The sequence below is a fragment of the Altererythrobacter sp. TH136 genome (assembly GCF_007065885.1).
In the GTDB taxonomy this organism is placed as follows: Bacteria; Pseudomonadota; Alphaproteobacteria; order Sphingomonadales; family Sphingomonadaceae; genus Tsuneonella.
In genome coordinates this window covers 506,080-616,807 of record NZ_CP041409.1, presented here as the reverse complement: position 1 = coordinate 616,807, position 110,728 = coordinate 506,080, and the positions used below count along the sequence as shown (strand labels likewise).

Annotated in this window: 111 protein-coding genes and 1 tRNA gene (1 of these 112 cut by a window edge); 51 read left to right on the top strand and 61 right to left on the bottom strand. The window is 66.3% G+C overall.

Going from position 1 to position 110,728, the window contains the following annotated elements:
* Positions 1 to 39: 39 nt before the first annotated feature.
* Positions 40 to 1,089: a transcriptional regulator gene (locus C0V74_RS03030; protein ID WP_168194135.1), complete on the bottom strand. Its 1,050-nt coding sequence runs from the start codon at positions 1,087 to 1,089 to the stop codon at positions 40 to 42.
* Positions 1,090 to 1,250: 161 nt separating this feature from the next.
* On the opposite strand from C0V74_RS03030, the gene C0V74_RS03025 reads away from it, so the two are divergent.
* Together C0V74_RS03025 and C0V74_RS03020 are read left to right on the top strand one after the other, a co-directional pair.
* Positions 1,251 to 1,640 carry a BlaI/MecI/CopY family transcriptional regulator gene (locus C0V74_RS03025; RefSeq protein WP_131625444.1) on the top strand — a complete coding sequence of 130 codons (390 nt, stop codon included), beginning with the start codon at positions 1,251 to 1,253 and terminating at the stop codon, positions 1,638 to 1,640.
* A complete protein-coding gene (locus C0V74_RS03020) occupies positions 1,637 to 3,250 on the top strand; it encodes a M56 family metallopeptidase (protein ID WP_143250561.1) in 1,614 nt (537 codons plus the stop codon). Before C0V74_RS03025 ends, C0V74_RS03020 begins: the two co-directional genes overlap by 4 nt.
* A gap of 39 nt (positions 3,251 to 3,289) precedes the next feature.
* Here C0V74_RS03020 and C0V74_RS03015 read toward each other — a convergent pair whose 3' ends face one another.
* Together C0V74_RS03015 and C0V74_RS03010 are read right to left on the bottom strand one after the other, a co-directional pair.
* A complete protein-coding gene (locus C0V74_RS03015; protein WP_210413435.1) occupies positions 3,290 to 3,907 on the bottom strand; it encodes a hypothetical protein in 618 nt (205 codons plus the stop codon).
* A 1-nt stretch (position 3,908) separates the two neighbouring features.
* On the bottom strand, positions 3,909 to 4,760 hold the full coding sequence (locus tag C0V74_RS03010) for a neutral zinc metallopeptidase (protein ID WP_143250560.1): 852 nt from the start codon (positions 4,758 to 4,760) through the stop codon (positions 3,909 to 3,911).
* Between the two features lie 124 nt (positions 4,761 to 4,884).
* On the opposite strand from C0V74_RS03010, the gene C0V74_RS03005 reads away from it, so the two are divergent.
* From C0V74_RS03005 to C0V74_RS02985, 5 genes are all read left to right on the top strand, one after another.
* Positions 4,885 to 5,640 (top strand): 3-hydroxybutyrate dehydrogenase, encoded by a 756-nt coding sequence (locus C0V74_RS03005; protein ID WP_143250559.1) that lies wholly within the window; start codon positions 4,885 to 4,887, stop codon positions 5,638 to 5,640.
* A 46-nt stretch (positions 5,641 to 5,686) separates the two neighbouring features.
* The gene (locus C0V74_RS03000) at positions 5,687 to 7,186 is read left to right on the top strand and encodes a M20/M25/M40 family metallo-hydrolase (protein WP_143250558.1); all 1,500 of its coding nucleotides are present in this window, start codon (positions 5,687 to 5,689) and stop codon (positions 7,184 to 7,186) included.
* A gap of 60 nt (positions 7,187 to 7,246) precedes the next feature.
* Positions 7,247 to 8,710, top strand: coding sequence for an IMP dehydrogenase (gene guaB, locus C0V74_RS02995; RefSeq protein WP_143250557.1), 1,464 nt, complete (start codon positions 7,247 to 7,249; stop codon positions 8,708 to 8,710).
* Positions 8,711 to 8,729: 19 nt separating this feature from the next.
* Positions 8,730 to 9,911, top strand: coding sequence for an RsmB/NOP family class I SAM-dependent RNA methyltransferase (locus C0V74_RS02990; protein ID WP_143250556.1), 1,182 nt, complete (start codon positions 8,730 to 8,732; stop codon positions 9,909 to 9,911).
* A 71-nt stretch (positions 9,912 to 9,982) separates the two neighbouring features.
* Positions 9,983 to 10,489 carry a tetratricopeptide repeat protein gene (locus C0V74_RS02985; protein WP_143250555.1) on the top strand — a complete coding sequence of 169 codons (507 nt, stop codon included), beginning with the start codon at positions 9,983 to 9,985 and terminating at the stop codon, positions 10,487 to 10,489.
* A gap of 16 nt (positions 10,490 to 10,505) precedes the next feature.
* Here C0V74_RS02985 and C0V74_RS02980 read toward each other — a convergent pair whose 3' ends face one another.
* Both C0V74_RS02980 and C0V74_RS02975 read right to left on the bottom strand, forming a co-directional pair.
* Positions 10,506 to 10,943, bottom strand: coding sequence for an RNA pyrophosphohydrolase (locus tag C0V74_RS02980; protein WP_246844991.1), 438 nt, complete (start codon positions 10,941 to 10,943; stop codon positions 10,506 to 10,508).
* Between the two features lie 28 nt (positions 10,944 to 10,971).
* Positions 10,972 to 11,928, bottom strand: coding sequence for an alpha/beta hydrolase (locus tag C0V74_RS02975; protein WP_143250553.1), 957 nt, complete (start codon positions 11,926 to 11,928; stop codon positions 10,972 to 10,974).
* Positions 11,929 to 12,100: 172 nt separating this feature from the next.
* Here C0V74_RS02975 and C0V74_RS02970 point away from each other — a divergent pair, with 172 nt between their 5' ends.
* The 3 genes from C0V74_RS02970 to C0V74_RS02960 all read left to right on the top strand — a co-directional run bounded on the left by C0V74_RS02970 (position 12,101) and on the right by C0V74_RS02960 (position 16,343).
* A complete protein-coding gene (locus C0V74_RS02970) occupies positions 12,101 to 14,119 on the top strand; it encodes a 2-oxoacid:acceptor oxidoreductase subunit alpha (RefSeq protein WP_143250552.1) in 2,019 nt (672 codons plus the stop codon).
* A gap of 1 nt (position 14,120) precedes the next feature.
* Positions 14,121 to 15,218 (top strand): 2-oxoacid:ferredoxin oxidoreductase subunit beta, encoded by a 1,098-nt coding sequence (locus C0V74_RS02965; protein WP_143250551.1) that lies wholly within the window; start codon positions 14,121 to 14,123, stop codon positions 15,216 to 15,218.
* A 171-nt stretch (positions 15,219 to 15,389) separates the two neighbouring features.
* Positions 15,390 to 16,343, top strand: a complete 954-nt coding sequence (locus tag C0V74_RS02960; protein ID WP_143250550.1) for a metal-dependent hydrolase — start codon at positions 15,390 to 15,392, stop codon at positions 16,341 to 16,343.
* Here the strand turns inward: C0V74_RS02960 and C0V74_RS02955 are convergent.
* Positions 16,303 to 17,097 (bottom strand): phosphatase PAP2 family protein, encoded by a 795-nt coding sequence (locus C0V74_RS02955; protein ID WP_143250549.1) that lies wholly within the window; start codon positions 17,095 to 17,097, stop codon positions 16,303 to 16,305. The genes C0V74_RS02960 and C0V74_RS02955 overlap by 41 nt on opposite strands.
* Positions 17,098 to 17,138: 41 nt before the next feature.
* On the opposite strand from C0V74_RS02955, the gene C0V74_RS02950 reads away from it, so the two are divergent.
* The 3 genes from C0V74_RS02950 to C0V74_RS02940 are packed head-to-tail and all read left to right on the top strand — an operon-like array spanning position 17,139 to position 20,993.
* A complete protein-coding gene (locus C0V74_RS02950; protein WP_143250548.1) occupies positions 17,139 to 18,509 on the top strand; it encodes a deoxyribodipyrimidine photo-lyase in 1,371 nt (456 codons plus the stop codon).
* A gap of 37 nt (positions 18,510 to 18,546) precedes the next feature.
* Positions 18,547 to 19,830 (top strand): cyclopropane-fatty-acyl-phospholipid synthase family protein, encoded by a 1,284-nt coding sequence (locus C0V74_RS02945; protein ID WP_143250547.1) that lies wholly within the window; start codon positions 18,547 to 18,549, stop codon positions 19,828 to 19,830.
* Positions 19,830 to 20,993, top strand: coding sequence for a serine hydrolase domain-containing protein (locus tag C0V74_RS02940; RefSeq protein ID WP_143250546.1), 1,164 nt, complete (start codon positions 19,830 to 19,832; stop codon positions 20,991 to 20,993). The genes C0V74_RS02945 and C0V74_RS02940 overlap by 1 nt, the downstream gene beginning before the upstream one ends.
* A 2-nt stretch (positions 20,994 to 20,995) precedes the next feature.
* Here the strand turns inward: C0V74_RS02940 and C0V74_RS02935 are convergent, their stop codons facing one another.
* The 3 genes from C0V74_RS02935 to purF all read right to left on the bottom strand — a co-directional run bounded on the left by C0V74_RS02935 (position 20,996) and on the right by purF (position 23,643).
* A complete protein-coding gene (locus C0V74_RS02935; protein WP_131625461.1) occupies positions 20,996 to 21,343 on the bottom strand; it encodes a PilZ domain-containing protein in 348 nt (115 codons plus the stop codon).
* Positions 21,344 to 21,447: 104 nt separating this feature from the next.
* Entirely contained in the window at positions 21,448 to 22,170 is a 723-nt protein-coding gene (locus tag C0V74_RS02930; RefSeq protein WP_143250545.1) for an SDR family NAD(P)-dependent oxidoreductase, read from the bottom strand.
* Positions 22,171 to 23,643 carry an amidophosphoribosyltransferase gene (gene purF, locus C0V74_RS02925; protein WP_131625463.1) on the bottom strand — a complete coding sequence of 491 codons (1,473 nt, stop codon included), beginning with the start codon at positions 23,641 to 23,643 and terminating at the stop codon, positions 22,171 to 22,173.
* Between the two features lie 148 nt (positions 23,644 to 23,791).
* Here purF and C0V74_RS02920 point away from each other — a divergent pair, with 148 nt between their 5' ends.
* From C0V74_RS02920 to C0V74_RS02895, 6 genes are all read left to right on the top strand, one after another.
* Complete coding sequence (locus tag C0V74_RS02920) at positions 23,792 to 25,033, top strand: lipoprotein-releasing ABC transporter permease subunit (protein WP_143250544.1); 1,242 nt, start codon at positions 23,792 to 23,794, stop codon at positions 25,031 to 25,033.
* Positions 25,026 to 25,700 carry an ABC transporter ATP-binding protein gene (locus tag C0V74_RS02915; protein WP_143250543.1) on the top strand — a complete coding sequence of 225 codons (675 nt, stop codon included), beginning with the start codon at positions 25,026 to 25,028 and terminating at the stop codon, positions 25,698 to 25,700. Before C0V74_RS02920 ends, C0V74_RS02915 begins: the two co-directional genes overlap by 8 nt.
* Positions 25,697 to 26,176 (top strand): glutathione peroxidase, encoded by a 480-nt coding sequence (locus C0V74_RS02910; protein ID WP_131625466.1) that lies wholly within the window; start codon positions 25,697 to 25,699, stop codon positions 26,174 to 26,176. The genes C0V74_RS02915 and C0V74_RS02910 overlap by 4 nt, the downstream gene beginning before the upstream one ends.
* Before the next feature lie 71 nt (positions 26,177 to 26,247).
* Positions 26,248 to 29,718 (top strand): DNA polymerase III subunit alpha, encoded by a 3,471-nt coding sequence (dnaE, locus tag C0V74_RS02905; protein ID WP_143250542.1) that lies wholly within the window; start codon positions 26,248 to 26,250, stop codon positions 29,716 to 29,718.
* Positions 29,719 to 29,759: 41 nt separating this feature from the next.
* A complete protein-coding gene (locus tag C0V74_RS02900; protein ID WP_210413434.1) occupies positions 29,760 to 31,385 on the top strand; it encodes a long-chain fatty acid--CoA ligase in 1,626 nt (541 codons plus the stop codon).
* Between the two features lie 202 nt (positions 31,386 to 31,587).
* Complete coding sequence (locus C0V74_RS02895; RefSeq protein ID WP_143250540.1) at positions 31,588 to 32,016, top strand: DUF1330 domain-containing protein; 429 nt, start codon at positions 31,588 to 31,590, stop codon at positions 32,014 to 32,016.
* Here the strand turns inward: C0V74_RS02895 and C0V74_RS02890 are convergent.
* From C0V74_RS02890 to tyrS, 5 genes are all read right to left on the bottom strand, one after another.
* Positions 32,013 to 32,699: a dienelactone hydrolase family protein gene (locus tag C0V74_RS02890; RefSeq protein ID WP_143250539.1), complete on the bottom strand. Its 687-nt coding sequence runs from the start codon at positions 32,697 to 32,699 to the stop codon at positions 32,013 to 32,015. The two genes, C0V74_RS02895 and C0V74_RS02890, sit on opposite strands and share 4 nt — an antisense overlap.
* Before the next feature lie 2 nt (positions 32,700 to 32,701).
* On the bottom strand, positions 32,702 to 33,622 hold the full coding sequence (cysK, locus tag C0V74_RS02885; protein ID WP_143250538.1) for a cysteine synthase A: 921 nt from the start codon (positions 33,620 to 33,622) through the stop codon (positions 32,702 to 32,704).
* A gap of 28 nt (positions 33,623 to 33,650) precedes the next feature.
* Positions 33,651 to 34,910, bottom strand: coding sequence for an MFS transporter (locus C0V74_RS02880; protein WP_143250537.1), 1,260 nt, complete (start codon positions 34,908 to 34,910; stop codon positions 33,651 to 33,653).
* Between the two features lie 64 nt (positions 34,911 to 34,974).
* Positions 34,975 to 35,313: a PilZ domain-containing protein gene (locus tag C0V74_RS02875; RefSeq protein WP_131625715.1), complete on the bottom strand. Its 339-nt coding sequence runs from the start codon at positions 35,311 to 35,313 to the stop codon at positions 34,975 to 34,977.
* Positions 35,314 to 35,395: 82 nt separating this feature from the next.
* Positions 35,396 to 36,601, bottom strand: coding sequence for a tyrosine--tRNA ligase (gene tyrS, locus C0V74_RS02870; protein ID WP_143250536.1), 1,206 nt, complete (start codon positions 36,599 to 36,601; stop codon positions 35,396 to 35,398).
* 31 nt (positions 36,602 to 36,632) lie between these two features.
* Between tyrS and C0V74_RS02865 the strand changes: the two genes are divergently transcribed.
* Positions 36,633 to 37,175, top strand: coding sequence for a DOMON-like domain-containing protein (locus C0V74_RS02865; RefSeq protein WP_143250535.1), 543 nt, complete (start codon positions 36,633 to 36,635; stop codon positions 37,173 to 37,175).
* Complete coding sequence (locus C0V74_RS02860; RefSeq protein ID WP_143250534.1) at positions 37,172 to 38,371, top strand: DUF1343 domain-containing protein; 1,200 nt, start codon at positions 37,172 to 37,174, stop codon at positions 38,369 to 38,371. Before C0V74_RS02865 ends, C0V74_RS02860 begins: the two co-directional genes overlap by 4 nt.
* Before the next feature lie 15 nt (positions 38,372 to 38,386).
* On the opposite strand, the gene C0V74_RS02855 is transcribed toward C0V74_RS02860, so the two are convergent.
* From C0V74_RS02855 to C0V74_RS02845, 3 genes are read right to left on the bottom strand one after another with little or no spacing between them, the layout of a single operon-like run.
* Positions 38,387 to 39,190: a lipid II flippase Amj family protein gene (locus C0V74_RS02855; RefSeq protein WP_143250533.1), complete on the bottom strand. Its 804-nt coding sequence runs from the start codon at positions 39,188 to 39,190 to the stop codon at positions 38,387 to 38,389.
* A 51-nt stretch (positions 39,191 to 39,241) separates the two neighbouring features.
* Positions 39,242 to 39,619 (bottom strand): hypothetical protein, encoded by a 378-nt coding sequence (locus C0V74_RS02850; RefSeq protein WP_143250532.1) that lies wholly within the window; start codon positions 39,617 to 39,619, stop codon positions 39,242 to 39,244.
* Positions 39,620 to 39,646: 27 nt separating this feature from the next.
* Positions 39,647 to 40,828 carry a VWA domain-containing protein gene (locus C0V74_RS02845; protein WP_143250531.1) on the bottom strand — a complete coding sequence of 394 codons (1,182 nt, stop codon included), beginning with the start codon at positions 40,826 to 40,828 and terminating at the stop codon, positions 39,647 to 39,649.
* A 143-nt stretch (positions 40,829 to 40,971) separates the two neighbouring features.
* Here C0V74_RS02845 and C0V74_RS02840 point away from each other — a divergent pair, with 143 nt between their 5' ends.
* The gene (locus C0V74_RS02840; RefSeq protein ID WP_246844940.1) at positions 40,972 to 42,348 is read left to right on the top strand and encodes a methyl-accepting chemotaxis protein; all 1,377 of its coding nucleotides are present in this window, start codon (positions 40,972 to 40,974) and stop codon (positions 42,346 to 42,348) included.
* Between the two features lie 9 nt (positions 42,349 to 42,357).
* Here C0V74_RS02840 and C0V74_RS02835 read toward each other — a convergent pair whose 3' ends face one another.
* The 8 genes from C0V74_RS02835 to C0V74_RS02800 all read right to left on the bottom strand — a co-directional run bounded on the left by C0V74_RS02835 (position 42,358) and on the right by C0V74_RS02800 (position 51,234).
* On the bottom strand, positions 42,358 to 42,651 hold the full coding sequence (locus tag C0V74_RS02835; RefSeq protein ID WP_143250529.1) for a PilZ domain-containing protein: 294 nt from the start codon (positions 42,649 to 42,651) through the stop codon (positions 42,358 to 42,360).
* Positions 42,652 to 42,781: 130 nt separating this feature from the next.
* Complete coding sequence (locus C0V74_RS02830; protein WP_131625716.1) at positions 42,782 to 43,630, bottom strand: MoxR family ATPase; 849 nt, start codon at positions 43,628 to 43,630, stop codon at positions 42,782 to 42,784.
* 50 nt (positions 43,631 to 43,680) lie between these two features.
* Positions 43,681 to 44,949, bottom strand: coding sequence for a serine hydrolase (locus C0V74_RS02825; RefSeq protein WP_143250528.1), 1,269 nt, complete (start codon positions 44,947 to 44,949; stop codon positions 43,681 to 43,683).
* A 68-nt stretch (positions 44,950 to 45,017) separates the two neighbouring features.
* Positions 45,018 to 46,049 carry a histidine kinase dimerization/phosphoacceptor domain -containing protein gene (locus tag C0V74_RS02820; protein WP_282595940.1) on the bottom strand — a complete coding sequence of 344 codons (1,032 nt, stop codon included), beginning with the start codon at positions 46,047 to 46,049 and terminating at the stop codon, positions 45,018 to 45,020.
* Positions 46,050 to 46,066: 17 nt separating this feature from the next.
* Positions 46,067 to 46,504, bottom strand: coding sequence for a response regulator (locus C0V74_RS02815; RefSeq protein ID WP_143250526.1), 438 nt, complete (start codon positions 46,502 to 46,504; stop codon positions 46,067 to 46,069).
* Positions 46,501 to 48,009, bottom strand: coding sequence for a sensor histidine kinase (locus C0V74_RS02810; RefSeq protein ID WP_143250525.1), 1,509 nt, complete (start codon positions 48,007 to 48,009; stop codon positions 46,501 to 46,503). The genes C0V74_RS02815 and C0V74_RS02810 overlap by 4 nt, the downstream gene beginning before the upstream one ends.
* A complete protein-coding gene (gene parE, locus C0V74_RS02805; RefSeq protein WP_143250524.1) occupies positions 48,002 to 49,993 on the bottom strand; it encodes a DNA topoisomerase IV subunit B in 1,992 nt (663 codons plus the stop codon). Before parE ends, C0V74_RS02810 begins: the two co-directional genes overlap by 8 nt.
* Positions 49,994 to 50,049: 56 nt before the next feature.
* Positions 50,050 to 51,234: a penicillin-binding protein activator gene (locus C0V74_RS02800; RefSeq protein ID WP_143250523.1), complete on the bottom strand. Its 1,185-nt coding sequence runs from the start codon at positions 51,232 to 51,234 to the stop codon at positions 50,050 to 50,052.
* Positions 51,235 to 51,261: 27 nt separating this feature from the next.
* On the opposite strand from C0V74_RS02800, the gene rsmI reads away from it, so the two are divergent.
* The 3 genes from rsmI to gshB are packed head-to-tail and all read left to right on the top strand — an operon-like array spanning position 51,262 to position 53,432.
* Positions 51,262 to 52,119: a 16S rRNA (cytidine(1402)-2'-O)-methyltransferase gene (gene rsmI / locus C0V74_RS02795; RefSeq protein WP_143250522.1), complete on the top strand. Its 858-nt coding sequence runs from the start codon at positions 51,262 to 51,264 to the stop codon at positions 52,117 to 52,119.
* Positions 52,116 to 52,466: a YraN family protein gene (locus C0V74_RS02790; protein WP_143250521.1), complete on the top strand. Its 351-nt coding sequence runs from the start codon at positions 52,116 to 52,118 to the stop codon at positions 52,464 to 52,466. Before rsmI ends, C0V74_RS02790 begins: the two co-directional genes overlap by 4 nt.
* 12 nt (positions 52,467 to 52,478) lie before the next feature.
* The gene (gene gshB / locus C0V74_RS02785) at positions 52,479 to 53,432 is read left to right on the top strand and encodes a glutathione synthase (RefSeq protein WP_143250520.1); all 954 of its coding nucleotides are present in this window, start codon (positions 52,479 to 52,481) and stop codon (positions 53,430 to 53,432) included.
* Positions 53,433 to 53,520: 88 nt separating this feature from the next.
* Here gshB and C0V74_RS02780 read toward each other — a convergent pair whose 3' ends face one another.
* From C0V74_RS02780 to C0V74_RS02770, 3 genes are all read right to left on the bottom strand, one after another.
* Complete coding sequence (locus tag C0V74_RS02780; RefSeq protein WP_210413433.1) at positions 53,521 to 54,111, bottom strand: fasciclin domain-containing protein; 591 nt, start codon at positions 54,109 to 54,111, stop codon at positions 53,521 to 53,523.
* A gap of 46 nt (positions 54,112 to 54,157) precedes the next feature.
* Positions 54,158 to 54,664, bottom strand: coding sequence for a fasciclin domain-containing protein (locus C0V74_RS02775; protein WP_131625718.1), 507 nt, complete (start codon positions 54,662 to 54,664; stop codon positions 54,158 to 54,160).
* Positions 54,665 to 54,816: 152 nt separating this feature from the next.
* Entirely contained in the window at positions 54,817 to 55,455 is a 639-nt protein-coding gene (locus tag C0V74_RS02770; protein ID WP_143250518.1) for a LuxR C-terminal-related transcriptional regulator, read from the bottom strand.
* Positions 55,456 to 55,585: 130 nt separating this feature from the next.
* On the opposite strand from C0V74_RS02770, the gene C0V74_RS02765 reads away from it, so the two are divergent.
* Positions 55,586 to 56,206, top strand: coding sequence for a DedA family protein (locus C0V74_RS02765; protein WP_131625491.1), 621 nt, complete (start codon positions 55,586 to 55,588; stop codon positions 56,204 to 56,206).
* Here C0V74_RS02765 and C0V74_RS02760 read toward each other — a convergent pair.
* The 4 genes from C0V74_RS02760 to rph are packed head-to-tail and all read right to left on the bottom strand — an operon-like array spanning position 56,203 to position 59,618.
* Positions 56,203 to 57,090: a tyrosine recombinase XerC gene (locus C0V74_RS02760; RefSeq protein ID WP_143250517.1), complete on the bottom strand. Its 888-nt coding sequence runs from the start codon at positions 57,088 to 57,090 to the stop codon at positions 56,203 to 56,205. The two genes, C0V74_RS02765 and C0V74_RS02760, sit on opposite strands and share 4 nt — an antisense overlap.
* Positions 57,087 to 58,238: a radical SAM family heme chaperone HemW gene (gene hemW / locus C0V74_RS02755; protein ID WP_143250516.1), complete on the bottom strand. Its 1,152-nt coding sequence runs from the start codon at positions 58,236 to 58,238 to the stop codon at positions 57,087 to 57,089. Before hemW ends, C0V74_RS02760 begins: the two co-directional genes overlap by 4 nt.
* 43 nt (positions 58,239 to 58,281) lie before the next feature.
* Positions 58,282 to 58,908: an RdgB/HAM1 family non-canonical purine NTP pyrophosphatase gene (gene rdgB, locus C0V74_RS02750; RefSeq protein ID WP_143250515.1), complete on the bottom strand. Its 627-nt coding sequence runs from the start codon at positions 58,906 to 58,908 to the stop codon at positions 58,282 to 58,284.
* Positions 58,905 to 59,618, bottom strand: coding sequence for a ribonuclease PH (gene rph, locus C0V74_RS02745; protein ID WP_143250514.1), 714 nt, complete (start codon positions 59,616 to 59,618; stop codon positions 58,905 to 58,907). The genes rdgB and rph overlap by 4 nt, the downstream gene beginning before the upstream one ends.
* Before the next feature lie 84 nt (positions 59,619 to 59,702).
* Here rph and hrcA point away from each other — a divergent pair, with 84 nt between their 5' ends.
* Positions 59,703 to 60,746 (top strand): heat-inducible transcriptional repressor HrcA, encoded by a 1,044-nt coding sequence (gene hrcA, locus C0V74_RS02740; RefSeq protein WP_143250513.1) that lies wholly within the window; start codon positions 59,703 to 59,705, stop codon positions 60,744 to 60,746.
* A 13-nt stretch (positions 60,747 to 60,759) separates the two neighbouring features.
* Complete coding sequence (locus tag C0V74_RS02735) at positions 60,760 to 61,344, top strand: nucleotide exchange factor GrpE (protein ID WP_143250512.1); 585 nt, start codon at positions 60,760 to 60,762, stop codon at positions 61,342 to 61,344.
* 65 nt (positions 61,345 to 61,409) lie between these two features.
* Here the strand turns inward: C0V74_RS02735 and C0V74_RS02730 are convergent, their stop codons facing one another.
* The 3 genes from C0V74_RS02730 to C0V74_RS02720 form a co-directional block, all read right to left on the bottom strand.
* Positions 61,410 to 62,573: an indoleamine 2,3-dioxygenase gene (locus tag C0V74_RS02730; RefSeq protein ID WP_143250511.1), complete on the bottom strand. Its 1,164-nt coding sequence runs from the start codon at positions 62,571 to 62,573 to the stop codon at positions 61,410 to 61,412.
* 90 nt (positions 62,574 to 62,663) lie between these two features.
* Positions 62,664 to 63,116, bottom strand: coding sequence for a vgr related protein (locus tag C0V74_RS02725; protein WP_246844939.1), 453 nt, complete (start codon positions 63,114 to 63,116; stop codon positions 62,664 to 62,666).
* Positions 63,117 to 63,187: 71 nt separating this feature from the next.
* Positions 63,188 to 63,667, bottom strand: a complete 480-nt coding sequence (locus tag C0V74_RS02720; protein WP_143250509.1) for a copper chaperone PCu(A)C — start codon at positions 63,665 to 63,667, stop codon at positions 63,188 to 63,190.
* Between the two features lie 167 nt (positions 63,668 to 63,834).
* On the opposite strand from C0V74_RS02720, the gene dnaK reads away from it, so the two are divergent.
* Positions 63,835 to 65,760: a molecular chaperone DnaK gene (gene dnaK / locus C0V74_RS02715; protein WP_143250508.1), complete on the top strand. Its 1,926-nt coding sequence runs from the start codon at positions 63,835 to 63,837 to the stop codon at positions 65,758 to 65,760.
* A 71-nt stretch (positions 65,761 to 65,831) separates the two neighbouring features.
* Positions 65,832 to 66,950, top strand: a complete 1,119-nt coding sequence (dnaJ, locus tag C0V74_RS02710) for a molecular chaperone DnaJ (protein ID WP_131625501.1) — start codon at positions 65,832 to 65,834, stop codon at positions 66,948 to 66,950.
* Here dnaJ and C0V74_RS02705 read toward each other — a convergent pair.
* A complete protein-coding gene (locus C0V74_RS02705; protein WP_143250507.1) occupies positions 66,947 to 69,253 on the bottom strand; it encodes a patatin-like protein in 2,307 nt (768 codons plus the stop codon). The genes dnaJ and C0V74_RS02705 overlap by 4 nt on opposite strands.
* Before the next feature lie 71 nt (positions 69,254 to 69,324).
* Here C0V74_RS02705 and radA point away from each other — a divergent pair, with 71 nt between their 5' ends.
* The 10 genes from radA (at position 69,325) to C0V74_RS02655 (ending at position 80,962) form a co-directional block, all read left to right on the top strand.
* A complete protein-coding gene (gene radA, locus C0V74_RS02700; RefSeq protein ID WP_143250506.1) occupies positions 69,325 to 70,692 on the top strand; it encodes a DNA repair protein RadA in 1,368 nt (455 codons plus the stop codon).
* 16 nt (positions 70,693 to 70,708) lie between these two features.
* On the top strand, positions 70,709 to 71,242 hold the full coding sequence (locus C0V74_RS02695; protein WP_131625504.1) for a CvpA family protein: 534 nt from the start codon (positions 70,709 to 70,711) through the stop codon (positions 71,240 to 71,242).
* Complete coding sequence (locus C0V74_RS02690) at positions 71,239 to 71,676, top strand: iron-sulfur cluster assembly scaffold protein (protein WP_143250505.1); 438 nt, start codon at positions 71,239 to 71,241, stop codon at positions 71,674 to 71,676. Before C0V74_RS02695 ends, C0V74_RS02690 begins: the two co-directional genes overlap by 4 nt.
* 39 nt (positions 71,677 to 71,715) lie before the next feature.
* A complete protein-coding gene (locus tag C0V74_RS02685; RefSeq protein WP_143250504.1) occupies positions 71,716 to 73,374 on the top strand; it encodes an MFS transporter in 1,659 nt (552 codons plus the stop codon).
* A complete protein-coding gene (locus C0V74_RS02680; protein ID WP_143250503.1) occupies positions 73,371 to 74,411 on the top strand; it encodes an alanine racemase in 1,041 nt (346 codons plus the stop codon). The genes C0V74_RS02685 and C0V74_RS02680 overlap by 4 nt, the downstream gene beginning before the upstream one ends.
* An 87-nt stretch (positions 74,412 to 74,498) precedes the next feature.
* Positions 74,499 to 75,062, top strand: coding sequence for a polyhydroxyalkanoate synthesis repressor PhaR (phaR, locus tag C0V74_RS02675; protein WP_143250502.1), 564 nt, complete (start codon positions 74,499 to 74,501; stop codon positions 75,060 to 75,062).
* Between the two features lie 54 nt (positions 75,063 to 75,116).
* A complete protein-coding gene (proS, locus tag C0V74_RS02670; protein ID WP_143250501.1) occupies positions 75,117 to 76,658 on the top strand; it encodes a proline--tRNA ligase in 1,542 nt (513 codons plus the stop codon).
* A gap of 21 nt (positions 76,659 to 76,679) precedes the next feature.
* A complete protein-coding gene (locus C0V74_RS02665; protein WP_143250500.1) occupies positions 76,680 to 77,267 on the top strand; it encodes a DUF805 domain-containing protein in 588 nt (195 codons plus the stop codon).
* A 49-nt stretch (positions 77,268 to 77,316) separates the two neighbouring features.
* Entirely contained in the window at positions 77,317 to 78,651 is a 1,335-nt protein-coding gene (locus C0V74_RS02660) for a M28 family peptidase (protein WP_143250499.1), read from the top strand.
* 22 nt (positions 78,652 to 78,673) lie between these two features.
* Positions 78,674 to 80,962, top strand: coding sequence for a VacB/RNase II family 3'-5' exoribonuclease (locus tag C0V74_RS02655; RefSeq protein WP_246844938.1), 2,289 nt, complete (start codon positions 78,674 to 78,676; stop codon positions 80,960 to 80,962).
* Between the two features lie 16 nt (positions 80,963 to 80,978).
* Here C0V74_RS02655 and C0V74_RS02650 read toward each other — a convergent pair whose 3' ends face one another.
* Complete coding sequence (locus C0V74_RS02650) at positions 80,979 to 81,431, bottom strand: universal stress protein (RefSeq protein ID WP_131625512.1); 453 nt, start codon at positions 81,429 to 81,431, stop codon at positions 80,979 to 80,981.
* 121 nt (positions 81,432 to 81,552) lie between these two features.
* On the opposite strand from C0V74_RS02650, the gene C0V74_RS02645 reads away from it, so the two are divergent.
* The 4 genes from C0V74_RS02645 to C0V74_RS12810 all read left to right on the top strand — a co-directional run bounded on the left by C0V74_RS02645 (position 81,553) and on the right by C0V74_RS12810 (position 84,993).
* The gene (locus C0V74_RS02645; RefSeq protein ID WP_143250498.1) at positions 81,553 to 82,935 is read left to right on the top strand and encodes a pyruvate dehydrogenase complex dihydrolipoamide acetyltransferase; all 1,383 of its coding nucleotides are present in this window, start codon (positions 81,553 to 81,555) and stop codon (positions 82,933 to 82,935) included.
* Positions 82,936 to 82,976: 41 nt separating this feature from the next.
* Complete coding sequence (locus C0V74_RS02640) at positions 82,977 to 83,309, top strand: hotdog domain-containing protein (protein ID WP_143252132.1); 333 nt, start codon at positions 82,977 to 82,979, stop codon at positions 83,307 to 83,309.
* Positions 83,310 to 83,317: 8 nt separating this feature from the next.
* The gene (gene lpdA / locus C0V74_RS02635; protein ID WP_143250497.1) at positions 83,318 to 84,733 is read left to right on the top strand and encodes a dihydrolipoyl dehydrogenase; all 1,416 of its coding nucleotides are present in this window, start codon (positions 83,318 to 83,320) and stop codon (positions 84,731 to 84,733) included.
* 95 nt (positions 84,734 to 84,828) lie between these two features.
* A complete protein-coding gene (locus C0V74_RS12810) occupies positions 84,829 to 84,993 on the top strand; it encodes a hypothetical protein (protein ID WP_168194133.1) in 165 nt (54 codons plus the stop codon).
* A gap of 20 nt (positions 84,994 to 85,013) precedes the next feature.
* On the opposite strand, the gene C0V74_RS02630 is transcribed toward C0V74_RS12810, so the two are convergent.
* The 6 genes from C0V74_RS02630 to C0V74_RS02605 form a co-directional block, all read right to left on the bottom strand.
* Positions 85,014 to 85,089, bottom strand: a tRNA-Lys gene (locus tag C0V74_RS02630).
* A 99-nt stretch (positions 85,090 to 85,188) separates the two neighbouring features.
* Positions 85,189 to 86,304 carry a rod shape-determining protein RodA gene (gene rodA, locus C0V74_RS02625; RefSeq protein WP_143250496.1) on the bottom strand — a complete coding sequence of 372 codons (1,116 nt, stop codon included), beginning with the start codon at positions 86,302 to 86,304 and terminating at the stop codon, positions 85,189 to 85,191.
* Positions 86,301 to 88,367: a penicillin-binding protein 2 gene (gene mrdA, locus C0V74_RS02620; protein WP_143250495.1), complete on the bottom strand. Its 2,067-nt coding sequence runs from the start codon at positions 88,365 to 88,367 to the stop codon at positions 86,301 to 86,303. Before mrdA ends, rodA begins: the two co-directional genes overlap by 4 nt.
* Positions 88,364 to 88,921 (bottom strand): rod shape-determining protein MreD, encoded by a 558-nt coding sequence (locus tag C0V74_RS02615; protein ID WP_246844937.1) that lies wholly within the window; start codon positions 88,919 to 88,921, stop codon positions 88,364 to 88,366. The genes mrdA and C0V74_RS02615 overlap by 4 nt, the downstream gene beginning before the upstream one ends.
* A complete protein-coding gene (gene mreC, locus C0V74_RS02610) occupies positions 88,918 to 89,814 on the bottom strand; it encodes a rod shape-determining protein MreC (protein WP_143250494.1) in 897 nt (298 codons plus the stop codon). The genes C0V74_RS02615 and mreC overlap by 4 nt, the downstream gene beginning before the upstream one ends.
* A 14-nt stretch (positions 89,815 to 89,828) precedes the next feature.
* Positions 89,829 to 90,872, bottom strand: coding sequence for a rod shape-determining protein (locus C0V74_RS02605; RefSeq protein WP_131625551.1), 1,044 nt, complete (start codon positions 90,870 to 90,872; stop codon positions 89,829 to 89,831).
* Positions 90,873 to 91,062: 190 nt separating this feature from the next.
* Here C0V74_RS02605 and mutL point away from each other — a divergent pair, with 190 nt between their 5' ends.
* Positions 91,063 to 92,850, top strand: coding sequence for a DNA mismatch repair endonuclease MutL (mutL, locus tag C0V74_RS02600; protein WP_143250493.1), 1,788 nt, complete (start codon positions 91,063 to 91,065; stop codon positions 92,848 to 92,850).
* Positions 92,851 to 92,913: 63 nt separating this feature from the next.
* On the opposite strand, the gene C0V74_RS02595 is transcribed toward mutL, so the two are convergent.
* Genes C0V74_RS02595 through C0V74_RS02580 form a run of 4 tightly spaced genes read right to left on the bottom strand, consistent with a single transcriptional unit; the run spans position 92,914 to position 94,656 of the window.
* Positions 92,914 to 93,207: a DUF1971 domain-containing protein gene (locus C0V74_RS02595; RefSeq protein WP_131625553.1), complete on the bottom strand. Its 294-nt coding sequence runs from the start codon at positions 93,205 to 93,207 to the stop codon at positions 92,914 to 92,916.
* Entirely contained in the window at positions 93,204 to 93,590 is a 387-nt protein-coding gene (locus tag C0V74_RS02590) for a group III truncated hemoglobin (protein WP_143250492.1), read from the bottom strand. The genes C0V74_RS02595 and C0V74_RS02590 overlap by 4 nt, the downstream gene beginning before the upstream one ends.
* 2 nt (positions 93,591 to 93,592) lie before the next feature.
* The gene (locus C0V74_RS02585; RefSeq protein ID WP_143250491.1) at positions 93,593 to 93,937 is read right to left on the bottom strand and encodes a response regulator; all 345 of its coding nucleotides are present in this window, start codon (positions 93,935 to 93,937) and stop codon (positions 93,593 to 93,595) included.
* 29 nt (positions 93,938 to 93,966) lie between these two features.
* Positions 93,967 to 94,656, bottom strand: a complete 690-nt coding sequence (locus tag C0V74_RS02580) for an alternative oxidase (RefSeq protein WP_143250490.1) — start codon at positions 94,654 to 94,656, stop codon at positions 93,967 to 93,969.
* 170 nt (positions 94,657 to 94,826) lie between these two features.
* On the opposite strand from C0V74_RS02580, the gene C0V74_RS02575 reads away from it, so the two are divergent.
* Together C0V74_RS02575 and fixJ are read left to right on the top strand one after the other, a co-directional pair.
* Positions 94,827 to 96,284 (top strand): PAS domain S-box protein, encoded by a 1,458-nt coding sequence (locus tag C0V74_RS02575; RefSeq protein ID WP_246844936.1) that lies wholly within the window; start codon positions 94,827 to 94,829, stop codon positions 96,282 to 96,284.
* A complete protein-coding gene (fixJ, locus tag C0V74_RS02570) occupies positions 96,274 to 96,912 on the top strand; it encodes a response regulator FixJ (RefSeq protein ID WP_143250488.1) in 639 nt (212 codons plus the stop codon). Before C0V74_RS02575 ends, fixJ begins: the two co-directional genes overlap by 11 nt.
* Before the next feature lie 2 nt (positions 96,913 to 96,914).
* Here the strand turns inward: fixJ and C0V74_RS02565 are convergent, their stop codons facing one another.
* On the bottom strand, positions 96,915 to 97,346 hold the full coding sequence (locus C0V74_RS02565) for a hypothetical protein (protein ID WP_143250487.1): 432 nt from the start codon (positions 97,344 to 97,346) through the stop codon (positions 96,915 to 96,917).
* 273 nt (positions 97,347 to 97,619) lie between these two features.
* On the opposite strand from C0V74_RS02565, the gene C0V74_RS02560 reads away from it, so the two are divergent.
* Positions 97,620 to 98,369 (top strand): hypothetical protein, encoded by a 750-nt coding sequence (locus C0V74_RS02560; protein WP_246844935.1) that lies wholly within the window; start codon positions 97,620 to 97,622, stop codon positions 98,367 to 98,369.
* On the opposite strand, the gene C0V74_RS02555 is transcribed toward C0V74_RS02560, so the two are convergent.
* Positions 98,366 to 99,196, bottom strand: a complete 831-nt coding sequence (locus tag C0V74_RS02555) for a MipA/OmpV family protein (protein ID WP_143250485.1) — start codon at positions 99,194 to 99,196, stop codon at positions 98,366 to 98,368. The two genes, C0V74_RS02560 and C0V74_RS02555, sit on opposite strands and share 4 nt — an antisense overlap.
* Positions 99,197 to 99,332: 136 nt before the next feature.
* Positions 99,333 to 99,920 (bottom strand): uracil-DNA glycosylase family protein, encoded by a 588-nt coding sequence (locus C0V74_RS02550; RefSeq protein WP_143250484.1) that lies wholly within the window; start codon positions 99,918 to 99,920, stop codon positions 99,333 to 99,335.
* Positions 99,921 to 100,129: 209 nt separating this feature from the next.
* Between C0V74_RS02550 and C0V74_RS02545 the strand changes: the two genes are divergently transcribed.
* Positions 100,130 to 100,630 (top strand): hypothetical protein, encoded by a 501-nt coding sequence (locus C0V74_RS02545; RefSeq protein ID WP_143250483.1) that lies wholly within the window; start codon positions 100,130 to 100,132, stop codon positions 100,628 to 100,630.
* A gap of 1 nt (position 100,631) precedes the next feature.
* On the opposite strand, the gene C0V74_RS02540 is transcribed toward C0V74_RS02545, so the two are convergent.
* Genes C0V74_RS02540 through C0V74_RS02530 form a run of 3 tightly spaced genes read right to left on the bottom strand, consistent with a single transcriptional unit; the run spans position 100,632 to position 103,302 of the window.
* Positions 100,632 to 101,096, bottom strand: coding sequence for a MaoC family dehydratase (locus C0V74_RS02540; protein ID WP_143250482.1), 465 nt, complete (start codon positions 101,094 to 101,096; stop codon positions 100,632 to 100,634).
* 6 nt (positions 101,097 to 101,102) lie between these two features.
* A complete protein-coding gene (locus C0V74_RS02535; protein WP_246844934.1) occupies positions 101,103 to 102,536 on the bottom strand; it encodes a hypothetical protein in 1,434 nt (477 codons plus the stop codon).
* A gap of 16 nt (positions 102,537 to 102,552) precedes the next feature.
* Positions 102,553 to 103,302, bottom strand: a complete 750-nt coding sequence (locus C0V74_RS02530; protein ID WP_143250481.1) for a glutaredoxin — start codon at positions 103,300 to 103,302, stop codon at positions 102,553 to 102,555.
* A 42-nt stretch (positions 103,303 to 103,344) separates the two neighbouring features.
* On the opposite strand from C0V74_RS02530, the gene C0V74_RS02525 reads away from it, so the two are divergent.
* On the top strand, positions 103,345 to 103,731 hold the full coding sequence (locus C0V74_RS02525; protein ID WP_143250480.1) for a MerR family transcriptional regulator: 387 nt from the start codon (positions 103,345 to 103,347) through the stop codon (positions 103,729 to 103,731).
* Here the strand turns inward: C0V74_RS02525 and C0V74_RS02520 are convergent.
* The 3 genes from C0V74_RS02520 to C0V74_RS02510 all read right to left on the bottom strand — a co-directional run bounded on the left by C0V74_RS02520 (position 103,728) and on the right by C0V74_RS02510 (position 106,766).
* Positions 103,728 to 104,528: a DUF1206 domain-containing protein gene (locus tag C0V74_RS02520; protein ID WP_143250479.1), complete on the bottom strand. Its 801-nt coding sequence runs from the start codon at positions 104,526 to 104,528 to the stop codon at positions 103,728 to 103,730. The two genes, C0V74_RS02525 and C0V74_RS02520, sit on opposite strands and share 4 nt — an antisense overlap.
* A 55-nt stretch (positions 104,529 to 104,583) precedes the next feature.
* A complete protein-coding gene (ychF, locus tag C0V74_RS02515; protein ID WP_143250478.1) occupies positions 104,584 to 105,684 on the bottom strand; it encodes a redox-regulated ATPase YchF in 1,101 nt (366 codons plus the stop codon).
* A 92-nt stretch (positions 105,685 to 105,776) separates the two neighbouring features.
* Positions 105,777 to 106,766 (bottom strand): SDR family oxidoreductase, encoded by a 990-nt coding sequence (locus C0V74_RS02510; protein WP_143250477.1) that lies wholly within the window; start codon positions 106,764 to 106,766, stop codon positions 105,777 to 105,779.
* Positions 106,767 to 106,841: 75 nt separating this feature from the next.
* Between C0V74_RS02510 and C0V74_RS02505 the strand changes: the two genes are divergently transcribed.
* Positions 106,842 to 107,072 carry a hypothetical protein gene (locus C0V74_RS02505; protein WP_131625569.1) on the top strand — a complete coding sequence of 77 codons (231 nt, stop codon included), beginning with the start codon at positions 106,842 to 106,844 and terminating at the stop codon, positions 107,070 to 107,072.
* Here C0V74_RS02505 and C0V74_RS02500 read toward each other — a convergent pair.
* The 5 genes from C0V74_RS02500 to C0V74_RS02480 all read right to left on the bottom strand — a co-directional run.
* Positions 107,069 to 107,686 carry a CPBP family intramembrane glutamic endopeptidase gene (locus C0V74_RS02500; RefSeq protein WP_143250476.1) on the bottom strand — a complete coding sequence of 206 codons (618 nt, stop codon included), beginning with the start codon at positions 107,684 to 107,686 and terminating at the stop codon, positions 107,069 to 107,071. The genes C0V74_RS02505 and C0V74_RS02500 overlap by 4 nt on opposite strands.
* 5 nt (positions 107,687 to 107,691) lie before the next feature.
* Positions 107,692 to 108,273, bottom strand: a complete 582-nt coding sequence (pth, locus tag C0V74_RS02495) for an aminoacyl-tRNA hydrolase (protein WP_143250475.1) — start codon at positions 108,271 to 108,273, stop codon at positions 107,692 to 107,694.
* 108 nt (positions 108,274 to 108,381) lie between these two features.
* Entirely contained in the window at positions 108,382 to 109,032 is a 651-nt protein-coding gene (locus C0V74_RS02490) for a 50S ribosomal protein L25/general stress protein Ctc (protein ID WP_143250474.1), read from the bottom strand.
* 106 nt (positions 109,033 to 109,138) lie between these two features.
* On the bottom strand, positions 109,139 to 110,017 hold the full coding sequence (locus C0V74_RS02485) for a TraB/GumN family protein (protein WP_143250473.1): 879 nt from the start codon (positions 110,015 to 110,017) through the stop codon (positions 109,139 to 109,141).
* A protein-coding gene (locus C0V74_RS02480) for a TraB/GumN family protein (protein WP_143250472.1) crosses the window boundary here: on the bottom strand, positions 110,014 to 110,728 show its 3' portion. It continues 182 nt past the right edge of the window; only the last 715 of its 897 coding nucleotides appear in the window; its start codon lies beyond the right edge, outside the window; its stop codon occupies positions 110,014 to 110,016. Before C0V74_RS02480 ends, C0V74_RS02485 begins: the two co-directional genes overlap by 4 nt.

Genomic DNA, 110,728 nt, shown 5'->3' with positions numbered 1-110,728 from the left:
GCGTCATGAGCGGAAGGTGAGCGCTCGCTGAAAAGCGCTTTAGCGGCCGCTAATCCGCAAGCGGCGCACGACGAGCAAGGCGCCGACCACGCCCCCGGCGAACAGCGCGCCTTCGATCACAGTGGCCAGCGCGATCATCCATTGCGGCTCCCCGGCTGACGCCAACATCGCCCCCGCGCGGCCCATTCCAAGGCGGGAGTCGGGGAATTGCTGCGCCAGTTCGGCCAGGCTGCCGGCCATGAGCTTGCCCCCCGTCGCCACCAATGCCACGCCCGCTATCGCACCAGACAGCAGGCCGGTCGCCGCGCCCAGAACCTGCCGCTCGTATCCCAGGCCCATGGCGGTTGCGAAGGACACGCCTACGGCCAGTCCCATGACAGCTCCTTCCGCAGCGCCAGTCACCGCGCCGGGTGAGCGTCCGAACAGCAGCTCGAACAGGTCGGTGCCGATCATGTGAGCCACCGCGCCGACCAGCAGGCCGCCCGCCGTCCCGCCGAGCGCGGCCCGCCACACGGCGTCGCCGCCCCGCCGCATCAAGGACACGCCAAGACCGACCGCGCCGCCTCCAGCCAGTCCGAGCAACAGGTTCATGCTGACCAGCACGAGCAGAGTGGAGGCCGTGCCCATCGACGGGCTGATCAGACCCAGCGTGAGGTACAGCAGCCCGCCCACGATCCCCGCGCTGGCTCCTCCCAAAGCAGCAGCCGCGGTGTCCTGCGCGATATCATGCACGACCGGCGGGGAATGTCGCGCGGCAGGCCCCGGTGCCGGCGCTCCGGTCAGCGGAGCGATGAACCGATAACCATGCCGCGGAACGGTTTCGATGAATCGGGGGGCGGCGGCGTCATCATCGAGGGCGCGCCGCAGCGAGCGGATGCACTGGGTCAGCGCCTCATCCGTCACGGGGATGCCGCGCCAAACCTCCTCGTGGAACCGTTCCTTGGTGACCAGCCGCCCGCCTTCGCTCACCAGCAGGGCAAGGGCATCGAAATAGCGGGCGGACACCTCCACCGGTTCGCCGGCGCGCAGCAGGCGGCGATCGGCCGCATCGAGCACAAACGGTCCGAAGGAAATCGCAGGCTCGGTCATGCCACGTGCGGATAGGGCAAAAACCCGTCGCTGCCACCCACTCTTGCGATCGCGCTGTCGACAGCGAGGGCGCGAACACATTTCCGCTTGCCAACGGCCCAAAGGCAAGCAATATTTACACACGTAATCGTTGAGTGAGTCGAGGCGCCGGGAGGATAGCCGTGAGTGACGAGACCGACCCGAGACCTGAACGCATCAGCGAGGCCGAACATGCCGTGATGGAAGCGTTGTGGGACAAGAGCCCGCTCAGCGCCGCCGACGTGTGCGACGCGGTCTGCGAGGACCGCGGATGGTCGATGCCCACCGTCAAGACGCTGCTCGGTCGCCTGGTGGGCAAGGGCGCGATCGACACCACTCCTGATGGCCGCCGCTTCCTCTACACCCCGGTCATTGCCCGCGCGGATTACGTGGGCAGCGAATCGAAGCGCCTCGTCACGCGCCTGTTCGGAGGCCGCGCAGCGCCGCTGATCGCGCATCTCGCGGAGAACGAAGCGCTGACAGAGGAGGATCTCACCGAGATCGAAGCGCTGTTGAAGGAGCTTCGGCGATGAGCTGGCTGCTCGACACCCTCGTGTGGACCGGCGTGCTGATCGCCGCGGTCCTGCTGATCCGCCGGCCGGTGGCCCGGCAGTTCGGTGCCAAGGCGGCTTATGCGCTGTGGTTCCTCCCCCTGCTGCGCCTGGCGCTGCCGCCGATCGTCCTGCCCGCCTGGCTCGCACCGGCGCCCCCGGTGGCCGAGACTATGCCGGCGAGCATGGCGGTCGCCGCACTGCCAGCGGTTCCCGAACCTGTCGCCAGCGCGGCCGCTTTCGACTGGAGTGCCTTGATCGGTGCGCTGTGGCTCGCCGGGGCGGTTGGTTACATCGTGCTGCGGCTGGCCTCGTACATCCGGCTGCGGCGCGAGTTGTTCCGTGACGCGCGGACCGTTGGACAGACGAGCTCCATTCGCTTGATCGAGACGCCCGCAACCCGTTCGCCGCTCGCGTTCGGCGTGTTCAGCAAGGTTATCGCGCTGCCCCCCGGATTCATGGCGTGGACCGACCGCCGCGCGCGCGACCTGGCGCTATCGCACGAGCTTGCGCACCACCGCGCGCACGACCTCCTGTTCAATTTTCTCGCCCTGCCGCTGTTCGCGCTGCACTGGTTCAATCCGTTGTCGCTGCTGGGGTGGCGCGCGATGCGCCGCGATCAGGAGGCGGCGTGCGACGTGCGGGTTGTGGAACACCGGGGCGCATCCGACCGGGCCGCCTACGCGCTGTTGATCGCCTCCGCTGTAGCCGGTCCTCGGGGAGCCTTGGCGGCGCCGATGGCCTGTCCCGTCCTGGGCGACAAATCGATCGTCCAACGCCTGAGGAACCTGACGATGACCACTCCTTCCCAGAACCGCCGCCGCCTGGGCGCGGCGCTTGTCGGCGCCAGCGTGCTGCTGGTGCCGTTGACCGGTTCGATCAGCTATGCGCACGACGAAGCGTTGGCGCCGCCGTTGCCGCCGGCAGCTCCGCCCGCGCCGCCTGCACCTGACGCTCCCATCGCGCCGGAAGCACCCGACGCTCCCGCGGCCCCGCTTTCCGCGGCCTACGCTATTCCCCCGGTGCCGGACGCTCCCCAGCCGCCCGCAGCGCCGTTGCCAGCGGCCGCCGTCGCCCCGTCCGCACCCGCCGTGGTTCGCGTGGATCAACGCAGCTCAGACGCACAGCAGCGTCGGCGCGAGATCCGGGTCACGCGCATCGACCATGAAACACGAATGGATGGGCGTTCCTTGAAGGAACTGGAGGGGCTCGCAGCGCGCCTCAGCCATCTGGGTAAAGAGATCGAGCAGTCGATCGTGGTCCCGGAAATCGACGTTGATCGGATCACTGCCGAATCGCGCCGCGCTGCGCGTGTTGCCTCCGCTGTTGCTCCACACGCCGCCGCCGGCGCTGCGCGAGCCGCCGCTGTCGCTCCGCGTGCTACGGCGGTCGCGGTGAAATGCGACAGCCAGGAAGCGGTTGGCACGCGCGCTGCCAGCATGTGCCGCCGGATGGCGACAGCTCACGCAGTCAGCGGCCTCCGCGCTGCACGAGCGCAAATCGCCCGTCAGCGCGACATGAGCGAAGAAACCCGGGACACGATTCTCGATCAGTTGGACGATGAGATCGAGCGGCTGCAAGCCACTCGCTGAGCCGTCCCTGACCGTGGTGCGCGCGGCCTTCCACCCGCGTCAGCGTTTGCCGACCGCTTGCACTACGGGTTCGGACACGAACGACGTCTGCTCTGCGACCGCGACAGCCGTCGGGCCGGGATCGGAACTGCCACGGGGTACCGGCTTGGCGGCGACCGTTCGCGTGAAGGCGGGGCGGGCGGGATAGGCGCAGCCTTTTTGCTCGCCCAGGCCCTTCAGGTAACCCCGCCGGATGGCTCCCGCATAGATCGCCGATTGCAGGGCGCGTTCCTGGTCCGCCGCGCCGCTCAACTCACGCAGGATGCCGCGGAACGGGATGAACGAGGCGACCACGCTCTTGGCGATGCGCCCCGTGCTCAGCCGATCCCCCTGCACCCGTGAGACATCAAGGTCGGGGCCCAAGGTCAGGTCGAGGTCGGCAATCGCCGCCTCGATGGCGCGGCAGTCGGTCAGGCCGGTGCTGGCATACGGATCGACGGCGGCCGCCTCGAGCACGGCCGGAAGCTCCTCCCGCGCCAGATTGAGATCGTTGAGCGGCGTCATGGCGACGTCCTCGACATCGGGAGAGCGTCCGATTGCCGTCTCCTGCGCCTCGCGCGCCGCTAGCGGGGCAGCAGACGCCAGCGCGGCGAGTGCCAGGATTGGCGTTCGCAACACCTCAGCCGACCTGAACATAGCGGTCGCACACGGTGTCGTCGCCGCTTTCCAGCCCGGCGCGCAGGGCCGCGCTGCGCTGGGCACTGGTTCCGTGGGTGAAGTTTTCGGAGCTTACCCGGCCGCCTGTCAGCCTGTCGTCGCCGATAGCGCTCGCCGCGGTCATGCCCTCTTCGAAATCGCCGGGCTCGATCAGGTTGCGGTTCTTGCCTGCCCACACGCCCGCGTAACAATCGGCCTGAAGCTCCATGCGCACCTGCAGCTGATTTGCACCTTGCGGGTTCTGGCTTTGCGCACTGCGGATTGCGTCAGCCACCCCCGTCAGCTTCTGGATGTGGTGCCCGTACTCGTGCGCCATGACGTAATAGCGGGCAAAGTCGCCGCCGGCGCCCAGTTGCTGCTGCATCTGGTCGTAAAACCCGGTGTCGATATAGATACCTTCGTCCGCCGGGCAGTAGAACGGGCCCATGGCGGATGAGGCGCCACCACACCCGGATTGGGTGCCCCCGGTGTAGAAGTTGAGCGTGGGCTGGCGAAACTCGATGTTGGCGGCCTGGAACGCAGGCGCCCAGGTCTGGTCGAGCGACTGAAGCGCGTTGCACGCTTCGGTAGCGTAAGCGTTCTGCGTGCACAGCTGCTCGACCGATTGCGCAGACCCATCACCCTGCTGGACTGTGCCCGCGCCATCGCCCTGCATTCCGCCGAGCATGGATGTCGGATCGACCCCGAACACCAGTGCCGCGATCAGCGCGATGACGATAGTGCCGCAACCGGCGCCTCCGCCCACGCCGCCGGGGAAACCGCCGCCGCCACCGCGGACGTTGATGCTGGATGGATCGAACCTGTTGAGCCGCATGCGCTCTCCCCCGCTGTGACGCCCCGTTCTCTCGTGCGGAGCCGTGATATGGCTGGACAGTGCCCACGCGCTTCGCGAAGGCACGTGTCGTGGCCGTTGGCCGATCAATTCTTCTGGGGGTGCAATGTTCCTGAACGGCAAGCGCGCGCTGGTCACCGGCTCCACTTCGGGCATTGGCCTGGCCATCGCGCGAGCACTGCGGGCCGAGGGCGCGGAAGTGATGCTGAGCGGCTTTGGTGACGAGCAGGCGATCGCCGACCTGCGCGCAGAACTGGACGCCACGCACGTGGAGGCTGACCTCACCACCGAAGACGGGTGCGCGGCGTTGATGGCCGGCGCGGGGCCGGTCGACATCCTGGTGAACAACGCGGGCATCCAGCACGTCTCGCCGGTGGAGGAGTTTCCGGTCGACAAGTGGAACCTGATCATCGCGCTGAACCTGACGGCGGCGTTTCACACCACCCGGCTCGCGGTGCCGCACATGAAGGCGAAGGGGTGGGGGCGGATCATCAACACCGCCAGCGCGCACTCCAAGGTCGCCTCGCCGTTCAAGTCCGCCTACAACGCCGCCAAGCACGGGCTCGACGGGTTCACCAAGACGGTGGCGCTCGAAGTCGCGCCGCATGGCATCACCGCCAACTGCATCAGCCCTGGCTATGTCTGGACTTCGCTGGTCGAGAACCAGATTCCCGACACGATGGAGGCGCGCGGGATGACGCGCGAGCAGGTCATCAACGATGTCCTGCTGGTGAAACAGGCGACCAAGAAGTTCGTGCAGCCGGACGAGGTCGGGGCGATCGCCACGTTCCTCTGCCGCGACGAAGCGCAAAACGTCACCGGCGCCAACTGGAGCGTCGACGGCGGTTGGACCACTGAATAGATTGGCAGCGGGAATTCTCCCTCGCACACTCGCACAGGGGCCAACGATGCGCGCCGCGTTGCTGCTGATCCCGGCGACGGTGCTGCTGGCGGTGACCGGCTGCACCACCGTGTCGCCGGCGTCCTCGCCGCTGTCGCGTGACAACGCCGCGATCCAGGCGGCGCTGGCCAAGCATATCGGCATTCTCGCCAGCGACGAGTTCGGCGGCCGGCGGCCGGGCACGGAGGGTGAGGCGCAGACGCTCCGCTACCTGGCGCGCGAGTGGCAGGCGGCGGGTCTCGAATCGGGCACCAACGATCCCGCCAACCCGTGGTTCGCCCCGGTGGAGCTGGCGCTTAGCCTGCCGGAGCGCGGCACTGCGCGGTTTACTGCCGGGGGTCGAGCGATTCCGCTGGCCGCTGGCGACGCAGCGGTGTTCACCAGCGCCCAGCGCGGCCTGGTGGAACGTGCGCCCGTGGTGTTTGTCGGCACGGCGGGCGGACAACTCGACCGGTCGGTCCTGGCGGGGCGGGTTGCGGTCATGCTGTGGGATCACGAAGGGCAGGTCGAGCAGCGCAACGCGCTGCTGAGCGCGGGCGCCTCCGCCGTGCTGGCCGTGGTGATGGACGAGCGGGAGCTGGCGGGGCTGACGGCCAACCGCCGGCGTGGCAGTTACCGGCTGGGCGGTGCGGACGATGGCGGGGCCATTGACGGGTACCTGTCGCGCGCGGCCATGAGCACCCTGGTGGGACAAGAGCGCTGGGCGGCCCTGCTGCGGGCGGCTGGCGAAGACGACTTCCGGCCCACCCCGCTCAATCTTTCGGCCACGCTCGAGGCCACCTCCATCCCCGGAACGGTGCGGACCTACAACCTCGTCGCGCGGTTGCCGGGCCGTCGTTCCAGCGCCGGCGCGGTGCTGGTCCTGGGACACTGGGACCACTTCGGCACCTGTGCCGAGCCGCCCGCGACCGATCTCATCTGCAACGGCGCGGTCGACAACGCGAGCGGGCTTGCGGTCATGACGGAACTCGCCCGGCGCCTTGCCGCCGGTCCCCGGCTGGAGCGCGATGTTTATTTCCTCGCCACCACGGCCGAGGAATGGGGCCTGCTTGGCGCGCAGGCGTTTGCCGAGAACCCCCCGATCCCGCTCGACACGATCGTGGCGGCCTTCAACCTCGATACGGTCGCGGTCGCGCCTGCGGGAAGCCCGGTGGCGATCGTGGGCAAGGGGTTGACCCGCCTCGATCCCGGTATCCTCCAAGTGATCGCCCAGATGGGGCGCAGCGAAAGCGACGAGCGGCTGGCGCAGGATTATGTCCGCCGGCAGGACGGCTGGGCGCTGTTGCAGCGCGATGTGCCCGCGGTGTCGGTCACCAGCGCGTTCGCTCTGCCGGGCCCGCTCGGTCGCTATACCGCCGAGCACTATCACCAGCCGAGTGACGAGCCCGCGGGCGTGGAACTGGGCGGAGCGGCCGACGACCTGTTGCTGACCGCAGCGCTGGTGCGGCATTTCGCCGATCCGGCACGCTGGCCGGGCGTTGCGGGAAAAACTCCCGCCGCCCCCTAGCCGCTGGGCGCCACTCTCGTTAGATGGGCCGCCACCATTCCTCCGGCGGAAAGCACCGAAGTGGCGCACTACGACATCCCCCTTGGCCTCACCTTCGACGACGTGCTGCTGCGTCCGGGCGAAAGCGACATCGTGCCGAGCATGGCCGACACCCGCACGATGCTGACCCGCGGGATCGCGCTCAACATCCCGGTCATCTCTGCGGCGATGGACACCGTGACCGAAGCCGACATGGCGATCGTCATGGCGCAGCTGGGCGGCATCGGGGTGCTCCACCGCAACCTTGAGCTGGAAGAACAGGTCGCCGCGGTGCGCGCGGTCAAGCGGTTCGAAAGCGGCATGGTGGTCAACCCGATCACCATCAGCCCCGACGCGACCCTGGGCGAGGCGCAGGCGCTGATGACCGCCAACCGGATCAGCGGCATCCCGGTGACCGATGGCGAAGGCAAGCTGTGCGGCATCCTGACCAACCGCGACGTGCGATTTGCGGAGAACCCGGGCCAGCCGGTCAAGGAACTGATGACGCGCGACAACCTTGCTGTCGTCCCGCTCGGCACCAGCCAGGAGGAGGCGCGCCGACTGCTGCACCAGCGGCGGATCGAAAAGCTGCTGGTGGTGGACGACGCCTACAAATGCGTGGGCCTGATCACCGTCAAGGACATCGAGAAGGCGGTGAACTATCCCGCCGCCACCAAGGATGAGAGCGGACGGCTGCGCGTCGCCGCCGCGACCACGGTCGGCGACAAGGGCTTCGCCCGCACCGAAGCGCTGATCGCCGCCGAATGCGACGTGGTCATCATCGACACCGCGCATGGGCATAACAAGGATGTGGCGCGCGCGGTCGAACGCGCCAAGATGCTGTCGAACTCGGTCCAGATCGTGGCTGGCAACGTGGCGACGGCGGAAGCGACTCGTGCGCTGATCGACGCCGGGGCTGACGCGGTCAAAGTCGGCATTGGGCCAGGCTCGATCTGCACCACCCGGGTCGTCGCGGGCGTGGGCGTGCCGCAGCTTACCGCGGTGCTGGAATGCGCGGAGGAGGCGGCACGGTCGGGCGTGCCGATCATCGCCGATGGCGGCCTGCGCACCAGCGGCGATGCGGCCAAGGCGCTCGCCGCCGGCGCGGCGTGCGTGATGATCGGTTCGTTGCTCGCGGGCACCGAAGAAAGTCCGGGCGAGACGTTCCTGTACCAGGGCCGCAGCTACAAGGCGTATCGCGGGATGGGCAGCGTCGGCGCGATGGCGCGCGGGTCTGCCGACCGGTATTTCCAGCAGGACGTATCCGCCTTGAAGCTGGTGCCCGAAGGGATCGAGGGGCAGGTGCCTTACAAGGGACCGGCGAAGGACGTGGTCCATCAACTGGTCGGCGGGATCAAGGCCGCGATGGGCTACACCGGCTCCGCCACGCTGGAGCAATTGCGCGACAAGGCCCGCTTCGTGCGGATCACCGGGGCGGGGCTCGCAGAGAGCCATGTCCACGACGTCGCGATCACGCGCGAGGCGCCGAACTACCCGACCCGATGACCGTGCGCGAGCCCGGCCAATGACTCCTGCTGCCCGCGTTCAGGCGGCGATCGAGTTGCTCGACGCGGTGATCGAGGCGGCGCGATCCGATGGGGCCCCTGCCGACCGCCTGATCGCGGAATACTTTCGCACCCGCCGCTACGCCGGATCCAAGGACCGCCGGGCGGTGCGCGAGCTCGTATACCGCGCGATCCGGGTGTCCGGTCCCGTTCCTGACAGCGGCCGCGCCGCGATGCTCGCGCTGGCTAGCGATGACGAGGCGATCGCGGGTTTGTTCGACGGCTCGGCGCATGGGCCGGCACCGATCCGTGAAGGAGAGCCGGTTGCCCGGGGCGGTCTGGCGCCGGACTGGCTTGCCGCGCTGTTGGCCGCGTCGGGAGTCGACGGGAAGGATGCCGCCGCTTTGCTAGATCGCGCGCCGCTTGATCTGCGGGTGAACACGCTCAAAGCAGCGCGCGAGACGGTGCAACTGCCCGTTCCCGCGCACGTCACCGACGCGCCGAACGGTCTCCGCGTGGAACCGGGCGCGCCGGTCGAAAGCTGGGACGCCTTCCGCGATGGACTGGTGGAAGTGCAGGACACCGGCTCCCAGTTTGCCTGTCTGGCCGTGGCCGCGCAGCCGGGTGAAACGGTAATCGACCTTTGCGCCGGGGCGGGCGGCAAGACGTTGGCGCTGGCGGCGATGATGGACAATCGCGGGGTGCTGATCGCCTCCGACAGCGACCGCAATCGCCTGTCCCGGCTTGGCCCCCGGGCCGAGCGGGCCGGCGCCGGCATGATCGAGACGCGCTTGATCGATCCCGGCAAGGAACTCGCCATGCTGGCCGAGTTTGCCGGCACAGCCGACGCGGTGCTCGTCGATGCGCCGTGCTCGGGCACCGGCACCTGGCGGCGCAATCCGGAAGCGCGCTGGCGGCTGACCCCCGAACGCCTCGCCCGGTTCGTTACGGTGCAGGAGCGGCTGCTCGACATCGGCGCGCAGCTGGTGCGGCCGGGCGGAAGGCTGGTGTTCGTGACCTGCTCGCTGCTCGACGCCGAGGGAGCGGATCAGGCCGAAAGCTTCCTGGCGCGGCACCCCGGGTGGGTGCCCGACTCGCTCGATCTCCCGCTTGGTAGCCCGCGCAGGAAAGGATGGCGGCTGGCACCGTTTGCAGATGGCACGGACGGCTTTTTCATCGCACGTCTCACTCGCCCGTGGTAACAATGCCGCCGATGGCCAGGCCCGCTGAACACCGGATGCGTGATCAAAGGACGGGCCTGAAGGAGTTGCTGATGCGTTACGCCGTTCCCGCCGCCGCCCTTGCTGCCGTTCTCGCGGTGACCGCCAGCGTCGGGCAGGGGAACGACCACGTAACCGATCCGCGTGCCGCCGCGCTGGTGGCGCAAGGACGCGCGAACCTGGCGGCGGGTGAGCCTGAGAAAGCAGTCGACGCCTTCGAAGCGGCGCTGACGATCGACCCGGCCGCGACCCCGATCTTCCTCAACCTGGCGGAAGCCGCGCGGCTCAATGGATTGCAGGGCAAGGCGATCCGTTACTATCGCCTCGCGCTGGAACGGGAACCGGACAACCTTGCCGCGCTGTCGGGCGAAGGAGCCGCGCTGGTGGAGAAGGGCGCGGTCGAAAAAGCGCGCCGCAACCTCGCCAAGCTGCAGTCGATCTGCGGCGATCGGTGCGCGGAAACCGCGGAACTTGCCGCCGCCATCGCCAAGGGGCCGCAGCAGCGCGTCCTCACCGCCGAAGCGGTGATGCCCGACGCGGTGGTGACTCAGCAGAATTGAGCATGTCCGCGCCAGGTCAGACGAGCGCGCGAAACCCTTCGACCACCGCGCGATAAACGCGCTTCTTGAACGGCACGATCAAGTCCGGCAGGTCTTCAAGATCGACCCAGCGATACTCGGAGAATTCCGGTTCGCTATGAAGATTGAGGTCAAGCTCCTCTTCAGCGCCGTTGAACCGGGCCAGGAACCACACCTGCTCCTGCCCGCGATACTGGCCGCCCCATAGCTTGCCGATCAGTTCTTCGGGCAAGTCATAGCGCATCGGCTCGTCGAGCCGCCCAATCAGTGACACCGACTCCGCGCTGGCACCGGTCTCCTCGGCCAGTTCCCGCAAGGCCGCGTCGGCGAGATCCTCGCCCGGATCGACGCCGCCCTGGGGCATCTGCCACCAGTCGCCTTCCTTGGTGTCGATCCGCTTGCCGACGAACACCTTGCCGTCAGGATTGACCATCATCACCCCGACGCACAGGCGGTAACCGAGCTCAGCCACGGTGTCGTTCCAGCATCAGCTTGACCGCCGCCACGAACGATTCGACGTCGCCCTGCGCGCTCGGCACCGCCTTGCGGATGGTGATGAAGCCGTGGACGTTGCCCTTCGCCTCCAGGTAGATCACGTCGACCCCGTGCTGGATCAGGTGCGCGGCATACTCGCGGCCCGAATCGCGCAGCGGATCGAGCCCCGCGGTGATCAGCACAGTCGGCGGGCTAGCCGCATGGTTGTCGTGCAGGATGGGATAGTTGCGCTTGTCCTGCGGGTCGGCGGCGTAGCTGCTCGAGAAGAACCCCATCGTCCGCGCGGTCAGCAGGAAGCCTTCGCCAAAGCTCTTGAAGCTGCCGGTCTCTTCCACGGCGCTCGCCACCGGGTAGATCGGGGCCTGCAGGATTACCGGGACCTCGGCCGGGCGATCGGACAGCGCCTGCGCGATCACGATCGCGAGGTTGCCGCCCGCGCTGTCACCGGTGGTGATGAGGCCGGTGGCTTGCCGGCCGAGCTCGGCCGGGTTGGATGCCACCCAGCGGGTCGCCGCTTCGCAATCCTCCGGCGCCGCGGGGAAGGGCGCCTCGGGCGCGAGACGATAATCGACCGCCACCACCGGCAGGTCGAGGCCGATCGCAAGCTCGGTGCAGAACGCATCGTGCGTTTCCAGATCGCCGATCACGAAGCCGCCGCCGTGAAAGAACATGACCACCGGCCCGGCCTCGCGATTGTCGCGCGCGTCATACAGCCGCAGCGGGATTTCACCGGCGGGTCCGGGGCACGACAGGTCGCGCTTCACCGGCAATTCGCGCGGATCGACTTCCGCCAGCGATTTCATCGCGACGTAGCCCGCGCGCGCCTGGTCGACCGGGATTTCGTCCATCTGCGGACCGCCGAGCTGTTCGAGCATCGCCAGGAAGCCGCGGACGTCATCGCGCACGTAGTGTTCGGTATCGGCCATCCTCGGGTCCCTTTATGCAATCGGTTGCGTTGGAGGATGATTAGCGCTGGCCGCCCGCTTTTCCACTCGACATTTTCCCGTGGGAGGAGAAAAACTTGGTTGTGGGAGAGTTGGTCGCTGCCTAGCTGCCAGCCGACAAGAGCGCCGCGTGGCGCCGTGACAAGGATACCCCATGGCTTCCCAAGCCGCTGCCCAGACTTCCGGCGACACGTCACAACCGGCCGCCGCCGCCAATCCCGAAGCCGTCGTCGTGCGCTTTGCCGGCGATTCGGGGGACGGGATGCAGCTTACCGGCGGGCAGTTCACGCTCTCCACCGCGCTCGCCGGCAACGACCTGGCGACCTTTCCCGATTTCCCGGCGGAAATCCGCGCTCCGCAGGGGACGCTGTTTGGGGTCAGCGCGTTCCAGATCAACTTCGGATCGACCGCGATCGAGACTGCCGGCGACGCGCCGGATGTGCTGGTGGCGATGAACCCGGCGGCGCTGAAGACCAACCTCCAGGCGCTGAAGCCGGGTGGGCTGGTCATCATCGACACCGGCGAATTTACCAAGCGTAACCTGGAAAAGGCCAAGTACGCAACCAGTCCGCTGGACGATGACAGTCTCGCCAAGTGGCAGGTGCTGGCGTTCGACATCAGCGCCCAGACGGTCGAGGCTGTGAAGCCCTTCGGCCTCGGCAACAAGGACGCGCTGCGCTGCAAGAACATGTGGACGCTGGGCCTCGCGCTCTGGATGTTCGACCGCCCGCGCGAGCCCATCCATGACTGGCTGAAAGCGAAGTTCCGCACCAAGCCGGAACTGGCAGAGGCGAACAGCGCGGCGCTGGACGCCGGCCATGCCTATGGCGAGACCGCCGAGCTCGCAGGACCACTCCAGCAGCTTCACGTGGAGCCGGTGGCGAGCGATCCCGGGCTCTACCGCACGATCACCGGGGCCGAGGCGGTCAGCCTTGGCCTGGTCGCCGGTGCGCAGCTCGCTGACCTGCCGATGTTCTTCGGCGGCTATCCGATCACGCCAGCTTCGGCGATCCTGCATCACCTGGCGCGGCTCAAGGAATTCGGCGTCACCACCTTCCAGGCGGAAGACGAGATCGCGGCGATCTGCGCCGCCATCGGCGCGAGCTATGCCGGCAGCCTGGGCGTCACCAGCTCATCGGGTCCCGGCATCGCGCTGAAGGGCGAGGCGATGGGTCTTGCCATCATGTCCGAGCTACCGCTGGTGATCGTCAATTCGCAGCGCGGCGGGCCTTCGACCGGCCTGCCCACCAAGACCGAGCAGAGCGATCTTTACCAGGCGGTCTATGGCCGTAACGGCGATGCGCCCATGCCGGTGATCGCCGCGCGCAGCCCCGGCGATTCGTTCGAATGCGCGATCGAGGCGTGCCGGATCGCGACCGAGTACATGACCCCCGTCATGCTGCTGACCGATGGCTACATCGCCAATGCGGCCGAGCCGTGGAAGGTGCCCGACCCGGCCACCTTCACCGCGTTCCCCAAGACCTTCATGACGACCAGCAATGCGGTCGACGGCGAAGGCACCGGGGAGATCCTCCCGTACAAGCGCGACGAGAAGGGCGCGCGCCCGTGGATCAAGCCGGGCACGCCCGGCCTGATGCACCGCATCGGCGGGATCGAGAAAGCGGTCGACACCGGTCACATCGATTATTCGCCGGCCAATCACCAGGCGATGACCGACGCGCGCAAGAACAAGATCGACGGCGTGGCGGTGCCTGACCAGGACGTGTGCCTGGGCGAGACCAGCGGCACGCTGGCGGTGGTGGGCTGGGGCAGCACGTTCGGCCCGATCCATCAGGCCGTGCGCCGCGCGCGCCGCAAGGGGCTTTCCGTCAGCCACATCCATGTGCGCCACATCTGGCCGCTGCCCGCGAACCTGGGCGAGTTGCTGCGTGGGTTCGATAACGTGCTGGTGCCCGAAATGAATACCGGCCAGTTCAAGACGGTGCTGCGCGACCAGTATCTGGTCGATGCCACTCCGCTCACCAAGACCAGCGGCCAGCCGTTCCAGATCGCCGAACTGGAAGACGCGATCGGGAAGTACTTCGACGGCATCCCCGGCAACGAGGGCGGGGAAGTCGCCGCCAATCTCCAGCAGCTGCCGACCCCCGAAAGCGGGCACGACGACGGCACCCTGCCGCGCGACCTGCGCCTGCACCACGACCGGGACAACTGACATGAACGACATGACCCCGTTCCAGACCACGCTGAAGGACTGGGAGACCGATCAGGAAGTTCGCTGGTGCCCCGGCTGCGGCGACTATGCGATCCTGAAGGCGGTGCAGCGCACCCTGCCGCAGATCGGCGCCAATCCCGCGACCACCGTGTTCATCAGCGGCATCGGCTGCTCCAGCCGGTTCCCGTACTACATGGAAAGCTATGGCTTCCACACCATCCACGGGCGCGCGCCCGCGGTGGCGACGGGGGTGAAGCTTGCGAATCCAGAACTCGACATCTGGCTGGTGACCGGCGACGGCGACGGCCTCAGCATCGGCGGCAATCACCTGATGCACGTGCTGCGGCGCAACGTGAACATGCAGATCATGCTGTTCAACAACGAGATCTACGGCCTCACCAAGGGGCAGTCCTCACCCACCAGCCGCGAGGGGACCAAGAGCCCTTCGACCCCGCTCGGCAGCTACGATCACCCCGCACGTCCCGCTGCGTTCGCGCTGGGATCGGGCGCGCGGTTCGTCGGACGCGGATTCGACGTGTCGAAGAACCTGCCGGAGGTACTCAAGGCCGCACACGCGCACCAGGGCGCCGCGTTCATCGAGATTTTCCAGAATTGCGTCGTCTATAACAAGGACGTGTTCGACGACTTCGCCCAGCCAAAAGGCGCGGAGGACCGCCAGCTCTGGCTGCAGGACGGGGAGCCGATGCTGTTCGGTTCGGACAAGTCGCCGGGCGGCATGCAAGGCATCGCGCTCGACCGCGATCGGTTGCGGCTGATGGTGGTGCCGGTCGTCGATGGCGACTGGCAGTCGGCCGGCGTGCTCGTTCACGATGTCACCAACCGTTCGATCGCCCACATGCTGGTCGAAATGCCGTTCGGCCCGTTCCCGATGGCGCTGGGCGTGCTCTACGACGATCCTATGCCGACCTTCGAAGCGGCTGTGGCCTTGGAACGGGAGCAGGCGAGCGCGGGCAAGGACGCCAACCTCGCCAAGCTGCTCGGCAAGGGCCAGAGCTGGACGGTCGAGGGCAACGGACCCGAACCGTTCGACAGCCGCCCGCCGGGGCAGGGCGCGCCGGACGCGGCTGATCCGCGCTGATCGGTGCGCTGCACACAGGCATTTTCCTACACGACCATGCGCCGCTAAGGGTGCCGTCATGCCCAGCCGCGCCCCTTTCCGCCTCCTTTCATGTGCGCGGCAGGTCGGCGGGATTTTCGCGTCAGAACAGTGTGACACGTGTGACACTTCCCACTGCCACGGCGGGCGCTGATGGATAACCTCACGCACAGCCTGGTCGGCGCGCTGATCGGGCAGGCGGGGCTCAAGCGGAAGACCGGGCTGGCGATGCCGGCGCTGATCATCGGCGCCAACATTCCCGACATCGACGCCGCCTGCTTCCTGTGGCTCGACGGGGTGCAGCACCTCGCCTTCCGCCGCGGGATCACTCACGGCCCGATCGCCTGGGTGCTGTTGCCTCTGCTGCTGGCGGGAGCGCTGTGGTGGTGGGACCGCTGGCAGGCGAAGCGGGGCAGGCGGCCGGAGAAGCGGCTGCCGGTGCACTTCGGCTGGCTCTATGCCCTCAGCCTGCTCGCCACGCTGACGCACCCCGCGCTCGACTGGCTCAACGTCTACGGTATCCGCCTGCTCGAACCGTTCTCCAGCCGGTGGTTTTATGGCGACGTGCTGTTCATCATCGACGTGTGGCTGTGGGCGCTGATGGGCGGTGCGATGTGGTTTTCGCTGCGGCGGGAGCGGCGGGGCGGGGAGTGGATGCGCCCGGCGCGGATCGCGATTGCAGTGGGGTTGGCTTACATCGCTGTTAACGCAGCCATTACAGCGTACGACCGCGCCAAGTATGGCGATCAACTTGTGGCAGGTGCGGAGTACATATCAAGCCCGCTGCCGTTTGCTTTTTGGCAGCGAGAACAGATTGTTGGCCGTGACCGGGATGTTTGGTTCACATTCGATGGGGCTCTGCTCGAGAGTGAGCCAGCCGAGCGTCACGAACTTGTAGTTCCTTCGCTTCAATGTGCATGGCCTGACACCGCGGGACTAAGGCAGACAGACAGTGACCTCGACGCCTTCCTCTTCTGGTCGCGGACACCCTTCGCCGAACGCGCCCCCGACGGCTCGGTGCTCATCCGCGACGCGCGCTACTACGACCCGCACGCCCGTGACCGGTTCACCGTTGCGCTGCCGAATGTCCGCTGTGAGCCGCTGTAGCCGGATCGAGCGTTCCGGCCACCTGCCTGTCCGCTGCGGCCTTGGCCGGCTTGTACAGCAGCGCCGCAGCCAGAAAGGCCCAGCCGGCGCCGCCAAGCCAGCCCGCGGTGACGTCGCTCGGGAAGTGGACGCCGAGCATGACCCGGCTCCACGCGATCATCGCGGAGAGCACCATCGCGCTGCCGACGATCGTATAGCGTACCGAGTGCCGCGAACTCATCGATGCGAAAGCCAGCGCCATCGCAATGTATACGACTGCCGCGTTGAAGCTGTGTCCGCTCGGAAAGCTTTCGCCGCCGGCTTCCATCAGGTGAGGCACGATCTGGGGCCGATCGCGGCCGACGATGCCTTTCAGCGCCGTGTTGGCGATCCATCCGCCGGTCACCGTCATGGCGAACAGCACCGCCTCGCGCCGCAGGCCGAGAAACAGCAGCGCCACCACCGCTCCGACGGCGAACAGGTTGCGCAGAAAGACCCCGCCCAGCGCGGTCGTGTCGCGGACGATCTCCAGCATCAGGTGCGATCCGGCAAAGTCCAGGTTGCCTTCGCGCCGCGCCGCCAGCAGACCCATCTCGTCGAACGCCCCCGTCCGGCCGGCCAGCACCAGCCAGACCATGACCGCGAAGCCGAGCCACAGAATGCCGGCGGCCAGCAGCGCCTTACGGCGATTGATCGTGAACCCTCGCTGCGGCAGTCGGATCGCCTGGGCCGGGATCGGATGCTCTTGCGGGTGCACGGTGTCGGGATTGGACATGGCGGAGGAACCAGCAGCAAGCACGCGCGGTTCCGGTCAGCATGAGTTTGCCTCAGATCGTCTTGTTTCGCCGCGACTTGCGCCTGGCGGACCAACCCGCGCTATGCGCCGCAGCGAGGGCTGGGCCGGTGGTGCCGGTCTATGTACTGGATGATGACGCCGCGGGCGAGTTCGCCCTGGGCGGGGCGTCGCGCTGGTGGCTGCACCATTCGCTGACCAGCCTGGCACGGGATCTGGAGGCGCTCGGTTCCCGCTTGGTCCTGCGACGCGGAAACGCCGCCGAACAGATAGCGCGGCTGGCCGAGGAGACCGGCGCGGTCCAGGTGCACGCTGTCCGCCATTACGAACCATGGTGGCAGCAGGCCGAGGCCGAACTCGGGGAGCGGCTGGATCTTACGCTGTACGACGGCAACTATCTGCTGCCGCCGGGCGCGGTGCGGACCGGGTCGGGCGAGCCGTACAAGATATACACGCCGTTCGCCAAAGCTGTGCTGGCGCAGATGCCGCCGCACGAACCGCTGCCGACTCCGGCACGCCTGGCGGCTCCGGCCCACTGGCCGGCGGGCGACGAGCTTCGCAGCTGGGACCTGCTCCCTTCCGCGCCCGATTGGTCGGGCGGGCTGGGGGAGTTCTGGCAGGTCGGCGAAGCGGCGGCACACGACCGGCTGGCCGAATGGGCTGATTCGGTCGCCGACTATACCGACACGCGCAACCTGCCATCGACGGACGGATCGTCCCGGCTGTCGCCGCATCTCCACTGGGGAGAAATCTCGCCCGCGCAGGTGTGGCTCACGCTTTCCGGTCGGACATCCGACGGGTGGAGCACCTTCGCCAAGGAGCTGGTCTGGCGCGACTATGCTCAGAACATGATCGACCAGTTCCCCGATTACGGCACGCGCAGCCATCGAAACGGTTACGACGGCCTGTGGCGGACCGGTGCGGAGGCGCGGCGCGATCTCGCCGCCTGGCAGCGCGGGCGCACGGGGTACCCCATCGTCGATGCCGGCATGCGGCAGTTGTGGCAGACCGGGTGGATGCACAACCGGGTGCGGATGATCACCGCCAGTTTCCTGGTGAAACACCTGCTGATCGACTGGCGCGCAGGCGAACGGTGGTTCTGGGATACGCTGGTCGATGCTGATTACGGCAACAACGCGGTCAACTGGCAGTGGGTCGCCGGGACCGGGGTGGACAGCAACATGTTCGTGCGGATCATGGCGCCGCTGACACAAAGCGAAAAGTTCGCCGCCGCCGACTACATCCGCGCCTACGTGCCCGAACTGGCGCACCTGGATGACGCGGAGATCCACGATCCGCCCGATCTGCTGCGGGGCGCCTATCCCGCCAAGTTGATCGGCCACCGCGAGGCCCGCGAACGCGCGCTGGCGGCGTATCGCACGAGCCGGTCCTAGGTTGCCCGCACGCAGGATACGGTTCATAAACAGCGGCATGAGGGCAGAGGGGATAGGCCGGGGCGCAAGCCTGTTGTCGGCGGGTGCGCGGTTTGAGCGCAGCCCGGGCTGGGTCGCGCGCCTGATCGCGCCGGGCTTCCACAAGGTACTCGACCGGATCGACGCCGGGCTGGAGAGCGGCACCATCATGGGCCGGCTGCCCGACGGCAGCACGCGGATGCTGGGCGGACGCGCGCCGGGGTTCGTCGCGGAAGTGGACCTGCGTGACTGGCGTGCGCTCGTCCGGTTGGCGACCAATGGATCGATCGGCTGGTACCAGGCATGGGAGGCGGGCGAATGGACCAGCCCCGATCCCGTTCCGCTGTTCGCGCTGTTCATGGCCAACGGAGATGCGCTGGGAGAAACTGCGCGGGCGCGGGGGCCGTTCCGGCTTGCGGCCAGGTTCGCGCACTGGCTCAACCGTAACACCCATGCCGGGGCGGAGCGGAACATCCACGCGCACTACGATCTGGGCAACGACTTCTACGCCCAGTGGCTCGGCCAATCGATGTGTTATTCAAGCGCGCTGTTCGGCGAGCGTGAGGGGCCGTCGCAGGCTGAGCAGTTCCTGACCGAGCTCGATTACGCGCAACTGACCAAGGTCACCGCGATGCTCAACCGGGTGCGCGCGGACCAGGCCGGCAGCCTGCTCGAAATCGGCTGCGGTTGGGGAATGCTGGCGCACGCCGCGGCGGCGATGGGCGCGCGGGTCGATGCGATCAGCCTGTCGGACGAGCAACTCGCATTCTGTCGCACGAAAAGCATCGATCCGGCCAACCCCCGGTTCCTGAAGCAGGATTACCGCGACGCGCACGGGCAGTACAATGCGATCGTCAGCGTCGAAATGGTCGAGGCGCTGGGCCGGGAATACTGGCCCACGTTCATGGACTGCATGGCGCGCAACCTGAAGCCGGGGGGACGGGCGGCGATCCAGTTCATCTCGATGAAGGATTCGCTGTTCGATGCCTATGCCAGCAGCGCCGATTTCATTCAGGCGTATGTTTTCCCAGGCGGACTGCTGATCCGGACCAGCGAGTTCCGCCGCCTGGCCGAGGAGCGGGGACTCGCCTGGACCGACCAGAACGATTTCGGGCTGGATTACGCAGACACCCTGCGCATCTGGCGCGACCAGTTCGACCTCGCGGTGACGGAAGGGCGGCTGCCTGCCGGGTTCGACGATCGCTTCGTGCGCTTGTGGCGCTATTATCTAATGTACTGCGAGGGCGGGTTCCGCGGCGGCGGCATCGATGTCCACCAGATCACCCTTGTGAAGGAATTGTGATGCGGCGTTTTGTCCCCTTGCTGGCAGCAGCAATGCTCAGCGCCTGTGCGACCGTGCCGACAGACGCACCTGTGCGGATGACCCAGCCGGCGGCAGAGGTGCCGTTGCAGGATCAGCAGGTGCTGTTCTGGAACGACGCGACCCGGTCCGATCGCTTCCGCAGGATGGAGGACTTTTTCGCCGGGCACGAAGTCGCCGCGGCCGCTGACGTGCGCAACTTGCCCGCGGGTAGCCCGTACGATGCTGCCACCACGGCTGCATTGGACGCATACCTCGCCAGTTCCGACGCTGCGGGCATCATGGTGCTGCAGGATGGCCGGGTGCGGTACGAAAAGTACGGGCTTGGGTTCGGACCGCAGGGGCGCTGGACCAGTTTCTCGGTCGCGAAAAGCTTCACCTCGACGTTGTTGGGGGCGGCGGTGAAAGACGGCTTCATCGCCAGCATGGACGATCCCGTGACCAAGTATCTGCCCAAGCTGGCGGGCACCGCATATGACGGCGTCAGTGTCGAGCAGCTGGCCACGATGACGTCGGGGGTGAAGTGGAACGAGGATTACACCGATGCCGCCAGCGACGTTGCCCGGATGTTGCTGGTCGCGCCGGTGGCGGGAGAATCGCAGGCGATCACCTATGCCCGGCAGCTCACCCGTGAAGCGCCGGCGGGGCGCAAGTGGGTCTACAAGACGCTGGAGACCAACCTTCTGGGCGATCTGGTCACCGCCGCGACGGGACAGTCGCTGGCCGCTTATTCCAAGAAGAAGATCGTCGACCCGGCAGGCTTTGCCGGGCCGCTGTTCTGGATGACCGATCTCACCGGAAACAACATCGGCGGGTGCTGCCTGTCGATCCGCCTGTCGGATTACGCGCGCATGGGACAGTTCGCGCTGGAGGGCGGACAGTCGGCGGTTCCCGTCGGCTGGTTCGCCAGCGCGGGCGCGCCGCAGGTCGAATTCGGCGACGGCAACGGATACGGCTTCCAGTGGTGGACCTACCCCGGCGCAAGCTTCGGCGCGCAGGGCATCTTCGGCCAGTCGATCACCATCGTGCCTGACCGGCGGCTGGTGATCGCGATCGTGTCGAACTGGCCGGCGGCGACCGGCAAGCCGCTATCGGCCAGCCGCCGCGCGCTCCTGGATCAGGTCATCGCCGCCAGCGGCCGCTAGGCTCAGGCGATCGGCCGGAACACTCCGCCGGTGGAATAACGGGCGAGGATGTTGTCGTGCACGATCGGGCTCAGCAGCTCGGCGAAAGCGCAACCGGCGATGCTGTTGTCCCACCAGACCACCTCGGCCTGCAGCGATTCCAGACCGGGGAGCGTCAGCCAGCACAGCTGACCCAGGTGCATCCGGTTGATGGCCGCCGCGGAAAATCCGGAGATCGACAGGTCATGCACCACCGTGCGGACCGGGCGCCCGCCGGAAGCGCGCAACTGCGCCGGGATCGACAGTTTGGTGCGGGGTGAGCAGCGGTCTTCCTGCGCTGCCAGCGAATAGGGGTCTTGCGTATGGATCATCCCAGTACCCTCGGTGCACGTAACCAACAGCCTCACCGCACGGTTCGCGGCCAGGCTTTGTAACTTCTGCCGAAGGATGGTTTCCGCTTTGCTGGCGGAAGTGGTTAACCGGTTGCGCCGATCCGTTCACGGTGCCGCGTGGGAAAGTCCCTCTGCACCAGCGCGACGATCCCGGCCGCGACATCCTCGGGCGGCTTCACGCTCGCAGGGTCCTCTCCCGGATAGGCGCGCGCGCGCATCGCGGTGCGGGTGGCGCCTGGATCGACGATCGCCACGCGCGTCCCGCCCAGCTTCTCGACCTCGGCGGCGTAGCAATCGAGGATCACCTCGAACGCCGCCTTGCTCGCGCCGTACGCGCCCCAGAAAGCGCGCGGGACGCTGCCGACCGAGCTGGTCACCCCAATGACCCGGGCGTTGCCTGCGCGCTTCATCAGCGGATCGAACGCGGCGATCAGCGCTTGAGTTGCCAGCACGTTGACTGTCAGCGCTTGCCCCAACTGCTTGGGCTCCATCTGCGTCACGGGGGTCAGCGACGGCAGGTACGCCGCGTTGATCACCAGGATATCGAGCTTGTCCCAACGCTGCGCCAGCGCGGCGGCCAAGCGCGACACGCCGTCCTGTTCGGACAGGTCGAGCGGCGCGATGGTCGCGGTCCCTCCGGCGGCGTGGATCGCGTCCTCGACCCCTTCCAGCGCCTTGACGTCGCGGGCGGTCAACACAACGTGCGCACCCGCCGCACCCAGCGCCTTGGCGGTGGCCGCGCCGATCCCCTTGCTCGCACCAGTGACGAGCGCAACGCGCCCGGCGAGCGGCAAATCGGAGTTCATTCAGGCAACCTTGTGAATGGGGAAGGGTAGCTGCGTTTCGCGTATCTCGCGTTGGGCGAGATCGGTCAGCGTGGTGGGGTAATCCCCGGTGAAGCAGGCATCGCAATACTGCGGCCGCACCGGATCGCGGCTTTCCCCGGCGACCGCGCGATAAAGCCCGTCGATGGTCACGAACGCCAGGCTGTCGGCCTTGATAAATTCGCGCATCGGCTCGATGTCCATACGCGCCGCGAGCAGCTTGGATCGCTCCGGCGTATCGACGCCATAGAAGCATGAATGCGCCGTGGGCGGGCTGGCGACGCGAAAGTGGACTTCGGTGGCGCCGGCATCGCGCATCATCTCGACGATCTTCATCGAGGTTGTGCCGCGGACGATCGAATCGTCGATCAGGATGATCCGCTTGCCTTCCACCAGTCCGCGGTTGGCGTTGTGCTTGCGCTTCACGCTGGAGTGGCGCGCGCCTTCGCCAGGCTGGATGAAGGTGCGTCCGACGTAGTGCGAACGGATGATGCCCAGTTCGAACGGAACCCCCGACGCCTGGGCATAGCCGATGGCGGCGGGCACCCCGCTGTCCGGCACCGGCACCACCAGGTCGGCCTCTACCGGCGCTTCGAGCGCAAGCTCGCGCCCGATCGACTTGCGCGCTTCATACACGCTCCGCCCGTCGAAGATCGAATCGGGTCGGCTGAAATAGACATGTTCGAAGATGCACGGACGCGACCGCACCTGACCGAACGGCTGCAGCGAGGTGACCTTGCCGTCAAAGTCCACCCGCACGATCTCGCCCGGATCGACCTGGCGCACGAACTCTGCGCCGATGACGTCGAACGCGACCGTTTCACTGGCGAACACGGTGGCGTCGCCCAGCTTGCCCATCACAAGCGGTCGGATACCCAGCGGATCGCGGCAGGCGATCATGCCTTCGGGAGTCATCACGATCAGGGAATATGCGCCCTCGACCAGGCGCAGCGCATCGATCAGACGGTCTATCGTTGTCGGATAGCGGCTGGTCGCGACGAGGTGGATGATCACCTCGGTGTCTGAAGTCGATTGGAAGATCGCGCCCTTGCGAACCAGCTCGTCGCGCAGGGTCTTCGCATTGGAGATGTTGCCGTTGTGCGCCACCGCAAAGCCGCCGGCGGCAAGATCCGCGTACAGCGGCTGCACGTTGCGCAGACCCGCGCCCCCGGTGGTGGAATACCGGACGTGCCCGGCGGCCATGATCCCGGGCAATTCGGCCAGCGCTTCCGAAGTGGAGAAGTTCTCCGCCACGTGGCCGGTGCCGCGCCGCGAATAGAATTCCTGTCCGTCGAAGCTGGTGATGCCGGCCGCTTCCTGGCCGCGGTGCTGCAGCGCGTGAAGGCCCAGCGCGGTCATTGCCGAGGCATCGGGCGCGCCAATCGCACCGAATACGCCGCATTCCTCGCGGAGCTTGTCGCCGTCCGCGTCGTAGAACGGATGAGATATGATCATCGGCTGGGCGTTGCCTCGCTGCTCGTGGGGCTAATGGCGATTGTGCGGCATGATGACAAGGGCAGGCTGCTCACCATCACCCGTTGCGCGCCGGCCACTCGGCCCCTACACCGCCGCCGCGAAACCCCCGCTTAACGAAACGAACCGCTTGATCCTCTCCCCTTTCGAATGGACCGTGGCCAAGCGCTACATGCTGCCCGGCAAGGGCGAGGGCTTCATCGCGCTCGTCGCCGGAATCAGCGTTGGCGTGGTCATGTTGTCGGTCGCCCTGCTCGTCGTCGTGATGAGCGTGATGAACGGCTTCCGGGCCGAACTGCTGGACAAGATCGTGGGCCTCAACGGGCATGCCATCATCCAGGCATACGGCGGTCGGCTGGATAACTGGCAGGACGTGCTGCAGGACGTGCGAAAGACGCCCGGTGTCGTCAGTGCGAGCCCGTTGATCGAACAGCCCCTGCTGGTGACCTTCAACGGCCGGGTCGAAGGCGTGCTGGTGCGCGGCAATACCGCGCAGGACATCCAGCGCATGCAGCCCAATGTGATCCAGGGGGATCTCGGCGCGCTGCGGCCCGATGCAAGCAACGTCGCGATCGGCGCCCGGTTGGCCGAAAACATCGGCGCGCAGGTCGGGGACACGATCACCGTCATCAACCCTGCGGGCCGGTCGACGCCCTTCGGCACGGTGCCCCGCCAGGTGGGCTACCGGGTCGCCGCGATATTCGAGATCGGGGTGTACGATTACGACGAGAAGTTCGTCGTCATGCCGATCGCCGATGCCCAGACGCTGATGCTGACCGGCGACACGATCGGCATGATCGAGGTGAAGACCCAGGACGCGGACAAGGTCGGCGAGTACCTAGCGCCGCTGGCGCGCAAACTGTCGGGCCGGGCGGTTGTGTCCGACTGGCGGCAGATCAACTCTTCGCTGTTCGAAGCGCTGGAGGTGGAGCGGGTGGCGATGTTCTTCGCCCTGTCGATGATCGTGCTGGTGGCGGCGTTCAACATCCTGTCTAGCCTGGTCATGCTGGTGCGCGCCAAGACCCGCGATATCGCGATCATGCGGACCATGGGCGCGACCCGTCGCAGCCTGCTGAAGATCTTCGTGACCACCGGCTTCACCATCGGGGCGGTCGGCACCATGGCCGGCTTGGTGCTCGGCTTCATCATCCTCTATTTCCGGCAGAATATCGTCGAGGCGATCCAGCGGTTGACGGGCCAGAACCTGTGGGATCCCTCGGTTCGGTTCCTCTCGACGCTGCCCGCACGGGCTGATCCGGTCGAGATCATCGGCATCGCCTCGCTGGCGCTGATCCTCAGCTTCCTGGCGACGCTTTATCCCTCGCTGAAGGCGTCGAGCACCGACCCTGTTCAGGTGCTGCGCTATGAGTGATGCCGTCGTTCGTCTGACCAACCTGACCCGCTCGTTCGAGCAGGGCGGCGTGCGTATCGACGTGCTGCGCGGGGTCAACCTGTCGATCCTTCCGGGGGAGATCGTGGCGCTGCTGGGCCCTTCGGGGTCGGGCAAGTCGACCATGTTACAGGCGGTCGGGCTGCTGGAAGGCGGCTTCGGCGGCAAGATTGAGATCGTCGGGGCCGATGCGAGCGCGCTGCCGACCGACGGCCGCACCAAGCTGCGCCGCGATCACCTTGGCTTCGTATACCAGTTCCACCACTTGCTGCCCGATTTCAACGCGACCGAAAACGTGATCATGCCGCAACTGGTGTCCGGCCGGTCGCGCGCCGCGGCTGAGCACCGGGCGCGCGAGATCCTGACCGCGCTGGGCCTGGAGCACCGACTGACACACCGGCCGAGCCAGCTCTCCGGCGGCGAACAGCAGCGAGTAGCGGTCGCCCGTGCACTCGCCAACCGACCGCAGCTGGTGCTGGCGGACGAGCCGACCGGGAACCTGGACGAGCATACCGCGGACAAGGTGTTCGCGGAGTTCCTCGAGCTCGTTCGCGGAGAAGGCAGCGCCGCGCTGGTCGCCACGCATAATGAGCGGCTGGCGGCGAAGATGGACCGCGTGGTACGCTTGCACGAGGGAGTGCTCGAATGACCACGATCGCCGATTTCACCGTCGAAACGCCCGATGGCGCACCGCTCGACCTGTCCGAGAAGCTCGGCAAGGTCCTGCTGGTGGTCAATGTCGCTTCGCGGTGCGGCTTCACCCCGCAGTACGAAGGGCTGGAAGCGCTGCAGCGCAAATATGCCGAGCGTGGGTTAGAGGTGCTGGGCTTCCCCTGCAATCAGTTCGGCGCGCAGGAGCCCGGCAATGCGGAGGAAATCGCCAGCTTCTGCAAGCTGACCTATGACGTCACCTTTCCGGTGCTGAAGAAGGTGGACGTCAACGGCGCCGCCGCCAGTCCGTTGTACGACTGGATGAAGCGCGAGGCGCCGGGGCTGATGGGCTCCAAGTCGGTCAAGTGGAACTTCACCAAGTTCCTGATCGACCGGGACGGCAAAGTCGTGCGGCGGTACGCCCCGACTGACACGCCGGCGAGCATTGAACAAGACATCGAGAAGCTGCTCTAGCCTCCGTCAGCTGTGGAGAAATGCAGTTCCGCGGTCCTTCCGATTCTGGCGCTAATCCCTAATCTGTCCTGATGGCCTTCGCCCCCTTCGTCCCGTTGCGCGTCATGTCGAGCTATTCGATGCTCGAGGGGGCGATTGATCCCAAGACCATTGCGCGTCTCGCGAAGGAGCGTGGCTTCCCGGCGACCGCGATTTGCGATCGCAACGGTCTCTACGGCGCGATCCCGTTCGCTGCCGCCTGCTTTGAAAAAGGCATCCAGCCGATCGTCGGCGCGCTGCTGGGCGTTGCGCGCGACGCGAGCGGGGAGACGATCGACCACCTGCCGTTGTTTGCGCAGGACGAGGCGGGGTACGAAAACCTTTGCCACCTGGTCAGCAAGGCGCATCTGGCCCGGCCGGTCGAACTCGAAGCGCATGTCCATTTCAGCGATCTTGAAGGGCGGACTGACGGGCTGATCGCGCTTTCCGGCGCGGGCGAGGGCGCGCTGACCCGGCTGCTGGCGGACGGTAAGGCTGATGAAGCTGAAATGCTCTGCGGCCGCCTCCAGGCCCTGTTTCCCGACCGGCTGTACATCGAGATCGCCCGCCGCAGTCATCCGCTGTGCGAGGCGGCCGAGGATGCGCTGATCGATCTTGCCTATGCGCGCGATCTGCCGCTGGTCGCGACGAACCCGGCCCAGTTCGGCGACCCCCATTTCTACGCCGCGCACGACGCCATGCTGTGCATCGCGGCGAGCACGCATATCGATGCCGCCGAGCGTCCGAGGTCGAACCCGGAAGCGTTCATCAAGTCGGCGCCGATGATGCAGGAGCTGTTTCCCGACTTGCCCGAGGCGTTGGCAAACACACTCGTGATCGCTCGCCGCTGCGCTTACGCGCCGCCCAGGCGCGACCCGATCCTGCCCAGCCTGGCCGGCGATATCGAGGGCGAGAAGCGCCTGCTGGCTGAGGACTCCCGCCGCGGCCTTGCGGCGCGCCTGGAAAAATATGACGCGCTCTCGGACGACGAGCTCAGGGTCTATCGCGACCGGCTTGAGTTCGAGATCGACGTCATCAACCAGATGGGCTTTCCCGGCTACTTCCTGATCGTCGCCGACTTCATCAAGTGGGCCAAGGAGCAGGGCATCCCGGTGGGCCCGGGCCGTGGTTCGGGCGCGGGTTCGCTGGTGGCATGGTCGCTGACCATCACCGACCTCGATCCCATTCGCCTGGGCCTGCTGTTCGAACGCTTCCTAAACCCGGAACGCGTGTCCATGCCGGACTTCGACATCGACTTCTGCGAAACGCGGCGCGGCGAGGTGATCCGCTATGTGCAGGCCAAATACGGGCACGATCACGTCGCGCAGATCATCACCTTCGGCAAGCTCAAGGCGCGCGCCGTGCTGCGCGACTGCGGACGCATCCTGCAGATGAGCTACGGGCACGTGGACCGGTTGTGCAAGATGGTGCCCAACCATCCGACCGACCCGTGGACCCTGCCGCGCGCGCTGAACGGCGTGGCCGAGTTCAAGCGCGAGTACGAGAACCACGACGAGGTCAAGCGCCTGCTCGACCTTGCGATGCAGCTCGAAGGTTTCCCGCGCAACAGCTCCACGCACGCCGCCGGCGTGGTCATCGGGGACCGGCCGCTGGCCAAGCTGGTGCCGCTCTACCGCGATCCCCGTTCGGACATGCCGGTCACCCAGTTCGACATGAAGCATGTCGAGAGTGCGGGCCTGGTCAAATTCGACTTCCTGGGTCTGAAGACCCTGTCGGTGCTGCAAAAGGCAGTCGAGCTGCTGGCCAGGCGCGGGATCGACATCGACCTGAGCGCGCTCGAGTGGGACGATCCGGCGGTCTACGCGCTGCTGCAGAAAGGCGACACCGTCGGCGTCTTCCAGCTCGAATCCGAAGGCATGCGCCGTGCGCTGTCTGCCGTGAAGCCCAGCAACTTCGGCGACATCATCGCCATCGGCGCGCTCTATCGCCCCGGCCCGATGGACAACATTCCGCTGTTCGGGCGGCGCAAGAACGGGCTGGAGGTGATTGAGTATCCGCACCCGAAGCTTGAGGCCATCCTCGCCGAAACGTACGGCATCATCGTGTACCAGGAACAGGTGATGCAGGCCGCGCAGATCCTCGCCGGCTATTCGCTGGGCGACGCCGACCTGCTGCGCCGCGCGATGGGCAAGAAGGTGCAGGCCGAGATGGACGCCCAGCGCCAGCGTTTCGTGGAAGGGTGCAAGACTCACTCCGGCATCGAGCAAGCGAAGGCGAACGAACTGTTCGACTTGATCGACAAGTTTGCCGGTTACGGCTTCAACAAGAGCCACGCCGCCGCCTATGCGCTGCTGTCGTACCAGACCGCGTGGCTGAAGGCCCACTACCCGGAAGAATTCTACGCCGCCTCGATGTGCTTCGACATGCATCAGTCGGAAAAGCTGGCGGTATTCGTGGATGACGCGCGGCGCGGCGGAACGGTCATCGCACCGCCCGATGTGAACCGTTCCGAGGCTGAATTCACCGTCGAGCGGACGGAGGATGGCTACGCGGTGCGCTACGCCCTCGCCGGCATCCGCAACGTGGGCGAAAAAGCGATGGAAGCGCTCGTCGCGGAGCGCGAGGCGAGCGGAGCGTTCGAGAGCGTCGAGGACTTGTTCCAGCGCTTGCCCAAGGGATCGATGAATTCGCGCCAGCTCGAAGGGCTGATCGCGGCCGGCGCACTCGATGCGCTGGAGCCGAACCGCGGCAAGCTCTACGCCAACGTCGATCTGCTGCTGGCGGTGACGGAGGCTGCCAACCGCGAACGCGAGAGCGGGCAGGGCGGCCTGTTCGGTGGCGAAGCGCAGGCGGACAGCACCCTGCGCCTGAAGGAGGCGGAGGACTGGCCGCGCACCGAGCGCATGGCCAAGGAGCGCGACAACTTTGGATTCTATTTCTCCGCCCATCCGGTGGAGCAGTATCGCGCGATCGCGTCCGCCAATGGCGCGCGCAGCTATGCCTCGCTGATGGGTGGGGGCGCTCCCGCGGGGGGGCGCGCCACCGCGGTCATGGCGGCGATGGTGGAAAAGGTGAATCGCGGGCGGACCAAGCGGGGCAAGGACTTCGTGCGCGCGGACTTCTCCGACAGCAGCGGGCAGTTTTCGGCCGCGTGTTTCGAAGAAACGCTGGTCGCCAGCTTCGTGAAGTGGGCGGAAGACGGCACGTCGATCCTCCTCAACGTTGAACTCGACAGCCCCACCCCGGACGAGCCGCCGCGGATCACCGTGCGCGGCGCACGGCCGTTGCGCGACGTGAAGGCGGGTGCACGGATGGTGCTCACCCTCGATGTAACCGCGCCCGACGGGTTTGCCACACTGCGCAACCTGCTGGAAACGGGCGCGGATGGCCGGGGCGAGGTGCGGGTCAAGCTGCGCACCGGCGGCGAGCACGAGCCGGAGATGATCCTGGGTCACAACTTCCAGCTCGACGGCGATCTCGCCGAGCGCTTGGCAAGCCTCGACGGACTTGCCAATGTGCAGCTTGGCACCCAGCGCGCGCCGAGCTTGCGTCTGGTGGCCTGAGGCCCTCCTGCACGAGAGGGCGCCACAGGGAGAGAATGCCAATGCTGGGAGCGATGCAGGACTGGGACCTCGTGGTCACTCACCTGATCGATCATGCCGCGCGTGAATACGGAGAGCGCGAGCACGTCACTCATTGGGCCGATGGCAGCGAAACGCGCACGACGTGGGCGAACGTCCGGCGCGATGCGCTGAAGATGACGCAGGCTCTGCGCGCTGCCGGCGTGGGCAAGGGTGATCGCGTCGCCACCCTGGCGATGAACCACGCGCGCCACTTGGTGACCTGGTACGGCGCGGTGGGCGTGGGCGGCGTGCTGCACACCATCAACCCTCGGTTGTTTGACGACCAGCTCGAATACATCGTCAACCATGCCGAGGACCGGGTGCTGCTGTACGACGCGGTGTTCCAGCCGATCGTCGACCGGATGCGGGATCGCTGGCCGACCGTCACCACATACGTCTGCTTCGATCCCCCGACCGGGTCGGATGTGCTCGGCTTCGAGGATTGGATTGGAGCGCACGACGGTGACACCGCGTGGGCCGAGGTCGCCGAGCGCGATCCGTGCATGCTGTGCTACACCAGCGGCACCACGGGACACCCCAAAGGCGTGCTGTACGAGCATCGCTCGACCATGCTGCACGCCATGGCGGGCGTTCAGCCCAACCTGTTTGATCTGGATTCGCGGGCGGTCATGCTGCCGATCGTGCCGATGTTCCATGCGGCCAGCTGGGGCCTGCCCTGGGCCGGGGCGATTCCGGGGATCAAGTTCGTCTATTCGGCGGTCAACGATCCCGCCGTGCTGTGCGAGCTGTTCGACCGGGAGCGCGTGACCCACTCGGCCGGCGTGCCGACGGTGTGGCTGGGCATGTTCCAGCACCTCGATTCGATCGGCAAGGATGTGCGCGACATCGGCAAGCTGGAAACCGCGATCATCGGCGGTTCGGCTGCGCCCAAGTTCATGATCGAGCGGCTGATGAACAACGGCGTGCGGGTGGCTCATGCCTGGGGCATGACCGAGACCAGCCCGATCGGCACCACCGGCGCGTATCCGTCCTCGTGGGACGAGATGAGCTTCGCCGAACAGGTCGCGTTGGTCCAGAAGCAGGGGCGGCCCGCGTTCGGGGTGGAGCTGCGCTGCGTCGACCTCGACGATGCCACCCGGGAGCTGCCGCGCGACGGGCAGACCTCCGGCGCGCTGCAGGTGCGCGGGCCGTGGGTCATCCAGCGCTACTTCAAGGCGGAGGAGGACGCGGCCAACGCCGAGCGGTGGTTCGACACCGGCGACGTGGCGGTCATCCATCCTGACGGCACGCTGCAGCTGACCGACCGGACCAAGGACGTAATCAAGTCGGGCGGGGAGTGGATCAGTTCGGTCGAACTGGAGAACGCCGCGGTGGGGCACCCGGCAATCGCCGAGGCGGCCGCGATCGGCATCGCGCATCCCCGGTGGGATGAACGCCCGATCCTGGTCTGCGTCGCCAAGCAGGGCGCGAGCGTCACCCCGGCGGAAGTGCTGGCGCATTTGTCGGACAAGGTCGCCAAGTGGTGGCTGCCCGATGCGATCGAGTTCGTTGACGAGATCCCTCACACCGGCACCGGCAAGATCAGCAAGAAAGATCTGCGCGAGCAGTTCCGCGACTACCGGCTGGTGGCCGAGGACGTGGCTTGATCCTCAACTGCGCCCGTTGCGGCCGCTTGATGGAAGAGGGATTTTCGATCGAGCTCGGTGACGGGAACATGGCGATGGTGGGTCACTGGCATCCCGGCAAACCCGCCCGCAGGTGGTGGGGCCTCAAAGTCGATAAGCGGCAGAGGCGTGAGATCGCGACCTGGCGCTGCGCGGGATGTGGCTACCTGGAGAGTTATGCCCCATGACGGTCTACATCGATCCCTCGCGCGCCAACTTCGACGCGTTCAAGAACCTGCCGCGCGACCAGGCGATCCAGATGCTCAACCTGCTGCGCTACCGTGATCAGGCGGAATATCCCGATGGCAACGAGCATGCCGGCGAAGGTTGGAGCGGGCGGCGCGCATACGCGGAGTACGGCGCCACCAGCGGCGCGATCTTCCGCCGGGTGGGCGGCACCCTGGTGTGGCGCGGCGCGTTCCAGACGGTGGTCACCGGTCCTGACGACATGCGCTGGGATGACGGCTTCATCGCGCAGTACCCCAGCGCCGCGGCATTCCTGGAGATGATCAAGGACCCGGACTACCAGCGCGCGGTGGTCAACCGCACGGCGGCGCTGGCCGACAGCCGGCTGATACGGTTCGCACCGGAGCCGGCGGGGGATGGCTTCTAGCCGAGCACTTCGTCAAATATCGACAGCATCGCCGCCCAGCTTTGCCGGTCGGCGCTGGCGTCGTAAGCCGGATTGGCGGCACCATCCAGCATGGCGGGGTTGGTGAACCCGTGCGCCACGCCGGCATAGCTGTGGAAGTGCCAGTTGGCGCCGACGGCGTCCATCTCCTCCCAGAACGCCATCACTTGCGCGCGGGGCACCAGCGTATCGGCATCGCCGTGGCACACCAGGATGCGCGGTTTGATGGGCACCGCCGCCGGACGCGCTGTATCGAGCAGGCCGTGAAAGCTCACCACCGCAGCCAGGTCCGCTCCGTCGCGGGCCAGTTCGAGCACGGCCTGGCCGCCCATACAGAAGCCGATCGCCAGCAAGGGCAATGGCCCGGCCTGTTCGGCCAGCACCGTCAAACCGGCACGAAGGCGTGACCGGTATCCATCGGTGTCGGCGCGCAACCGCTCGGCACGAGCGAAGGCATCCGCCATGTCGGCGGGCGCCTCGCCATAAAAATCGCACACGACCGCCAGATAATCCGCGTCCGCCAGGGCATGGGCTTTCGCCATCACCCCCGGAGTGGGATTGAAGATCGTCGGAAACACCGCCACCGCCGCGCGCGGCGGAACCGCCGGGCGCACCACCAGGGCAGAGAGCGCGGTGCCGCCCTCGCGGTAGGCGACGGTCTCCATGATCACGATTCGGGCAGGAAGTCCGGCACCGAGAGATAGCGCTCTCCGGTGTCGTAGTTGAACCCGAGCACACGAGCGCCGGGATCGAGTTCAGGCAGCTTCCTGGCAATGGCCGCCAGAGTCGCGCCGCTCGAGATGCCGACCAGGATGCCCTCCTCGCGCGCGCAGCGGCGGGCCATCTCGCGGGCGTCTTCCGGGTCAACCTGGATCGCGCCGTCGATCGACTGGGTGTGCAGGTTTGTCGGAATGAAGCCCGCGCCGATTCCCTGGATCGGGTGGGGCCCCGGCTGGCCGCCGCTGATGACCGGCGACAGGGTGGGCTCCACCGCGAACGCCTTCAGCCCGCTCCAGGTCTGCTTGAGCACTTCGGCACAAGCCGTCAGGTGCCCGCCGGTGCCGACGCCGGTGATCAGCACGTCGATGGGCGTATCGCGAAAATCGGCCAGGATTTCCTGCGCCGTGGTGCGCGCATGAACCGCGATATTGGCCGGATTGTCGAACTGCTGCGCCATCCACCCGCCCGGCGTCTGCTCGGTCAGTTCCTGCGCGCGTGCGATGGCTGCCTTCATGCCGCCTTCCTTTGGCGTCAGATCGAACTTCGCCCCATAGGCCAGCATCAGCCGCCGCCGTTCGATGCTCATGCTTTCGGGCATCACGAGGATCAGCTTGTAGCCTTTCACCGCGGCCACCATGGCAAGGCCGATGCCGGTGTTGCCGCTGGTCGGCTCGATGATCGTTCCCCCGGGGCTGAGCGCGCCGGATGCTTCGGCATCCTCGATCATCGCCAGCGCGATGCGGTCCTTGATCGAGCCGCCCGGATTGCCGCGTTCGCTCTTCACCCACACGTCGTGAGTGGGAAACATGCGCGAGAGGCGAATGTGCGGGGTGTTGCCGATTACGGCAAGGACGCTGTCGGCTTTCATCGTGTTACTCCTGATGGCGTTGCCGTGGTCAATGTGCAGGCGGGTCGAAGGTCTTGGCAAGGCGCAACTCTGGAAACAACCGCGACCACGCCAGTGTGATCCCGATCGCGGCCACCCCGCCGAACACGACCGCGCCGACCGGGCCGATCAGCGCGGCGAGCATGCCGCTCTCCGCCTCTCCCAGTTCGTTCGAAGCGGAGATCGTGAGCGCCGATACCGCTCCCACACGGCCGCGCATCTCGTCAGGGGTGTGCAACTGGATCAGCGACTGGCGGACGTAGACCGACACCATGTCCGCCGCTCCCGCCACGGTCAGCGCGCCGAAACTGAGCCAGAACCACTTCGACAGGCCAAACGTCAGCACGGAGAGGGCAAAGATCAGCACCGCGCCGAGCATTTTGACCCCGACGTTGGTCCGCATCGGGCGCACCGAGAACCACACCGAAGCGGCGGTGGCGCCGATGCCCATCCCTGCGGCGAGGATGCCGAACCCGTCGGCCCCGACGTGCAGGATGTCGCGCGCGAACACCGGCAGCAGCGCGGTCGCGCCCGCCAGCAGCACCACGAACAGGTCCAGCGTGATCGTCGCCAACACCAGGCGGTTGTTGCGCACATAGCGGAACCCGTCGACCACCCGGTGGATCGGCCGGCGATCCTTTTGCAGCGGAGGCTGCGGGACCTTGGGAATCAGGAACACCGCCAGCAGTGCCGCGAACAGCATCCCCGAAATCGCTGCATAGGCGATGTCGGGATGGATCGCATACAACACCCCGCCGATGCTCGGGCCGGCGATCATCCCCACCTGCCACGCGATGGAGCTGACCGCGATGGCGGTCGGCAGGCTTTCGCGCGGCACCAGGTTGGGGGCGAGCGCGGAGAATGCGGGGCCCGAAAACGCCCGCGCGATGCCGATGATCGCGGCAGCGCCAAACAGGAACGGCAAGGTCAGCTGGCCGGCAAACGTCTGGAAGCCCAAGGCGGCCGCGTTGACCGTCAGCAGCGCGTTGGTCCCGCGCACGATCCAGCGCCGGTCATACGTATCGGCGAACAGGCCCACCATCGGGGTCAGCAGGAACAGCGGCACGAACTGCACCAGGCCGATCATGCCGAGCAGGAAGGCCGACTCCCGGATGTCCAGGGTTTCGCGGGCGATGCCATAGACTTGCCAGCCGATGATGATCGCCTGCGCGCTGATCGCGACGGTGGCGAACAGGCGGGACACGAAATACGCGCGGAATGCCGGAATGGTGAGGGGGTGGGGGGCGGCGACGCTCACCTCCACGCCCATGACAGTGGCCCGGCGGCTTGCCAACCAAGCCTTTGCTATTCAGCCGGTTGGCATAACTTTGCGCTCAGCGCGCGCGGCGCAGGCGGGGATTGGGCTGCAGCGCCTCGATGATGCGCATGAAATCGTCCAGCCGGATGATCCGCTCGAACTGGAAGCCCGCGCGCTCCTCGCGCACCCAAATGACGTAGGCCTCGATCCGGCCGATCTCGGGCAGGCGGATGATCACCCGGTCGCCGCGGGCAATCCCGCTGGCGTCGTCGATCATGAAGCCGTGTGCCGACAGGTTGGCGATGTGCAGCTTCAGGTCGCCGCGCTCATGGTGCTCCGCGATCACCGGGAAATCGACCGGATGCCGCGCGGCGCGGCGCAGGTCGGTGACCGATAGCTGAGCTCCGACAGACACTATGACACCGCCCTTCCGTTGATCTGGAACGGCTCGGATAGCGGCCAATCGCTGATTTTGGGTTAAGCCGCGGCGCGACGCTTCAGGTCAGCACGCCGTGGCGCTTCTTGCCCAGGCTGATGCGTCCCGCCCGTGCCGGGGCGGCAGGATCGGTCACCGGCTCCCCGTCAAGCTTCACAGCGCCTTCCGCCACCTTGCGCTTGGCTTCGCCGTTCGACGCGGTGAAGCCCAGCGCGGTGAGCGCGGCGGCAAAGGTCATGTCCGGCTGCAGCGCCAGCGTCGGCAAGTCTTCGCCAGCGCCGCCGGCAAAGGTCGTCGATGCGGTCGCCTCGGCAGTGCGGGCGGCCTCGTCGCCGCGCACCAGGCGCGTGACCTCATTGGCGAGCACGACCTTGGCGGCGTTGATCTCGGCTCCCTGAAGGCCTTCCAGCCGGGCGATCTCGTCCAGCGGCAGGTCGGTAAACAGCTTCAGGAACCGGCCCACGTCGCGGTCGTCCACGTTGCGCCAGAACTGCCAGAAGTCGTAGGCCGGCAGCTGCGCCTCGTTCAGCCACACCGCGCCCGCGGCGGTCTTGCCCATCTTGGCGCCATCGGCGGTGGTCAGCAGCGGGGTGGTAAGGCCGAACAGCTCCGCCCCGTCCATCCGGCGGCCCAGTTCCACCCCGTTGACGATGTTGCCCCACTGGTCACTGCCGCCCATCTGCAGCCGCACGCCCATCTCGCGAGACAGATGGCGGAAGTCATACCCCTGCAGGATCATGTAGTTGAATTCGAGGAACGTCATCGGCTGCTCTCGCTCCAGCCGCAACCGCACCGAATCAAACGTCAGCATCCGGTTGACGGTGAAGTGCGTGCCGACTTCCTGCAGCAGCTCGATATAACCGAGCTGGCCGAGCCAATCGTGATTGTCGACCATCACCGCGTCGGTCGGCCCGTCGCCGAACGTCAGCAGCTTGTCGAACACCGTGAAGATGCCCGCGATGTTGTCCGCGATCGCCTGATCGGTCAGCATCTTGCGGCTTTCGTCGCGCCCGGTGGGGTCGCCGATCCGGGTGGTGCCGCCGCCCATCAGGACGATCGGCTTGTGCCCGGTCTGCTGCAGGCGGCGCAGCATCATGATCTGCACCAGGCTGCCGATGTGCAGGCTGGGCGCGGTGGCGTCGAACCCGATATAGCCCGGCACGATCTGGCGCGCGGCAAGGGCGTCCAGCCCCGCGGCGTCGGTCATCTGGTGGACATAGCCCCGCTGTTCGAGCAGGCGCAGCAGATCGGATTGGTAGTCGCTCATCGCGGCGGGCGGTTAGCACGAGGGCCGACACATGCAAACGCATCAACTGAGCGCGCATCCCGCGCATCCGCCGGCGCGGGTCTCGGGCATCGAGGCGCGGGTGATCGGCTTCGATGCCGACTGGCTGCGCGTGCGCTGGCGGGTCGAGGGCGCGCAAGGGCTGGTGATCCCGCCCTTCGCCGGGCGCGGCCGCGCGGACGAGTTGTGGCAGACCACCTGCTTCGAACTGTTCCTGCGCCCCGCTGGCTGCGATGCCTATGTCGAGCTGAACCTCTCGCCGTCAGAGCGGTGGGCGGCGTATGATTTCTCAGGCTACCGGGACGGCATGGCCGAACGGCGCGCATCGCGCGAACCCGACTGCACGATGCGGCAGGGCAGCAGCTTCGCCATCTTCGATGCGGCGATCCCGCGCGATGTCCTGCCCGTGCTGCCAGCGGCGGCAAACTTCGCGGCGGTGATCGAGGAGCAGGGCGGGGTGAAGAGCTTCTGGGCACTCGCGCACCCGGCGGCGAAGCCCGATTTCCATGACCCCGCTTGCTTCACCGCCGAGCTTACGCCACCTGCGCAGCCATGAAATTCGGCATCGACCGGCTGCTGAGCGAGCCGGAGCTTCTCCAGCAACTGCACGGCCGCCGCGTCGCGCTGGTGGCGCATCCAGCTTCGGTGACCCAGGACCTGACGCACAGCCTCGACGCGCTGATCGCCGCCGGTGTGAACGTCACCAGCGCATTCGGGCCGCAGCATGGCCTGAAGGGGGACAAGCAGGACAACATGGTCGAGACCGCCGACGAGGTGGACCCGGCATACGGCATTCCGGTGTTCAGCCTGTATGGTGAGGTCCGCAAACCCACCGGGCAGATGATGAGCACGGCGGATGTGTACCTGTTCGACCTGCAGGACCTCGGCTGCCGGATCTACACGTTCGTCACGACGCTGCTCTATTTGCTGCAGGCGGCGAGCAAGGCCGGCAAGACGGTGTGGGTGCTCGACCGGCCCAATCCCGCCGGCCGCCCGATCGAGGGTACGCTGTTGCTGCCGGGGCAGGAGAGCTTCGTGGGCGCGGGGCCGATGCCGATGCGCCACGGGCTGACCATGGGGGAGATGGGCCACTGGTTCATCCGCCACTTCAAGCTCGACGTCGATTACCGCGTGATCGGGATGGATCGATGGCTGCCGGAAGAGGGTCCCGGCTTCGGCTGGCCGGAGGACCGGGTATGGATCAACCCCAGCCCGAACGCCGCCAGCCTCAACATGGCGCGCGCATACGCCGGCACGGTGATGCTCGAAGGGACCACCCTGTCGGAAGGCCGCGGCACGACCCGTCCGCTGGAAGTGCTGTTCGGCGCGCCCGATCTCGACGGCACGGACGTGCTCGGCGAAATGCGGCGGATTGCGCCCCGCTGGCTGGACGGCTGCGCGATCCGTCCGTGCTTCTTCGAACCGACATTTCACAAGCACGCCAAGCAGCTCAACAGCGGGCTGATGATCCACGCAGAGCAGGGGTTCTACGATCACCACGCCTTCCGGCCGTGGCGGCTGCAGGCGCTCGCGTTCAAGGCGATCCGGCGGCTGCGGCCGGATTACGACCTGTGGCGCGATTTCCCCTACGAATACGAATTCAAGCGCCTGGCGATCGACGTGATCAACGGCGGGCCCGCCTTGCGCGAATGGGTGGACGACGAAAGCGCCGAGCCGCTCGATCTGGAAACCAAGGCCGGTTCCGATGAGGAACGCTGGCGTGCGGAAGTGGCCGATCTGCTGCTCTACTGACGCCCCGCCGCGGCGCTATGCGTGGACCGCGATCCACGCGACCAAAGCGGCTGACGGAATGAAGAACGCCTGCGCGAGCAGCGTGCCGAACAGACGGCTGAAGCTGATCCACACGATCGTGCGGCGAAACAGCGGCTCGTCGATCCGGCCTTCGACGACATCGTCGGTCATCACCGACAGTTGGGGGTCGATCAACGCGAACAGCAGGATGGTGGCAAATCCGTTGATCACCGCCGACAACTGGCTGGCGGTGACGCGGAATTCCGGCGCGAGATACCCGGCATAAAGCGAGGCGACCACGCCCACCGTCAGCAGTGCCTGGGCCAATGCATTGCCCGCCAGCACGGTCCACGACACGCCGAGCGGCTTGCGCAGCGCGCCGAGATGCGCGCGGCCCGGCAGCGATACCTCCTCGCGCACGGTTCTGAGCCCCGACGGGGTGGCGGAACGCAGGATCAGCTTGCCGGTCGAACGGTGCCGCTGGAAGTGCGCGATCGCGCGCGCGAACAGCCGCTGGCCCGTGGGCACGAGCAGGATGCCGACGAACACCGCGACGGAGGCGCTTGCCAGCACCAGCCGGAAATCGCCCGCCAGCGCGCCACCGCCCCCTTCCAGCAGACGCCCCTCGATCCGCTTGGCGAGGAACGGGCCGAGGAAGCCGTTGGCGGTGCGGCTGACCAGCACCAGCACGTTGAAGAGCGCAAAGCTCATGGCGATCCGGCGGGTGCGCACGCCCGCGATGCGCGCGGCGTAGGCGAGCGTGCCGATCAGGTTGATCCCGAAGGTCAGCACGCAAATGACGATAAGCTGGATGTCCATCGGGCGCGGCCCTTAAGCTGCGGCGAGGTTCCGCGCTACGCCAATCGTGCCCTATTCGGCTGGCTGCAACTTCGCGCTTCCGCTGGCAGCGGGCAACGGCCGCACGTCGTTCACATCGCGGTGCATCTGCATCACCGCGCAGCCGTCGATCCGCTTGTCGACTGCCGCGATCAGCAGACCCTCCTGCGGAGCGGCAGGTGTCTTGTCGAGCCGGGGCTGGCCCGCCGCCGCGCGAACCTGCTCGATGCGGTCGCCGCAGGTCTGGCTGGCGACAGCTTCGTCGATGTCGGTCCATGCTTGCGGCGGCTGGGAGTATGCCGGCATCATCGCGTCGGGCGAGGCGACTGGAGCCGGTAGCGCCACGGACCCAGGCACGGCTGCAAGAGCGGGCACGGCTGCGGCGAGCAGGGGCAACAGGATGACTCGCATGGGGTACGCTCCTGCCGCTGGTTTACCTTAACCCTGTTTGCGGCTCAACTCGCGCATGGCATCGTCCAGCCCGTCGAGGGTCAGGGGGTACATCCGGTCGTTCAGCAACTGCTTGATGATCTTGGTCGACTGCGAATAGCCCCACTGCTGCTCAGGCACGGGGTTGAGCCACACGGTCGCGGGGTAGGTGGTATTGACCCGCTGCAGCCAACTTGCGCCGGCTTCCTCGTTCATGTGCTCCACGCTGCCGCCGGGGTGAGTGATCTCGTACGGGCTCATCGCCGCGTCGCCCACGAACACGATCTTGTAGTCGTGGCCGTATTTGTGGAGGATGTCCCAAGTCTTGGTCCGTTCGGCCCAGCGGCGGCGGTTGTCCTTCCACACGCCTTCGTACAGGCAGTTGTGAAAGTAGAAGAACTCCAGGTTCTTGAATTCGGCGGTCGCGGCGCTGAACAGCTCCTCGACCAGCTTGATGAACGGATCCATCGACCCGCCGACGTCGAGAAACAGCAGCAGCTTGATCGCGTTGCGCCGCTCGGCGCGCATCTGGATGTCGAGCCAGCCCTGTTTCGCGGTGCCTTCGATCGTCGCGTCGATATCGAGTTCGTCCGCCGCGCCTTCGCGGGCGAACCGGCGCAGGCGGCGCAGCGCCATCTTGATGTTGCGGGTGCCGAGCTCGCGGGTGTTGTCGAGGTTCTTGAACTCGCGCTTCTCCCACACCTTCAGCGCCTTGCCGTGCTTGCCTTCGCCGCCGATGCGCACGCCTTCGGGATTGTAGCCGCCATTGCCGAACGGGCTGGTGCCGCCGGTGCCGACCCACTTGTTGCCGCCCTGGTGGCGCTTTTCCTGTTCCTCGAGCCGCTTTTTCAGCGTCTCCATGATCTCGTCCCACGACCCGAGGGACTTGATCGCCTCCATCTCCTCTGCGGTGAGAAACTTCTCGGCGACCGCCTTCAGCCAGTCTTCGGGTATGTCGACCTGCTGCTGGCCGTAATCGGTCAGGATGCCCTTGAAGACCTTCTGGAATACCTGGTCAAACCGGTCGATCAGCCCTTCGTCCTTCACGAACGTCGCGCGGCTGAGGTAATAGAACGCCTCGGGCGTCTGCTCGATCACGTCCTTGTCCAGCGCTTCGAGAAGCGTGAGGTGTTCCTTGAAGCTGGCCGGAATGCCGGCGCTGCGCAGCTCGTCGACGAAATTGAAGAACATGGGCCGGGGCATACCGCGTCTTCAGGCGGCGCGCCAGCGCTGCGCTGAGGGGCTGCTTAAAGAGTTGCTAACCATCGGCGCTTAATCCCGCGGCAACGAATAACGGGGGCTCTCGGGCGAACATGGAACACCAGGCAATCGACGTGACCTCTGCGCGCGGCATCGACCGCATTTCCGCCTCGTGCGGCGAAGTGACGGTGGGTTGCACCGATGTGGCGGGAATCATCCATGCGGTGATGGTCTCGTCGGAGAAACTGCGCGCCGAACACGCCGCGCTGCAGGAAACCGTGGCCGGGCTGGAAACCGATCAGATGAAGGTCGCGCAGGCCAGTGACGAGGCGCGCCTGCTGTCCGAACGGGCGATCGACCGGTTGGGGGAGGGCTCCAGCCTGATCCAGTCGTCGCTCGATCAGATCACCGGCCTGCTCGAACTGGTCGAAACCCTGACGGTCCACGTCACCGGCTTCGCCGCCGCGATGGCGCAGGTGCGCCGCAGCGCGCAGGAGATCGACCAGATCGCCGAAACGACGAACATCCTCGCGCTCAACGCCACGATCGAGGCGATGCGCGCAGGCGACGCGGGCCGCACCTTTGCAGTGGTGGCGAGCGAGGTGAAGAGCCTCGCCAACGACACCCGCCGCGCGACCGAGGAAATCGGCCGCACGATCGACACGCTGGGCAAGGAAGCGGACGAGGTGATCGCCAAGATCGAGCGCGGGGCCAGGGAAAGCGGCACCGCCAAGACTTCGGTCGGGCAGATCCACCACACCATGCGCGTCGTCAACGAACTCATCGTTGAGGTCGACGGCCAGAACGACCAGATCACGCGGGCGACCGCCACGATCAGCAACCATGTCCATGCCGTGCAGACGGTGCTCGATTCGTTCGACCGCGCCGCGATCGAAAACGAGAGCAAGCTGTCGGCCGCGCACAATCGCATCGAAGAGCTTGAACTGACCGCCAGCGCGATGTTCGACGAGATCGTCAAGGCGGGGCTCTCCCCCGTCGACAGCGCGATGGTCGACAAGGCGCAAGGCTTCGCGCGCGAGATCGTCGAGCGGGCGGAGACCGCCGTGCGCGAAGGCAAGCTCACCTCCGCAGTGCTGTTCGACCAGGGTTATCGCGAGGTGCCGGGCAGCAACCCGAAGCGCTTCCGCACGTCCCTCAGCGACTGGGCCGATGCCAACTGGCGCCCGGTGAACGACCGCGTCGTGTCAGAAGGCGGGGCGGTGAAGATGTGCAGCCAGGCCGACATGCAAGGGTTCCTGCCGACCCACATCACCGACCGCTCACGCGCGCCGACCGGCGATCTGGCGCACGATACGAAGTTCTGCCGCAACGGGCGGATCATCCTCGACGCGATCGATCGCAAGGCCAAGGCGAGCAGCGATCCCTACATGATGGCGGTCTATCGCCAGGAGGGGGACGGGCGGACTTATGAAGTGGTCCGCAACGTCTATGTGCCGCTGGTGATCGAAGGCCGCCGGTGGGGTGATTTCGAGCTTGCCTACGTCCTGTAGGCGGACCCCCTACCGGCTCAGGCGCAGGCGGATGTGATCGAACATCGGACCGTATAGCCGGTTCTGGAATTCGACCCCGACATAGCCCGCTTCTTGCCACCGCACGGTCGCCTGGAATGGCCCGAGCGATTCGATCCGCAGGGTGATCTCGGCCCCCGGCAGCAAGCTCGAAAACTTGTCGAAGAACCGGCAGCCGGTCTCCGACAAATCCTTGACCGGCACATCACGCTTGAGCCCGTTGGGTGTGCGGTAATGCCCCCACACCTCGATATCGTGGCGGTCGTCCCTGCGTTCTTCCCCCATCACCGAATTTCCGTCACCTCTGCGATCCCTTTTGCAGGGGTGATAACGGGCTTGGCGCGCGAAGAAAACCGGGCGCGGGCTATTACCTAGTGGCCGATGGAGCCGACCCCCGGGAAGGGTGCCGGTGCTGTCAGGCGCCCCGGCGCGCCATGAAGGCGAGCCGTTCGAACAGCATCACGTCCTGCTCGTTCTTCAGCAGCGCGCCGTGAAGGGGCGGGATCGCCTTGGTCGGGTCGCGGTCCTGCAGCACGTCTAGCGGCATGTCTTCGTTCAGCAGCAGCTTGAGCCAGTCGAGCAGCTCGCTGGTCGAAGGCTTCTTCTTCAGACCCGGCACGTCGCGGATTTCGTAGAACACGTCCATCGCCTTGGTCACCAGGATCTTCTGGATGTTGGGGAAGTGGACTTCGATGATCTCGCGCATCGTGTCGCGGTCGGGAAACTTGATGTAATGGAAGAAGCACCGGCGCAGGAACGCGTCGGGCAGTTCCTTTTCGTTGTTCGAGGTGATCACCACGATCGGCCGTTCCTTGGCCGCGATCGTTTCCTGCGTTTCGTACACGTCGAAACTCATGCGATCGAGTTCCTGCAACAGGTCGTTGGGAAACTCGATGTCGGCCTTGTCGATCTCGTCGATCAGCAGCACGGGCAGGGTGGGGGAGGTGAACGCGTCCCACAGCTTCCCGCGCTTGATGTAGTTGCGGATGTCGTGGACCCGCTCGTCACCCAACTGGCCATCGCGCAGGCGGGCCACGGCGTCGTATTCGTACAGGCCCTGATGCGCCTTGGTGGTGGACTTCACGTTCCATTCGATCAGCGGCGCGCCCACCGCCTTGGCGATCTCGTACGCCAGCACTGTCTTGCCGGTGCCTGGTTCGCCCTTCACCAACAGCGGCCGGCGCAAGGTCACCGCCGCGTTGACCGCGACCTTCAGGTCTTCGGTCGCGATGTAGTTGCTGGTGCCCTCGAAACGCTCGACCATACCGGAATCTTCCCTTGCCAGTTTACGTAAGCGGTAAGCGGGTGAACCTGTCAGGGCAAGGCCAGGATACGTTGCGCGATCAATTCGAGCGTCGCCTGGTCGACCGCCGCGGCGGGATTGTTCCAACTCATCGTCAGGATGCGCCACTGGCCGTCTGGCTTCTGCAGCAGCCAGGTGCCGTTGATCACGCCCGGTTCCGATCCGCCCTTGAAGCCGGTGAACGCCCAGTTCTTGCGCTGGGCCGAGGGCATCGAGGGGCTGACCGCAAGAATCTTCCGCGCGGTCGGATCCTTCAGCGCGACGATCCGGCCAAGCAGCTTGCGCAAGTCATCGGGGCTGGCGAACCATTCCACGCCGTCGATCAGGGTCGGCGCGGTGAAAGTTGGCGCGGCGACCGTCGCCGGGTCGGCGGCGAATTCGCGCCCCAGCGCTGCCAGCGCGCCTGTTTGCTCGGGCTCGCTCATTTCGGCGTACCGCGTTCCGCGCGCGAGATCGGCCTTCAGCGCGAACGCCTCACGCGTGGTGAGGAACGGCAGGGTCCGGGCGGGGGCCGAATGGCCGCTTGCCCGCAGTTCTTCCGCGATCGCATCGCGTCCCACCAGCCGGATCAGCTGGTCGGTCGCGGTGTTGTCGCTGATGGAGATCATCATCGTCGCCAGCGTTTGCAGCGTGACTGGCGCGCCCTGCGGCCAGTCCTGCATCTGCCCGCTCGGCAGCGAGCGCAGGTCGTCGAGCTTCACGACCTCATCCCACTTGCGCGTGCCTTGCTCGACCTGCCGCGCCAGCGCGGCCAGCACAAACAGCTTGAAGGTCGAACCGATCGCGAGCTGGCGATCCGCGTTCAGCGCCAGCAGCGGTTCACCGCCGTCAAGCGGCGCATAGAGAACGCCCGCCGCGCCGGGCAGCGCCGCGACGTCGCGCAGGATCGTCGCGGCGTCGTCGCCCACCGGCTTGTAATCGTTGAGCAGCAGGTTTGCGACCTTGCCTTCGGCGTCCACCGCGAACGGGCCGCTGTAGATGGCACGGCCGAACCGCAAGGCGATCACGCCGCTGGCAGGACCAGTTGCCGTGACGCCTTCAAGGCCTTCCAATGGCCCGAACTGACCTGCGATCTGCGCCGTCAGCGCCGCCAGCTTGTCCGCCGGCACCGCGGCCAGGAACGCGGGGGAGAATACCTCGGCCGCCGCTCGCTTGCCCAGCAGCACCTCGGCCACGCCGTCCGCCGCGGCTTGCACAGCCGGCGGGATTGACTGCGGCGCGGGCTGAGCGATGGCCGGCACGCTGAACAGGGCAAGCGGCAGCGCGAAACGAGCAAGCATGAAAGATCCTCCCGAAGCCGCTCTTGGCTGGCTGCCGCGGTCGTTGCAACAGGGATCGGGTGCGAGCGTCAGCTGCTTGAGGGAGGCCCGGCGACGGTCAGCCTGAGCGCGGTGCCGGAAGCCTGGTCGATCGCCTCCAGCGCGGTGTGCAGGCTGCGGGCGATGGCATCGACGATGCGGGTGCCCATGCCGGTTCCCGTGGGCGAGCCCGCGCGGTCGATCCCCTGGCCATTGTCCGTCACCGTCAGGCTGAAGCCGCCCTTGTCCTGCGCTTCCAGGCGCACGGCGATGACCCCGTCCGCGCCATCGGGAAAGGCATACTTGACCGCGTTGCTCACCAGTTCGTTGACGATCACTCCGATCGACACGCCGGTGTCCGGCGGCACCGTAACCGGCTCGGTCTGGAGTTCCAGGCGGATGTTGGCTGAATGGCTTGGAATGCTGTCGCGCAGATCATCGACCAGGTTGGTGAGGTAGGCATCGAGGTCGATCGAGGACAGGTCCTCGCGGGTATAGAGCCGCTGGTGGACCTTGCTGATCGCCTTGATCCGGTTCTGGATCTCGTCCAGCGCGGCACGCACCGCTGGCTCGGTCGACTGGCTGCCCTGCATCGACACGAAGCCCAGCACCATCTGCAGGCTGTTGGACACCCGGTGGTGCACCTCGCGGACCAGAAGCTCCAGCCGCTCGTTCGCGACGATCAGATCGGCTTCGGACTGCCGCTTGGCGCGCTCCAGCTCGGCGCGCGAAAGCGCCTGGCGGAAGCGGCTGTCGAGCACGTCGAAGAAGCTCTCGCCCACGATCTTGACCACGAAATCGAGCGCGCCGGCGTGGATCGCCTTGACCGCCACGGCGGTGTCATCGTTGCCGGTGACGAACACCACCGGCGGGTGATCGGGCAGGGCGACGATTTCGTCCAGCAGCTGCAGCCCGCTCTTCCCGGGCATGTAGTGGTCGATCGCGACGAGGTCGAACGCGCTCTCTTTCAGGCGCGCCAGGCCTGCGTCGGCGCTGTCGGCGACCTCTACCTCGAACCCGCGGCGGCCGAGCGCGCGCTGGGTCAGACGGCGCAGGCCGTCGTCGTCATCGACGTAGAGGATCCGCGGCGCGGTGATGGTTACTCGACCTCGGGCACCTGGATCACCGCCAGGAACAGGCCCAGCTGGCGGATCGCGTCGGCGAAGCTTTCGTAGTTCACCGGCTTGGTGATGTAGACGTTGCAGCCAAGATCATAACAGCGCTGGATCTCGACCTTGTCGTCGGTCGTGGTCAGCACGACCACCGGGGTGCGGTGCAGCTTGTCGTTGCTTTTGATCTTTTCCAGGATCGACGTGCCGCTCATGTCCGGCAGATTGAGGTCGAGCAGGACCATGCACGGCCCGTTGTGGACCGGGCCCGTCGTGTCGTTGAACAGGTATTCGAGCGCGCTGGTGCCATCGGCGAAATGCTTGATGTCGTTCGAGATACCGGCGCGGCGGATGTTCTTCTCGATCAGGCGGGCATGGCCTTCATCGTCTTCGATCATCACGATGCCGACCGGTTGATGCGCGTTCATGTGACTGTTTCCCCTGCCGTGAACCGTAGCGGCAACGAAAGCGTGAATGTTGCGCCTTCGTCAAGTTGAGACTCGATCCGGATCGTCCCGCCGAGCCGGTACGCGAGCGCGCGCACGTTGGCGAGGCCGATCCCTTCGCCCGGCTGATCCTGCGTGCCGGCGCGGCGGAACAGTTCGAACACCCGTTCGTGATCGGCCGGATCGATCCCGCGGCCGTTGTCCTTGACCGCGATCTCCACCAGCGGGCCGACCTTGCGGCCGCTTATCTCGACCCGCCCGGGACGCTTGGGGCTGAGGTACTTGAGCGCGTTCTCGGTCAGATTGGACAGAATCTGCTCCACCGCGATCCGGTCGCTGTGAACGTCTGGCAGCGGCTCGATCACGATCTCGGCCCCCGCGGTTTCGGCCCGTTGATAGAGCGAGGCGGCCACGCCATCCGCGACCGCGTCCATGTCGAGCAGTTCGGGGGTCAGCGGACGCCGCCCCTGGCGCGACAGCTCCAGGATCGAATTGATCAGCCGATCCATCTTCTCGGTCGACTTGCGGATGAAATCGAGCGCCTCGGGCAGATCCTCGTCAGCGGCCAGCCAGACCGCCTGGTCGCGCAGGTCGGGATCGCGTTCGAACAGTTCGGCCAGGAACTTTCGGATGATCTTGCGCGCCTCGTCCAGCTCCGACGTGAAGCCGAGCACATTGACCAGCGGCGACCGCAGGTCATGGCTGACGATGTAGGCGAAGCGCTGGATTTCCTCGTTGGCGCGGGTCAGTTCCAGGGTTCGCGCGTTGACTGCGGCTTCCAGCCCCTCGTTGGCCTGGCGCAACCGGACCTGCGCGATCCCGAGATCGCGGTTGAAGCGCAGCATGAGCACGATCACCGCGATCAGCGTCAGCAGCAGTAGGGCGGTGGCCCCGCCGCTGATGACGTAGAACCGGCTTTGCGAGGCGGCCTGCGCGCGCGCGTTGTTGAACAGCAGCGCCGCCTCGCGCTCCCGCATCGCATCAGTGATCGTGCGAATGCGCCGGGTGATCACCGTCCCGGCCTCCTGCGCAAGCCCGTTCTCCCGGGCGGAGGCGGCGACTGTATAGGGGCTGAGGATGCTCTGGCTGATCGCTTCCTCGCGGGCGGCGCGCAGGCGCTCGATTTCCTCGATCCCGGCAATCTGGTCGCTGCTTTCGCCCGCCAGGCCGCGCAGCTCTGCCACCGAGGCGGTGAACTGCTTCTGGCTCTCCTGCAGGATGTCGATCATGTCGGACTGGGTGGACAACAGGTAACCGCGGCGCGCCGTCTCGACCCGCTCGTTGATGCTGATCAGCCGATTGAGCTCGGCCTGGACGCGCAGGCTTTGTTCGACGCGCTCGCCGGTGGCGGTCACCTGTGACAACGCCTGAATCGACACCAGGATCGCGATGACCAGCAGCGCCAGCCCGGCAGCCAGCAGCACCACGACCGGGCGATTGCCTTCGAACCGCAACAGCCCGCGGAGGCCCTGGCGGCGCTCAGGCATCGATCAGCTCGCGGTCGAATTCGGCGGCGTTGTTCTGGATGAAGTTGAACCGGTGTTCCGGGTTGCGGCCCATCAGCTGGTCGACCAGTTCCTGGACCGCGAAGCGCTGCTCATGTTCAGGCGGCAGGGTGATGCGGATCAGGCTGCGGCTGGCGGGATTCATCGTCGTTTCGCGCAGCTGCTGTGGGTTCATCTCGCCCAAGCCCTTGAAGCGGCTGACCTCGACCTTCTTGCCCTTGAACCGGGTCGCCTCCAGCTCGGCGCGGTGCGCGTCGTCGCGGGCATAGGCGCTCTCCTTGCCCGCGGTCAGGCGGTACAGCGGCGGCTGGGCCAGGAACAGGTGACCGCGCTTCACGACGTCGGGCATTTCCTGGAAGAAGAACGTCATCAGGAGCGTCGCAATGTGCGCGCCATCGACATCGGCATCGGTCATGATCACGATCCGGTCGTACCGCAGCTGATCGGCGTTGCAGTCCTTCCGGGTGCCGCAGCCCATCGCCAGGGTCAGGTCCGCGATTTCGCTGTTGGCGCGGATCTTGTCGGCGCTGGCGGACGCGACGTTGAGGATCTTGCCGCGGATCGGCAGGATCGCCTGCGTCTTGCGGTCGCGCGCCTGCTTGGCGCTGCCGCCGGCGCTGTCGCCTTCCACGATGAACAGTTCGGTCTCGCCGCTGCCTTCGCCGGTGCAGTCGGTCAGCTTGCCGGGCAGGCGGACCTTCTTCGAATTGGTCGCGGTCTTGCGCTTGATCTCGCGTTCGGCCTTGCGCTTCAGTCGTTCGTCCATCCGCTCCATGACGGAACCAAGCAGCGCGCGCCCGCGCTCCATGTTGTCGGTCAGATAATGGTCGAAATGATCGCGGACCGCGTTCTCGACGAGCCGCGCGGCCTCGGGGCTGGTCAGACGGTCCTTGGTCTGGCTCTGGAATTGCGGGTCGCGGATAAACACGCTGAGCATGATCTCGGAACCCGTGATCACGTCGTCTGCGCTCAGGTCCTTGGCTTTTTTCTGCCCGATCAGGTCGGCAAAGGCGCGCAAGCCCTTGGTCAGCGCCGCGCGCAGGCCCTGTTCGTGGGTGCCGCCATCGGGCGTCGGCACGGTGTTGCAGTACCAGGAATACGATCCGTCCGACCACAGCGGCCAGGCGATCGCCCATTCTACGCGGCCCTGTGAGCCACCGGTTTCGTCTGAGGGGAAGTCCTGCGTGCCGGCAAACGGTTGCGCGGTCACGCACTCGCGCCCGCCGATCTGTTCGGCAAGGTGATCCGACAGGCCGCCTGGAAACTTGAACACCGCTTCGGCTGGAACATCGTCGGTGGCGAGCGCGGCGGCGCACTTCCAGCGGATTTCGACGCCGGCGTAGAGATACGCCTTCGACCGGGCGAGCTTGAACAGGCGCTTGGGGCTGAAGTCGCGGTCGCCGAAGATCTCGGTATCCGGCGTGAAGCTGACGGTGGTGCCGCGCCGGTTCGGGGTCGGCCCCAGTTCCTGCAGCGGTCCCTGCGTCACCCCGCGCGAGAATTCCTGCGCGTAGAGCTGCCGGTCGCGCGCGACTTCCACCCGGGTGTGGCTGGACAGCGCGTTGACCACGCTCACGCCCACGCCGTGCAGGCCGCCGCTGGTGGCATACGCCTTGCCCGAGAACTTGCCGCCCGAATGCAGCATCGACATGATCACTTCCAGCGTCGACTTGCCCGGAAACTTGGGGTGTTCGGCCACCGGCATCCCGCGGCCATTGTCGGAAATGGTCAGGCGGTTGTTTTCATCGAGCGCGACCTCGATCCGCGAAGCGTGCCCCGCGACCGCTTCGTCCATCGCGTTGTCGAGCACTTCGGCGGCGAGGTGATGCAGCGCGCGGTCATCGGTCCCGCCGATGTACATGCCCGGCCGGCGGCGCACCGGCTCCAGCCCTTCGAGCACCTCGATCGAGGATGCATCGTAGTCGCCGCTGGTGGCGGGGGTGTTGGCGAACAGATCGTCGGACATGGGTTCAGCTATACGCAGCGGGAGCTGCGCGCTTCAAGCAGGCCACGGGGTTATCGTCAGTTGCCGAAGGCGGCGGGCGCGGGATCGACGATCACCACCTGGCCGTTTCGGACCTCGCGCACTTCCATCGTCCGTTCGACGACGCCATTGCGGCCGAAGCGGAACGCGCCGTCGAGGCCCAGAAACCCCCCTTCGTCACGCAGGCGGGCGACCGGGAAGCTGCGCCCCGGTTTCCAGTCGCGCGCGATCCTGAGCGCAAGCAGCACCCCGTCATACCCCAGCGTGGAGACGCGGTAGGGCGCACCGCCGAAGCGGGCCTTGTAGCTGTCGGAGAACCGCTTGAACCGCGCGTCGGACATGGCCGAGAACCACGCACCCCGCAGCCCGGCCGCGCGGGTGACTTCGCTCTCGCCGCTCCACAGCTCGGTGCCGAGCAGTTGCACGCCGGCCGTGGCCCGCGGCTTCAGCACCGTGGCGGCCTGCGCGGCGAACCGCGCGCCGTCGGCGATCAGCACCGCATCGTAGCCGCCCTTCGCCGCCAGGCGGCTGGCGGCGCTGACCACCGACGTGTTGCCCCGCGCATAGGTCTCGACCGCGCCCACTGTGCCGCCGGCGGTGATGACCGAGGCGCGCAGCGCGGCAGCGGCGCGCTGGCCATATTCGCCTTCGGGGACGATGGCGGCAAACCGGCTGGAGCCGCGCGAGCGGGCGTAATCCACCGTGCGCTGGATCGACTGTTCGGGTGCCTGGCCCATCACGAACACGTCCGGACCGGCGACCGCGGTATCGTTTGACAGGGTGATCAGCGGCACGTTGGCGGGGCGCGCTTCCGCCAGCACCTGGCCGACATCTTCGGACAACAGCGGCCCCAGGATCAGCTTGTTACCCTCGGCCACCGCGCGCTGTGCTGCCGCGCGGGCGCCGCCGGCGGTGTCGTAGGTGGTGATGCGCAGGCTTTCGGCACTGGTGTCGAGCAGCGCCATCGTGGTGGCGTTGGCGATCGACTGGCCGACCGCGCCGTTGGTGCCCGACATCGGCACCAGCAGCGCCACCCGGTGGCGCGCGGTGTCGGTTGGCAGCGGGCTGGGGACACTGGCGCTCGGCGTGGGGGTCGGGACCGGGTCCGGACTTGTGGAAACGCCGCCGCCGGGGATGATCTTGCACCCGGCCAGCAGCATCGCTCCGCCCACCGCGAGCAGCTTGCGCCGATCGATCAATCCGCCTGTCTTGGCAACGTTCATGCTTGCCGCTCCCCGTATCGCTGGTTCATGAGGCCGGCCGTGTCCACCCGCGCGCCCGCAACTCTGTCTCCCGGCCTCTACATCGTGGCGACGCCGATTGGCAATCTTGGCGACATCACCCTGCGCGCGGCCGAGGTGCTGCGGGCGTGCGACGGGGTCGCGTGCGAGGATACCCGCGTCACCGGCAAGCTGATGAAGCACCTCGGCGCATCGAAGCCGCTGTGGCGATACGACGATCACGCGAGCGACAAGGACCGCGCGCGGCTGGTGGAATCGATGCACACCCGCTCGGTCGCGCTGGTCAGCGATGCGGGCACTCCGCTGGTGTCCGACCCGGGATACCGCCTGGTGCGCGAGGCGCGCGCGGCGGGGATTGCGATCGTGACGCTGCCCGGCCCGTGCGCGGCGGTGGCGGGGCTGACGCTGTCGGGCCTGCCCAACGACAAGTTCCTGTTCGCCGGCTTCCTGCCAGTCAAGGACAAGGCGCGCGCCGATGCCTTGCGCGATCTGGCGGCGGTGCCCGCGACGCTGGTGTTCTACGAAACCGCGCCGCGCCTGCTAAAGGCGCTCGCCGCCATCGCCGAAGTCCTGCCGGCGCGCGAGGTCGCGGTCGCGCGCGAACTGACCAAGCTGCACGAGGAATGCCGCACCGGCTCTCCTGAAGAGCTGATCGCCCACTATGCCGCGCATCCGCCGAAGGGCGAGATCGTCCTGCTGATCGGCCCGCCTGGCGAAAACGCGCCGAATGCGTCCGATGCCGAGGCGCTCCTGGTCGAGGCGCTGGAGACACTCAAGCCGTCGCAGGCTGCCGCGCAGGTGGCCAAGGCGACGGGGCTGGACCGCAAGAATCTCTACGCCCGCGCGCTCGAGCTGAAAGCCGGGTGAAGCGCCAGCGCGCCGAAGCCGCCGGGCGCAAGGGCGAGGTGGCGGCGGAGCTGTATCTGCAGGCCAAGGGCTGGGCGATCCTCGACCGCCGGCGCAAGACGCCGCTGGGCGAAATCGACCTCATCGCGCGCCGCGCCGGCGTGGTCGCGTTCGTCGAGGTGAAGTGGCGCAGGAACGCGCAAGAGCTTGCGCTCGCGATCGACGAATACCGCCTTCGCCGCGTCGCCGCCGCGGTGGAAGCGGTCGCGCACGAATACGCGAGCGGCGGAGAAGACCTGCGGATCGACGTGATCCTGCTTGCGCCAGACTGCCCGCCGCAGCACATCGTCAACGCCTGGCAGCCCTGAAAAGGAAAACGGATGACCCTGCGCGTCGCGGTCCAGATGGACCCGCTTGAAAGCATCAACATCGCCGGCGATTCCAGCTTCGCGCTGATGCTGAGCGCACAGGCGCGCGGGCATGAGCTGTTCCACTACGACGCCGGGGACCTCACGCTCGACGCCGACGACCGCCTGACCGCACCGGCGCGTCCCGTGCGGGTGCAGCCGGTGACGGGCGACCATTTCACCGCCGGCGAGGCGCGGCGGCTCGACCTGGGGCGCGACATCGACGTGGTGCTGATGCGGCAGGACCCGCCGTTCCACATGGGTTACATCACCGCCACGCACCTGCTCGAACGGATCGCGGGCGAGACGCTGGTGGTGAACAACCCGGTCAGCGTCCGCAACGCGCCCGAAAAGGTCATGGTGCTCGATTACCGGCAATTCATGCCGCCGACGCTGGTCACCCGTTCGGCCGAGGAAGTCCGCGCCTTTCAACGCCAGCACGGCGCGGTGGTGGTAAAGCCGATCCACGGCAACGGCGGCAAGGCGATCTTCCGCGTGCCGGCCGATGGCGACAACCTTTCGGCCCTGTTCGAGGTGTTCAACCAGACCTGGCCCGAACCGCACATGGTCCAGCCGTTCCTGCCCGAGGTCGCGCAGGGCGACAAGCGCATCGTCCTGATCGACGGCGAGGTGGCCGGCGCGATCAACCGCAAGCCGGGGGAGGGGGAGTTCCGGTCCAACCTAGCCGTGGGCGGCAGCGCCGAGGCGACGGGGCTGACCCCGCGCGAGGAGGAAATCTGCGCCGCGATGGGCCCGCGGTTGAAGGAGCTGGGCCTGATCTTCGTCGGCATCGACGTGATCGGCGGCCAGTGGCTGACCGAGATAAACGTCACCAGCCCCACCGGCATCGTCGCCATAGACCGCTTCAACGGCACCGACACCGCTGGCCGGATCTGGGACGCGATCGAGGCGCGCCTGTCCGCCTGACGCTGGCTGCACTGGGCACAAGAGAACGGCGGCGGACCCCGAAGGACCCGCCGCCGCGAGGCTGCAAAGGGCGACAGCCTCTGTTAACTCATTCGGGCATCAGCACCTTGTCGATGACGTGCACGACGCCGTTGGAGGCATCGACGTCCGTCTGGGTGACGGTCGCCTTGTTGCCGGCGGCGTCGGTCAGGACGACCTTGCCGCCTTCGAGGGTGGCGGTGAGGTTCGCGCCATTGACGGTCTTGATGGTGTAGCCTGCGTCACCGGCGCCTTCGATGGCGGTGATCAGCGCGGGGCTCATCGTTTCGCCGGCGACCACGTGGTAGGTGAGGATGCCGGTCAGGTCCTGCTTGCCGGCGGGGCTCATCAGCTGGTCACGTGCGGCCTGCGGCACGGCCTCGAACGCGGCGTTGGTCGGCGCGAACACGGTGAACGGTCCCGCCCCGGAAAGCGTGGTGCCAAGGTCCGCTGCCTGAACCGCCGAAACCAGCGTGGACAGGTCGGCGTTGCTCTGCGCCAGTTCCACGATTGCGCCACCGGCCGGTGCGGTATCGCCGGCGGTCTCTTCGGCCATCGCCATGTCATCGGTGGCGGCGGGGGTGGTGGTTTCAGCCGGGGCATCGCACGCGGCCAGAGTCAGGGCGGCGGCAAGCGCCGCGCCGGTCATGAGGGTCTTCATCGACATTCCTTTCAGTTCACTACTACTTTTGAGAACAACTGGCGGCTCAGCCGGGGAGCGAAACGGCGTCGGTCACGTGGATCACGCCGTTCGACTGGAACACGTCGGCCTGGGTGACGTGGGCCATGCCGCCGGCGGCATCGGTCAGCATCACCCGGTTGCCCATCATGCTGGCGGTCAGCACGCCGCCTTGCACCGTGGTCAGCCGCGCCGTGCCGCCGCCGGCCCGGATCATCTCGACCAGTTCGGCTGCGCTCACGCGGCCAGGGACCACGTGGTACGTCAACACCGATTGCAACTGGGTGCGGTTGGCGGGCTGGAGCAGGGTGTCGACCGTGCCGGAGGGCAGCTTCGCAAACGCATCATTGGTCGGCGCGAACACGGTGAACGGACCGGGCCCGGACAAAGTGTCGACCAGCCCGGCAGCCTTGACCGCTGCGACGAGCGTGGTGTGGATCGGCGAATTGACGGCGTTTTCGACGATATTGCGCGATGGGAACATCTCGGCCCCACCGACGAACGCGGTCTGCGTCGCCATGCCGCCGTCCATCATCGTGGTGCAGGCGGCAAGCGGGGCGACGGAAAGTGCCAGTGCGGCGGCGACGGAAAGCTTCATGGGCGGGTCCTCGATGGCGTCTGTGTGACGCAAAGATAGGAACCCGTCCTGGGGCTGGTTACATGGACTTTGTACCGTATCTCGAAGGGCTACAGTCCCGCCTCGATCGCCAGCCGGATCGCGTCGGCAGACGTGGGCAGGCCCAGCTTCTCCAGCATCAGGCCGCGGTGCATCTTGACCGTTCGTTCGCTGATCGAGAGCCGCCATGCGATCTGCTTGTTGCGATAACCATGCGCCATTTCGGTCAGGACCTGCTTTTGGCGGGGGGACAGCGCCTCCACCGCGTCGCGGGCCCGCTGCCGCCGGAGCACGTCCGCGGCATCCTCTGCCGTGCTGACGTCCACCTGCGACCCCAGGAACCACGCGGGCGAGCCGTCCCCGTCCAGGATCGGGGCGATCAGCACCGCATTGCGGAAGCGCGTGCCGTCCTTGCGATAGTTGACCAGTTCGGTGAGCGTGGCCGCGGGCGAGCGGATCGCGGCGCGAATCCGCTCGGTCAGGTGGGGTTCGGTGGTCGGCCCGGCCAGGAACCGGCAGTTTCGCCCGATGATCTCCGAATGACGATAGCCGGTGAGCGCGCAGAAGGCGTCGTTCGCCGCGACCACCGGATTGTCGTGCAGCCGTGGATCGGTGATGACGGTCGCGATCGGGCTGAGGGCAATCGAAGCGAACAGCTCGCGCTCCGAGGCGGGAAGCGGGGCGGGGGGAACGGGTGGTTTTTCCTCCATCGCGTTCGCATTACCTGTTCTCGCCCGGCAAGCCTAGGCCGCAGGGCGCAGCGGCGCCGGGAAGGGCGATCGCTCGCAGGTCGAGTAATGGGGCAGGGATAACAATCGCCACCCTGTCGTTATCAGCCCCATGCATTCAATCATCATCGAAGCGATCGCGAAGGGCGGCTATTTCGGCATCTTCGTGCTGATGGCGCTGGAAAACATCTTCCCGCCGATCCCGTCCGAAGTGATCATGGGCATCGGCGGGGTGCTGGTCGCGCGCGGTGACATGGCGTTCTGGCCGCTGATGGTGTGGGGCACGCTCGGCACGGTGGCGGGCAATTACGCCTGGTACTGGATCGGGGACCGCTGGGGATATGAGCGGACCCAACCGTTCGTGGAGCGGTGGGGCCGGTGGCTGACGATCGATTTCGAACACGTCGAACGCGCGACGGCCTTTTTCCAGAAACACGGCCAATGGGTGGTGTTCTTCCTCCGCTTCAGTCCGTTCATGCGCACGATGATCTCGCTGCCGGCCGGCCTTGCGCACATGAGCGTGTGGCGCTTCCTGCTGTTCACCACCGCCGGGTCGGCGATCTGGAACGCGCTGCTGATCCTTGGCGGCACGTTCCTTGCCCGGTATCTGGAGGAATACGAATCCGCGATGGGGTGGATCATCGTGGGTCTGATCGCGCTGGCGGTGCTGGGCTATGCGTACCGCGTGCTCACCTGGAAGCCGCGCCCCGCTGCGGACCGCACGGGCGACTAGCCGCGCGGGTGCGCCCGCCGGTATGTGTCGAGCAGGGTGGCGGCATCGACGCGGGTGTAGATCTGCGTCGACCCGAGGCTCGCGTGGCCGAGCAGTTCCTGCAACGATCGCAAGTCCGCTCCGGCGCTGAGCAGGTGGGTGGCAAAGCTGTGGCGCAGGGCGTGAGGCGTGGCGGTTGCCGGCAGGCCCAGCGCGATGCGCGCCCGCGCGACCGCCTTTTGCACCATGCCCTGGCCCAGCGGTCCACCCTTGGCGCCGCGGAACAGGGGCTGTTCCTTCGCCAGCGGCCAGGGACATTTCGCGGCGTAGGCGGCCACCGCCTCCCGCACCAGCGGGATCAGCGGCACGATCCGCTGCTTGCCACCCTTGCCGGTCACGGTCAGCGTCTCGCTCAGCGGCAGGCTGCCGCCCGTCAGCGATAGAGCCTCCGCAATCCGCAAGCCGGCACCGTACATCAGCAGCAGCACTGCGCGGTCGCGCTCTCCGATCCAGTCTTCGGCGGCATTGTGGTCGACCAGTTCGGCCAGGTTCACCGCTTCGTCCGAGGTGATCGGGCGGGGCAAGCCCTTCTTGATCCGCGGGCCGCGCAGGCGGGGCGCGGTACTCTCGTCCCCGGCTTGCGTCCGGGCAAATGCGACGAAGCCCTTCAGCGCCGACAGTTCGCGCGCGGCCGAGGTGTTCACGAGTCCGTCGGCCCGGCGCAGCGCCAGTTGGCGGCGCAGGGCGGCGGCATCGAGCGCGGCGGCGCGCGGCCAGTCGCAGATCTGTTCCTCGGTCAACAACCTGTCCGCGGTCGCGAGATAGGCGCGGACCGTATGGGGGGATCGGCGCCGGCCGTTGCGCAGATGCTCGCCCCACGCCTCCAGCAGGTCGGCCTTGCTCACGCGGCGACCAGTTCCGCCGGAACCAGCTCGCCCAGCAGCGCATCGAGCAGCGGCATCCCCGCGTCGGTCACGAAGACCCGCGTCCCTGCCTGCCGCACGAGCCCGAGCGAGATGTGGAACTGCAGCCGTGCCGGATCGACCAGCTCCTCCGCCGGGACGGCTAGCCGCTCCGACAGCCGGGCCAGGTCCACCCCCTCGGCCAGCCGCAAACCCATCAGCAGCGCCTCGGAGGCCTGCTCTCTGGCCGCGAGCGATCGTTCCTCGGCGATCCCGTGTCCTCGCTCCGCCACCGCGGCCAGCCAGTTCTCCGGCTTCTTGTGCCGCACCGTCGCGCTGCCCCTCCGCCGGCCGTGAGCTCCCGGTCCGATCCCGACGTAATCCTGGTAGCGCCAGTAAGCGAGGTTGTGCCGGCTCTCCTCGCCCGGGCGGGCGTGGTTGGAGATTTCATATGCCGGCAACCCCGCCGCTGCCGTGAGTTCGCGGGTCAGCGCGAACAGGTCGGCCGCCGGATCGTCCTCCAGCGGGGCGAAGGCACCCAGTCGCACATCGGTCGCGAAGCGGGTGCCGGGCTCGATCGTGAGCTGGTAAAGCGAGAGGTGTCCGGTGCCAAGGTCCAGCGCGCGCGACAGTTCATCGCGCCAATCGGCCGGAGTCTGCCCCGGACGGGCATAGATCAGGTCCGCATTGACCAGGTTGAACCTCTTGTGCGCCAACTTGAGGGCGGCCAGGGCTTCGGCGGAATTATGCAGCCTTCCCAAGAACTTGAGCGCGGAATCTTCGAGTGATTGCAGCCCCAGCGACACGCGGTTCACACCCGCCGCGGCCAACCCTTCGAACCGCGCCGCTTCGACCGATGACGGATTGGCCTCCAGCGTGATCTCCACGTCCGGCGCGAAGCCCCACCACCGCTCCGCCTCCGCGAGCAGCGCCGCCACCAACGCCGGAGGCATCAGGCTGGGCGTGCCGCCGCCGAAGAACACCGACTGCAGCGGCTTCCCACCGGCGATCTGCGCCTCGTGGCGCATGTCAGCGATCAAGACCGCCTGCCACGCGGCATGGTCGACGCTTTCGCGGACATGGCTGTTGAAGTCGCAATACGGGCATTTGCGCGCGCAGAACGGCCAGTGAATGTAAAGCGCGCGCGCCATCGGGTGCTTTCAGGTTTCGCTAGTGCCGCTGCACTCTAGCACATCAGCCGAACTGATCGGCAACCAGCTTCTCGAACGCATCTGCGCGGTGACTGATGCGGTGCTTTTCCTCCGGATCGAGCTCGGCGAAGGTGACCTCGCGCCCCTGAGGAACGAACACCGGGTCGTAGCCAAACCCCAGCGTGCCCCGCGGCGGCCAGGTGAGTGCACCGTCGACACGCCCTTTGTAAACCGCGCTTTCGCCATCGGGCCAGGCAATCGCGAGAACGCAGCTGAACCATGCGTCGCGCGGGGTAGAGGCACCCTTGGCCGCGAGGAGGCCTTCGACCTTGCCCATCGCCATGTACCAGTCCCGGCCCGGCTCTCCTTCGAACCACTGCCGTTCGGCCCAGTCGGCGGTATAGACCCCCGGGCGCCCGTCCAGCGCCGCCACTGACAACCCGCTGTCGTCCGCCAGCGTGGCGAGCCCTGACGCCTCCGCCGCCGCTCGCGCCTTGATCAGCGCGTTCTGGACAAACGTGGTGCCGGTCTCCGCCGGTTCAGGCAGCCCCAGCGATCCAGCCGAGATGCACTTGACGCCGAACGGCTCCAGCAGGGCGCCGATTTCCTTCAGCTTGCCCGCGTTGTGCGTGGCAATCACCACGGTGCCGGAACCGATCCGCCGGGTCATCGAGTGGCGCTCTCCTGCGCCCGGAAGATTTGGGCACAACCGATCTGCGCAAGTCGGAGTAGCCGCAACAGCCCTTCCTCGTCATACGTCGCGCCCTCGGCCGTGGCCTGGACTTCGGCGATCCTGCCGCCCTCGATCAACACGAAATTGGCGTCGGCATCGGCATTGCTGTCCTCGGCATAATCGAGGTCGAGCACCGGGGTGCCCTGGTGAATTCCGCAGCTGATCGCGGCAATCTTCGCCTCGATCGGGTCTTCGGCCAGCAAGCCCTTCTTGATCAAGCCGTTGACCGCCAGCCGCAGGGCGACCCATGCGCCGCTGATGGAGGCGGTGCGGGTCCCGCCGTCGGCCTGGATCACGTCGCAGTCGAGCGTGATCTGCCGCTCGCCGAGCTTGTTCAGGTTCACCACCGAGCGCAGCGAGCGCCCGATCAGCCGCTGGATTTCCTGTGTCCGTCCGCTCTGCTTGCCCTTGGCCGCTTCGCGCTGGCCGCGCGTATGAGTCGCCCGCGGGAGCATCGAGTACTCGGCCGTGACCCAGCCCTGGCCCTTGCCGCGCAGGAACGGGGGCACCCGCTCTTCCACGCTGGCGGTGCAGATCACCCGGGTATCACCGAAGCTGACGAGGCACGAGCCCTCAGCATGAACGGTGAAGCCGGTGTCGATGGTGATGGCGCGCATCTCGTCGGGCGCGCGGCCGGATGGTCGCATGGGTCATTCCTTTGATGAGTCGTTCGCGCCGCGTTAGGCGCTTCGCCCTTGAGGCTGCAAGGACAGGCTCTAGAGTTAGCGGCTATGGCCACGCCGCCCGTCACCGAACTCAGCACTCGCTCCCGCGATATCTTCCGCCTCGTGGTGGAAGGCTACCTCACCAGCGGACAGCCGGTGGGATCGAAAACGCTTGCCGGCGATGCCGGGCTGAACCTGTCGCCCGCGTCCATCCGCTCGGTATTGGCGGAGCTGGAGACCCTGGGCCTGCTCGCCGCGCCGCACACCAGCGCTGGACGCATGCCGACCGACGTGGGCCTGCGGCTGTTCGTCGACGGGATGATGCAGGTGGCTGAACCCACCCGGCAGGAGCGGCAGGCGATCGAAAAGCGTCTCGCCGCACCCGGTCCGATCGAAGCCGCGCTGGAGGCGACCAGCGCCTTGTTGTCGGATATTTCGGGGGCAGCCGGCATGGTCATGGTGCCGCGCAAGGAGCCGCGACTGGCGCAGCTGACACTCGTCCCGCTCAGCGCGACCCGGGCGCTGGCGGTGCTGGTGGGAGAGGATGGCGGGATCGAGAACCGGGTGATCGAGCTTTCCGCCCCGGCAAGCCCCTCCGCCCTGGAGCAGGCGGGCAACTTCATCACCGCGCGCCTTGCCGGGCGAACGCTGGCCGAAGCCGCCGCCGCCATGCGCGCCGAACTTGCAACGGGCCGAAGCCAGCTCGACGCGGCCAGCCGCGACCTGGTCGAACGCGGGCTTGCCGTGTGGAGTGAGGACGCCGCGCGCCGCCCGGTGCTGATCGTCCGCGGCGCTGCGAACCTTCTCGACGAGGAGGCGCTCGGTGACATCGAACGGGTGCGCCAGTTGCTGGACGACCTGGAGGACAAGCAGGAGGTCGCCACACTTCTGGAGGCCGCGCGGGAGGCGCAGGCGACCCGTATCTTCATCGGCAGCGAGAACCGCTTGTTCGCCCTGTCGGGATCCTCCGTCATCGCATCGCCCTACCGCGATCGCGAGGGCCGGGTGGTCGGCGTGGTGGGTGTCATCGGCCCCACCCGGTTGAATTACGCGCGCGTTGTCCCCATGGTGGATTTCACCGCCCGATCACTGGGCAAGATCATCGGATAACCACGAAAAAACAATGATCGCAGACCAAGATTCACGCCCCGAGGATGAAGCCGTGGCCAAGGAACTCGACGGCGTCCCAGCCGACATGCTCGACGAAGCGCAAGACGCGACGGAAAGCGGTTCCGACGTGTCAGAGGCGCTCGCGGCGTTGAGGAACGACCTCGAAGCCGCGAAGCAGGAAACGCTCTATGCCAAGGCGGAAACGCAGAATGTGCGCCGCCGCATGGAAAAGGATATCGTCGACGCTCGCGCCTATGCCGCGACCGGCTTCGCGCGGGATATTCTGTCGGTGTACGACAACCTGGTACGCGCGATCGATGCCATCCCGGCCGAACTCCACGACGATCCGCGCATGAAGGCGCTGGTCACCGGTATCGAAGCGACCCAGCGCGAAGTCGAAAAGGTGTTCGCCCAGCACGGGATCACCCGGATCGCCTCGATGGGTCTGCCGCTGGATCCCAACCAGCACCAGGCGATGCTGGAAGTGCCTAGTGACACCGTGGAAGCGGGCACCGTGGTGCAGGAAATGCAGACCGGCTGGATGATCAAGGACCGCCTGCTGCGACCGGCAATGGTGGCGGTAGCGAAGAAGCCTTGATCACTTCCTGATCAATTGCTTGTTGCTCCCCGGCAGAGACCGTTCTGCCGGGGAGCAAGCATAATTCACACGAGCTGCGCGCGGTTTTCGTCGCGGTGCTTTTTCAGGTATTTCATGAACGGCGTGCCGCCGGTGCCGACATCGGGATCGTTGCCGGCGATGCTACCTGCCTGTTTGTTGATGTAACTCGCCGCGTATTCGAGGTGGCGAGTGCGGAAGCGGGCCGTCTGGTTAAGGCAGGCGTTGAATGCGTCCTTGAGGCTTTGCGATGCCGAGCCCGCCACGAACGCGCGCAAGGTGGACTGCGCCGCGATGTCTTCGATGAAGCGGCGATGCGGCACAGGGCGGTAGTGGTGCAATTCGTCGAGGAACTGGCGCAGCGGATCGTCTGAATGACCCACCTGGAACAGCGCGTCCATCGCCGGGACGATGCTCGACTGGCTGCCGGTCTGGCCGCGATACGGCATCGGCTTGCGTTCGAACCGCTCCACGCCGTCGTAGATCAACCCGCCGCCAGCCAGCGCCGGGTTGTTGGCCCACCCGTGGATGTAGGGGCGCACCCGGTGGAAGTAGATGTAGGGATCGCAACGCTCGGTCATGCGGCTGAAGTGGCCATAAATCCGCTCCCACGCGGCATCCATCTCAACCAGCAGTCGTTCGGCCCCCGCCTCGTCCCCCTGCCGCGCAACCGTCACCAGCCGCGCCGCATTGTCGAGCAGCACGCCGGCTTCGGCCTCGATCGCGACGTGGATCATCACGAACCAGTTTTCATCGGCTCCGCCAAGGAAGTTCTGAACCATGTAGATGTTTTCAAGGCTGATCGGCCCTGACTTGTCGAGTCGCGACCAGTTGTCGAGCACGTAGGCGGAATATGGCAGCAATGGCGCCTGGCCCAAGCGATCTGCGATTGCCACCATCGGGCGGGCGAGATTGGCCGGCAGATGCTCTGGCGGGAGAGGTTCGCCCCAGACGTAAGCCTGCACCAGGAAGCTGTAGTGGACCATTGCGGTGCGGACCTCTTCCTCCGCGGCTTCACGCGCCCAGTCTTCTAGCGTCGGGTCGGCGAGCTGGTCGAGCCAGTGGCGCACGCGCCCGGTGGACAGCAGGCCGGACAGGTTGCCGGCGGCGTCTTTTACTTCGTCAAATTGGGAGGGGAGGGCGATCTCGTCGATCTCGTAATGCGAAAGAAAGCCGCGAGTCCGCGACATGCCGTAGTCAGATAGCTCCATGGATTGCACCGTATGCCGGGCGCGGGTTGGGCCGCCCGGATCGATGCGCAGATGGTATCAAGCGAAACCGTATCGCTCAAGCCGACCGCGTCAGACCGTCCCCGGAAACTGCACCAGCAGATCATACGCGGTGGCATCGCCAACGCCTGCCACCTTCACCCCGTTGCGCAGCCAGAACGCGTGCTTCACGATCTGCGCCTGCTGCTCGATGCCATAGCGTTCAAGCGGCCAACCGGGCTTGAGGCTGTAGTCGTAGCGGCAGAACGGGTGGCGGTGGAGCACCAGGTACCACTCGCCGAGTGTCTGCGTTTGCCACACATGCGTCATTTCGTGGATAAACAATCCCTGCGCCACGCGACCCGCGCGACCGAAATCGTCGCAGTAGCCGGTCCCCCGCGGGTGAAAGTGCAGGTGACCGCGCGGCGCCATGGTCGTATGACGCGGCTGGAAAGGGAAGAACTTGCGCCGCCGGATGGTGACGCGCGCATAATCGATGGCGCTGCCGAAGACACTGCGCGCAAGGTCGACCTCGCCGTCCGTCAACCGCCGTTCACCGCCCACCGGGCAGGCTGGCGCGGAGTGGCTTTCTATTCCGAGTTCGTCATTCGCCTGGTTCAGCGCTCATCCCCGGCTGCGCGGATCTCCACCGGGAATGTCTGCTTCTTGCCACCGGAAACGATCACCGCCGCCTCGGTCGTGCCGCCTGGCTTGAGGTCGGGTGACACATCCATCGCCATCAGGTGCTTGCCGCCGGGCTCGAAAGTGATCCGGTCGCCCTTCTTGAGCGGCACCGGCAGCATCTCCTGCATCTGCCGAATGTCTTCGAACTCGGCGTAGTCATGGAACGCCGCGCTGTTTGCGCCGGTGACTTCCGCGCGGTTGAGCGCGACCTGACGATCCCCGTCATAGGCGAGGTCGAAATACACCGCCGCCGGATTGCCCGCCACCGGCGCCAGCACCATGCGGGCGTTCGAAATCTTCATGCCGGGGATGCCAACGGCATCAGTGGCGGCGGGTTGTTCCGGGCTCTCGCCGCATCCCGAAAGGGTCAGCGCAGCGCCCATCAGCGCGACTGCAAACAGCTTGCCCGGCATCGTTTTCTCCCCCTTGCTGGCGCCGTTCGCGTAGCGCCCAAGCTCTCTTGTGCCAAGCGAAAGCGCACCTATATCGCCCGCGTTAATCGAGCCGCCGACAGGCCTTGCCGCAGACGCGGGAGGCCGGATGGGCGGTGTCCAACACCAGAGAAGGCAATAGGGAAACCATGGCAAAAGTTATCGGGATCGACCTCGGCACCACCAATTCCTGCGTCGCGGTCATGGACGGCGGCAAGCCCAAGGTCATCGAGAATTCGGAAGGCGCGCGCACCACGCCCTCGATCGTCGCCTTCACGAAGGACGGCGAACGGCTGATCGGTCAGCCGGCCAAGCGCCAGGCCGTCACCAACGGCGACAACACCATTTTCGCGGTCAAGCGCCTCATCGGCCGCCGCTTCGATGACCCGGTGACCCGGAAGGACACCGAGCTGGTCCCCTATACGATCGTCAAGGGCAAGAATGGCGACGCGTGGGTCCAGGCCGGCGGCGAGGATTACTCCCCCAGCCAGATCAGCGCCTTCACCCTGCAGAAGATGAAGGAAACCGCCGAAAGCTATCTGGGCGAAAAGGTCACTCAAGCGGTGATTACCGTGCCGGCGTACTTCAACGACGCGCAGCGCCAGGCGACCAAGGACGCCGGCCAGATCGCCGGCCTTGAAGTGCTGCGCATCATCAACGAGCCGACCGCAGCCGCGCTCGCCTATGGCCTGGAAAAGAACGACGGCAAGACCATCGCGGTCTACGACCTTGGCGGCGGCACGTTCGACGTCTCAATCCTCGAGATCGGCGACGGCGTGTTCGAGGTGAAGAGCACCAACGGCGACACCTTCCTCGGCGGTGAAGACTTCGACAATTCGATCGTCGAATGGCTGGCTGACCAGTTCAAGAAGAAGGAGAACATGGATCTCCGCACCGACAAGCTGGCCCTGCAGCGGCTCAAGGAAGCCGCCGAAAAGGCCAAGATCGAGCTGTCGAGCGCACAGACCACCGAGATCAACCTTCCCTTCATCACCGCGCGCATGGAAGGCGGCAGCACCACGCCGCTTCACCTGGTCGAAACGATCAGCCGCGCCGATCTGGAGAAGATGGTTGGCAGCCTGATCGAACGTACGAAAGAGCCGATGAAGAAGGCATTGGCCGATGCCGGCCTCAAGGCCAGCGACATCGATGACGTCGTGCTCGTCGGCGGCATGACCCGCATGCCCCGCGTGCGCGAGTTCGTGAAGGAGTTCTTCGGCAAGGAACCGCACACCGGCGTAAACCCGGACGAGGTTGTCGCGATGGGCGCGGCGATCCAGGCGGGCGTGCTGCAGGGCGACGTGAAGGACGTGCTGCTGCTCGACGTGACGCCGCTGTCGCTCGGCATCGAGACGCTGGGCGGCATCATGACCCGGATGATCGATCGCAACACGACCATCCCCACGAAGAAGAGCCAGACCTACTCGACGGCCGAGGACAACCAGCAGGCGGTGACCATCCGCGTGTTCCAGGGCGAACGTGAGATGGCGCAGGACAACAAGCTGCTTGGTCAGTTCGACCTTGTCGGCATCCCGTCGGCGCCGCGCGGCGTGCCGCAGATCGAAGTCACGTTTGACATCGACGCCAACGGCATCGTCAACGTTTCGGCCAAGGACAAGGGCACGGGCAAGGAACAGCAGATCCGCATCCAGGCCTCGGGCGGGCTCAGCGACAAGGACATCGACCAGATGGTCAAGGATGCCGAGAAGTTCGCTGAAGAGGACAAGAAGCGGCGCGCCTCGGCTGAAGCACGCAACCAGGCCGATAGCCTGGTGCACGCGACCGAGAAGCAATTGTCCGAGCATGGCGACAAGATCGACGCCGATCTCAAGAGCCAGGTCGAAAGCGCGATCGCGGAAACCAAGACCGCGCTGGAAGGCGACGATGCCGACGCCATCAATGGCAAGGCGCAGGCGCTGACCGATCTCGCCATGAAGTTGGGCCAGGCGATCTACAGCCAGGAACAGGCTTCGGCGCAGGGCTCCGATGGGACCGAGGCGGCGTCGGAAAGCAGTTCCGACGAGGACGTGGTCGACGCCGAATTCTCGGAAGTCGACGAAGACGCCAAGAACTGATCGAAACGATGAAAACGCAGTCCGCCACCGGTGCCCGCCGCACCGGTGGCGGCTGAGTTCGGGGCCAGTCCATGTCGACCGCTGAAATCGATTTCTACGAGGTGCTCGGGGTCGCCCGCGACGCTGACGGCGCCACGATCAAGAGCGCCTACCGCAAGCTGGCGATGCAGTTCCATCCCGACCGTAATGCCGGGTGCAAGGATAACGAGGACAAGTTCAAGGCCGTTTCGGCCGCGTACGAGTGCCTGAAGGACCCGCAGAAGCGCGCTGCCTACGACCGGTACGGCCACGCTGCCTTTCAGGGCGGCATGGGCGGGGGCGCCGGCCACGGCCAGGATTTCGGCGACATCGGCGACATTTTCGAGACGATCTTTGGCAGCGCCTTTGGCGGTGGGGGGCGTACCCAGGCCCGGCGCGGTGCGGACTTGCGCTACGACATGGAGATCACGCTCGATCAGGCGTTTCACGGCGAAAGCCGCGAGATCGAGATCGAGGTCAGCCAGTCCTGCGATAGCTGCCACGGGTCAGGCGCCACTCCCGGCACCGGGGCCCGGCGCTGCAACCTGTGTTCCGGGCACGGCAAGGTCCGCGCCAAGCAGGGCTTTTTCGTGGTCGAGCGCCCGTGCCCCAACTGCCACGGGGCCGGCGAGGTGATCGAGAGTCCTTGCCGCTCGTGCAGCGGTGAAGGGCGCATCGACCTGCCGCAAAAGCTGGAAGTGAATGTCCCTCCCGGGGTCGATACCGGCACCCGCATTAGGCTCGCCGGCAAGGGCGAGGCGGGACCGCGTGGCGCGCCTCCGGGCGACCTGTACATCTTTGTCCATGTCCGGCCTCACGCGGTATTCCAGCGCGAAGGCACGACCTTGCTCACCCGCTGCCCGATCAGCTTCACCAGCGCGGCGCTTGGCGACACGCTTGAGATTCCCGATCTTGGCGGCGAAACGCACCAGGTTTCCGTTCCCGCGGGCATCCAGTCGGGCAAGCAGCTGCGAGTGCGCGGCGCAGGGATGCCGGTATTACAGGGCCGCGGCCGGGGCGACCTGGTGGTCGAGATTGCCGTCGAGACCCCGACCAAGCTGACCAAGGCCCAGCGCGACCTGCTTCAGCAGTTCCGGGACACCGAGACGGGTGACGAGTGTCCCGAGAGCCGCGGTTTCTTCGACAAGCTGAAGAACGCGTTTGGGGGCTAAGCGGCCAGCACCTCACTCCTGATGCGGGCGATCAAGCCGGGGTCGGCGGTGAGGCGGCCATCTTCCTCGTCCAGCACCGCGAGGAACGCGCGCTGCTTGAACGCAGCCAGTTCGCCGTCGCTGAAGTTCTCTACGGTCGAGGCGACCAGATCGATCATGCGTTCCGCTCCGTGCAGCCGACCCCACAGGTAATCGTTCTCACGATAGGCGCGGCTGAAGAACGCACCGAAATTGTAGAACTCGGTCCCGCGTAGGGTGGCCTTCGTGCCGCCTGCGCGAATCGATCGGGCGTCTTCCGGACTGATCCGATCGACCTTGACCGCGTCGAATTCGGTGAGGCCTTCGTTCTGCAACAACGGCAGCGTCGCGGCATCATAGAACGGGAACCCAAGGTAGGTGAGCAACACACGCCGGCGAAGCTCCTTGGGCATCTCGTCGAGGGCCGCGGAAAGCCGCTCCTCCGCCTCGGCGTCGACCTCGGGCAGCAACCGCCGCGCGGCCAGAGCATCAAGCACAGCGCCCGGATCGCTCATCACCTTGCCCGCCAGAACCGCGAAGTCGTCGCCAAGGTTGGTGCCGCTCTCCTGCGCGAAGTAGAGCGCGAGGATGTCGTAGATCGCCTCTCGCGCCGCCTCCAGCGCGGTGTCGGGGATCGTCTCGTCCGCTTCCCAGTCGATCGACAGGCGCCGCGCAATCAGGCGCAGGCGGCGGACTCGGAATGCGAGATCGTGCGCGCGCAGGAACGCCACCGCTGCTTCGCTCAGCCCGCCTCCGCCGTCCGCCAGCGAGAACAGCCCCCGCTCGTCGAGTTCACGCCGAAGCCGCAGCGCGATCGGCTCCGCATCGGGCAGCAGCAGGGCAGGTGCGGCCGCCAGCACCACTTGCGCGAGGGTGTCGATGATCCCGGCCACCTTGGTCTGCGCATAGGCCTGGAAGGCATACCCGGCGCGGTCGGCGGCGGCCTGCTGCGCCTTGGTGCGCCAGGCGGCGAGGCGTTTGGGTGTGGGGCGGTCGAGGAACAGGGTCATGCCGAACAGCTTGTCGACCGCGCCTTCGACTTCCGGGCGCAATGCCTTGACGATGCGAGCCAACCGCACCGCCTCCCGTGACTGTCGCTCCAGCGCCTCCAGGTTGTCGCGGATCGGCTGTTCGCGCGGAATGGTCGAGAGTGAGCCGAAGATTGCCCCGAAAAAGCCCACCGGCCGATCGATCGATTGTTCCAGTGAACCGAACCGGTCGGGGCGGGGATCGATATAGACAAACCGCCGGTCCACTTCGCGCTGGGCCGAGCGCGACGTCAGCGCGCCGCGGGCGGCGGCGAACGGGGCGTTGATCAGCACCGACCCGTCGATCAGCGATACATGCGCCTCGCTGCCCTGGCGCACGTGCACGGGCATGATCCGGTCGAGAAACGCGCCACGCCCATTCCACCGCCGCCCGCGCGCCGCCGCGAGCCGGTCGATCTCCTCGAGCCGCAGCGGAGGAAAGGCGCCGGGGAAGCTCGCAGTGGCGCGTGCCGCCATCGTCAGTTCAAGCGGTTCAGCCACGTTCTCGCCTCCGCCGGGCGGCGTCTTGCTGCGAAAGGCGATGGGCATCCGGTGCTCGCTCTCCTCGACGGTTGGCGGGCTGTTCAGGCGCAGGAGCGACAGGAAACCACGAAAGTCGGTGGCGGTCACCATCAGGTCCAGCGGGTGTCCGGGCGGCAGCAAGGGCGCATCCGGCTCGCCCGCGCTCACTTCCATCAGCGCATCGAACAGCAACGCCGAAAATCCGTCGCCTGAGAAGGGCGGTTCGAACCATCGGCTGCGCACGAGGTGGGATACCTTGCGCCGCACTTCGGCGCGGGTTTCCGGGGCCACGCTTTCGCTGACCACGTTGCCTGGCCGGCGCAGCAACCACCACACGAGCGGCATCGCCCACAGCTTGGCCGCCCACGACCATGGCCGGGCATCGGGATCGAGCAGGCGTTCGACATCGGCGTTGGCCAGCCACAGCTCGGTCAGCGGTTCCAGGCTGTGGCCTGAATGGATCGCCTGCGCGAGGAACACTGCGTTGATGCCGCCGGCGCTCGCCCCCGTGACGATGTCCGGCAGCACCCGCAGGCGCAGGCCGTGACGGCTTTCCATGGTGGTCAGGAGATCACGGTAGACCGCACTGACGCCGCCCCGTTCCGGCCCGTCGCCATGATAGTCGCGGCTGGCGCGGGCCAAGTGCCACAGTTCCTTGGTGACCCCGTGCATGTACACCGCCAAGCTGACCCCGCCATAGCAGATCAGCGCGATGCGGAGTTCCTTCTGACGCATGTGCGGGCCTTGCCGTGTCGAGCCGCCCTTGGCAATTGCGTTCCACCAATGTTCCCGTTAGGCGAACCCGCATGGTCAAGACGAAGCGGCGATACGTATGCCAGGCCTGCGGTTCGGTCAGCAGCCGCTGGCAGGGGCAGTGCGCCGATTGCGCGGAGTGGAACACTCTAATCGAGGATGCGCCCGCTACGGTGTTTTCGCTGAAGCACGACCTGTCGGCGGGCGGGCGCGCGATCAAGTTCGAGGCGCTCAATACGCCGACGGAGCCGCTGGTGCGGCTGCCCACCGGTCTGGCCGAGTTCGACCGTGCGCTGGGCGGCGGGCTGGTGCCCGGTTCCGCCATCCTGATGGGCGGCGATCCGGGGATCGGCAAGTCGACCCTGTTGCTGCAATCGGCCGGAGCGGTGGCCCGAACGGGCGCTGGCGTGGTCTATGTCAGTGGAGAAGAGGCCGCGGGGCAGGTCCGTATGCGTGCAGGCCGGCTGGGCTTGTCGGACGCGCCGATCAAGCTCGCGTCGGCCACCGGTGTGCGCGATATCCTTACCACCCTGGGGCAGTCGGCACCGCCTGCGCTGCTGGTCATTGATTCGATCCAGACGATGCACTCCGACACGATCGAGGGGGCGCCGGGGACGGTCAGCCAGGTTCGCGGGTGCGCGTTCGAGCTGATCCGCTACGCCAAGGAGAATGGCGTCGCGCTGGTACTGGTGGGCCACGTGACCAAGGACGGGTCGATCGCCGGGCCCCGCGTGCTCGAACATATGGTCGATGTGGTGATGAGCTTCGAAGGGGAGCGCAGCCACCAGTACCGCATCCTTCGCGCGCTTAAGAACCGGTTCGGCGCGATCGACGAGATCGGCGTTTTCGCGATGGCAGGGGCGGGGCTGGAAGAAGTCGCCAACCCGTCGCTGCTGTTCCTTACCGGGCGCGACGAACCGCTGGCGGGCAGCGCGGTGTTCCCCGCCCTGGAGGGTACCCGGCCGGTGCTGGTGGAGATCCAGGCGCTGATCGTGCGCCTGCAATCGGGCGCTACCCCGCGCCGCGCGGTCGTGGGCTGGGACACGGGGCGGCTAGCGATGCTGCTGGCGGTGCTGGAATCGCGCTGCGGGCTGAATTTCAGCTCGGCCGAGGTCTATCTGAACGTCGCGGGCGGCTATCGCCTGTCGGACCCAGCCGCCGACCTTGCAGTGGCCGCCGCGCTGGTTTCCGCGCTGGCGGACAAGCCGCTGGCGACCCACGCCGTGTGGTTCGGCGAGGTGTCGCTGGCGGGTGAAATACGCCCGGTGTCACACGCCGGGCTGCGCTTGCGCGAAGCGGCAAAGCTGGGTTTCAACCTTGGTTTCGGGCCGGCCGATGTCGAGCCGGGTTCATCCGGACTTAACTATCGCGGGCTACGGCGGCTGGGCAATCTCGTTGACCGGGTCGTGGCAGAGGCATAGTCGTTCCGAAGATCGTATGACGGGTTTCGACATCATCGTACTGCTGATCGTTGCGGTAGCGGCGGTAGGCGGCTTCATGCGCGGTTTCGTGCAGGAAGTGCTGTCGCTGGTCGCTTGGGCGGTCGCGATTCTCGCAATTCACAACCTTCACACGCCGCTGTACGATTGGCTGGTGCCCAAGATCGGCAACCCAACCGGGGCGGCGACCCTGGCCTTCGCCATGCTGCTGTTGATCCCGTACGCGGGCATGAAGCTAATCGCGGGTCGGCTGGGCGAAAGCTCTCGCGCTTCGATGCTCGGTCCGATCGATCGGGTGCTCGGCTTCGGGTTCGGCGCGATCAAGGGGGCGGTCGTCGTGACCTGCGGTTTTGCGCTGCTGGTGCTCGGCTACGATGCAGCCTGGGGCATCGCGGGTCGTCCCGACTGGATCAAGCAGGCGCGCACGTATCCGCTGATCAACGCCAGCGCCGATGCGCTGGTCAAGATGATCGAGAACCGCAACGAGTCCGTTGCCAACAGCGATTCCGTGATCCGCGACCAGAGCCGATGACCGCTCGGCCCGGGTCGGTGCTTTACACACCCGAATTGCTGAAGCTGGCGGTTTCGCTGGCGCGGTTCCCGTTCGATCCGGCTTCCGGTTGCACCGGTGAGGCCCGCTCTCCGACATGCGGCGGTCGGGTCGTTTTTTCTGGCACCGTGCATGGAGATCAGATCAGCGCCCCAGGCCTGCGCGTCACTGCCTGCGCCGTCGGGCAAGCCGCCGCGGCGATCTTCGTCGCGCATGCCGCCGGGCGCACACGCGGCGAAATCGAGGCGGCGCGCGACGCGATCACGGTCTGGCTGGCTAGTCAGGGGCCGCCGCCCGTCTGGCCCGGGATCGAGGCGCTGGCGCCTGCGATCGATTATCCCGGACGGCACGGCGCCATTCCGTTGGCGTGGAACGCCGCGCTGGCCGCGCTTCCCAAGGAAACTGCGGACAGCTAGAGCGCGTCTCCTTGAGGGAAGGGGAGCAAGGCTGCCGTCATGAGCGCTACTGCCGTCACCGCCGCGCCGGAACCGAGCGCGCGCGAAATCCGCTTGGTGATCGCCGCGTCGTCCGCCGGGACCGTGTTCGAGTGGTATGATTTCTTCATCTACGGGACGCTCGCCGCGCTGATCGGCAAGGCGTTCTTCCCAGCGGACAATGAAACGCTGCAGTTGTTGCTGGTGTGGGCCGGGTTCGCGGTCGGCTTCGGGTTCCGGCCGCTCGGTGCGATCCTGTTCGGGTACTTGGGCGACCGGTTAGGGCGCAAGTACACGTTCCTGGTCACCGTCACTCTGATGGGCGTTGCCACCGCGGGCGTGGGGCTGATCCCCGAAGCCGCTGTTATCGGGGTGGCGGCGCCGGCGATCGTGATCTTCCTCCGAATTCTCCAAGGGCTTGCACTGGGCGGAGAGTACGGCGGCGCGGCGGTCTATGTCGCGGAACACGCCCCGCCGGAAAAGCGGGGGTTCTACACCTCGTTTATTCAAGCGAGCGTGGTCGGCGGGTTCGTGCTGTCGATCGTCGTGGTCGTCGCCTGCCGCGCCTTCATCCCGGAGGACGATTTCGCCGCCTGGGGCTGGCGCGTACCCTTTCTACTCAGCCTGATCCTGCTCGGCATCAGCTTGTGGATGCGTCTGAAGCTGTCGGAAAGCCCCGTTTTCCAGGCGATGAAGGCATCGGGCGAGATGGTGAAGAACCCGTTCGTCGAAAGCTTCACCTACCCCGGTAACAAGAAGCGCATTTTCGTGGCCCTGTTCGGCATCACCGGGGTGCTCACAACGATCTGGTACACCGCGTTCTTTTCCGGGATGAGCTTCCTGCGCGGCCCGATGCGAGTGGACGACACGACCGTGGAAATGGTGATGCTGATCTCTGCCGGCATCTCGATGGTGTTCTATCTTCTGGTTGGCCGATGGTCAGACCGCATCGGGCGCAAGACCCCGATCATTCTCGGCGCGGCGGCCAGCCTGGTGCTGCTGTTTCCGCTGTTCTGGGCCATCGGGGCGCTTGCCAATCCCGGCCTGTCGGCCAGCGCCGAACGTGCGCCGGTGGTCGTGTCGGGCGAGGGATGCACCTACGATCCGTTCGCCAGCAAGCAGGCAACCGAGTGTGGCCGTCTGCTGGCCGATCTCACCGCACTGGGGGTCGCATACGATGTGGCCGATCCTTACGGCAGCGCTCGGCTTTCAGTGGGCGATGCCCGGACCGAACTCGCCGCGTTCGGCGCAGCCGACGACGCCGCGCAGAAGGCGGCGGTCCAGAGCCTGCTGGAGCAGCAGGGTTATGACTTTGCCAAGCAGACGCCGCCGCTTGCCAGCATTCTTGGTATCATCGCGCTGCTGTGCGGGCTGGGCCTCTTGTCGGCGCTCACCTACGGCTCAGTAGCGGCCCTGCTGGCAGAGATGTTTCCGCCGCAAATTCGTTACAGCTCCATGTCGATCCCCTACCACATCGGTGCCGGGTATCTCGGCGGGTTCCTTCCCCTGATAGCCAGCTACATTGTCGCCACCACCGGCAACGCCTATGCCGGGCTCTGGTATACGTGGGGTGTGGTGGCGTTCGGGTTGCTGGTCGCGTGGTGGGGCATTCCCGGTGGCAAGCCGCGGGATTTCGAAGCTTCGACCGATAACCCGCCGGTGGCGCCGAACCGCCCATGACAATGCTTCCGCCGCCCAGCCTGCGGCTCGATCTCGATACCGCGGCGCTGGCGGACAACTGGCGGTCACTCGACCGCCTCTCGGGCGCCGCCCGGGCGGGTGCGGCGGTCAAGGCGGACGCCTATGGCCTGGGAGTCGGCAACGTCGTGCCGGTTCTGGCGCAGGCCGGCGCGCGCGATTTCCTGGTCGCGCATTGGAGCGAGGTGCCTGCCGTCCTGGCGCATGTTCCCGCAGACCGGATTGCAGTCCTGCACGGGCCGATGAGCGAGGCCGACTGCCGGTTCGCGCGCGCGACTGGCGTGCGCCCCGTGCTCAACAGCCTCGCGCAGGGCGCGCGCTGGGTGAACACGGGCGGGGGCCCTTGCGACCTGATGGTCGACACCGGCATCAACCGTTTGGGACTGGCGCTGAGCGACCTGGGCGATCCGCTGGTCGCCAGGCTGGCGGTCGATACGCTGATGTCGCACCTGGCCTCGGCCGATGAGGACGTGCCGCAAAACGCTGAGCAACTCGCCCGCTTTCGTGACGTAAGCGCCGCGGTACCAGCCCGCCGCCGCAGCCTGGCCAACAGCGCCGGTATCGGGCTGGGTGATGCTTACGCATTCGACGTAACGCGGCCCGGGCTGGCGCTTTACGGCGGTATCCCGCGCGCTGAGCTGGTCGCCGCGATCCGCCAGGTGGCATATCCGCGCGCGGCGATCCTGCAGGTTCGCCAGATCGAGGCTGGCGAAGGCGTTGGCTATAACGCGGCTTTTGTTGCCAGCCGGCCGATGCGCGTCGGAGTGGTGTCGCTGGGTTATGCCGACGGCTTCCTGCGCTGCTGGGGCGCTCGCGGTTATCTGCGCTACGAAGGCGCTAAATTGCCACTGCTCGGCAAGGTGTCGATGGACATGGTGGTGGTCGATCTCGCTGCCGCTCCGGGTGCACGCGAGGGCGAGTGGGTTGACGTCCCGTATTATCTTCCCGCCGCCTCGGAACGTTCGAGTCTGTCGCAATACGAGCTGCTGACAACCCTCGGCCAGCGTTACCGCGCTTGAATTGCTGCGCACAACGGGTGCAGCATTATTGAAGCTTCAATGCTGCAAGTGCTAAGCAACTCTTGCAGCAGCGAAGGATTTCAAACGATGGCCAAGCGGAACGACAGCGCGGACGGTGCGACCATCATCAAGAAATACGCCAACCGGCGGCTCTATAACACGGCGTCGTCAAGCTATATCACGTTGGAAGATCTGGCTCGGATGACCCGCGAAGGGGTCGACTTCAGGGTGCTTGACGCGAAGTCGGGCGAAGACCTTACCCATACTATCCTGACCCAGATCATCATGGAGGAGGAGTCGAGCGGAGGCGAGCAGATGCTGCCGATCAGCTTCCTGCGCCAATTGATCGGCATGTATGGCAATTCGATGCAGTCGATGATGCCAGCCTACCTCGACGCTATGATGAGCAACTTCCGCGACAACCAGGCCAAGGTGGCCGAGGCGCTGCATGCCCGCGCGGGGTCCAACCCCTTCGCCAAGATGGCCGAGACCAATATGGCAATGATGCGGGCCGCCGCCGACGCCCTGATGCCGCGCAAGCCCGAAGCGACGAACGAAGCAGAACCTGCTCCGCCCAGGGCGGACGAGCTGGACGAACTGCGCGCGCAGATGGCCGCGATGCAGAGGAAGCTTGATGAGCTTGGCAAATAGCCGCCCCCGCCGCTAGGCGCCCGCGACCCGTCCGTTCCTGAAAGTACCCATCCCGTGTCTCAGATCCGCCACGCCCTTTCGATCAAGCGCGCCGACGACTTCGCCCAATGGTATCAGGAGGTGATTTCCGCCGCCGACATGGCCGAGGAATCGGGTGTGCGCGGGTGCATGGTGATCAAGCCGTGGGGTTATGGCATCTGGGAGCGTATCCAGCGCCTGCTCGATGACCGGATCAAGGCGACCGGCCACGACAACGCGTACTTTCCGTTATTCATCCCTCTCAAGAACTTCGAACGCGAGGCGGAGCACGTCGAAGGGTTTGCCAAGGAGATGGCGGTGGTCACGCACCACCGGTTGATCGCCGATGGCAAGGGCGGACTGGTGCCCGATCCCGAAGCCAAGCTGGAAGAGCCGCTGGTTGTCCGCCCGACGTCGGAAACGATCATCGGCGACGCGATGGCGCGTTGGGTCCAATCGTGGCGCGACCTGCCGCTGAAGCTCAACCAATGGGCCAACGTGGTGCGGTGGGAGATGCGCACCCGCATGTTCCTCCGCACCAGCGAGTTTCTTTGGCAGGAGGGCCACACCGCCCACGAAACCGCGGCCGAGGCGAAGAAACACACGCTGCGCATGCTGGAAGTCTATCGCGCCTGCGCCGAAGAAGACCTCGCGCTGCCGGTGATCGCGGGCGAAAAGCCCGAGAACGAACGCTTCCCCGGCGCGGTCGAAACCTGGTCGATCGAGGCGATGATGCAGGACGGCAAGGCGCTGCAAGCCGGCACCAGCCATTATCTCGGCACCAATTTCGCGCAGGCGAGCGGGATCAAGTTTCAGGACCGCGACGGCGGCCAGCAACTGGCGCACACCACCAGCTGGGGCGTGTCTACCCGGATGATCGGCGGGGTGATTATGGTTCACGGCGATGACGATGGGCTGAAGGTGCCGCCGCGGATCGCCCCCTGGCAGGTCGTCATTGTGCCGATGCTGCGCGAGGACGATGGCGACGCGGCGTTGATCGCGTATTGCGAAAGCCTGCGTGCACAGCTTGCGGCACAGACCGCGCTGGGTGAGCCGGTGCGCGCGCTGCTGGATATCAAGCCTGGCAAGGCGGCGGCCAAGCGGTGGGACTGGGTCCGCAAGGGCGCCCCTCTGATCGTCGAGGTCGGTCAGCGCGACATGACCGATGGCAAGGTCAGCCTGCTGCGCCGCGACGCATTGTGGACTGAAAACGGCAAGCCGGCATTCGCCGCGCCTTCGCTGGAAGACGCGGCGCAGTCCATTCCGGCGATGCTGACCGAGATGCAGGCGTCGTTGCTTGCCTCGGCAAAGGCCGATCGAGACCAGCGCATCACTCGCGGAGTGAATTCGTTCACCGAGATCGAGGCGGCCTTTTCCGACGAGGTGAAGAACCCCGGCTGGGTGGAGGTGCAGTGGTCAAAGCCGACGGGCGCGGCGCTCGATGCCGTGGCCGAGCGGCTGAAGGCGCTCAAGCTGACCTTGCGCAACGTGCCAGCCGATAGTGATCCGGCTGACGGGGCCTGCGTCTTCACCGGAGAGCCAGCCGTGGAGCGCGTGCTGGTCGCGCGGGCTTACTGAGAAACAACCGAGGGCCATCCGATGCTGCAAGCTGTGCGCTACCACCTGAGCCATCTCGCTGACTTCAGCGGCCGGGATGCGCGCCAGACCTTCTGGTACTGGTTCCTGGCATTGTTTATCCTCAACATCGTTGTCGGTCTGGCGATGAGCCTGCCGGCCACCATCAGCGCGACGACGACTGCACTGGAAGCTACCAGGAGCGGCGGGGATCCAGCAGCAGCCCAGGCAGCGGCGATGGTGGGCATGGCGGGGTCCATGCGCTCGATGATCATCGCCGGCATCGTGCTGGGGCTGGTGAATGTCGTTTTGCTGGCAGCGGCGCTCGTCCGCCGGTTGCACAACAGCGGCCAGTCCGGGCTGTGGGCCGCGCTCGTGGGAGCGATCTACCTGTTTTCGCTATGGCAGAACTGGTCGAGCGCCGACCAGATGGTCGAGGTGATGCGCCAGATGTCGAGCACGTCCAATCCGGCGAGCGCAGTCGAAGCGCAGGCGCAATTGGCGCGGCAGAGCCTGCTGGGCTACGTGCCGGTCGTGCTCGTGATCGTAATCGGGTTGCTGCGATCGACCCCCGGTCAGAACCGCTTCGGCGAGGTGCCGGTCCGATTCTGATCGCGCAATTGCGGCTTGCGTTGCCGCGCCGGGCGCGGAACAAGGGCTGATGCGCACAATCCTTCTTCTGGCAGCCGGTCTGGTCGCCATTCCTGCCGCCGCCCAGACTCCCTCCGCTGCGGTATCCGAAGCGCGGCTGCGGGCCGATATCGAGAAACTGGTCAGCTTCGGCACCCGACATACGATGTCGGAGCAGGACAATCCCGCGCGCGGCATCGGCGCCGCCCGCCGGTGGGGAGAAGCGGAGTTCCGCAAGACCAGCCAGGCGTGCGGCGGCTGCCTGTCCATTGTCCTGCCCGAACGCATGGTGGAAGGCGCGCGGGTGCCGACCCCGACGCGGCTGGTGAACGTGGTGGCGATCCAGCGCGGGACCGAGCGGCCAGGCGAAGTGGTCATCGTCCAGGGGCACATCGACAGCCGCGTGACCGACGTGATGGACTTCACCTCCGACGCGCCGGGCGCGAACGACGACGGCAGCGGGGTGGCGCTGGTGCTGGAATCCGCGCGACTGCTGTCGAAGAGCACGTACCCGGTGACGATCGTCTACGCCCTGCTCTCGGGCGAGGAGCAGGGGCTCTATGGCGGGCAGCTTCTGGCGGATTATGCGGCCGAGCAGGGGTGGCAGGTCAAGGCGGTGCTCAACAACGACATCGTCGGTAATTCATGCGGCTCCGACGGGTACTGCGACCCTGATCACGTGCGGGTTTTCTCTGAAGGACCGCGCGCCGATCTCGACGACAAGACCCGCGCCGCGCAGCGCCGTGATGGGGGCGAGAACGATTCGCCCAGCCGCAATTTGTCGCGTTACGCGGCCGGGCTCGACGACAATGTGCTGGAGGTCCGCCAGATCTGGCGCGCCGATCGCATGGGGCGCGGCGGCGATCACCTGCCATACCTCGACAAGGGCTACCCCGCGATCCGCTTTTCAGTGGCAGTCGAAGATTACGAGCATCAGCACCAGGATCTGCGGACGGAAGGCGGCACGGTGTATGGGGACACGATCGAGGCGATGGACTTCCCCTACCTAGCCAAGGTGACCGCGCTCAACGTTCGCATGCTTGACCGCCTCGCGCGGACGCCCGCCCCGCCGGTGCCGACCGCCGAGGCCGCCGTGCAGACATTCACGACCGTAAAATGGGCCGAAGTGCCGGGCGCGGCGAACTACTCCGTCTGGCAGCGCCGCACCGACGAGGCGAATTGGCCCGCGGAACCGGTCATCGGCAAGATCGTCGCCACCAGCGCCAAGCTGGAAGGCGTGCGCGGAGACGACTGGGTGTTCGGCGTCAGCGCCTGTTCGGCCGATGGACTGTGCAGCCCCGTCGCCAGCGCGGTGCCTGGCGGAGGGTTTCGACCGCTCGCCAGCGCCAAGGGTGACAAGGACTAGCTGCGGCCCCATATCGGGGATAATGAGCAGTACCCGTAATCGCCAGCCCGGAATGCCCACCCGGGCGCAAATCCTCGAATTTCTCCAGACCAGCGACCAGATCGCCGGCAAGCGCGAGATCGCCAAGGCGTTTGGCTTGCAGGGTCAGGAGAAGATCGCCCTCAAGGCGTTGCTCAAGGACATGGCCGAGGAAGGCCTGATCGACGGCAAGAAAACAGCCTATCACCGCATGGGCGGTGTGCCAAAGGTCACCACTCTGCGCATTGCCGAGATCGAGGACGGCGAACCCTTCGCGATCCCCGACGCCTGGAGCCCGGACGACGGCGCGCCCCCTCCGCGCATCCGGGTGATCGAGGGAAAGAAAGGGGGCAAGAATGGCAACCGCTTCCCCGCGCTGAAGATCGGCGATCGCGTGCTCGCCCGCACCGAGGAGGCGGGCAACGGCTACCGCGCCTACGTGATGAAAAAACTGCCCGCCCGCACCGAGGGATTGATGGGGGTGGTGGAGATCGACGCCAGCGGCAAGGGCTGGCTCGCGCCGGTGGACAAGCGGGTGCGCTCGTCCTCGCCGATTGCCGATCTTGGCGGGGCAGAGGAAGGTCAGCTTGTGATCGCCGAGCCGGCAGGCAAGTCGCCTCGCTCGGGCGTCAAGGTGACCGAGGTGATCGGCGATCCCCTGGCCCCGAAATCGTTCAGTTTGATCGCCATCGCCAAGCACGGCATCCCGCACATCTTCCCTGAGGAAGCGCTGGCTGAAGCCGAGCAGGCTGCGACCGAACCGCTGTCGCCCGACCACCGCGAGGACCTGCGCGCCGTCCCGATCGTCGCCATCGATCCGACCGACGCGCGCGACCACGACGATGCTATCTGGGCCGAGCCTGACGGGGAGGGCGGCTTCAACGCTATCGTCGCGATCGCCGATGTCAGCTTCTACGTCCGCCCGGGCAGCCAGATTGACCGCGAGGCGCGGAAGCGCGGCAACTCGGTCTATTTCCCCGACCGCGTCGTGCCGATGCTGCCCGAAGTGCTCAGCGCCGACGTCTGCTCGCTGAAAGAAGGCGAGGACCGGGCGGCGATGGCCTGCCACATGCGCATCTCGCCCGAAGGCAAGGTGACCAAGTGGCGCTTCACCCGTGCGCTAGTGCGCATCGCGCGTAACATCGCCTACCAAGACGCGCAGGCGGCAATCGACGGCGGGAACGCGCCCGCTCATCTCACCAACCTGTGGGATGCGTGGAAGCTGCTGTTCGCGGCCCGACAGGCGCGCGATCCGCTGGAACTGGAGCTGCCCGAGCGCCAGGTGCGTCTCGACGCGGAAGGCAAGATCGCCGAGATCGCAGTGCGCGAACGGCTTGATGCGCACCGGGTCGTGGAAGACTTCATGATCGCCGCCAACGTCGCCGCCGCCAAGGCGCTGGAGGCCAAGACCGCGCCGGTAGTCTACCGGGTCCACGAGCAGCCAGGGCGCGAGAAACTGATTACCTTGCGCGATTACATGAAGACGTTTGGCCATTCCCTCGCGCTCGGACAGGTGGTCACGCCGGGGCTGTTCAACCGCCTGCTCAAGGATATCGGCGACGAGAGCGAAAAGGCACAGGTGATGGAGGCTGTTCTGCGCAGCCAGACGCAGGCGTACTACGGGCCAGACAACATGGGGCACTTCGGACTCGCGCTCGGCTCCTACGCGCACTTCACTTCGCCGATCCGCCGCTATGCCGACCTGCTGGTCCACCGCGCGCTGGTCGACGCCTACAAGCTGGAGCAGCCCGCTCCCAAGCACCTGCCGGAGCACAGCGGCCTGTCAGACCGCGACCGTGAGGATCTCGGCAAGATTTCCGAGGCGATCAGCAAAACCGAGCGCCGTGCGATGGAAGCGGAGCGCGATACTATCGACCGCTACGTCGCTGCCTGGCTCGCGGGCCGCGTGGGCGAGGTGTTCGAAACGCGCATCACCGGCGTGCAGAGCTTCGGTTTCTTCGCGACCATCGTGGGCCTTGGCGGCGACGGGTTGGTGCCGGTGTCCACTCTCGGGCGCGAGCATTTCCGGTGGGAGGAGGGTGCCCAGCGACTGGTGGGTGACGACAGCGGCACCAGCTACGCCCCAGGTGACCGCCTGCAACTGCGGCTGGGGGAGGCAAACCCGCTGACTGGTGCACTCAAGTTCGAACTGCCCGACGGCGACGCGCGGGTTGAGCCGCGCGGCAACCGGCCCGCGCCGCGCGACAAGCGCAAGTCGCCCGCCGGCCAGCACCCGCAGGGCAAGCGAGGCCGTCCCGGCAACATCCGCCATCAGGGGCGGGGCAAACGTTGATTGGCGCAGACGCCGCCTAGCTCAGGCGGTCGATGTCCTCATCTGTCAGCGTGCCGGGCACGATGAACAGCGGGCAGGTCAACGCGCCGATGTGGGATGAAAAGTGCGTGACCAGCGGGCCCGGCCCGCCTTCGCTCGCGGCGCCCAGCACCAGCGCGGCGACCTCTGGGTGTTCGGCCAGATAGTCCTTGATCACGCCTTGCGCATCGCCCGTGCGGACCGAGATCACTGGCATCTTGCCGCTTTCGGCGAACAGCGATCCGGCGGCGCTGCTGGCGACCATTTCCGCCCGGTCGCGGGCTTCTTCCTCGATCGTCGCCTGCACGGCACCGAACGCGTTGAAGCTTTCGCGCGGCACCAGCGCGAGGATGTGAACCGCCCCGCCGGTCTTGGTCGCGCGGCGCGAGGCGAAACGCAGCGCGCGCACCGCTTCCTCGGTCTCGTCCATGATCACCAGATAGACGCGCATCGATCCCACCCCTTTGCGTGAGCCAAGGTATCGGCGCAAAGGAGCGTCAGGGCAAGCGGCTTGCCGTGACGCTACGGCTTTGCCAAAGCGGGCGGGCGTCACTCCCCAGTGAAGGAAAACCATGCCCACGCCGATCAAGATGCCTGCGTTGTCGCCGACGATGGAGGAGGGCACGCTCGCCAAATGGCTGGTCAAGGAAGGCGACACGGTCGCCGCCGGCGACGTGATGGCCGAGATCGAGACCGACAAGGCGACCATGGAATTCGAAGCGGTTGACGAAGGCACGATCGCGAAGATCGAGGTGGCCGAAGGCACCGAGGGTGTTAAGGTCGGCACTGTGATCGCGCTGCTGGCGGGCGAGGGGGAAGACGCCGGCGCAGCCTCCGCTCCGGCGGCCAAGGCAGCCGAGAGCAAGGGCACCGCGATCACCGGTGCGCCCGAACCAACCGAACCGGGGGAGGAGCCAGAGCCTGCGCGCGCTGCTTCGGAAGACAATCCCGTCGCTCCAGCGAAGGCTGTGGAGTCGTCGACAAATACGCGGCCTTCCGCCCAGCCCACCAAGGCCCCAGACCATGCTAAGGCGACGGATGGGGATAGAATAATCGCCTCCCCCCTCGCCAAGCGCATCGCTCAGCAGAAAGGCGTCGATCTGGCCTCGCTTAGCGGCTCCGGTCCCAACGGGCGCATCGTGAAGTCGGATGTCGAAGGGGCCGCCGCCACCCCGGCACAGGCGAAGGCATCACCCGCCCAGGCCCAGGCGCCCACTGAAACCGGCACCGTCTCGTCGGCCCCCACAGCTTTGCCCGACTTCGGTATTCCGCACGAGGACGAGAAGCTGTCGAACGTGCGCAAGGTAATCGCGCGCCGCCTGACCGAATCCAAGCAGACCGTTCCGCATTACTATCTCGCGATCGACGTGCGGCTTGATCCTCTTCTCAAGCTGCGGGCTGAACTCAACGCCGCCCTGGAGGCGCAGGGGGTCAAGCTCTCCGTTAATGACTTGCTGATCAAGGCGCTTGCCAAGGCGCTGATGCAGGTCCCCGCGTGCAACGTTAGCTTTGGCGGCGATACGCTTCGCCGCTTCACCCGAGCTGACATCTCGGTCGCGGTTGCCGCGCCCAGCGGCCTGATCACGCCGATCGTAGTCGACGCCGGCGCCAAGTCGGTCAGCGCAATTGCTAACGAAATGAAGGACCTCGCCGGCAAGGCGCGCGAGGGTAAGCTGCAGCCGCACGAATACCAGGGCGGCACCGCCAGCCTGTCCAACCTAGGCATGTACGGGATCAAGCAGTTCGAGGCGGTGATCAACCCGCCGCAAGGCATGATCATGGCCGTCGGCACGGGCCAGAAGCGGCCTTACGTGGTCGACGAAGCGCTCGCCGTCGCCACCGTGATGACCGCCACCGGCAGCTTCGACCACCGCGCCATCGACGGCGCGACCGGTGCGGAGCTGATGAGCGCGTTCAAGCAGATCTGCGAGGCACCGCTGGGGCTGGTGGCTTGACAGTCCGTTGGCAGCGTGACCCCCTCATCCGCGTCACCGCCATGCCGGCGGACACCAACCCCTACGGTGGGATGTTCGGCGGGTGGTTGATGAGCCAAATGGCGCTCGGCGCCGGCGCGCTGGCCAGCCGGGTGGGGCGGGGCAAGGCGGTGGTCGTCTCGGCAACCGACTTCGCCTTCCCCGGCGCGATGGCGGTGGGGGACGAGCTTAGCGTCTATTGCGCGGTCGCGGCGACCGGCACGACCTCGCTGACCATCACCGCCGAAGGCATCGCGCGCGAGCGCAACGGAGAGGCGACTCAACTGGTGTCGCGTGGCACTTTCAAGTTCGTCCTGCTCGACGAGAACGACCGGCCGCGTGCCGTCAACGGTTAGAGGGACTTATGGCTGATACATCATACGACGTCATCGTGCTCGGCAGCGGCCCGGGCGGCTACGTCGCGGCCATCCGCTGCGCGCAGCTCGGTCTCAAGACCGCGATCGTTGAGCGCGAACTGCTCGGCGGCATCTGCCTCAATTGGGGCTGCATCCCGACCAAGGCGCTGCTGCGCTCGGCCGAGATCAAGCACTACATGGATCACGCGGCCGATTACGGTCTCAAGGTCGCCGGCGCGATCGAGGCAGATTTGGCAGCGGTGGTCAAACGCAGCCGCGGAGTGGCCAAGCAGCTCAATCAGGGCGTCACGCACCTGATGAAAAAGAACAAGATCGCCGTGCACATGGGCGAGGGAACGCTGACCGGCCCGACCTCGTTGACGGTCAAGTCCGACAAAGGGGAGGAGAAACTCTCCGCCAAGCACGTGATCGTCGCCACCGGCGCGCGCGCGCGCGAGCTGCCGTTTGCCAAGTCCGATGGAGCGCGCGTGTGGACCTACCGCCACGCGATGACCCCGGCCGAGATGCCGAGGAAGCTGCTGGTGATCGGCAGCGGGGCGATCGGGATCGAGTTCGCCAGTTTCTACAACGACATGGGCGCCGAGGTGACGGTGGTAGAGATGCTCGACCGGATCGTGCCGGTGGAGGACCCGGACGTGTCTGCATTTCTCGAAAAGAGCCTCACCAAGCAAGGCATGACGATCATGACTGGCGCCGGGGTCGAGGCGCTGGAGGTATCTGGCGGCGGCGTGAGAGCCAGGATCAAGGACAAGGCGGGCAAGGTCGCGCAGCACGATTTCAGCCACGTCATCGTCGCGGTCGGCATCGTGCCGAACACCGAAGGCATTGGCCTCGACCAGTTGGTCGAGATGGACCGCGGCTTCATCCAGATCGACCCTTATGGCAGAACGAAGTCCGGCGGCCTGTGGGCGATCGGCGATTGCACGCCCGGCCCCTGGTTGGCCCACAAGGCAAGCCACGAGGGCGTCACTGCCGCGGAGGCGATCGCGCAGGGACTGGGGAACAAGGATGTCCATCCGCACCCGCTTGATCGTTCGAATATTCCCGGGTGCACTTACTGCCATCCGCAGATTGCCAGCGTCGGGCTGACGGAAGCCAAGGCGAAAGAGGGCGGGCGCGAGGTCAAGGTCGGCACTTTTCCCTTCATCGGCAACGGCAAGGCGATCGCGCTGGGCGAAGCGGAGGGCTTCATCAAGACGGTGTTCGACGCGGCTACCGGGGAGCTGCTCGGCGCGCATATGATCGGCGCTGAAGTGACCGAATTGATCCAGGGATATGTCGTCGGCAAGACACTTGAGGCCACCGAGGCGGAACTGATGCAGACCGTGTTCCCGCATCCGACGTTGTCGGAAATGATGCACGAAAGCGTGCTCGCCGCCTACGGCCGCGCGCTGCACATCTGACGGGCGAACAATTCGGCGCAAATCTCTGCAATCCAGCGCAGATTCGCGGAACCGTCACACCTCTCCGGCATTGCGGAGATGGAGAGGTACCGGACATGGAATACGAGATCGAAGATCGCCCGCAGATGGGTGAGGATTCCGACTACGAATACCTCGTCACCCGCCGTAATGCCGCGCTCGGCATCTTCCCGCCGCGCCCCCCGCGTGCCGATTACCAGGATCGCGCCGTGCTCATTCCAGAGCAGGAAACCGGTTCCTGAATCGGCGATAGGGGGAAGGGTGGTGGACGCTGTTGGGTTCGAACCAACGACCCGCTGATTAAGAGTCAGCTGCTCTACCAACTGAGCTAAGCGTCCATACCGTGTCAGGCCGTGCCGTTTGCGGCAGCCCCGAATCGCCGGGAGCGCCGCATATAGCGGCCCTCGCGCCGATGCCAAGGGGTGGGCTCGAAGTTTCTACGAAAGCGATCGGCGGCCGCTGCTGCGGTTCCACCGGTTGATCATCATCAGCGTGCCCAGCGCGATCATGTTGGTCATCATGGAACTGCCGCCATGGCTCATGAACGGAAGCGGGATGCCGACCACGGGCGCCAGGCCCATCACCATCGACAAGTTGATCGCCACATAAAAGAAGACAGTGGCGACCATGCCTCCGGCGAGAAGACGGGAGAACCGGTCGTCCGACGCCAGCGCCACGCGCCAGCCCCAGCGCAGCACCAGGAAGAACACGCCGAGGACGAACAGCCCGCCGATCAAACCCCACTCCTCCGCCATCGTCGAAAACACGAAATCGGTGTGGGGCTCCGGAAGATAGTTGAGGTGGCTCTGCGACCCGTTGCCAAAACCCTTGCCGGTCAACCCGCCCGATCCGATCGCGATCTTCGACTGGGTGATGTGATACCCGGTACCCAGGGGGTCGCTTCCCGGATCGAGGAAGGTGAAGACGCGGTTGCGCTGGTAATCGTGCAGCAGGGTAAAAAACGCCAGCGGGGCGGTCACTGCCGCCGCCCCTCCGGCCATCAGGAACCAGCGCAGCGGCAGACCCGCCAGAAACATGACGACCACTCCGCCGAACGTGATCGCCAGGCCCGTGCCCAGGTCAGGCTGCAGCAACACCAGCAACACCGGCATCCCGATCAGCACGCAGGCCGGTACCAGCGAGCGCCACGTGGGCACCATGCCTGAGGGTAGATCGGCATAGAACCGCGCTAGAACCAGCACGATCGCGGGCTTCATCAGTTCTGACGGCTGCAGCACGATGATGCCGAGATCGATCCACCGCTGGCTGCCGCCGCCGGCGAAGCCAATGATTTCCACGGCCAGCAGCAGCAGCAGGATCACGCCGTATGCAGGATAGGCGACGAAGCGAACGAAGTCCTTGCCGAACAGCGACATGACCGCCGCCATCGTCATGAACACCCCGAAGCGGATCAGGTGCGACAGGGAAAAGGTCTGGAAGTTACCGGCGGCGGCCGAATCCAGCACCGCAGCCCCGAATAGCACCAGTAGGATCAGCGGGAGCAGCATTGCCCATGGCTGGCGTGCGATTGCGGATGGAACGATCGAACTCATCGCGGTTCGGGCTCGGTTCGAGCGGCGACGCCGTCGGGTTCGGGCGGCGGGGTCACGGCGCCGGTTTCCAGTGGTTGCGGCCGGGCGGCCCGGGCGCGCGCTTCTGCGTCAACGCGAGCGAAGACATCCTCGTCTCGCCGCGGCGCACGGCCCACGCCCTGACCGGCGGCTGCGGCATAGGCGTTGTACTTGGCCTCCAGCCGCTGCTGCGCGGTGCCGCCCCATTGGGCCTCGAGCGCATGGAGCGCCTCCATGCCCTTGGTCGGATCGAACAGAAACGTCATGACGTCGCGCGCAATGGGATAGGCCGCGCCCGATCCCCCGCCGTGTTCGATAACCACCGCTCCCGCATACCGGGGTTTGTCGAACGGCGCGAAGAAGATGAACAGCCCGTGGTCACGATGCTTCCAGAGGCCGCCTTTGCCGCTGGACACGTTCAGCCCGACCACCTGCGCGGTGCCGGTCTTCCCCGCCATCAGAATGTTGTCGATCGGCAGTTTGGCGCGACCGGCCGTGCCGGGTCCGTTGACCACGTCGCTCATGGCCTTCTGGATCACCTCCACGTGATCGCCGTGAAAGTTCATCGAAGCAGGGCGCGGTTGCTTCGGATCAAGGATCATCCGCGGCATCAGCTTGCTGCCGGTCGCCAGCCGCCCGGCCATCACCGCCAGCTGCAATGGGCTCGCCAGCATATAGCCTTGCCCGATGGTGGCGTTCACGGTGTCGTAGGGTTGCCACGGCTGCTTGTACTTTTTGAGCTTCCACGCCGGGTCGGGCACGGTGCCGAAGAACTGGCTGGCCACCGGCAGCGGAAACTCCTGTCCCATGCCGCAACGCCTGGCCATCGGCGCGATCACGTCCATCCCAAGCTTCTGTGCGAAGTGATAAAAATAGACATCGCACGACTGGTAGATCGCCTTGGCCATGTCGACCGTGCCGTGCCCGCGCCGTTGCCAGCAGTGAAACACCCGGTTGCCGACCCGCAGGCCGCCGCTGCATCCGACGCTTGCGTTGGGATCGAGCCCGGCTTCGAGGAAGGCCATGGCGACCATCGGCTTGACAGTCGAGCCGGGGGGATACAGCCCCTTCAGGACCTTGTTGCGCAGCGGCACCCGCTCGTCCTGGCTGAGCATCGCATATTCGATGCGCCCGATGCCGTCGGAAAAGCTGTTCGGATCGAAGCTGGGCATCGATGCCATGCACAGCAGATCGCCCGACTGGCAGTCCATCACCACCACCGAGCCGGATTCCGGCCCGATGCGGCGAGCGGCATAGTCCTGCAGCGGCCCGTCGATGGTCAGCTGGATCGGCTTGCCCTGGATATCTTCGCGGGTCTCCAGATCACGCACGAGGCGTCCCGATGCGGTGACCTCGACCCGCCTTGCCCCCGGGATGCCGCGCAAGCGTTGCTCGAACTGCTTTTCTATCCCGTCCTTGCCGATCTTGTAACCGGGGGTGATCAGGATCGGGTTGCGGTCCTTCTCGTACTCTTCGGCGCTGGCGGGTCCGACGTACCCGATCAGGTGCCCGACTGCGGGACCGGTGGGGTAGAACCGCGAGAAACCGCGTTGCGGCACAACTCCGGGCAGGTCGGGCAGACGTACACTGACCGCGGCGAACTGTTCGTAATTCAGGCCACGGGCCACCTCGATCGGCGCGAACCCGCGCGTCTCGGAAATCTTGTCGCGCAAGTCGCGCAGCTTGTCGGTATCCAGGCCCAGGAGCGGCGCCAGCGTTGCCAGCGTCGCGTTGGGATTGCGCATCCGTTCCGGAATGATGTCGACGCGGAAGTCGGCCTTGTTGGATGCCAACGGGGCGCCGTTGCGATCGAGGATCCATCCACGCCGTGGCGGTATCAGGGACAGATTGACGCGATTGCTCTCCGCTTCAGTCTGATACTTCTCATTCTCGAAAATGGACAGGTACGCCAACCGGCTGGCCAGCAGCACGCCGAGGCCGCCCTGAACTGCGCCGATGACGAAACTGCGCCGCTCGAACGTGTGCGACAGAGTAGCGGGGCTGACGATGGGACGGGCGCGGCGGCGCCGACGGCGCAGCTTCACCCCAGGATCCTGACCCGCGTCAGGCGGAAGCGGTCGAGCGCGGCGACCGACCGCGAGATGAGCGGAATCAGCACCAGCGTGACGACAAGCTGCGGCACGAGCGCGAGCAGCGTCGTCCCGCTGATCGCTGCGCCCGATGCGAGCGCGGCCAAGAAGAGATATGCGATCACGATCACGCTCGCTGCGATCCAGTTTTGCACAAAGCCTCGCCAGGGGAAGCGGGTTTCCAGCAGCTCGATTCCGAGCATGGTCAATGACCACAGCAATACCGCGCTGCCGAATGGCTGGCCGCTGAACAGATCGTCGAACATGCCCAGCGGGAAGCCCGCCCACACGGGAAACAGGCCGGGGCGAACCAGGCGCCAGGATAACAGAAGCACGAAGCCGAGCGGGGGGAGCAACGGCACGGCACTGGCGATCAACAGCTGCGGGAGCAGGGATCCGATCATCACCGAGAGCCACGGCACCGCATAGGCGAGCGCGGGCGAGTGGGTGCGGTTGATCTTGCTGCCATACCTGTCGCGCCGCGCGCGGGGGGATAGTTCGCTGATCATTCCGGCGAGGCCTTGTCGGGAGCAGACCACTGTGCCGCCGCCCTGACCGCGTTCGCCTGCCAGATCGGCTCCACCGCGACAAAGTCGGTCGCGGCTGGATCGCTGATCACGGCGGCTATGCCGCCGTCGTTGGTGACCTCCTGCAGGATAGCGACCGCGATCCCCGGTCGGTAATAACCGCCGGCGCCGCTGGTGACGAACACATCGCCCTTCTTCAGCGGATTGATGCCAAGGTTGATCAGCCGGATGCGCAGGCGTCCGTCACCGCGGCCTTCCGCGAATGCGACGACCTCGTCCCTCGACCGCCGCACCGGGATGACGCTTTCGCTGTCGCCAAGGAGAAGTACGCGCGAACTGTCAGTGCCCACTTCCAGCACGCGTCCGACTACGCCGCGGGGGCTGCGCACGGGCATGCCGATCCCAACTCCCTGATTGCGGCCGGCACCCAGGTAGGCGAAGCGGCGGGTGCTGGCGGCGCTGGAGCCGACCAGCCGGGTGATCGCGACCGGTTTGATCTCGCTTTCGCTGAAGCCAAGCAGCGTCTTGAGGCGCGCGTTCTCGGTGCGCACCGCCTGCGCTTCTTTCAGCCGGATGCGGGCAAGTTCGACTTCCTGCTTCAGCGCCGCGTTCTGGCTGCCGGCGGCGAGATACCCCGAGATGCTGTCGAACAGGCCCTGTCCCTCGGCGCGGCCTTTAGCAGCGACCTCGCCCGCCGGCGCGACGGTGTCGCTCGCCGCCGTGCGGAAACCATTGAACGAGCTCGGCCGCCACAGCGATATGCCGAGCAGCACCGCGCCAACGGCCGCGCCGATGGTGGCGAGGACGTAGCCAGTGAAAAGTCCAAATTGCGCCCTGCGCGAATGCCCGGAGCGCCGTTGGGAGGTCGGCGCCATGCTAATTCAGTTCCTCAGGCGGTCATCAACACGCCGCGATAGATCGGATCTTCCATCGCCCGGCCGGTGCCGATCGCGACGCAGCTGAGCGGATCCTCCGCGATCGAAACCGGCAGGCCGGTTTCTTCACGCAGGTGATCGTCGAGACCGCTGATCAGCGCCCCGCCGCCGGTGAGCACGATGCCCTGGTCGACGATATCGGCGGCGAGTTCAGGAGCGGTGTTTTCCAGCGCGATGCGCACGCCTTCAACGATGGCGCCAATCGGTTCGGCCAGCGCCTCGGCGATGTGGCCCTGGTTGATGGTGATTTCCTTGGGCACGCCGTTGACCAGATCGCGGCCCTTGATGGTGATGATCTCACCAATCCCGTCTTCGGGCGGGCGAGCGATGCCATAGTCCTTCTTGATCCGCTCTGCCGTGGCTTCACCGATCAGCAGATTGTGGTGTCGGCGGACGTAGGACACGATCGCCTCGTCCATCTTGTCGCCCCCGGTGCGGACGCTGGTGGTATAGGCAAGGCCACGCAAGCTCAGCACCGCGACCTCGGTGGTCCCGCCGCCGATGTCGACCACCATCGAGCCGACCGGTTCGGTCACCGGCATGTCGGCGCCGATCGCCGCGGCCATGGGTTCGAGGATCAGGTACACCTGGCTCGCGCCGGCGTTGGAGGCGGCATCGCGGATCGCGCGGCGTTCGACGCTAGTGGAGCCCGACGGCACGCAAATCACGATTTCAGGATAGCGCAGCAGGCTCTTCTTGCCGTGCACCTTGCGGATGAAGTGCTTGATCATCTCTTCCGCGATTTCAATGTCGGCGATGACCCCGTCACGCAGCGGGCGGATCGCTTCGATGCTGTCAGGCGTCTTGCCCATCATCATCTTCGCGTCTTCACCCACGGCCTTGACGCGCTTGATCCCGTTGAGCGTTTCGATCGCCACCACCGACGGCTCGTTGAGGATAATGCCCTGACCTTCGACATAGACCAGCGTGTTCGCGGTTCCGAGGTCGATCGCCATGTTCTGCGACCCGAACTTCAGGAGATTCGAAAAGAAGCCCATGTTGAGCGCGTTTCCATATACAATTCAGGCCTATGCCGCACAATGCTGCGGCAACTTTGACCCGGGGGTGACGGGGATGCCGGCGCCTTACCGAAAGGTGGTGGAAAAGGCCAAAAAAATTGCGGCCCCGTCCCCCGCAAACTTCTCGGGCCGCCTCGAATTTCTCGCGCTTGGTCGCTAGGCGAGGCCGATGGCCGAAATTCGCCGCCTGCCCGAGAGCCTGGTTAACCGCATCGCCGCCGGTGAAGTGGTCGAGCGGCCGGCCGCCGCGCTGAAGGAACTGGTCGAAAACGCAATCGATGCCGGGGCCACCCGGATCGCAGTCGCGCTTGGGGAAGGGGGCCTGGACCGGATCGAGGTGACTGACGACGGCTGCGGCATGGCGCCTGACGAGATGGCGCTGGCGCTGGAACGGCATGCGACCTCCAAGCTGCCCGACGAAAGCATCGAACTGGTCGCCACTCTGGGCTTTCGAGGAGAAGCGTTGCCATCGATCGCCAGCGTGGCGCGCTTCACTCTCGAAAGCCGGCCACGAGGTGCCGCACAAGGCTGGCGGCGAACGGTGGATCATGGCGAAGTGGTGAAGGAAACTCCCGCGGCGCTGCCGCCCGGCACGCGCGTGCGGGTGGAGCAACTGTTCGCCAAGGTGCCCGCGCGGCGCAAGTTCCTGCGCTCCGCCCGCAGTGAATATGCCGCGTGCCTCGACGTGGTCAGGCGGCTCGCGATGGCGCGTCCCGACGTCGGTTTCACGCTCGACCACGGAGAGCGGCGCGTATTTGCCGTGCAGCCCGAGCAGGAGCTGGCCGAGCGGGTCGCGCAGATCGTCGCGCGTGAGCTCAAGGACAACGGCGTCGAGATCGACTTGCAACGGGGGCCGATGCGCCTGTCCGGCATTGCCGGGCTGCCCACGTACAACCGAGGCGTGGCCGATCACCAGTATCTGTTCGTGAACGGGCGACCGGTGAAGGACCGGCTGCTGGTGGGCGCGGTGCGAGGGGCCTATGCCGACATGCTGGCCCGCGATCGACACGCGGTGCTGGCGCTGTTCCTCGATCTGCCGCCTGAGGAGGTGGACGTGAATGTGCACCCGGCCAAGACCGAGGTCCGCTTCCGCGATCCGCAAGCGGTCCGCGGGTTCATCGTTTCAGGCCTGCGCCAGTCACTGGGTTCCGCTGATCGCCGTAGTGCACAGGCGCCCGACGCTGCCGCGATGGGCCGGTGGACTGCCGAGCCCGCCCCGGCGCTGGCTTCGATCTTTGCCAACCGCGACTGGAGCACGCCCTCTACCTCTGTCCGCGAAGCTTCGCGGGAGTGGCGGAGCTATGAAGACGAAGTGATGACCGCGCCGGTCGGGAGGGCGGAAGAGGCCGCGCCGATCTCGCCAGAAAGCGCGCAGTACCCGCTTGGGGTCGCGCGGGGCCAGGTGGCGGGGACCTATATCGTTGCAGAAGCAGCCGACGGTCTGGTCCTGGTCGATCAGCATGCAGCGCACGAGCGGCTGGTGCTTGAGCGCCTGCGCGCCGCGGGCGCGGGGGAAGCGACCGCACGCCCTCAAGCCTTGCTGATCCCCGAAGTGGTCGAGCTTGACGAAACCGACTGCGACCGGCTGGAAACGGCAGCAAACATGCTGGGCGAGATGGGTTTGGCGATCGAGCGGTTCGGGCCATCGGCAATGCTGGTGCGTAGCCTGCCGCACGCACTCGCCAAGGCCGATCCGCACAAGCTGCTGGCCGATATCGCCGACGACATCGCACATCACGGTGAAGCGCTGTTGCTGGGGGAGAAACTCGACCTGGTTTTGGCGACCATGGCCTGCCACGGGTCCGTCAGGGCAGGGCGCACGCTGTCGGTGGTGGAGATGAATGCCTTGTTGCGCGAAATGGAACGCACCCCGCGTTCGGGGCAGTGCAACCACGGTCGGCCCACTTGGGTGAAACTCTCACTGAAAAACGTCGAAGCGCTTTTCGGGCGGAAGTAGAGCAGGAGAACCGGGTAGCACCGGTTGCGCTGGCTTTCCAGATCCTACGCCAGAGTGAGCTCGTTAGCCCGGGCGGAAGAATTCGACATGGAAGCGGACCGGCCCGACCACTTCGACGCGATGGACAATCGTTGGCTCGACCACGCCCGGGTCGGTGGCCGGAGACAGAACGGCGCTGGTGCCCTGCCGGCGCGGATCGGTGACGACGTAGCGCAACTCGCCTTCCTCGACTTTGATCAGGCCCCAGGTGCCTTCCTTGGTCGAATGCTCGCCGATCAAACCGGCAGGCACCGTTCCTTCGGTGAAGGTTGGGGTGCGCTTGTATGACCGGACACCGTCGGGGAGCCGGGCGGTCATGCAGCGACCTCGCGCGCTCGGTGGAATTCGACGCCGAGTTGCAGACTCTCGGCGATCCGACCGGCCTTTTCCTGGAACGCGGCGGCAGCTTGCGGCCCAAGCTCCTCTTCGGTGACTTCGGTCCATAGCGTCAGCCAGCGGTCAAAATTCTCCCGCGTCATGTGGCTGGCGTGTTTCAAGTGCGCGACCATCGGCTGGCCCTTGTACCGCCCGCTGGTCAGCATGACCGAGGACCAGAACGCTTGCAGCTTGCCAAGATGGTGAGGCCAATCGTCGATCGCGTTGTCGAAGATGGGACCGAGCACGGCGTCACGGCGCACCCGGGCGTAGAATCGCGGCACGAGCCGGGCGATATCTTCCTCGGTAATCGGGATTTCAGTCATTCTCAGGCGGCCTTCCTTGGCTCGATGACGTGCGAGATGGCGCTGCTTAGCTCGTCGCCCAGGAGTGGCTTTTCAATCACGACGGCGCCTGCGTCCGCCGCGCGGGCGCGATAGGACGGCGTGGGGTTGGTCGCCAGCAGGATCGCCGGAACGGCATTACCGCGGCTTCGGAGCGCCACGAGCGCTGCAAGGCCATCGCCGCGATAGCCCTGATCGATCACCACCGCACCAGCGGCGGCCAGGTCACCCCCGGCCGCCGCCAGTGCGAAACCCTCGACCGACAGGGCGAACTGGAGCGAGGACAGGACCGCTTGGTCGCTCACCAGCAAAGCGATGGGGGCGTGCACGTCCTGTCCTCCTCTCCCGCAACCTGTGCTCAGGCCGCTTTCTTCCAGTTGGGTGCGAGCTCCACGTGAGGCACGCAATCCGCGACGGGACCGACAGGCAATCCGGCAAGTTCGTTAGCGAAGCCGTGATTGACGTCGCGGTGGTGCGCTTCGTCGGCCCGCACCACCAGCACCACGTCGCGCAGCGTGGCATCGTCGGGCAGACCCCAGTACCGCTTCGCGATGGCGGGGGCGGGGACGTTCTCGCTCCGGCCCTCGTCGATCTCGGCGAGGTAGTGCGTGTAGCTGATCACTGCCTCTTCTTCGAAGTAGCCGACCACCCGGTGTGCGGTCTTGCTGCTGATCAGGTAGAGCGCGAAGAAGAACAGGTAGAACACCCACTGCACGCCGATGATCACCGCGCGTTCGAACAAGGTGGGCTTGGAGATTTCGACGAACGTCATGAGATGCATCCGCTCGTTCTCGGCTTCGTCCATCAAGGTCTTGATCCAACCCTTGTCGTCACACATGCGGCGCAGCGCGCTGAGGTGGTTGATCGTCGCGCCGACCATCCCGGGCACCGCCGCGACGGTTTCGAGCACCACGGCGCGGTGACCATAGCGTTCGGCAAAGAAAGTGTCGGCGGTCCAGCGCAGGACTTTGGTGAAACCGTAGGCGATCCGGTCCGAAACGCCCTTGGGCTGGTGGTGGACGCTAAGATCGATAAACGGTGCGGTCATTGAAGTTCTCCATTGCCGGCGCGGAATTGCTTGTGCGCCGTTGATGAAGCCGATTAACCGCCTGGGGGAGGCCGCGAAATTTGGATGATGTCCCTACTGGACCGCCCCTAAGGGCTTTAACGGAGGCGGGCCGCGCCGCCTTCGCGAGCCGCTTCCTTCCGCGCCTGTCGGTGCCGCTGGCGGTGGCGATCGCGCTGGTGGTGATCGCCACCGGGGCCGCGATCCGGCTGGCGTTCGACGCGGAGCTTGGCAGCCGGGTCACCTTCCTGTTCCTGATCCCGGGGGTGGTGCTGGCAAGCGCGCTGTCCGGATTGCGAGCGGGCGCTCTGGCCACGATCGCCGGGGCCGGCATCGGATTGTGGTGCGACTGGTCGGGGCACCGACTGGAGGCCGGCAGCGTTATCGCGGCGGCCGCGTTCTCTGCGATCGGGCTGGCCGTCGCGATCGGCGGTGAATGGTTTCAGCGCGCGCGGATCGAGACCGAGGCTGCCGCGGCCGGGCTGGCGCGCCGCGAAGCTCACTGGCGGTCCATCCTCGATACCGTGCCGGACGCGATCGTGGTGATCGACGCGGCAGGATTGATCCGCGACTTCAGCCCGGCGGCAGAGCGGACTTTTGGGTGGAGCGCCGAGGATGTAGCGGGCCGAAACGTCAGCATGCTGATGCCTGACCCGTACCGCAGTGCGCACGACGGCTACCTCGAACGCTACTACCGCACGGGCGAGCAGCGCATCATCGGCAAGGGCCGGGTTGTCGTCGGAGAACGGCGCGACGGCTCGACATTCCCGCTCGAACTCGCGGTGGGCGAGATGTGGGCCGACGGGCAGCGATATTTCACGGGTTTCGTTCGCGATCTGACGGAACGGCAGCAAGCCGAAGCGCGCCTGCAAGAGCTGCAGAGCGAGCTCGTGCACGTCTCCCGCTTGACCGCGCTGGGCGAGATGGCCTCCGCGCTGGCGCATGAGTTGAACCAGCCGCTATCGGCGATCGCCAATTACCTGAAGGGGAGCCGCATCCTGCTGTCCCGGGACGAGGTCCCGCACGAGCGGGTGGCGGACGCGGTCGACCGCGCCGCCGGCGAGGCGCTGCGTGCAGGCGAGATCATTCGCCGACTCCGCGATTTCGTCGCACGCGGAGAGAGCGAACGAAAGATCGAAAGCTTGCCCAAGCTGGTCGAGGAAGCGAGCGCGCTCGCGCTGGTGGGGGCCAAGGAGCACGGGATTCGCGTCCAATACGCATTCAACCCGGACATCGACCTGGTGCTTGCCGACAAGGTCCAGATCCAGCAGGTAGTACTGAACCTGGTACGCAACGCCGTGGATGCGATGGCCGAAGGCAGCCTTGCGCGGCGCGAACTGGTAATCGCCATCGAGCCGCACCCGGATGACATGGCGAGTGTGCGCGTCACCGACACGGGGCCTGGCATCGATCCCGAAGTCGCCAATCGCCTGTTCCAGCCCTTCATAACCACCAAGCGCGCGGGTATGGGCGTGGGCCTGTCGATCTGCCGTACGATCGTGGAAGCGCACGGCGGACGAATCTGGGGCAAGCCAAACGGAGGCGGCGGGGCGGAGTTCGGCTTTACCCTGGAAGCCATTGGCAAAGAGGAACTGTACGATGGCGAGTGAGGACGTCGGGGCCGAAACGAACGACGGGATCGTCTATGTGATCGATGACGATGAGAGCGCGCGCCACAGCCTAGAATTCCTGCTCGACGTCGCGGGCGTCAGGGTGCGCTCCTTCGCGTCGGCCGATGCCTTTCTCAAGGCCGCGCCGCCGCTTTCGGGCGCCTGCGTGGTCACTGATGTGCGCATGCCGGGGACCAACGGGATCGAACTGGCAGAGGAACTAAAGCGGCGCGGGTCGCCGCCGCCAGTCATCGTCATCACCGGCCATGCGGATGTTCCGCTGGCGATTCAGGCGATGAAGGCGGGCGTCGCCGATTTCATCGAGAAGCCTTTCGATGACGAAGTGATGCTGTCCGCGATCCGAGCGGCGCTTACGCGACAGGCCGGCGATCAGGGCGCGGCGGCCGAACGCCAGATCGTGCTCGACCGCATCGCCAGCCTGAGCAACCGCGAACGCGAGGTGATGGAAGGCCTCGTCGCCGGAAAGGCCAACAAGGCAATCGCCTTCGATCTCGACATCAGTGCGCGGACGGTGGAAGTCTACCGCGCCAACCTGATGATGAAGATGCACGCCAAGACCTTGTCGGAACTCGTGCGCATGGCAACGATCGTGTCAGTCGCTCACTGACGTCAGAACACAATGGCGCTGATCACCGCGATCGACACCCCGAAAAAGCCGAGCAGCACGGGAAGGACCAGCACTTGTCCGGCGACCGCGCCGATGTCCATCGGGCCCGTCCACGTGTTGAGCTTGCCGCCGGTGCGGGTGAATGCGCCGATGCGGCGGCCATCCACGTTTGCCAGGATACGCGCCGTGCCAAAGAACATCGCGACGTAGAGCGAGCTGACGGCGACTGCCAGTGCGGCACGTGCTTCACCCGCGGTCGCGGCGAACAGGCCACCCAGGAAGGTCGCGTAGCCGCCCAGCATGATCGCCCAGATCCAGCGCGGAAATTCGAAATCGGAATGTTCCGGCAGCGCGGGGCCGGGTGATGCCAGTGCGGCCAGTTCTTCGGTCGTTACAACCCGCACATCGGCGGCGAAATCCTGTGTGTAGCGCATGTCAGATCCCCTTCATTGCCAATCTGCGCGATCGCCAGATCGTCTGCCGGGAGTACGCCCCAAAGCTTGGCTGATGAATTTGGATGATGTCCCTACCGCGCCTCCCCTAAGTATTTTGCCGGAGGCGCGGGGCGGCAGGCTCTGCAGACCGGCGGACGCGTAATCGATGCTGGCAGACTATGCCTCGTCGGCACGAAACGTCCGTCTGCCCGTTCGAAGATCATGCCAGCAACCAACATCGAAGACTCGCGATTCCGATCAGTGCGTTGGCTGGTGGTCGCTACCGCGATCCTGCAGGTTCTGGTGCCTGTTCTTCCCAGCCTGGGGATCGGCGAACCTATCGGGTCGCAATCGGATGATGTGCGAACGCTCATCACCCCGGCGGGCTGGGCGTTTGCGATATGGGGGCCGTTGTATACCGGCGCGTTCGTGTTCGCGGCTTATCAGTTCCTGCCACGCCATGCAGGCGATCACCTTCTCGACAAGTTACGCTGGCCTGCAACCGGCGCTTTCATGGGCAACGCGGTCTGGGCGCTTTACACCCAGTCGTTCGGGCTGTCGGCGATCTCGGCCCTGATCATCATTTTCACGCTGGTGTGCCTGCTTCGTTGCTACCGGATCTTTGCGAACCGGGAAGAAGGCTTCACCACCGGCCAGCGATGGCTGGTCGTGCTCCCGCTCAGCGCACTGGCGGCGTGGCTGACGGCAGCGACGATCGTCAACATCGCGGCGTCGCTTCGCTTCCACGGAGTGGAGGCCGGCGATGCTGCCCCGCTGGTCAGTGCGGCGGTCGTCATCGTCGGCGGTGTCGTCGCCGCGCTCGCGTTGGCGCGCGGTCGCGGCAATCCGCCTTACGCGCTCGTGTTCCTGTGGGCCCTGTCGGCGATCTACGCAGCGGGGGGCCAGAAGGCTGACGCAGTCGCGTGGGCCGCGGCATTGTCGGTGATTCTGGTTGTGATCGGTGCGATAGCCGGGTTCAAGCGCGCGCCGTCAGGTACCTGGACGGGGGCCTCCCGTAGTTAGAACCGGTAGCCGTAACCGATCCCGGCGGTGAACTGCGTAGGCCGACCCCGCTCCACGACAAGCGGCGAATCCTTCGCGACCCCTCCCAAACGTTCCAGGCTGGAGAAGGCGGTGATCGCGCTGTGCCGGTCGAGCGGATGGATCAACGACCCGCCGACCCCGTACGATACCAGGCCACCCTTTGGCCTGTAGGGCGCAAGGCCGGAGGCAAGGGACTGCGCCACATCGATACCGAAAAATGTCTGGGTGAAATCCCTGGTCGCCACCGTCGCCCGTGGGCCCACGTTGATGATCGTGCGCCCTACGCGAGCCTGATAGGACAGCGACAGATCGCCGATCGCACCTTCGTGCCCGCCGAACCCGCGCCGCGCCTCCACCCGCCCGCGCCATTGCTGGCGGTTCCCGAAGCGCTTTTCGACAAACGCGCCAACCTCGGCCGTCGCACCGACATCGCCCAGGCCGAGCAGGGCGTCGCTGCCGCCGGTGATCGCGAACGGCGAGCCACTGCCATCCTCGTCCCGGCCGAAGCGCACCTTGGCGATCGGACCGGCGCGCCACCCATTCGCGTTGATCGCATTGACGCCGACACCATCCGGGATCGATGCGAAGAAGAACTCACCATAGTTGATCCGCAGATCCGGGTAGATCGAGAGGACGTAGTCCTTCGATCCCTGCCATGAGGGGCTGACCACGGGCGCCGCGCCCACCGTGACGGACCACCCTTCGTTCACTGGCGGGCGGCCCGAGGGCGCGGTTGGACCCGGAGCGGGTTGGGCCAGCGCTGGCAGGCTCCACGTGGCGGCGATCAACAAAAGAGCAGTACGCATCGAATTCTCCGGGACGAGGCAAAGCCGACCGAAACTACAGGCGTCCCTATTGGCAGGGGACTGGCTCTCGGCTGAATTCCTGGCGGGTGCAGGTTTATTGTCCGAACGTTGCGACCGTATCAAGGCCCGGCCCGCGTCATGCCAGTGCATCGCGAACCGCTGCTCGCAAAACCGGCAGGACATCAGCCTCGAACCACGGGTTGCGCGCCATCCACATCTGCGAGCGCCACGATGGGTGGGGCAACGGCACGACGTCCGGCAGATAGGCGCGAAAGGCGCGCACGCGCTCGGTCATCGGGGCCCGGCCGAGCCGATCGACCTGAGCGTGCCCGCCGACGAGCAGGGTTAGCCTTAGCCCGCGCAACTGCGCCATGATCCGGTTTCTCCACAAGGGCGCGCATTCGGGCCTCGGCGGAGCGTCGCCGCCCGCGCCGCGGCCCGGATAGCAGAGACCCAGCGGCACGATCGCAATCCGGCCGGCGTCATAGAACTCGTCCTTCGTTACACCCATCCAGGCGCGCAGCCGGTCTCCCGATGCGTCGGCAAACGGTACCCCGCTTTCGTGCACCCAGGTCCCGGGCGCTTGGCTGGCCACGAGAATGCGCGCCGTGGACGAAAGCTGAAGAACCGGCCTCGGACCCAGCGGAAGCGCGTCGCCACAGACGCGGCAGGCGGCGATTTGATCGAGCAGGTCTTGCAAGGATTCCACTTCTGGATCGGTCATTCCGGAGGGTCGGGCCTTTTTTGAAAGCGGGACGATCAGATACGGCTACGGAAGTAGGGTGGTTTCCTACAGTCGTGAACTTTTGGTCCGCCGCACGGATGGATCCGCCCCCTCCTTCTGCATGGCCGAAAACCAGACGTTGACCTGAGGCCGGAAACGCCGGACCAGACGGTTCGTTCTGGATGTCGAAAGCTGTTGGGGAGGCATTGATGCGCGCTGGCCTGGTAATCTGCGCGGCGCTGTTGGCAGCGTCCTGCGGCAAGGAAGAACTGTCGCCTACCGAACAGGCGCGACAGGACGAGGCCGATGTTGCGGCGGTGAACGCGGCACAGGTGCCGCCCCCGGTGCCGATCGAGCCGGAGACGATCGGCATGCCGGACATCGAAAAATACGACATGTTCGGCGCCGGTTGCAGCTTTGCGCCCGGCAAGGGAATCGCCGCCGTCGCGCTGCTGCAGCCGGAGCGCGGGTTCATGAAGATCGATGGCGGCGTGGTCCGCTTCGCGCCCGATGCCGGCAGCGGAGACCTGCCGCTGGGCGCGAAGGGGAAGTACACCGGCGGCGCGTACTCGTTCGTGCTCGACCTCGCGAGCGAGGAGGGCACCCAATCGGGATACGAGACGGTCAACTTCCCCGCGCGGCTGGTGCTGCGCAACGACCGCGACCAGGTGGTGTACGAGGCCGATGGCACCGCCCAGTGCGGCAGCTAGGTCAGTCCTCGATCGGCGCGGACGGATCGCGCACCTGGATCAGCCCGTTGGACACCATTTCAAGCACCGGCTCGTCGTTCTGATTGAGGACGCGCACGTTTGATTTGAACAGTCCCATCTCCGGGCGCGAGGCGCTGCGCCGCTTGGAGATCACTTCGCTTTCCACCCGCAAGGTGTCGCCCGGATAGACCGGCTTCACCCAGCGCAGGCTGTCCATTCCGGGTGAGCCAAGCCCGGCCTGCCGGTGCGTCTTCATGTTCTCCACCAGCATCGACATCATCATCGCGCAAGTGTGCCAGCCGCTGGCCGACAGGCGCCCGAAGTGGGTTTTGGCCGCAGCGTCGTCATCGAGATGGAAGGGCTGGGGGTCATACTTGGAGGCGAACTCCATCACCTCTTCGCGCGTAACCTCGTAGCAGCCGAAGCTGGCGCGACGACCCACCTCGATGTCCTCAAAATAATCCATGCTGCGCTAGTCTCCGAAGCTGAACCTGGCGAACACCGTGTAGCCCATCGGATTCGATCCGTAAGCGGAATCGAGCACGTCGGGCTTGGCGAAAGCGGAGACCGTGCCGCCCAGCGCCAGGTTCACCGGCCCAAGCGGCAGGCGATAAGCGTAACCCGCCTGGAACTTGGTCACTCGGAATGCCTGGTCGTGCAGCGGATCGGAGTGGTCGGGGAAAAGCTCGTCGTTCGCGACGTTCTCGACACGCCCGAACAGCGTGTGGTGGCGGTCGATGTCCCAGTTCACTTCGCCCAGCCACGCGGTCAGCGTGTTTCCGGGCACCCGGTCCTTGGCGCTAAACGCGGCCATGGCCGATAGACCGCTGCCATTGTTGAAATGCGCGGATGCAGTGGTGCGGTGTTCGTTTTCACCCGGATGTTGCGCCTCGGGTTCCTCGATCTGACCATAGCTTGCCTGGATCAACCATGCGGGCGAGGGGGAGAAACTCGCCCGCACGCTCCACGAATCGAGCTTGGGCGTTTCGATGTTCCAGCGGAACTCGTCAGGCTCACGCCCCCGGAACGCGCTGGCTTCGACCTGCCACGCGGGCGCGGCAAGACCGGCGGTGATGACGCCATAGACGATATGCGTCGAATCGAACCAGTGATGCGTGATCGGTGCTTCGGGATTATAGCGAGCGCTGGCCCGGTGCATGAAGGCGCTGGGACCCAGCGCAGGTTCGCCGACGGGACCGCCATACAGGAACGCGCTGGTGTCCTCGCCCACGTCCAGATCGATGCGTCCGGCAAGTTCCATCACCAGATCGTGCGGATGCTGGCGATCGACCAGTGGCTCGCCATAGGCGACCTCGCCGGTGGCGAAGAGGTTGGGGTAGCCATCATGTCGCATCGCCGGCTCCGCGCTCAGCATCGTGCGCGCCATGTAGCGGCCCCCGGCGAAGGAGCCGGTGACGGTCGCCATGGCCATCGACTGGACATAGAACTTGTCATCGCCGCGGGGCCCGGACTGGTTGGTGTAGACCGGCCAAAGATAGCCGTGGAGCATCAGGCTCGCATCACCGCCCAGCGGCACCATGGTGCCGTGGTTCATCGTCTCGTTACGCGGCAGGCGGGCCGTGCCGGAACCCTCGCCGCCCATGTCGTGGTCCATCTCCGCCGGTCCGTGCGCCATGCGGGAGTGATCCGTGCCCGCGTGATCCATGCTGGAATGGTCCATCGCCGAATGATCGACCGGATGACCGGGCGGGGTGGCGGGATCCGCATCCTGAACAGGGGCGCCGTGATTCATCTTCGAGTGATCGGCGGGTGGATTGGCCGCGGGGGCGGGGGCAGGCTGACCGGCGTGGGACGTGCCAGCGGCATCCGCATGATCGTGTGGCTGCGCCGCCACCGGCGCCGCGATGGCGAGGACGGCCGCACCTGCGAAAAGTCGATAGGTCATCACAAGGTCTTTTCCATTAAAGTCTGAACAGCATCCACACGGCCATGCCGATCATGGCCAGATTTTCGGTCAGGGAGACGAAACCCAGCGGCACATTGCTGGACCCGCCGACGCAAGCGCACTTGAGTTCGCGTTTCTGCACATAGACTGCGTAGAACACGCTGACAGCGCCGATCGTGCCGATGAACAGCGCCACCGGGATCGACAGCCAGTCCAATGCGTGGGCAGCCATCAGGACGCCTGCACCGGCCTCCAGGAAGGGATAGGCATACGCATACGGCACCCATCTCTGCGCGAGGAGGTCGTAGCCCAGGAACATGCTCGAGAACTTCTCGATGTCCTGCAGCTTGAGCATGGCCAGGATAACCATCGCGAACGCAACGAACCACTCGCCGGCTTGCACCGTCAGCGCACTGCCGAAGGCGTGGAAGCTGACCGCCATCGCCAGCAACGCGCATACCGCGAACACCACCAGGACCGGCGTGTAGCTGGTCGCTCCCACCGCCGGCAGCGGCTTTCCGAAGAACGCGCGCAGGTCACTGTAGCCGCCGATGCGCCTGCCATTGATGACGGTCTGCGGCGTCGTCTCCACCGATTGCTCGCGCTTGAAGGCGTCAACCTCCTCGCGGGTGGTGAGCCACCGGTCCTCCACATGATAGCCGTTTTTTTCCAGCAACCACTTCGATTTCGTGCCGAAGGGGCAGGTGTGATCGGGCATGACCATGCGGGTCAGATGCGCGATCCGGGCAGGGTTGTCGGGTGTCATGCGCGCCCCTATAGCTTCCGTACCATAGTACGGAGTCAAGCGATGTCTGCGCTGCGGATTTCAGATCTTGCCCGGGCGGGCGGCGTCGGTGTGGAGACCGTGCGCTTCTATCAGCGCAAGGGCCTGCTGGATGCACCCTCCTCAACCGCCGCGGCAGGGAGGCATTACGGCAACGATGACGTCAAACGGCTACGGTACATTCGCCGGGCACAGGCGGCGGGTTTTACGCTCGTCGAGATCGCCGAACTGATCGCCCTCGATCACACCGACGACCGTCCGCGCGCACGCGCGATGGCGCAGGAACGGATTGCCGCGCTGGATGTCGAGATCGCCCGGTTGGAAGAGGCGCGCCGCTCGCTGGCCAAGCTGGCCAAGGACTGCGCGATGGATCGGGCGGGGCCGTGCCCGATCCTCGCTGCCTTCGATTAAAGCTTGGGCTTCAAGTCGCCCTGATGAATGTCCGGAATGATCCGGTACCGCGCGGTAATCAGGCTGAATACGCCAAACAGCAGCAGGCCGAGCGCCACCAGCGGATAGACGATCCCGTTGTCGCTCAGCGCGGTGATCGCTTCGCCGAGCCCCTTGACCTCGCTCGACTGCGAGAACCAGGCAGCTTTCATCAATGACCAGCCGATCAGCGCGAACACCACCGCGCGGGCCGCATGCCCGGCCTGGCCGATCGGTTTCACGTAGTGCGGCGCGCCGCCGCCGATGTGCTTCATGAAGCCGGCGGTGTAGGCTGACTTTGCCTGCATCGCCGCGCCGATCAGAAAGCCCAGCCCAACCAGGCCGAGGAGGAACGGCCCCATGTCCCAGGTTAGCAGGCTGCTCGCCGTGTCCTGGCTGCCGCCGCCGCCCTGCGCCGACCGCTGCTTGTCGCCACTGGCGAACTGTAAGGCGGTGTATGCGAGCACCAGGTGAGCGATGCCGCTGGCCGCCGAGCCGACCCGCTTCGCCTTGCCCTTCGTATCGTCGCCGTGGCGCTCGACATCGGTCGCCGCGTCGATCAGCTTGAACGCCGCATAGGCGAGCAATCCGATCGCCACGATATACAGCATCGGGGTGCCCAGCGGCACGTCCTGGATCAGATCGAAGACCGCGCTCTGCCCGTCTTGCGCCTTGCCGGCAGTAGACAGCGCGAGGTAGCCGAGCAGCAGGTACACGACGCCGCGCGCCGCATAACCGAGGCGCACCAGCCAGCTGAACTTTTCCGATTTATCGACCACTGCAGCGCTCTCCCCTTGGTTCTGCGCTGCAACGGACGAGCGGCTGGTTAGTGCCTCAGACGTTGAATTTGAACAACAGGACGTCGCCGTCCTGCACTAGGTACTCCTTGCCTTCCTGGCGCAGCTTGCCCGCCTCGCGGGCCCCGGCTTCTCCGTTCAGCGATACGTAGTCGTCGAACGCGATCGTTTCTGCGCGGATGAAGCCGCGCTCGAAGTCGGAGTGGATTTCGCCCGCGGCCTGCGGTGCTTTGGCGCCGGCGGGAAAAGTCCACGCGCGCGCTTCCTTGGGTCCGGCGGTGAAGAACGTGTTGAGGCCGAGCAGTCGGTAGCCTGCGCGGATCACGCGGCTGAGGCCGCTTTCGGTGAGCCCGAGCGATTCGAGGTACTCGGCCCGCTCTTCGGCGGGCATCGCGACCAGCTCGCTCTCGATCGCCGCGGACACCACCACCGCCTGCGCGCCCTCGGCCGCGGCCTTAGCGAACACTTGCGCGGACAGGTCGTTGCCCTCTGCCGCGTCTTCCTCGGCGACGTTGCAGACGTAGAGCACCGGTTTGGCGGTGAGCAGCTGGGCCTGCGCGAACACGCGCTCCTCGTCGTCGCCATTGGGCTGCGTCAGCCGGGCGGGCTTGCCTTCGCGCAGCAGTTCGAGCGCCTGACCCAGTACGCTCGCCATGATCTTGGCTTCCTTGTCGCCTCCGGTCGCCTTTTTCTGCGCCGCTGGCACCCGCTTCTCCAGGCTTTCGAGGTCGGACAGCATCAGTTCGGTTTCGACCACCTCGGCGTCCGCGATGGGATCGACCTTGTTCGCGACGTGCTGGATGTCATCGTCTTCGAAGCAGCGCAGGACATGGACGATTGCGTCCACTTCGCGGATGTTGCCGAGAAACTGATTGCCCAGGCCTTCGCCCTTGCTGGCGCCTTTCACCAGTCCGGCGATGTCAACGAAGCCGAGCTGCGTCGGGATCATTTTGGCGCTGCCGGCGATCGCCGCCAGCTGATCGAGCCGTTCGTCCGGCACCGCGACCTGGCCGACATTCGGCTCGATCGTGCAGAACGGATAATTCGCGGCCTGAGCGGCCTGCGTTTCGGTGAGAGCATTGAACAGCGTGGACTTGCCGACATTGGGCAGGCCGACGATTCCGCAACGGAAACCCATCGGTAACTCCGGAAGGTGGGAGGTGAAGGCGCGGCCCTTAGCGGGTGGTCGGGCAAATGGGAACCGTGCGAACGGCGGGTATTTTCCGGTGGCTAGTCGAGCACGCCTTCAACGATGGCCGCCATCGGCGACCGGCCGAGCATTGACCGCTGCGCCGCGGCCGACGCTTCGTTGATGGCGGTCTGGGGGATGGCGCCGTGGCTGACGGGCTTGCGCAAGGGGCGCGTGCCGGCGGGCATCGCGATGATGGCCGCGATCGCGCGCGGCACGTCCATCACGTCCGCGCTGCGGCCCGACCCGTCTTCGGTGCCCATCCGCGAGACAACCTGCGGATAGCCATCGGCGTGGCGGGCGGGGGTGCGCTCCTTGAGTGCGGCCGAATAGGCGTTGCGGTTGACCCACACCTTGGTCGGGTAGCCGCCCGGCTGGATGATCGTCACCTCGATCCCGTGCGGCGCGACTTCGTACGCGAGCTGCTCGAACATCGCCTCGACAGCGAACTTGGTGGCGGAGTAATGGCCGGCGAACGGCGCGATCACTCGCCCGAGCTGACTCGAAATGGCAAAGATCTGACCGCTCTTGCGGGCGCGCATGCCGGGCAGCACGGCGCGCGCGAGCCGGTGATAGCCGAACACATTGGTGTCGAACGCGAGGCGGGTGGCCGCCATGTCCTGCACCTCCACCGGCCCGGTGATGCCGACACCGGCGTTGTTGACCAGCACATCGAGCCCGCGTCCCGTCAAGCGCTCAGCCTCGGCTACCGTGAGGTTGACCATGTCCTCGTCCGTGACGTCCAGCTCCAGCACGGTGAGGTCGAGCTTCTCGTCGCGGGCGAGCTTGCCGAGCTCTTCGGCTTCCGCGCGCGGAACATTGCGCATGGTGGCGAACACCTTGGCTCCTGCGCGGGCGAAGTGTTCGGCGCCCGCGCGGCCGAAGCCCGACGAGCTGCCGGTGATCAGGATCGCCTTGCCCTTAAGGTCGGGCAGCGTTGTGGCGAGAGGTTCGGCGGCCTTGGCCGAAGCGGCCAGCGCTCCGGTGGCGGCGGCTCCGGCGAGCAGGCTACGGCGATCGATTGCGGTCATGGATGATGCTCCTTCGTCCGGAACCTATCGCCATTTTGCTTGCGCGCCAACGCCCGCCCGTCCAATCGTCAGCCCATGCGCCGCTTCGCTCTCGCCCTCGTTTGCGCCCTTTCTTTGGCAGCGTGCGAATCCACCAATTCTTCTGATTGGGCCGGAGGAGAGCGCACCCCGTTCAAACAGGCGGAGCGGAGCTGCAATCAGCTTCTCACGGGCGTGTCGAAGGAAGAAGATCGGCGTGAATTCTTCATCGGCTGCATGGGCGCGCTAGGCTGGACGCCCCGGCCGGGTGCCTCGATAGAGGTCTAGACCGCCGGTTCCGTCTTCGGAGTATCCGGATCGTCGAGGTACCCGAGGCGGGCGAGCTCACGGTGCAGCACGCGCAGCGCCCAGACGTCATACACCGCGTGACCGATCATCACGGTCAGCAGGCTGCCGGTCCACCAGAAGACCAGGCCGAACACCACCCCGATCAGCAGGATGATGGCCGTGATCAGGGGCCTGGCCATGTGGATGAGCGCGAAGGCGAGCGCGCTGATGGCGATCCCCGCGACCGGCCCGATCGCATCGCCGGCAAGCGTTTGCAGCCCGCCTCGGAACGCCGCCTCCTCACCGATGCCCGCGCAGATCGCGATGCTCACGAACGCTGCTCCGTTCGGTTCGCGGGCGAACAACGCGGCCATCCTCGCTTGCAGCCGGGCGGTCTTTTCCAGGAAGCCGGGGAACAGGCGAAAGATCGCGGCGATGACGGCGATCAAGGCGAGGCCGAAGACCAGCCCCTGCACGACCGGGCGCCAGCCAAGGTCCACGAAGGTGTCGAGCTCGCGGCCGGAATAGACCCACATGGCCGCGCCGGCGCCGACCATCACCACGGTCTGCACGCCCAGGCCGGCGGCGAGACGGCCGCCCGGTAGGCCGGCCAACGGGATCACGCCTGTTGCCGCAACGCCACGTCGCTCATGAACCGCGCGTCGTCGCCGCTGGCGAGATGCTCCGCCTCGGCAGCGATCGCGGCCAGCATGTCGGTGAGATCGTCGAACTCTGCCTTTGCATAGTTGCCGAGCACGTGCCCCGTGACCCGGTCCTTGTGCCCTGGATGACCGATGCCGATCCTGACGCGGCGAAAGTCCGGCCCCCCAAGCTGGCTGGCGTGCTGGTCGATCGATCGCAACCCGTTGTGGCCCGCCAGGCCGCCGCCGGTGCGCACCTTGACTTTGAACGGCGCCAGATCGAGTTCGTCATGAAATACCGTCAGAGCGCTCACGTCCAGTTTGTAAAAGCGCAAGGCCTCGGCCACCGCGCGCCCGCTTTCATTCATGAACGTGGCGGGCTTGAGCAACAGGATCCTGTCGCTGCCGATACGTCCTTCCTGCACCCAGCCGGAGAACTTCTTCTGCACCGGCGCGAAGCCGTGCATCTCGGCGATCACGTCGATCGCCATGAATCCCACATTGTGCCGGTGCATCGCATATTGCGGACCGGGGTTGCCGAGGCCTGCCCAGATTTGCATCGCGCGCCCTTAGTCGAAGGCCCCCCACAAAGCAAAACGCCGGCCCTCTTGCGAGGGCCGGCGCCGTGCTGTTGCTTAGCGGCTGATGGTTCAGCCGCGGACGTTGAGTTATTCGCCAGCCGCAGGCGCGTCGCCGCCCTGCTCGGTGGCGGGAACCTCGTCGGCATCGCCTTCGCCTTCAGCGCGCTTGAGCGCCGAGGGGGCGACCAGCGTCGCGATGGTGAAGTCGCGGTCGGTGATCGCGCTTTCCGCACCGGCGGGCAGGGTCACCTCGCTGATGTGGATCGAATCGCCGATTTCCTTGCCGGTCACGTCGATGGTGATGTCGTCGGGAATCTTGTCCGATTCGCACACCAGTTCCAGCTCGTGACGGACGACGTTCAGCACGCCGCCGCGCTTGAGGCCGGGGCTGGCTTCTTCGTTCGTGAACAAGACCGGCACGGCGACCTGAATCTTGGAATCCTTCGACAGGCGCAGGAAGTCGACATGGATCGGGCGATCGCTCACCGGATCGAACGCCACGTCCTTGGGGATCGCACGGACGGACCGGCCGCCGATGTCGATCATCACGATCGAGTTCATGAAGTGGCCGGTGCCAAGCTGGCGGACCAGTTCTTTCGCCTCGACGTGGATGGGAGTGGGTTCTTCATTGCCGCCGTAGATCACGGCGGGAACACGGCCTTCACGGCGCAATACACGGGAGGCTCCCTTGCCAGCCCGCTCGCGCGCCTCAGCCGGCAGGGTCAGAGCGTCGCTCATCTTGATGCCTTTCAAATGCGGTAGAGTAACCGGTCCGCCACGCCTCCAGGGATGACCATGACGCCGGTGCGCGGGCCGTTAGCGGGACTGTTGCAAAAAGGCAAGCTCAGCGCACGCGCGTGATCGTGTATCCCCTGGCTGCCAGCAGTTCGGGCAGGCCCCCGGGCGGGGCAAGGTGCGCCGCGCCGACTGCCACCAGCGGCCGCTTGCCCTGTGCGTAAAGGGCCAGCAGCTTGTCGGCCCAGGCGCGGTTGCGGTCCACCAACAGCGCCTGGCGAAGTTCCGGATCGGCCAGCATCCCCTCGTCACCCTCACGCGCGATCGCGTCCATGTCACCGGTGAGCCACAGCTTGGCGAGCCGGGCGCTGTCGTCAGAATTCATCGTGTCCTCTTCCACCACCGCGCCGAGAAGGTCGCGCTGGTCGGCTTCCGCCAGCCGGTCGAAGATCGCGAACTGGCCCTCGACGCCTTCAAGCTCCTCGACCGAGCGGGCGCTGAAGTCTCTCAGCAACGCGCGGTCGACCCCGTTCTCGCCGATTGAATCGTCCGCCAGCTGCGCCAGCATGATCGCGGCGGCCCAGGTCTCGACCGCCTTGAAGTCCGCCTCGCGGTAGCCGCCTTTGGTCAGCAGCTTGCGCAGGTTCGCCCTGAGGCTCGCCGGCACCCGTTCCGATAGCGGCGGCAGATCGGCGCTGTGCGACAGGCGGGTGAAGGTGGCTGACAGCTTGCCGGTGTCCTCCAGGTCCTTCGCCTCGACCACCAGCACGTCGGCATCGACTACCGCCCGGTCGATCGCCGGGGTGCGCCACTTGGCCCCGTTGGGCAACGCGTGGATCGTGCCGAACAGCCAGCCGGCGGACGAGCCATCGGGCGCGGTGACTTGCCACAACGCGGGCGTGGGGGCGGGTAGGTCGGTGCGCGCGCCGTCCTGCCCGCAGGACGCGACCAGCAGGGCTGCGACCGACGCGAACAGCCAGCGGATCACTGCACGCGCCTTACCCGCAAGCCCTTGGCCGCGAGATCGGCCTGCACGCTGCGCGGACCCGCCAGGTGCCCCGCGCCCACCGCCACGAACACCGTGCCCGGCGTGTCGAGCCGCTTGGCCACCCAGTCCGCCCAAGCGCGATTGCGCTGCCACAACAATCGCTCCATCAGCGCCGTGTCGCCCGCCATGTCCTCGTTCATCAATCTGGCGAGCGCATCGGCATCGCCTTCCAGCCATTCGGCCACCATCGCATCGAGCATCGCCCTGATATCGTCGCTGCCATCGACCGCCTTCATCAGATAGTCGATTTGCGCCTCGCGCGGCAGGCTGTCGAACAGCGACAGCTGATAGTCCATCGTCTCCAGCGCGGCCCGCTCACGGGGCGCGCCGGCTTGGGCCACCAGCGCCTGCTCGACCCCGTTTTCGCCCACCACTCCGGCCTTCGCCAGCGGGACCAGCGCGAACATCAGGGCCGCGTACCAGGGTTCGAACCGGTCGAACGCCCCCACCGGCATGCCGAGCTTGGCGGTTCCCGCCTCGAAGCGCGCGCGCTGGGCCTGGGTCAGCAGATCGCGCAGGTTCTCCTTCTCGCCGAGCAGCGCGTTCTTCATGACGAACGCCTGCATCGCGGCGGTGTCGGCGGTCGCAAGATCGATTTCCGTCACCAGCGTATCCGAAGCGGCCAGCGCCGGGCCGATCTTGCCGCGCATC

Excerpts from the sequence above, each read along its gene's own strand:
- C0V74_RS03030 (WP_168194135.1), bottom strand. The coding sequence starts at position 1,089 with ATGACCGAGCCTGCGATTTCCTTCGGACCGTTTGTGCTCGATGCGGCC.
- C0V74_RS03020 (WP_143250561.1), top strand. The coding sequence starts at position 1,637 with ATGAGCTGGCTGCTCGACACCCTCGTGTGGACCGGCGTGCTGATCGCC.
- C0V74_RS03010 (WP_143250560.1), bottom strand. The coding sequence starts at position 4,760 with ATGCGGCTCAACAGGTTCGATCCATCCAGCATCAACGTCCGCGGTGGC.
- C0V74_RS03005 (WP_143250559.1), top strand. The coding sequence starts at position 4,885 with ATGTTCCTGAACGGCAAGCGCGCGCTGGTCACCGGCTCCACTTCGGGC.
- C0V74_RS03000 (WP_143250558.1), top strand. The coding sequence starts at position 5,687 with ATGCGCGCCGCGTTGCTGCTGATCCCGGCGACGGTGCTGCTGGCGGTG.
- C0V74_RS02990 (WP_143250556.1), top strand. The coding sequence starts at position 8,730 with ATGACTCCTGCTGCCCGCGTTCAGGCGGCGATCGAGTTGCTCGACGCG.
- C0V74_RS02985 (WP_143250555.1), top strand. The coding sequence starts at position 9,983 with ATGCGTTACGCCGTTCCCGCCGCCGCCCTTGCTGCCGTTCTCGCGGTG.
- C0V74_RS02980 (WP_246844991.1), bottom strand. The coding sequence starts at position 10,943 with ATGATGGTCAATCCTGACGGCAAGGTGTTCGTCGGCAAGCGGATCGAC.
- C0V74_RS02975 (WP_143250553.1), bottom strand. The coding sequence starts at position 11,928 with ATGGCCGATACCGAACACTACGTGCGCGATGACGTCCGCGGCTTCCTG.
- C0V74_RS02970 (WP_143250552.1), top strand. The coding sequence starts at position 12,101 with ATGGCTTCCCAAGCCGCTGCCCAGACTTCCGGCGACACGTCACAACCG.
- C0V74_RS02965 (WP_143250551.1), top strand. The coding sequence starts at position 14,121 with ATGAACGACATGACCCCGTTCCAGACCACGCTGAAGGACTGGGAGACC.
- C0V74_RS02960 (WP_143250550.1), top strand. The coding sequence starts at position 15,390 with ATGGATAACCTCACGCACAGCCTGGTCGGCGCGCTGATCGGGCAGGCG.
- C0V74_RS02955 (WP_143250549.1), bottom strand. The coding sequence starts at position 17,097 with ATGTCCAATCCCGACACCGTGCACCCGCAAGAGCATCCGATCCCGGCC.
- C0V74_RS02950 (WP_143250548.1), top strand. The coding sequence starts at position 17,139 with ATGAGTTTGCCTCAGATCGTCTTGTTTCGCCGCGACTTGCGCCTGGCG.
- C0V74_RS02945 (WP_143250547.1), top strand. The coding sequence starts at position 18,547 with ATGAGGGCAGAGGGGATAGGCCGGGGCGCAAGCCTGTTGTCGGCGGGT.
- C0V74_RS02940 (WP_143250546.1), top strand. The coding sequence starts at position 19,830 with ATGCGGCGTTTTGTCCCCTTGCTGGCAGCAGCAATGCTCAGCGCCTGT.
- C0V74_RS02935 (WP_131625461.1), bottom strand. The coding sequence starts at position 21,343 with ATGATCCATACGCAAGACCCCTATTCGCTGGCAGCGCAGGAAGACCGC.
- C0V74_RS02930 (WP_143250545.1), bottom strand. The coding sequence starts at position 22,170 with ATGAACTCCGATTTGCCGCTCGCCGGGCGCGTTGCGCTCGTCACTGGT.
- purF (WP_131625463.1), bottom strand. The coding sequence starts at position 23,643 with ATGATCATATCTCATCCGTTCTACGACGCGGACGGCGACAAGCTCCGC.
- C0V74_RS02915 (WP_143250543.1), top strand. The coding sequence starts at position 25,026 with ATGAGTGATGCCGTCGTTCGTCTGACCAACCTGACCCGCTCGTTCGAG.
- C0V74_RS02910 (WP_131625466.1), top strand. The coding sequence starts at position 25,697 with ATGACCACGATCGCCGATTTCACCGTCGAAACGCCCGATGGCGCACCG.
- dnaE (WP_143250542.1), top strand. The coding sequence starts at position 26,248 with ATGGCCTTCGCCCCCTTCGTCCCGTTGCGCGTCATGTCGAGCTATTCG.
- C0V74_RS02900 (WP_210413434.1), top strand. The coding sequence starts at position 29,760 with ATGCTGGGAGCGATGCAGGACTGGGACCTCGTGGTCACTCACCTGATC.
- C0V74_RS02895 (WP_143250540.1), top strand. The coding sequence starts at position 31,588 with ATGACGGTCTACATCGATCCCTCGCGCGCCAACTTCGACGCGTTCAAG.
- C0V74_RS02890 (WP_143250539.1), bottom strand. The coding sequence starts at position 32,699 with ATGGAGACCGTCGCCTACCGCGAGGGCGGCACCGCGCTCTCTGCCCTG.
- cysK (WP_143250538.1), bottom strand. The coding sequence starts at position 33,622 with ATGAAAGCCGACAGCGTCCTTGCCGTAATCGGCAACACCCCGCACATT.
- C0V74_RS02880 (WP_143250537.1), bottom strand. The coding sequence starts at position 34,910 with ATGGGCGTGGAGGTGAGCGTCGCCGCCCCCCACCCCCTCACCATTCCG.
- tyrS (WP_143250536.1), bottom strand. The coding sequence starts at position 36,601 with ATGAGCGACTACCAATCCGATCTGCTGCGCCTGCTCGAACAGCGGGGC.
- C0V74_RS02865 (WP_143250535.1), top strand. The coding sequence starts at position 36,633 with ATGCAAACGCATCAACTGAGCGCGCATCCCGCGCATCCGCCGGCGCGG.
- C0V74_RS02860 (WP_143250534.1), top strand. The coding sequence starts at position 37,172 with ATGAAATTCGGCATCGACCGGCTGCTGAGCGAGCCGGAGCTTCTCCAG.
- C0V74_RS02855 (WP_143250533.1), bottom strand. The coding sequence starts at position 39,190 with ATGGACATCCAGCTTATCGTCATTTGCGTGCTGACCTTCGGGATCAAC.
- C0V74_RS02850 (WP_143250532.1), bottom strand. The coding sequence starts at position 39,619 with ATGCGAGTCATCCTGTTGCCCCTGCTCGCCGCAGCCGTGCCCGCTCTT.
- C0V74_RS02845 (WP_143250531.1), bottom strand. The coding sequence starts at position 40,828 with ATGTTCTTCAATTTCGTCGACGAGCTGCGCAGCGCCGGCATTCCGGCC.
- C0V74_RS02835 (WP_143250529.1), bottom strand. The coding sequence starts at position 42,651 with ATGGGGGAAGAACGCAGGGACGACCGCCACGATATCGAGGTGTGGGGG.
- C0V74_RS02830 (WP_131625716.1), bottom strand. The coding sequence starts at position 43,630 with ATGGTCGAGCGTTTCGAGGGCACCAGCAACTACATCGCGACCGAAGAC.
- C0V74_RS02825 (WP_143250528.1), bottom strand. The coding sequence starts at position 44,949 with ATGCTTGCTCGTTTCGCGCTGCCGCTTGCCCTGTTCAGCGTGCCGGCC.
- C0V74_RS02815 (WP_143250526.1), bottom strand. The coding sequence starts at position 46,504 with ATGAACGCGCATCAACCGGTCGGCATCGTGATGATCGAAGACGATGAA.
- C0V74_RS02810 (WP_143250525.1), bottom strand. The coding sequence starts at position 48,009 with ATGCCTGAGCGCCGCCAGGGCCTCCGCGGGCTGTTGCGGTTCGAAGGC.
- parE (WP_143250524.1), bottom strand. The coding sequence starts at position 49,993 with ATGTCCGACGATCTGTTCGCCAACACCCCCGCCACCAGCGGCGACTAC.
- C0V74_RS02800 (WP_143250523.1), bottom strand. The coding sequence starts at position 51,234 with ATGAACGTTGCCAAGACAGGCGGATTGATCGATCGGCGCAAGCTGCTC.
- rsmI (WP_143250522.1), top strand. The coding sequence starts at position 51,262 with ATGAGGCCGGCCGTGTCCACCCGCGCGCCCGCAACTCTGTCTCCCGGC.
- gshB (WP_143250520.1), top strand. The coding sequence starts at position 52,479 with ATGACCCTGCGCGTCGCGGTCCAGATGGACCCGCTTGAAAGCATCAAC.
- C0V74_RS02780 (WP_210413433.1), bottom strand. The coding sequence starts at position 54,111 with ATGAAGACCCTCATGACCGGCGCGGCGCTTGCCGCCGCCCTGACTCTG.
- C0V74_RS02775 (WP_131625718.1), bottom strand. The coding sequence starts at position 54,664 with ATGATGGACGGCGGCATGGCGACGCAGACCGCGTTCGTCGGTGGGGCC.
- C0V74_RS02770 (WP_143250518.1), bottom strand. The coding sequence starts at position 55,455 with ATGGAGGAAAAACCACCCGTTCCCCCCGCCCCGCTTCCCGCCTCGGAG.
- C0V74_RS02765 (WP_131625491.1), top strand. The coding sequence starts at position 55,586 with ATGCATTCAATCATCATCGAAGCGATCGCGAAGGGCGGCTATTTCGGC.
- hemW (WP_143250516.1), bottom strand. The coding sequence starts at position 58,238 with ATGGCGCGCGCGCTTTACATTCACTGGCCGTTCTGCGCGCGCAAATGC.
- rdgB (WP_143250515.1), bottom strand. The coding sequence starts at position 58,908 with ATGACCCGGCGGATCGGTTCCGGCACCGTGGTGATTGCCACGCACAAC.
- rph (WP_143250514.1), bottom strand. The coding sequence starts at position 59,618 with ATGCGACCATCCGGCCGCGCGCCCGACGAGATGCGCGCCATCACCATC.
- hrcA (WP_143250513.1), top strand. The coding sequence starts at position 59,703 with ATGGCCACGCCGCCCGTCACCGAACTCAGCACTCGCTCCCGCGATATC.
- C0V74_RS02735 (WP_143250512.1), top strand. The coding sequence starts at position 60,760 with ATGATCGCAGACCAAGATTCACGCCCCGAGGATGAAGCCGTGGCCAAG.
- C0V74_RS02730 (WP_143250511.1), bottom strand. The coding sequence starts at position 62,573 with ATGGAGCTATCTGACTACGGCATGTCGCGGACTCGCGGCTTTCTTTCG.
- C0V74_RS02720 (WP_143250509.1), bottom strand. The coding sequence starts at position 63,667 with ATGCCGGGCAAGCTGTTTGCAGTCGCGCTGATGGGCGCTGCGCTGACC.
- dnaK (WP_143250508.1), top strand. The coding sequence starts at position 63,835 with ATGGCAAAAGTTATCGGGATCGACCTCGGCACCACCAATTCCTGCGTC.
- dnaJ (WP_131625501.1), top strand. The coding sequence starts at position 65,832 with ATGTCGACCGCTGAAATCGATTTCTACGAGGTGCTCGGGGTCGCCCGC.
- C0V74_RS02705 (WP_143250507.1), bottom strand. The coding sequence starts at position 69,253 with ATGCGTCAGAAGGAACTCCGCATCGCGCTGATCTGCTATGGCGGGGTC.
- radA (WP_143250506.1), top strand. The coding sequence starts at position 69,325 with ATGGTCAAGACGAAGCGGCGATACGTATGCCAGGCCTGCGGTTCGGTC.
- C0V74_RS02695 (WP_131625504.1), top strand. The coding sequence starts at position 70,709 with ATGACGGGTTTCGACATCATCGTACTGCTGATCGTTGCGGTAGCGGCG.
- C0V74_RS02690 (WP_143250505.1), top strand. The coding sequence starts at position 71,239 with ATGACCGCTCGGCCCGGGTCGGTGCTTTACACACCCGAATTGCTGAAG.
- C0V74_RS02685 (WP_143250504.1), top strand. The coding sequence starts at position 71,716 with ATGAGCGCTACTGCCGTCACCGCCGCGCCGGAACCGAGCGCGCGCGAA.
- C0V74_RS02680 (WP_143250503.1), top strand. The coding sequence starts at position 73,371 with ATGACAATGCTTCCGCCGCCCAGCCTGCGGCTCGATCTCGATACCGCG.
- phaR (WP_143250502.1), top strand. The coding sequence starts at position 74,499 with ATGGCCAAGCGGAACGACAGCGCGGACGGTGCGACCATCATCAAGAAA.
- C0V74_RS02665 (WP_143250500.1), top strand. The coding sequence starts at position 76,680 with ATGCTGCAAGCTGTGCGCTACCACCTGAGCCATCTCGCTGACTTCAGC.
- C0V74_RS02660 (WP_143250499.1), top strand. The coding sequence starts at position 77,317 with ATGCGCACAATCCTTCTTCTGGCAGCCGGTCTGGTCGCCATTCCTGCC.
- C0V74_RS02655 (WP_246844938.1), top strand. The coding sequence starts at position 78,674 with ATGAGCAGTACCCGTAATCGCCAGCCCGGAATGCCCACCCGGGCGCAA.
- C0V74_RS02650 (WP_131625512.1), bottom strand. The coding sequence starts at position 81,431 with ATGCGCGTCTATCTGGTGATCATGGACGAGACCGAGGAAGCGGTGCGC.
- C0V74_RS02645 (WP_143250498.1), top strand. The coding sequence starts at position 81,553 with ATGCCCACGCCGATCAAGATGCCTGCGTTGTCGCCGACGATGGAGGAG.
- C0V74_RS02640 (WP_143252132.1), top strand. The coding sequence starts at position 82,977 with ATGCCGGCGGACACCAACCCCTACGGTGGGATGTTCGGCGGGTGGTTG.
- lpdA (WP_143250497.1), top strand. The coding sequence starts at position 83,318 with ATGGCTGATACATCATACGACGTCATCGTGCTCGGCAGCGGCCCGGGC.
- C0V74_RS12810 (WP_168194133.1), top strand. The coding sequence starts at position 84,829 with ATGGAATACGAGATCGAAGATCGCCCGCAGATGGGTGAGGATTCCGAC.
- rodA (WP_143250496.1), bottom strand. The coding sequence starts at position 86,304 with ATGAGTTCGATCGTTCCATCCGCAATCGCACGCCAGCCATGGGCAATG.
- C0V74_RS02615 (WP_246844937.1), bottom strand. The coding sequence starts at position 88,921 with ATGATCAGCGAACTATCCCCCCGCGCGCGGCGCGACAGGTATGGCAGC.
- mreC (WP_143250494.1), bottom strand. The coding sequence starts at position 89,814 with ATGGCGCCGACCTCCCAACGGCGCTCCGGGCATTCGCGCAGGGCGCAA.
- C0V74_RS02605 (WP_131625551.1), bottom strand. The coding sequence starts at position 90,872 with ATGGGCTTCTTTTCGAATCTCCTGAAGTTCGGGTCGCAGAACATGGCG.
- mutL (WP_143250493.1), top strand. The coding sequence starts at position 91,063 with ATGGCCGAAATTCGCCGCCTGCCCGAGAGCCTGGTTAACCGCATCGCC.
- C0V74_RS02595 (WP_131625553.1), bottom strand. The coding sequence starts at position 93,207 with ATGACCGCCCGGCTCCCCGACGGTGTCCGGTCATACAAGCGCACCCCA.
- C0V74_RS02590 (WP_143250492.1), bottom strand. The coding sequence starts at position 93,590 with ATGACTGAAATCCCGATTACCGAGGAAGATATCGCCCGGCTCGTGCCG.
- C0V74_RS02580 (WP_143250490.1), bottom strand. The coding sequence starts at position 94,656 with ATGACCGCACCGTTTATCGATCTTAGCGTCCACCACCAGCCCAAGGGC.
- fixJ (WP_143250488.1), top strand. The coding sequence starts at position 96,274 with ATGGCGAGTGAGGACGTCGGGGCCGAAACGAACGACGGGATCGTCTAT.
- C0V74_RS02565 (WP_143250487.1), bottom strand. The coding sequence starts at position 97,346 with ATGCGCTACACACAGGATTTCGCCGCCGATGTGCGGGTTGTAACGACC.
- C0V74_RS02555 (WP_143250485.1), bottom strand. The coding sequence starts at position 99,196 with ATGCGTACTGCTCTTTTGTTGATCGCCGCCACGTGGAGCCTGCCAGCG.
- C0V74_RS02550 (WP_143250484.1), bottom strand. The coding sequence starts at position 99,920 with ATGACCGATCCAGAAGTGGAATCCTTGCAAGACCTGCTCGATCAAATC.
- C0V74_RS02545 (WP_143250483.1), top strand. The coding sequence starts at position 100,130 with ATGCGCGCTGGCCTGGTAATCTGCGCGGCGCTGTTGGCAGCGTCCTGC.
- C0V74_RS02540 (WP_143250482.1), bottom strand. The coding sequence starts at position 101,096 with ATGGATTATTTTGAGGACATCGAGGTGGGTCGTCGCGCCAGCTTCGGC.
- C0V74_RS02535 (WP_246844934.1), bottom strand. The coding sequence starts at position 102,536 with ATGACCTATCGACTTTTCGCAGGTGCGGCCGTCCTCGCCATCGCGGCG.
- C0V74_RS02530 (WP_143250481.1), bottom strand. The coding sequence starts at position 103,302 with ATGACACCCGACAACCCTGCCCGGATCGCGCATCTGACCCGCATGGTC.
- C0V74_RS02525 (WP_143250480.1), top strand. The coding sequence starts at position 103,345 with ATGTCTGCGCTGCGGATTTCAGATCTTGCCCGGGCGGGCGGCGTCGGT.
- ychF (WP_143250478.1), bottom strand. The coding sequence starts at position 105,684 with ATGGGTTTCCGTTGCGGAATCGTCGGCCTGCCCAATGTCGGCAAGTCC.
- C0V74_RS02510 (WP_143250477.1), bottom strand. The coding sequence starts at position 106,766 with ATGACCGCAATCGATCGCCGTAGCCTGCTCGCCGGAGCCGCCGCCACC.
- C0V74_RS02505 (WP_131625569.1), top strand. The coding sequence starts at position 106,842 with ATGCGCCGCTTCGCTCTCGCCCTCGTTTGCGCCCTTTCTTTGGCAGCG.
- pth (WP_143250475.1), bottom strand. The coding sequence starts at position 108,273 with ATGCAAATCTGGGCAGGCCTCGGCAACCCCGGTCCGCAATATGCGATG.
- C0V74_RS02490 (WP_143250474.1), bottom strand. The coding sequence starts at position 109,032 with ATGAGCGACGCTCTGACCCTGCCGGCTGAGGCGCGCGAGCGGGCTGGC.